Source organism: Halonotius roseus, from assembly GCF_006861655.1.
GTDB classification, from domain to species: Archaea; Halobacteriota; Halobacteria; order Halobacteriales; family Haloferacaceae; genus Halonotius; species Halonotius roseus.
The window spans coordinates 1032103-1139441 of sequence record NZ_SESI01000001.1; the positions used below are offsets into that span (position 1 = coordinate 1032103).

110 protein-coding genes, 6 tRNA genes and 1 rRNA gene are annotated in these 107339 nt (G+C 63.8%); 52 read left to right on the forward strand and 65 right to left on the reverse strand.

Features of this window, described 5'->3' with window-relative positions; translation table 11 throughout:
- The first annotated feature begins 27 nt into the window (after positions 1 to 27).
- Together EWF95_RS05445 and hemH are read left to right on the forward strand one after the other, a co-directional pair.
- Positions 28 to 1305 carry a DUF6498-containing protein gene (locus EWF95_RS05445; protein WP_142443016.1) on the forward strand — a complete coding sequence of 426 codons (1278 nt, stop codon included), beginning with the start codon at positions 28 to 30 and terminating at the stop codon, positions 1303 to 1305.
- 116 nt (positions 1306 to 1421) lie between these two features.
- A complete protein-coding gene (hemH, locus tag EWF95_RS05450; RefSeq protein ID WP_142443017.1) occupies positions 1422 to 2489 on the forward strand; it encodes a ferrochelatase in 1068 nt (355 codons plus the stop codon).
- On the opposite strand, the gene hemE is transcribed toward hemH, so the two are convergent.
- Entirely contained in the window at positions 2486 to 3490 is a 1005-nt protein-coding gene (hemE, locus tag EWF95_RS05455; RefSeq protein WP_142443018.1) for a uroporphyrinogen decarboxylase, read from the reverse strand. The genes hemH and hemE overlap by 4 nt on opposite strands.
- Positions 3491 to 3619: 129 nt before the next feature.
- Here hemE and EWF95_RS05460 point away from each other — a divergent pair, with 129 nt between their 5' ends.
- The gene (locus EWF95_RS05460; RefSeq protein WP_142443019.1) at positions 3620 to 4072 is read left to right on the forward strand and encodes a hypothetical protein; all 453 of its coding nucleotides are present in this window, start codon (positions 3620 to 3622) and stop codon (positions 4070 to 4072) included.
- Between the two features lie 51 nt (positions 4073 to 4123).
- Here EWF95_RS05460 and EWF95_RS05465 read toward each other — a convergent pair whose 3' ends face one another.
- On the reverse strand, positions 4124 to 4819 hold the full coding sequence (locus tag EWF95_RS05465; protein WP_142443020.1) for a metalloprotease family protein: 696 nt from the start codon (positions 4817 to 4819) through the stop codon (positions 4124 to 4126).
- Positions 4820 to 5090: 271 nt separating this feature from the next.
- On the opposite strand from EWF95_RS05465, the gene lrp reads away from it, so the two are divergent.
- Positions 5091 to 5552: an HTH-type transcriptional regulator Lrp gene (lrp, locus tag EWF95_RS05470; RefSeq protein WP_142443021.1), complete on the forward strand. Its 462-nt coding sequence runs from the start codon at positions 5091 to 5093 to the stop codon at positions 5550 to 5552.
- A gap of 50 nt (positions 5553 to 5602) precedes the next feature.
- Here lrp and EWF95_RS05475 read toward each other — a convergent pair whose 3' ends face one another.
- Entirely contained in the window at positions 5603 to 6124 is a 522-nt protein-coding gene (locus tag EWF95_RS05475) for a magnesium transporter (RefSeq protein ID WP_142443168.1), read from the reverse strand.
- Between the two features lie 56 nt (positions 6125 to 6180).
- The gene (locus EWF95_RS05480; protein WP_142443022.1) at positions 6181 to 6750 is read right to left on the reverse strand and encodes a magnesium transporter; all 570 of its coding nucleotides are present in this window, start codon (positions 6748 to 6750) and stop codon (positions 6181 to 6183) included.
- 170 nt (positions 6751 to 6920) lie between these two features.
- Between EWF95_RS05480 and EWF95_RS05485 the strand changes: the two genes are divergently transcribed.
- The 6 genes from EWF95_RS05485 (at position 6921) to EWF95_RS05505 (ending at position 12817) form a co-directional block, all read left to right on the forward strand.
- Positions 6921 to 8456 carry a phytoene desaturase family protein gene (locus tag EWF95_RS05485; protein WP_142443023.1) on the forward strand — a complete coding sequence of 512 codons (1536 nt, stop codon included), beginning with the start codon at positions 6921 to 6923 and terminating at the stop codon, positions 8454 to 8456.
- Positions 8456 to 9343: a prenyltransferase gene (locus EWF95_RS05490; protein ID WP_142443024.1), complete on the forward strand. Its 888-nt coding sequence runs from the start codon at positions 8456 to 8458 to the stop codon at positions 9341 to 9343. The genes EWF95_RS05485 and EWF95_RS05490 overlap by 1 nt, the downstream gene beginning before the upstream one ends.
- Positions 9344 to 9396: 53 nt before the next feature.
- On the forward strand, positions 9397 to 10308 hold the full coding sequence (gene cruF / locus EWF95_RS05495) for a bisanhydrobacterioruberin hydratase (protein ID WP_142443169.1): 912 nt from the start codon (positions 9397 to 9399) through the stop codon (positions 10306 to 10308).
- Positions 10309 to 10333: 25 nt separating this feature from the next.
- Positions 10334 to 10462, forward strand: a complete 129-nt coding sequence (locus EWF95_RS13810; RefSeq protein ID WP_267899960.1) for an HVO_2523 family zinc finger protein — start codon at positions 10334 to 10336, stop codon at positions 10460 to 10462.
- 194 nt (positions 10463 to 10656) lie between these two features.
- Positions 10657 to 11610, forward strand: coding sequence for a phytoene/squalene synthase family protein (locus EWF95_RS05500; protein ID WP_142443025.1), 954 nt, complete (start codon positions 10657 to 10659; stop codon positions 11608 to 11610).
- A 559-nt stretch (positions 11611 to 12169) separates the two neighbouring features.
- The gene (locus EWF95_RS05505; RefSeq protein ID WP_142443026.1) at positions 12170 to 12817 is read left to right on the forward strand and encodes an L-threonylcarbamoyladenylate synthase; all 648 of its coding nucleotides are present in this window, start codon (positions 12170 to 12172) and stop codon (positions 12815 to 12817) included.
- 80 nt (positions 12818 to 12897) lie between these two features.
- Here the strand turns inward: EWF95_RS05505 and EWF95_RS05510 are convergent, their stop codons facing one another.
- Positions 12898 to 16071 carry an adenosylcobalamin-dependent ribonucleoside-diphosphate reductase gene (locus EWF95_RS05510; protein ID WP_142443027.1) on the reverse strand — a complete coding sequence of 1058 codons (3174 nt, stop codon included), beginning with the start codon at positions 16069 to 16071 and terminating at the stop codon, positions 12898 to 12900.
- 384 nt (positions 16072 to 16455) lie between these two features.
- Between EWF95_RS05510 and EWF95_RS05515 the strand changes: the two genes are divergently transcribed.
- Together EWF95_RS05515 and EWF95_RS05520 are read left to right on the forward strand one after the other, a co-directional pair.
- A complete protein-coding gene (locus tag EWF95_RS05515; protein WP_142443028.1) occupies positions 16456 to 16659 on the forward strand; it encodes a hypothetical protein in 204 nt (67 codons plus the stop codon).
- Between the two features lie 183 nt (positions 16660 to 16842).
- The gene (locus tag EWF95_RS05520; protein ID WP_142443029.1) at positions 16843 to 17715 is read left to right on the forward strand and encodes a hypothetical protein; all 873 of its coding nucleotides are present in this window, start codon (positions 16843 to 16845) and stop codon (positions 17713 to 17715) included.
- 23 nt (positions 17716 to 17738) lie between these two features.
- On the opposite strand, the gene trpG is transcribed toward EWF95_RS05520, so the two are convergent.
- From trpG to trpD, 4 genes are read right to left on the reverse strand one after another with little or no spacing between them, the layout of a single operon-like run.
- Positions 17739 to 18386 carry an anthranilate synthase component II gene (gene trpG, locus EWF95_RS05525; protein WP_142443030.1) on the reverse strand — a complete coding sequence of 216 codons (648 nt, stop codon included), beginning with the start codon at positions 18384 to 18386 and terminating at the stop codon, positions 17739 to 17741.
- Positions 18383 to 20065: an anthranilate synthase component I gene (gene trpE, locus EWF95_RS05530; protein ID WP_142443031.1), complete on the reverse strand. Its 1683-nt coding sequence runs from the start codon at positions 20063 to 20065 to the stop codon at positions 18383 to 18385. Before trpE ends, trpG begins: the two co-directional genes overlap by 4 nt.
- The gene (locus EWF95_RS05535; RefSeq protein ID WP_142443032.1) at positions 20062 to 20709 is read right to left on the reverse strand and encodes a phosphoribosylanthranilate isomerase; all 648 of its coding nucleotides are present in this window, start codon (positions 20707 to 20709) and stop codon (positions 20062 to 20064) included. Before EWF95_RS05535 ends, trpE begins: the two co-directional genes overlap by 4 nt.
- Positions 20709 to 21731: an anthranilate phosphoribosyltransferase gene (trpD, locus tag EWF95_RS05540; RefSeq protein WP_142443033.1), complete on the reverse strand. Its 1023-nt coding sequence runs from the start codon at positions 21729 to 21731 to the stop codon at positions 20709 to 20711. The genes EWF95_RS05535 and trpD overlap by 1 nt, the downstream gene beginning before the upstream one ends.
- 456 nt (positions 21732 to 22187) lie before the next feature.
- Between trpD and EWF95_RS05545 the strand changes: the two genes are divergently transcribed.
- The 5 genes from EWF95_RS05545 to EWF95_RS05565 all read left to right on the forward strand — a co-directional run bounded on the left by EWF95_RS05545 (position 22188) and on the right by EWF95_RS05565 (position 26218).
- Positions 22188 to 22262, forward strand: a tRNA-Val gene (locus EWF95_RS05545).
- Entirely contained in the window at positions 22226 to 22438 is a 213-nt protein-coding gene (locus tag EWF95_RS05550) for a hypothetical protein (protein ID WP_142443034.1), read from the forward strand. Before EWF95_RS05545 ends, EWF95_RS05550 begins: the two co-directional genes overlap by 37 nt.
- A gap of 94 nt (positions 22439 to 22532) precedes the next feature.
- On the forward strand, positions 22533 to 23651 hold the full coding sequence (locus EWF95_RS05555; RefSeq protein WP_185911703.1) for an FIST signal transduction protein: 1119 nt from the start codon (positions 22533 to 22535) through the stop codon (positions 23649 to 23651).
- Between the two features lie 25 nt (positions 23652 to 23676).
- The gene (locus EWF95_RS05560; RefSeq protein ID WP_142443036.1) at positions 23677 to 26073 is read left to right on the forward strand and encodes a PAS domain-containing sensor histidine kinase; all 2397 of its coding nucleotides are present in this window, start codon (positions 23677 to 23679) and stop codon (positions 26071 to 26073) included.
- A 60-nt stretch (positions 26074 to 26133) separates the two neighbouring features.
- A tRNA-Ser gene (locus EWF95_RS05565) sits at positions 26134 to 26218 on the forward strand.
- Between the two features lie 395 nt (positions 26219 to 26613).
- On the opposite strand, the gene EWF95_RS05570 is transcribed toward EWF95_RS05565, so the two are convergent.
- From EWF95_RS05570 to EWF95_RS05580, 3 genes are all read right to left on the reverse strand, one after another.
- Positions 26614 to 26934, reverse strand: a complete 321-nt coding sequence (locus EWF95_RS05570; protein WP_142443037.1) for a hypothetical protein — start codon at positions 26932 to 26934, stop codon at positions 26614 to 26616.
- 264 nt (positions 26935 to 27198) lie between these two features.
- A complete protein-coding gene (locus EWF95_RS05575; RefSeq protein WP_142443038.1) occupies positions 27199 to 28728 on the reverse strand; it encodes a 2-isopropylmalate synthase in 1530 nt (509 codons plus the stop codon).
- Positions 28729 to 29264: 536 nt separating this feature from the next.
- A complete protein-coding gene (locus EWF95_RS05580; protein ID WP_142443039.1) occupies positions 29265 to 29618 on the reverse strand; it encodes a DUF192 domain-containing protein in 354 nt (117 codons plus the stop codon).
- A gap of 50 nt (positions 29619 to 29668) precedes the next feature.
- Here EWF95_RS05580 and EWF95_RS05585 point away from each other — a divergent pair, with 50 nt between their 5' ends.
- The 5 genes from EWF95_RS05585 to EWF95_RS05605 all read left to right on the forward strand — a co-directional run bounded on the left by EWF95_RS05585 (position 29669) and on the right by EWF95_RS05605 (position 33544).
- Entirely contained in the window at positions 29669 to 30202 is a 534-nt protein-coding gene (locus EWF95_RS05585) for a DUF7097 family protein (RefSeq protein WP_142443040.1), read from the forward strand.
- Positions 30203 to 30245: 43 nt separating this feature from the next.
- Positions 30246 to 30671: a VOC family protein gene (locus EWF95_RS05590; protein ID WP_142443041.1), complete on the forward strand. Its 426-nt coding sequence runs from the start codon at positions 30246 to 30248 to the stop codon at positions 30669 to 30671.
- A 323-nt stretch (positions 30672 to 30994) separates the two neighbouring features.
- Positions 30995 to 32101 (forward strand): glutamate-cysteine ligase family protein, encoded by a 1107-nt coding sequence (locus tag EWF95_RS05595; RefSeq protein ID WP_221886619.1) that lies wholly within the window; start codon positions 30995 to 30997, stop codon positions 32099 to 32101.
- 87 nt (positions 32102 to 32188) lie between these two features.
- Positions 32189 to 32893 carry a type 1 glutamine amidotransferase gene (locus tag EWF95_RS05600; protein WP_142443043.1) on the forward strand — a complete coding sequence of 235 codons (705 nt, stop codon included), beginning with the start codon at positions 32189 to 32191 and terminating at the stop codon, positions 32891 to 32893.
- A gap of 93 nt (positions 32894 to 32986) precedes the next feature.
- Positions 32987 to 33544 (forward strand): GMP synthase subunit A, encoded by a 558-nt coding sequence (locus EWF95_RS05605; RefSeq protein ID WP_142443044.1) that lies wholly within the window; start codon positions 32987 to 32989, stop codon positions 33542 to 33544.
- On the opposite strand, the gene EWF95_RS05610 is transcribed toward EWF95_RS05605, so the two are convergent.
- From EWF95_RS05610 to EWF95_RS05635, 6 genes are all read right to left on the reverse strand, one after another.
- Positions 33541 to 35184 (reverse strand): hydantoinase B/oxoprolinase family protein, encoded by a 1644-nt coding sequence (locus EWF95_RS05610; RefSeq protein WP_142443045.1) that lies wholly within the window; start codon positions 35182 to 35184, stop codon positions 33541 to 33543. The two genes, EWF95_RS05605 and EWF95_RS05610, sit on opposite strands and share 4 nt — an antisense overlap.
- Complete coding sequence (locus EWF95_RS05615; RefSeq protein ID WP_142443046.1) at positions 35181 to 37244, reverse strand: hydantoinase/oxoprolinase family protein; 2064 nt, start codon at positions 37242 to 37244, stop codon at positions 35181 to 35183. Before EWF95_RS05615 ends, EWF95_RS05610 begins: the two co-directional genes overlap by 4 nt.
- Positions 37241 to 37879, reverse strand: coding sequence for a transcriptional regulator GfcR (gene gfcR, locus EWF95_RS05620; RefSeq protein ID WP_142443047.1), 639 nt, complete (start codon positions 37877 to 37879; stop codon positions 37241 to 37243). Before gfcR ends, EWF95_RS05615 begins: the two co-directional genes overlap by 4 nt.
- The gene (locus tag EWF95_RS05625; protein WP_142443048.1) at positions 37863 to 38936 is read right to left on the reverse strand and encodes a glucose 1-dehydrogenase; all 1074 of its coding nucleotides are present in this window, start codon (positions 38934 to 38936) and stop codon (positions 37863 to 37865) included. The genes gfcR and EWF95_RS05625 overlap by 17 nt, the downstream gene beginning before the upstream one ends.
- Positions 38937 to 39035: 99 nt before the next feature.
- On the reverse strand, positions 39036 to 40526 hold the full coding sequence (gene gatB / locus EWF95_RS05630) for an Asp-tRNA(Asn)/Glu-tRNA(Gln) amidotransferase subunit GatB (protein ID WP_142443049.1): 1491 nt from the start codon (positions 40524 to 40526) through the stop codon (positions 39036 to 39038).
- Positions 40527 to 40598: 72 nt separating this feature from the next.
- The gene (locus EWF95_RS05635; protein WP_221886612.1) at positions 40599 to 41681 is read right to left on the reverse strand and encodes a beta-alanine-activating enzyme beta-propeller domain-containing protein; all 1083 of its coding nucleotides are present in this window, start codon (positions 41679 to 41681) and stop codon (positions 40599 to 40601) included.
- Between the two features lie 187 nt (positions 41682 to 41868).
- Between EWF95_RS05635 and EWF95_RS05640 the strand changes: the two genes are divergently transcribed.
- Genes EWF95_RS05640 through EWF95_RS05655 form a run of 4 tightly spaced genes read left to right on the forward strand, consistent with a single transcriptional unit; the run spans position 41869 to position 48055 of the window.
- Positions 41869 to 42201 (forward strand): DUF7518 family protein, encoded by a 333-nt coding sequence (locus EWF95_RS05640; RefSeq protein WP_142443051.1) that lies wholly within the window; start codon positions 41869 to 41871, stop codon positions 42199 to 42201.
- Between the two features lie 49 nt (positions 42202 to 42250).
- Positions 42251 to 45835 (forward strand): chromosome segregation protein SMC, encoded by a 3585-nt coding sequence (smc, locus tag EWF95_RS05645; protein WP_142443052.1) that lies wholly within the window; start codon positions 42251 to 42253, stop codon positions 45833 to 45835.
- Positions 45828 to 46769 (forward strand): segregation and condensation protein A, encoded by a 942-nt coding sequence (locus EWF95_RS05650; RefSeq protein ID WP_142443053.1) that lies wholly within the window; start codon positions 45828 to 45830, stop codon positions 46767 to 46769. Before smc ends, EWF95_RS05650 begins: the two co-directional genes overlap by 8 nt.
- Positions 46770 to 46813: 44 nt before the next feature.
- Entirely contained in the window at positions 46814 to 48055 is a 1242-nt protein-coding gene (locus EWF95_RS05655; RefSeq protein WP_142443054.1) for a DUF418 domain-containing protein, read from the forward strand.
- On the opposite strand, the gene EWF95_RS05660 is transcribed toward EWF95_RS05655, so the two are convergent.
- The 17 genes from EWF95_RS05660 to EWF95_RS05740 all read right to left on the reverse strand — a co-directional run bounded on the left by EWF95_RS05660 (position 48052) and on the right by EWF95_RS05740 (position 67898).
- Positions 48052 to 48774: a phosphoglycerol geranylgeranyltransferase gene (locus EWF95_RS05660; RefSeq protein WP_142443055.1), complete on the reverse strand. Its 723-nt coding sequence runs from the start codon at positions 48772 to 48774 to the stop codon at positions 48052 to 48054. The two genes, EWF95_RS05655 and EWF95_RS05660, sit on opposite strands and share 4 nt — an antisense overlap.
- Before the next feature lie 150 nt (positions 48775 to 48924).
- Complete coding sequence (locus tag EWF95_RS05665; protein WP_142443056.1) at positions 48925 to 50436, reverse strand: hypothetical protein; 1512 nt, start codon at positions 50434 to 50436, stop codon at positions 48925 to 48927.
- 239 nt (positions 50437 to 50675) lie between these two features.
- Entirely contained in the window at positions 50676 to 52076 is a 1401-nt protein-coding gene (locus EWF95_RS05670; RefSeq protein ID WP_142443057.1) for a dihydrolipoyl dehydrogenase family protein, read from the reverse strand.
- A 505-nt stretch (positions 52077 to 52581) separates the two neighbouring features.
- Complete coding sequence (gene kdgK1 / locus EWF95_RS05675; protein ID WP_142443170.1) at positions 52582 to 53562, reverse strand: bifunctional 2-dehydro-3-deoxygluconokinase/2-dehydro-3-deoxygalactonokinase; 981 nt, start codon at positions 53560 to 53562, stop codon at positions 52582 to 52584.
- Positions 53563 to 53623: 61 nt separating this feature from the next.
- Positions 53624 to 55906, reverse strand: a complete 2283-nt coding sequence (gene mutL, locus EWF95_RS05680; protein WP_142443058.1) for a DNA mismatch repair endonuclease MutL — start codon at positions 55904 to 55906, stop codon at positions 53624 to 53626.
- Positions 55899 to 56336: an NUDIX hydrolase gene (locus tag EWF95_RS05685; protein ID WP_142443059.1), complete on the reverse strand. Its 438-nt coding sequence runs from the start codon at positions 56334 to 56336 to the stop codon at positions 55899 to 55901. The genes mutL and EWF95_RS05685 overlap by 8 nt, the downstream gene beginning before the upstream one ends.
- Before the next feature lie 268 nt (positions 56337 to 56604).
- Positions 56605 to 56877 carry a DUF7123 family protein gene (locus tag EWF95_RS05690; RefSeq protein ID WP_142443060.1) on the reverse strand — a complete coding sequence of 91 codons (273 nt, stop codon included), beginning with the start codon at positions 56875 to 56877 and terminating at the stop codon, positions 56605 to 56607.
- Positions 56878 to 56880: 3 nt separating this feature from the next.
- Positions 56881 to 57132, reverse strand: coding sequence for a spore germination protein (locus EWF95_RS05695; protein WP_142443061.1), 252 nt, complete (start codon positions 57130 to 57132; stop codon positions 56881 to 56883).
- 234 nt (positions 57133 to 57366) lie between these two features.
- Complete coding sequence (mutS, locus tag EWF95_RS05700) at positions 57367 to 60069, reverse strand: DNA mismatch repair protein MutS (protein WP_142443062.1); 2703 nt, start codon at positions 60067 to 60069, stop codon at positions 57367 to 57369.
- Positions 60070 to 60132: 63 nt separating this feature from the next.
- Positions 60133 to 61494 (reverse strand): bifunctional hydroxymethylpyrimidine kinase/phosphomethylpyrimidine kinase, encoded by a 1362-nt coding sequence (gene thiD, locus EWF95_RS13910; protein WP_142443063.1) that lies wholly within the window; start codon positions 61492 to 61494, stop codon positions 60133 to 60135.
- 108 nt (positions 61495 to 61602) lie between these two features.
- Positions 61603 to 62427: an SAMP-activating enzyme E1 gene (ubaA, locus tag EWF95_RS05710; RefSeq protein ID WP_142443064.1), complete on the reverse strand. Its 825-nt coding sequence runs from the start codon at positions 62425 to 62427 to the stop codon at positions 61603 to 61605.
- A gap of 106 nt (positions 62428 to 62533) precedes the next feature.
- The gene (locus EWF95_RS05715) at positions 62534 to 64315 is read right to left on the reverse strand and encodes a methyl-accepting chemotaxis protein (protein WP_246055637.1); all 1782 of its coding nucleotides are present in this window, start codon (positions 64313 to 64315) and stop codon (positions 62534 to 62536) included.
- A 117-nt stretch (positions 64316 to 64432) separates the two neighbouring features.
- Entirely contained in the window at positions 64433 to 65023 is a 591-nt protein-coding gene (locus EWF95_RS05720) for a 50S ribosomal protein L15e (RefSeq protein ID WP_142443065.1), read from the reverse strand.
- A gap of 186 nt (positions 65024 to 65209) precedes the next feature.
- Positions 65210 to 65749, reverse strand: coding sequence for a hypothetical protein (locus EWF95_RS05725; protein ID WP_142443066.1), 540 nt, complete (start codon positions 65747 to 65749; stop codon positions 65210 to 65212).
- A 37-nt stretch (positions 65750 to 65786) separates the two neighbouring features.
- Positions 65787 to 66956, reverse strand: a complete 1170-nt coding sequence (locus tag EWF95_RS05730; protein WP_142443067.1) for an asparagine synthase C-terminal domain-containing protein — start codon at positions 66954 to 66956, stop codon at positions 65787 to 65789.
- Positions 66953 to 67639, reverse strand: coding sequence for a PHP domain-containing protein (locus tag EWF95_RS05735; protein ID WP_142443068.1), 687 nt, complete (start codon positions 67637 to 67639; stop codon positions 66953 to 66955). Before EWF95_RS05735 ends, EWF95_RS05730 begins: the two co-directional genes overlap by 4 nt.
- A gap of 67 nt (positions 67640 to 67706) precedes the next feature.
- Positions 67707 to 67898 (reverse strand): hypothetical protein, encoded by a 192-nt coding sequence (locus EWF95_RS05740; protein ID WP_142443069.1) that lies wholly within the window; start codon positions 67896 to 67898, stop codon positions 67707 to 67709.
- Between the two features lie 130 nt (positions 67899 to 68028).
- Between EWF95_RS05740 and EWF95_RS05745 the strand changes: the two genes are divergently transcribed.
- Positions 68029 to 68370, forward strand: a complete 342-nt coding sequence (locus EWF95_RS05745; RefSeq protein ID WP_142443070.1) for a glutaredoxin family protein — start codon at positions 68029 to 68031, stop codon at positions 68368 to 68370.
- Between the two features lie 137 nt (positions 68371 to 68507).
- On the forward strand, positions 68508 to 69071 hold the full coding sequence (locus EWF95_RS05750) for a DUF7110 family protein (RefSeq protein WP_142443071.1): 564 nt from the start codon (positions 68508 to 68510) through the stop codon (positions 69069 to 69071).
- Positions 69072 to 69120: 49 nt separating this feature from the next.
- Here EWF95_RS05750 and EWF95_RS05755 read toward each other — a convergent pair whose 3' ends face one another.
- The 3 genes from EWF95_RS05755 to EWF95_RS05765 all read right to left on the reverse strand — a co-directional run bounded on the left by EWF95_RS05755 (position 69121) and on the right by EWF95_RS05765 (position 70584).
- Positions 69121 to 69810, reverse strand: coding sequence for a methyltransferase domain-containing protein (locus tag EWF95_RS05755; RefSeq protein WP_142443072.1), 690 nt, complete (start codon positions 69808 to 69810; stop codon positions 69121 to 69123).
- Positions 69811 to 69946: 136 nt separating this feature from the next.
- Complete coding sequence (locus EWF95_RS05760; protein WP_142443073.1) at positions 69947 to 70294, reverse strand: DUF5615 family PIN-like protein; 348 nt, start codon at positions 70292 to 70294, stop codon at positions 69947 to 69949.
- Positions 70291 to 70584 carry a DUF433 domain-containing protein gene (locus EWF95_RS05765; protein ID WP_142443074.1) on the reverse strand — a complete coding sequence of 98 codons (294 nt, stop codon included), beginning with the start codon at positions 70582 to 70584 and terminating at the stop codon, positions 70291 to 70293. The genes EWF95_RS05760 and EWF95_RS05765 overlap by 4 nt, the downstream gene beginning before the upstream one ends.
- A 230-nt stretch (positions 70585 to 70814) precedes the next feature.
- Between EWF95_RS05765 and ahaH the strand changes: the two genes are divergently transcribed.
- The 8 genes from ahaH (at position 70815) to EWF95_RS05805 (ending at position 79082) form a co-directional block, all read left to right on the forward strand.
- Complete coding sequence (gene ahaH, locus EWF95_RS05770) at positions 70815 to 71147, forward strand: ATP synthase archaeal subunit H (protein ID WP_142443075.1); 333 nt, start codon at positions 70815 to 70817, stop codon at positions 71145 to 71147.
- A complete protein-coding gene (locus EWF95_RS05775; protein WP_142443076.1) occupies positions 71134 to 73371 on the forward strand; it encodes a V-type ATP synthase subunit I in 2238 nt (745 codons plus the stop codon). Before ahaH ends, EWF95_RS05775 begins: the two co-directional genes overlap by 14 nt.
- 274 nt (positions 73372 to 73645) lie before the next feature.
- Positions 73646 to 73915 (forward strand): F0F1 ATP synthase subunit C, encoded by a 270-nt coding sequence (locus tag EWF95_RS05780; protein ID WP_142443077.1) that lies wholly within the window; start codon positions 73646 to 73648, stop codon positions 73913 to 73915.
- A gap of 17 nt (positions 73916 to 73932) precedes the next feature.
- Complete coding sequence (locus EWF95_RS05785; protein WP_142443078.1) at positions 73933 to 74514, forward strand: V-type ATP synthase subunit E; 582 nt, start codon at positions 73933 to 73935, stop codon at positions 74512 to 74514.
- 11 nt (positions 74515 to 74525) lie between these two features.
- Positions 74526 to 75584, forward strand: coding sequence for a V-type ATP synthase subunit C (locus tag EWF95_RS05790; protein ID WP_142443172.1), 1059 nt, complete (start codon positions 74526 to 74528; stop codon positions 75582 to 75584).
- Positions 75581 to 75907, forward strand: coding sequence for a V-type ATP synthase subunit F (locus EWF95_RS05795; protein ID WP_142443079.1), 327 nt, complete (start codon positions 75581 to 75583; stop codon positions 75905 to 75907). Before EWF95_RS05790 ends, EWF95_RS05795 begins: the two co-directional genes overlap by 4 nt.
- A gap of 2 nt (positions 75908 to 75909) precedes the next feature.
- Complete coding sequence (locus EWF95_RS05800) at positions 75910 to 77667, forward strand: ATP synthase subunit A (RefSeq protein ID WP_142443080.1); 1758 nt, start codon at positions 75910 to 75912, stop codon at positions 77665 to 77667.
- Positions 77667 to 79082 (forward strand): ATP synthase subunit B, encoded by a 1416-nt coding sequence (locus EWF95_RS05805; RefSeq protein ID WP_142443081.1) that lies wholly within the window; start codon positions 77667 to 77669, stop codon positions 79080 to 79082. The genes EWF95_RS05800 and EWF95_RS05805 overlap by 1 nt, the downstream gene beginning before the upstream one ends.
- A gap of 46 nt (positions 79083 to 79128) precedes the next feature.
- Here EWF95_RS05805 and EWF95_RS05810 read toward each other — a convergent pair whose 3' ends face one another.
- The 8 genes from EWF95_RS05810 to EWF95_RS05840 form a co-directional block, all read right to left on the reverse strand.
- Entirely contained in the window at positions 79129 to 79308 is a 180-nt protein-coding gene (locus EWF95_RS05810; RefSeq protein WP_142443082.1) for a hypothetical protein, read from the reverse strand.
- A gap of 280 nt (positions 79309 to 79588) precedes the next feature.
- Positions 79589 to 80020 carry an Hsp20/alpha crystallin family protein gene (locus EWF95_RS05815; RefSeq protein ID WP_142443083.1) on the reverse strand — a complete coding sequence of 144 codons (432 nt, stop codon included), beginning with the start codon at positions 80018 to 80020 and terminating at the stop codon, positions 79589 to 79591.
- Positions 80021 to 80095: 75 nt separating this feature from the next.
- A complete protein-coding gene (gene pheA / locus EWF95_RS05820) occupies positions 80096 to 80908 on the reverse strand; it encodes a prephenate dehydratase (protein ID WP_142443084.1) in 813 nt (270 codons plus the stop codon).
- Positions 80909 to 80963: 55 nt separating this feature from the next.
- The gene (locus EWF95_RS05825; RefSeq protein WP_142443085.1) at positions 80964 to 81353 is read right to left on the reverse strand and encodes a type II toxin-antitoxin system VapC family toxin; all 390 of its coding nucleotides are present in this window, start codon (positions 81351 to 81353) and stop codon (positions 80964 to 80966) included.
- Complete coding sequence (locus EWF95_RS13500) at positions 81350 to 81502, reverse strand: hypothetical protein (RefSeq protein WP_185911704.1); 153 nt, start codon at positions 81500 to 81502, stop codon at positions 81350 to 81352. The genes EWF95_RS05825 and EWF95_RS13500 overlap by 4 nt, the downstream gene beginning before the upstream one ends.
- 67 nt (positions 81503 to 81569) lie before the next feature.
- Positions 81570 to 81899, reverse strand: a complete 330-nt coding sequence (gene hisE / locus EWF95_RS05830; protein ID WP_142443086.1) for a phosphoribosyl-ATP diphosphatase — start codon at positions 81897 to 81899, stop codon at positions 81570 to 81572.
- A complete protein-coding gene (pdxT, locus tag EWF95_RS05835) occupies positions 81896 to 82528 on the reverse strand; it encodes a pyridoxal 5'-phosphate synthase glutaminase subunit PdxT (RefSeq protein ID WP_142443087.1) in 633 nt (210 codons plus the stop codon). The genes hisE and pdxT overlap by 4 nt, the downstream gene beginning before the upstream one ends.
- A gap of 41 nt (positions 82529 to 82569) precedes the next feature.
- Entirely contained in the window at positions 82570 to 82734 is a 165-nt protein-coding gene (locus EWF95_RS05840) for a preprotein translocase subunit Sec61beta (RefSeq protein ID WP_142443088.1), read from the reverse strand.
- A 118-nt stretch (positions 82735 to 82852) separates the two neighbouring features.
- Between EWF95_RS05840 and trxA the strand changes: the two genes are divergently transcribed.
- Together trxA and EWF95_RS05850 are read left to right on the forward strand one after the other, a co-directional pair.
- On the forward strand, positions 82853 to 83119 hold the full coding sequence (gene trxA, locus EWF95_RS05845; protein WP_120101790.1) for a thioredoxin: 267 nt from the start codon (positions 82853 to 82855) through the stop codon (positions 83117 to 83119).
- Between the two features lie 61 nt (positions 83120 to 83180).
- Positions 83181 to 83330: a 50S ribosomal protein L40e gene (locus EWF95_RS05850; RefSeq protein ID WP_120101431.1), complete on the forward strand. Its 150-nt coding sequence runs from the start codon at positions 83181 to 83183 to the stop codon at positions 83328 to 83330.
- A gap of 111 nt (positions 83331 to 83441) precedes the next feature.
- Here EWF95_RS05850 and EWF95_RS05855 read toward each other — a convergent pair whose 3' ends face one another.
- Positions 83442 to 84068 carry an MBL fold metallo-hydrolase gene (locus EWF95_RS05855; protein WP_142443089.1) on the reverse strand — a complete coding sequence of 209 codons (627 nt, stop codon included), beginning with the start codon at positions 84066 to 84068 and terminating at the stop codon, positions 83442 to 83444.
- A gap of 104 nt (positions 84069 to 84172) precedes the next feature.
- Between EWF95_RS05855 and EWF95_RS05860 the strand changes: the two genes are divergently transcribed.
- The 3 genes from EWF95_RS05860 to EWF95_RS05870 are packed head-to-tail and all read left to right on the forward strand — an operon-like array spanning position 84173 to position 85672.
- The gene (locus tag EWF95_RS05860; protein WP_142443090.1) at positions 84173 to 84370 is read left to right on the forward strand and encodes a DUF5786 family protein; all 198 of its coding nucleotides are present in this window, start codon (positions 84173 to 84175) and stop codon (positions 84368 to 84370) included.
- 11 nt (positions 84371 to 84381) lie between these two features.
- Complete coding sequence (locus EWF95_RS05865) at positions 84382 to 85041, forward strand: endonuclease dU (protein ID WP_142443091.1); 660 nt, start codon at positions 84382 to 84384, stop codon at positions 85039 to 85041.
- Positions 85042 to 85063: 22 nt separating this feature from the next.
- Positions 85064 to 85672, forward strand: coding sequence for a uracil-DNA glycosylase (locus EWF95_RS05870; protein ID WP_142443092.1), 609 nt, complete (start codon positions 85064 to 85066; stop codon positions 85670 to 85672).
- Positions 85673 to 85851: 179 nt separating this feature from the next.
- Here the strand turns inward: EWF95_RS05870 and EWF95_RS05875 are convergent, their stop codons facing one another.
- Positions 85852 to 86562, reverse strand: coding sequence for a DUF6663 family protein (locus tag EWF95_RS05875; RefSeq protein ID WP_142443093.1), 711 nt, complete (start codon positions 86560 to 86562; stop codon positions 85852 to 85854).
- Between the two features lie 108 nt (positions 86563 to 86670).
- On the opposite strand from EWF95_RS05875, the gene EWF95_RS05880 reads away from it, so the two are divergent.
- Positions 86671 to 87072, forward strand: coding sequence for a DUF2237 family protein (locus EWF95_RS05880; protein ID WP_142443094.1), 402 nt, complete (start codon positions 86671 to 86673; stop codon positions 87070 to 87072).
- A 33-nt stretch (positions 87073 to 87105) separates the two neighbouring features.
- Here the strand turns inward: EWF95_RS05880 and EWF95_RS05885 are convergent, their stop codons facing one another.
- Positions 87106 to 88356 carry an inorganic phosphate transporter gene (locus tag EWF95_RS05885; RefSeq protein ID WP_142443095.1) on the reverse strand — a complete coding sequence of 417 codons (1251 nt, stop codon included), beginning with the start codon at positions 88354 to 88356 and terminating at the stop codon, positions 87106 to 87108.
- Positions 88357 to 88426: 70 nt separating this feature from the next.
- Complete coding sequence (locus EWF95_RS05890; RefSeq protein ID WP_142443096.1) at positions 88427 to 90973, reverse strand: DNA topoisomerase I; 2547 nt, start codon at positions 90971 to 90973, stop codon at positions 88427 to 88429.
- Between the two features lie 111 nt (positions 90974 to 91084).
- On the opposite strand from EWF95_RS05890, the gene EWF95_RS05895 reads away from it, so the two are divergent.
- On the forward strand, positions 91085 to 91369 hold the full coding sequence (locus tag EWF95_RS05895) for a hypothetical protein (RefSeq protein ID WP_142443097.1): 285 nt from the start codon (positions 91085 to 91087) through the stop codon (positions 91367 to 91369).
- Between the two features lie 327 nt (positions 91370 to 91696).
- Here the strand turns inward: EWF95_RS05895 and cmk are convergent, their stop codons facing one another.
- Entirely contained in the window at positions 91697 to 92320 is a 624-nt protein-coding gene (gene cmk, locus EWF95_RS05900) for a (d)CMP kinase (protein ID WP_142443098.1), read from the reverse strand.
- A 159-nt stretch (positions 92321 to 92479) separates the two neighbouring features.
- On the opposite strand from cmk, the gene EWF95_RS05905 reads away from it, so the two are divergent.
- The 5 genes from EWF95_RS05905 (at position 92480) to EWF95_RS13505 (ending at position 94608) form a co-directional block, all read left to right on the forward strand.
- On the forward strand, positions 92480 to 93232 hold the full coding sequence (locus tag EWF95_RS05905; protein ID WP_142443099.1) for an NRDE family protein: 753 nt from the start codon (positions 92480 to 92482) through the stop codon (positions 93230 to 93232).
- 25 nt (positions 93233 to 93257) lie between these two features.
- Positions 93258 to 93608 (forward strand): helix-turn-helix transcriptional regulator, encoded by a 351-nt coding sequence (locus EWF95_RS05910; protein WP_142443100.1) that lies wholly within the window; start codon positions 93258 to 93260, stop codon positions 93606 to 93608.
- 58 nt (positions 93609 to 93666) lie between these two features.
- Positions 93667 to 93739 (forward strand) — tRNA-Asp (locus tag EWF95_RS05915).
- Positions 93740 to 94072: 333 nt separating this feature from the next.
- Positions 94073 to 94468, forward strand: a complete 396-nt coding sequence (locus tag EWF95_RS05920; protein ID WP_142443101.1) for a DUF7718 family protein — start codon at positions 94073 to 94075, stop codon at positions 94466 to 94468.
- Positions 94441 to 94608, forward strand: coding sequence for a hypothetical protein (locus tag EWF95_RS13505; protein ID WP_185911705.1), 168 nt, complete (start codon positions 94441 to 94443; stop codon positions 94606 to 94608). The genes EWF95_RS05920 and EWF95_RS13505 overlap by 28 nt, the downstream gene beginning before the upstream one ends.
- Before the next feature lie 55 nt (positions 94609 to 94663).
- On the opposite strand, the gene EWF95_RS05925 is transcribed toward EWF95_RS13505, so the two are convergent.
- A complete protein-coding gene (locus EWF95_RS05925; protein WP_142443102.1) occupies positions 94664 to 95194 on the reverse strand; it encodes an NUDIX hydrolase in 531 nt (176 codons plus the stop codon).
- A 217-nt stretch (positions 95195 to 95411) separates the two neighbouring features.
- On the opposite strand from EWF95_RS05925, the gene EWF95_RS05930 reads away from it, so the two are divergent.
- Positions 95412 to 96959: a methyl-accepting chemotaxis protein gene (locus EWF95_RS05930; RefSeq protein WP_142443103.1), complete on the forward strand. Its 1548-nt coding sequence runs from the start codon at positions 95412 to 95414 to the stop codon at positions 96957 to 96959.
- A 28-nt stretch (positions 96960 to 96987) separates the two neighbouring features.
- Here EWF95_RS05930 and EWF95_RS05935 read toward each other — a convergent pair whose 3' ends face one another.
- The 7 genes from EWF95_RS05935 to EWF95_RS05965 all read right to left on the reverse strand — a co-directional run bounded on the left by EWF95_RS05935 (position 96988) and on the right by EWF95_RS05965 (position 102845).
- Entirely contained in the window at positions 96988 to 97251 is a 264-nt protein-coding gene (locus tag EWF95_RS05935; RefSeq protein WP_142443104.1) for a hypothetical protein, read from the reverse strand.
- Between the two features lie 64 nt (positions 97252 to 97315).
- Complete coding sequence (locus EWF95_RS05940) at positions 97316 to 98065, reverse strand: protein-L-isoaspartate O-methyltransferase family protein (protein ID WP_142443105.1); 750 nt, start codon at positions 98063 to 98065, stop codon at positions 97316 to 97318.
- Positions 98066 to 98104: 39 nt separating this feature from the next.
- A complete protein-coding gene (pcm, locus tag EWF95_RS05945; protein WP_142443106.1) occupies positions 98105 to 98728 on the reverse strand; it encodes a protein-L-isoaspartate O-methyltransferase in 624 nt (207 codons plus the stop codon).
- Positions 98729 to 98981: 253 nt separating this feature from the next.
- On the reverse strand, positions 98982 to 99641 hold the full coding sequence (locus tag EWF95_RS05950; RefSeq protein WP_142443107.1) for an HVO_0476 family zinc finger protein: 660 nt from the start codon (positions 99639 to 99641) through the stop codon (positions 98982 to 98984).
- Between the two features lie 45 nt (positions 99642 to 99686).
- Complete coding sequence (locus EWF95_RS05955) at positions 99687 to 100061, reverse strand: hypothetical protein (protein WP_142443108.1); 375 nt, start codon at positions 100059 to 100061, stop codon at positions 99687 to 99689.
- 116 nt (positions 100062 to 100177) lie between these two features.
- Positions 100178 to 102109, reverse strand: coding sequence for an ABC transporter ATP-binding protein (locus EWF95_RS05960; RefSeq protein WP_185911706.1), 1932 nt, complete (start codon positions 102107 to 102109; stop codon positions 100178 to 100180).
- A gap of 253 nt (positions 102110 to 102362) precedes the next feature.
- Complete coding sequence (locus tag EWF95_RS05965) at positions 102363 to 102845, reverse strand: DUF192 domain-containing protein (RefSeq protein WP_142443109.1); 483 nt, start codon at positions 102843 to 102845, stop codon at positions 102363 to 102365.
- Between the two features lie 84 nt (positions 102846 to 102929).
- On the opposite strand from EWF95_RS05965, the gene EWF95_RS05970 reads away from it, so the two are divergent.
- A tRNA-Val gene (locus EWF95_RS05970) sits at positions 102930 to 103002 on the forward strand.
- A gap of 196 nt (positions 103003 to 103198) precedes the next feature.
- Positions 103199 to 103272 (forward strand) — tRNA-Phe (locus EWF95_RS05975).
- 148 nt (positions 103273 to 103420) lie between these two features.
- Here the strand turns inward: EWF95_RS05975 and EWF95_RS05980 are convergent.
- On the reverse strand, positions 103421 to 103924 hold the full coding sequence (locus EWF95_RS05980) for a hypothetical protein (protein WP_246055638.1): 504 nt from the start codon (positions 103922 to 103924) through the stop codon (positions 103421 to 103423).
- Positions 103925 to 103929: 5 nt separating this feature from the next.
- Positions 103930 to 104466, reverse strand: coding sequence for a DUF7342 family protein (locus tag EWF95_RS13510; protein WP_185911707.1), 537 nt, complete (start codon positions 104464 to 104466; stop codon positions 103930 to 103932).
- A 253-nt stretch (positions 104467 to 104719) separates the two neighbouring features.
- Here EWF95_RS13510 and EWF95_RS05990 point away from each other — a divergent pair, with 253 nt between their 5' ends.
- The gene (locus EWF95_RS05990; protein WP_142443110.1) at positions 104720 to 105175 is read left to right on the forward strand and encodes a hypothetical protein; all 456 of its coding nucleotides are present in this window, start codon (positions 104720 to 104722) and stop codon (positions 105173 to 105175) included.
- A 73-nt stretch (positions 105176 to 105248) separates the two neighbouring features.
- On the opposite strand, the gene EWF95_RS05995 is transcribed toward EWF95_RS05990, so the two are convergent.
- The 4 genes from EWF95_RS05995 to rrf all read right to left on the reverse strand — a co-directional run.
- Complete coding sequence (locus tag EWF95_RS05995) at positions 105249 to 105896, reverse strand: endonuclease III domain-containing protein (protein WP_142443111.1); 648 nt, start codon at positions 105894 to 105896, stop codon at positions 105249 to 105251.
- Positions 105897 to 106122: 226 nt separating this feature from the next.
- The gene (locus tag EWF95_RS06000; protein ID WP_142443112.1) at positions 106123 to 106659 is read right to left on the reverse strand and encodes a hypothetical protein; all 537 of its coding nucleotides are present in this window, start codon (positions 106657 to 106659) and stop codon (positions 106123 to 106125) included.
- A 319-nt stretch (positions 106660 to 106978) separates the two neighbouring features.
- Positions 106979 to 107054: transfer RNA gene (locus EWF95_RS06005), tRNA-Cys, on the reverse strand.
- 171 nt (positions 107055 to 107225) lie between these two features.
- Positions 107226 to 107339 (reverse strand): 5S ribosomal RNA (gene rrf / locus EWF95_RS06010); the annotation flags it as partial.

A 107339-nucleotide genomic window follows, 5' to 3' on the forward strand; every position in this document is an offset into this window, starting at 1 on the left:
ATTGGATCGCACATGGAGTGTGTTCCGATGGAGTTCAGCGGTGTTTCCGCACGGGGGCTTGCCGATCATCGACAAGAGCTTTTTGCGGTGGTCGTAGCGAACGCCATCCCGTTGACCGGCGTTGGGCTCCTCGGCTGGGATATCAGCGCGCTTGTTGTGCTCTACTGGGTGGAACTCGCGGTGATCTTTGTTTTTGCTGTCATTCGAGCACTGTTCGCTGGCCGTCGCTCGGAGTTCAACGAGGAGGGACTCATCATCGGTGCAGTAACCAACCGGCGCGCGTCGCTATCGATCCCACGAACAGCCCTCGCTGTCCACCTGTCATCACTCCCCGTGGTTCTCATTGCGATCCCGGTGCTGACAGCTCTCTGGTTCGTGGTTGGGGCCGTAACAGTCGGTGTCGTCGGGGCTGAGACGCTGGACAGTTCGACGCTTGAAATGATCACGGTAGCATCGTTCGGAATTCTGTGTACCGAAGGGAGCCAAGTGGCAGTCGGATATCTGTATCGTGGCGAGTACAGGGAACATTCAGCCCAAACAGCGATCCGGGGCCCGTTCATGCGTGGGGCACTACTGTTTGTTGGTGGACTGTTTACGGTCATGGCGATCGCCGTCGGGAGCGATTCGATCGCTACTGACGTACCGATCTCGGGGCTCAGTCCCGCGTTGGTTGGCACACCAGTGTTGATCGGGATTGTACTTGTGAAATTCAGCTTCGATATCGCCGGAGTCTATCGGGACAAACTGACAGCCTTCGATGAATCAACTGATATCAGCTTTGGGTGGGCGTATGAGCCACCGACTGAGACATCCGTTGACACGACACTCACGGGGGAGCCGACCTCTATCCGGCCTGAGTGGCGTGGCCGTCTGCTTGGCGGCATACTAACGCTCCCCCAGCAGTCAGCGGCGATGAAAATCGGGGGAATGCTCTGGCTTGTGGCTGGTCTGTTCGCGCTGGGCCAGGCGTGGAGCATCGTCGCTGCCATGGCGATCCTTGGCGTCGCGGTTCCGGTTTTGTTGTCGTCAGTCGACTACTGGCTCCGATATGGGGCCGTCGAATACCGAACCGACGGTGACGCAATCGTCGCCGTCGATCGACTGTTTGGCCACGCGCTGTGGCGGATCGAGCCGTGGGATGAAACAGTCCTCAGGGTGGAGCAGGATCGACTGGATACCGTCTTCGACACGTACACGATTGTGGTCACGCTCTTGGACGACCAAACAATCCGCCTCCCACGAGTGGCTACCCCAGAGCCACTACTGGCGGTCTTCGATCGGCGAGCAGACGGAGTTGCTCTCTGAGGGCAGTCGGCTTGCGATCGGCTCACTGGGCTCTTCGATCGCACACAATCCGACGACGACGCTAGTACAATCGTCACATGCAAAGTTGCTTTACCGCCGCCGCCCCAACCGCTCATATGGCAACTGCGATCGTCCTGTTGAACTTTGGTGAGCCGGCCGACCCCGACCGAGAAACCGTCCTCGAATACCTCACGCGGATCTTCTACGACAACGCCTCCCTGGAGGACGCAGAGTCAGAAGAGGAGGCTTGGGAGCGATCCCGCGAGCTCGCCCAGCGACGGCTTCCCGGCCTGATGGAGGAGTACGAGGAGATCGGCGGCTCGCCGCTGCAAGGCCAAGCGGGCGACCAAGCTGACGCCCTGGAGTCGACGCTGGCCGATCGCGGCCACGATGTCGAGATCTACCACGCGATGCAGTTCATGGAGCCGCTGATCGACGACATCCCCGCAACGCTGGCCGATGACGGCATCGACGAGGTCATCGCGCTACCGATCTACCCGCTGTGTGGCCCCTCGACGACCGTCTCGTCGATCGATTCCCTGGAGGAGGCTATCGACGAACTCGACGACTACGATCCCGCGTTCAGCGCGGTCACCGGCTGGCATCGGGCCCCGACGTACAACCGGATCCGCGCGGAGTCGATCGGCTCGTTCCTTGAGGAGCACGATCTCGATCCGAACGATCCCGACACGGCGTTCGTCTTCTCGGCACACGGCACGCCGATGAAGTATCTCGACGAGGGGTTCCGATACGACGAGTACGTCGAGGAACACGCCGACGCCGTCGCCGGGATCGTCGGCATCGACGACTACGAGATCGGCTACCAGAACCACGCCAACCGCGGCATCGAGTGGACGGCCCCCGAAACGGAGGAGGTCGTCGAAGGGCTCGGCGAGGACTTCGAGCGCGTGGTCGTCGAGCCGATGAGCTTCATGCACGAGCAAAGCGAGACGCTGGTCGAACTCGATGTCGACCTCGCGGAGGACGCCGCCGAGGTTGGCCTTGAGCTCTACCGGGTGCCCGTTCCCCACGACGACCGACGGTTCCCGGAGCTGCTGGCGGATATCGCCGAGCCGTTCCTCTCACACTTTGCGCCGTCGTACTACCAGCTCCGGCAGTGTCAGTGCCGCGACGAGCCGGGGACGTACTGTTTCAACGCCGAGCTGCCGCCACAGGACGCCTAACGCGTCTCTTTTGCGGTCTCGAAAAAGGCCGCGACGTTTTCGACCGGGGTGTTGCGGTCGACGCCGTGGCCGAGATTGAGGATGTGACCGGTGTCGCCGGCGGTGTCGATCACCTCGCGGGTTCGTTCGCGGACGGTGTCGGGATCGCCGTAGAGCAACGCGGGATCGAGATTCCCCTGGATCGCCACATCGCCGAGCTGCTGGCGGGCGGTGTCGATATCGACCGTCCAGTCCAGCGAGACCACGTCCGCGCCGCTGTCGGCCAGGAGGTCGAGCTTGCCGCTCATATTCCGAACGAAGATGATGGTTGGCACGTCGACCGCATCGAGGATGCGCTGATGGCGGGGGACGATATACTCGGCGTAGTCGGTCGGTGACAGCAGGCCGGCGTAGGTGTCGAACAGCTGAATCACGTCGGCACCGGCGTCCTCCTGGTACTGACAGTATTCGATCAACACCTCGGTAAAAACATCGAGCAGTCGCTCGAAGGCCGCCGGGGTCTCCGCCCGGAGCCGCCGGACGGCCATGAACGACCGGGAGGTGCTGCCCTCACAGGCGTAGGCCGCCAGCGTGAACGGGCCGCCGGCGAAGCCCAACACGGCCGCCTCGTCGCCGAGGGTCGCGGTCAGTCGCTCGATGAGCTCGCCGACATACCAGAGCTGTTCCCGTACGTCGCCGATCTCGCGGTCGGTATCAGCCGGCGACGACACGGGGTTTTCGATCACCGGACCGACACCGGATTCGATATGGTAGCTAAATCCCAGCGGTTCGAGAACGGTGAGAATATCGGAGTACATGACGACCCCGTCGGGTTGGAACCGCTCGTAGGGCTGCAAGGAGATCTCCGTGGCGACCTCCGGCGTCGAGATCGCCTCCCGAAACGAGTGTGACTCCCGGATCTCGCGGTACTCCGGCAGATACCGGCCGGCTTGGCGCATCATCCAGACCGGCGGGCGGTCGACCGGCTCGCCGCGAACCGCCTTCCGGAAGAGATCGTTCATGCGTCTCCGTACGCCGAGTGGCCGCCTAATACTTGTGAAAGGAGCCGACTGCATCCGGGATCGACAGCGAGATGGCCCGGTTCCGATGGGGCAGCAACGCTTTTGGCGATGTCACCCCTCAAAAAAGCCATGGCACGGTCGCGGTCACCACCCGATACCACCCCACCGGAGCAAGTCCCCGGCTACGGATCGAGCCGGTGGCTCACCATCGTCGGCGTCGGGCTGTGGGTCGTGGTGCTTGCCGCATTCGGGCTGTTGGCGTTCACCAATGTCGGCGGCAGCGACACCGGCTCGGTCGTGTTGTTGATCGGGGCGACGGTGGTGGCGGCGACAGTGGTGCTTCTCGTCAGCGTGACGCTGTATATGGTTTTCGAGCGGCTGAACCTCGGCGGCGGGGCGATAACGCTGCTGGTGGCACTGATCGCCACGATCGCCGTCCCGATCGGGGTGCTGTTTTTGCTGTCGCAGCTCGGCGGAAGCGGTGGCGGGTCGCTGCTCGATGGGCTCATCGACAGCCTGCCCGTCAACGAGAACCTGCGTCGAACCGCCGGCCCGGTGCTTGAGGGGCTGCTCGGCGGTTGAAGGCGGGCGTGGGCCACACAGATCGACGACTGCGATCCGGTAGTACCGCTGTTAGGCGAACACCAGCAGAAGCATCGCTCGAAGGCGATCGATGAGAGCGAGGAATACCGTCGAGAGCACCGCCCCCAGTTGCGGAGAACCGTCCCAACAGCCCCACTGACCGGCGAGAACACAGTCGAGGAAGGCGGTCGGCGGGATCTCATGGAGGACGAGCAGCCCGCCGAGAGCAACGAGTGACAGCGGGACGGTGAGTCGGTAGGTGCCAACGACGCCGGCCAGCCGGCGGAGCGCGTACAGCGGGCCGACGACGACCGCCAGCGGAAGCCGATACCACCGCGCGGTGGTGGCGGCCCACATCGTTCCGAGATCGGTTGAACTCGGGAGGCTGTGGATGAGGGCGGCGGCAGCGACCCACCACAACACGCCGCCGACAGCGACCGCACCGATCCCGGTTCCGGTGTAGGTCGCAAGCGAGTATTCCAACAGCACCGCCGCAATCGTGACGTTGCCCGCCAGCGGCGCGAGCGCGATCACCGCGGTCGTCGACCAGCGACTCGGTGTCGCGTGTTTCACGTAGCCGGGCGTGCCCGTCAGTCGAAAATACGCGACCGACTGTACCGGCACACCCACCACCAAGCAGGCGAGTCGGTGGGCAAGCTCGTGGAGGATGATCCCCGGTGCGGTCGCCAGCCGAAACGCCAGCGAGCGTCGCTGCCGGAGGAGCGATCCGAGACCCGACCGAACCATCGATCGGGACAACCGGCTCCACGCACATCAACATCCGGTCACACAACGACCGAACATCCAGTCACACGACGACCGACCACGGTAAGCGACGACAAGTGAGAATAGACAGCGAGGATCGACACGCACAAAACAAACGTCTGTCGGTTTTTGTGGCATCGAATATCTTGATTGTCTCTAACGAAGCCACATACAAGAAGAGTAAACTGTTTTGAATCGGCTTCGGTGTTCAAACCACAGTATTTTAAGTTTGGTAGGGTATCAACGGAAATACATGACGTATGAAAATCTTGACAGGGAGCTGCTCAACGAACTGCTTGGTGATGGGCGGGCGAGTCTGCGAAGTCTCGGGGAGGAACTCGATGTCTCGGTGACGACCGTCTCGAACCATCTGGAGGATCTCGAAGCCGAGGGGATCATCGACGGCTACACACCGATCATCGACTACAACGAGCTCGGCTATGATGTGACGGCGGTGATCCAGCTGAAGGTCGAAGGGAGTGCGATCATAGAGCTGACCGACCGCCTCCGCGAACAGAAACAGATGGTGAGCGTCTACGAGACGACCGGCGATTACGACATCATCGCCATCGGCAAGTTCACCGATACCGACGGGATGAACGACCAGATCAAGGCTCTGCTGTCCGATGTCGATATCAACGAATCAAACACGAGCGTCGTGCTCAACGCGGTCACCGAACACGAGCAGTTCGAGCTCGATACCGACGTGGAGTGATCAGCCCACCGGCATCGAGAGAATCGATCCATCAGTATCCATCGAGAGGATCAGCCAACCAACACCCACCGCGAGACGGCAAGGAAAACGAGCATCCCGAAGACGTCGACGACGTTGGTGACAATCGGGATTGTGGTGTCGTCGGGGTCGATCCCGAGCCGGTAGGAGCCGTAGGTGGCGACGACGCTGGCGACGACCGCGATGGCGGCGATCGACAGTCCGCTGACAAGCGAGATCACCAGCAGATGGCCGAGCGTCAGCGTGGCTCCAACAACGATACCGAACAGCCAGACGGCACCCGCCAACGCGGTGAAGATCGTCGTCGCCAACGCGAAGATCGCCGCCACATTTGCCCACAGCAGCCGGTCGGTCGGATCGAACGTTGTCGTCCCGAGATGGAGCCGCGTCGAGAGTCGCGCGCTGAGGATCGAGCCGAGGTTGCCGCCCATCCCGATCATCGCCGGCACCATCACCGCCAACAGCCCGTAGCGATCCAGTAGGTCGCCGGCGTCCTCCAGGGTGATCCCCGCCCAGAGGACGATCCCACAGAGGACGATCAACAATGGGAACATCGTCCGGACGATATGGCCGGCGGCCCAACTGCCGAGATCGGTGTCGCCGAGGAGGCTCACACGAGCACCTCCATGATCATCACCGCAAGGAAGAGAAACGTCATCCCGAAGACGTCGCCCAGCGTCGTGACCACCGGCCCAACGAGGTTGTCGGGATCACGGCCGGCCCGATAGCCCGCAAACAGTACGGCGAGCAGGCCGACGATCATCACGCCGGCGGTTAGCACGCCCGCGATGAGGACGATCCCGACCAGCTCGCCCAACGGCGCGGGGTTGCGGCCGAGCAGCGTCAGCGCGGTCCACGAGATCACGCCGATCACCACGGAGATGCCGACAGCGTTGATGACCGAGGCGACGACGGCGTTGACCAGCCGGTTGCTCCACGCGAACCGCGGCTCCAACAGCCCCTGATGGAGGCCGCTGGCGATCCGGCCGCCGAGCGCGCCGTAGACGTTGCCGCGGGTCGCCAGAAAGACCGGCACCATCACCAACAGACCGGGGAACTCGGCGACGCTATCGAGCAGCCCCGCCAACACGAGCCCGGCGAACAGCCCGCCACAGAGCGCGACGAGCAAAACAGGCAGGGCTTCCCGGTAGATCGACCGGAAGACGCCCCAAGGTTCCATGGGTAGAGGCTGGCCGAAGTCGCAGTTAAAACCACTGACGACGCGACCGCGATCCGGGCTGGTCGACCGCCCGCGGTGCTGCCGGGGTCGACCACGCGTGGTGCCGCCGAACCGGCGCGCCCCCGCAAGTCCGTCCCTTTATTTGACTGACGGCCCTCCGTCGAGATAGTATGGCGACCGCCACCGACGACGACGCGACCCACGGCGGCGACGAGGGCCGCTACGACGGCGAGATCCCGGTCGACGGCGACGACATCGTGATCGTCGGCAGCGGCTTCGGGGGGTTGTCGACGGCCTGCTATCTCGCCGACGCCGGCGCGAACGTGACCGTCGTCGAGAAAAACGAACAGCTCGGCGGCCGCGCCAGCCAGCTTCAGGCGGAGGGGTTCACGTTCGACATGGGGCCGTCGTGGTATCTGATGCCCGACGTTTTCGAGCGATTTTTCGGCCATTTCGGCAAGAAGCCGAGTGACTACTACGAGCTCACCCAGCTCGATCCCCACTACCGGATCTTCTTCAAGGACGGCGATCAGGTCGATATGGTGCCCGACCTCGAAACGAACAAGGAGATCTTCGAGGGGTACGAGCCCGGCGCGGGCGACGCCTTAGATCGGTATCTCGACAAGTCAGAATACACCTACAACGTCGGGATGGAACACTTCGTCTACGAGGATCGACCCCGACTGCGGGATTACATCGATACTGACGTGTTCCGCTACTCGTGGGGACTGTCGCTGCTCGGGAAGATGCAGGGCCACGTCTCGGATTACTTCGAGCACCCCAAGCTCCAGCAGATCATGCAGTACACCCTCGTCTTTCTCGGTGGCGCGCCGAACAACACGCCCGCGCTCTACAACCTCATGAGCCACGTCGATTTCAACATGGGCGTTTACTACCCCGACGGCGGGCTGCGCTCGCTCGTCGATGCGATGGTCGACCTCGGCGAGGAACTCGGCGTCGAGTACGTCACCGACCAGCCGGTCACCGAGATCGCCGGCCGACAGGGCGGCTTTGCGGTGCGAACCGAACACGGCGAGGAATACCTCGCCGACTACGTCGTCTCCAACGCCGACTACGCCCACACCGAACAGGAACTCCTGCCGCCCGAAAAGCGGCAGTACAGCGAGGACTACTGGGAGAGTCGCACCTACGCGCCCTCCGCCTATCTGCTCTATCTCGGTGTCGAAGGCGACGTTGAACCACTCGAACACCACACGCTCGTCCTCCCGACCGATTGGGACGACCACTTCGCAACGATCTTCGACGATCCACAGTGGCCCGACGATCCCGCCTACTATCTCTGTGTTCCCTCGAAAACTGACGACAGCGTCGCCCCGGAGGGCCACAGCAACCTCTTCGCGCTTGTCCCGATCGCTGCGGACCTCGAAGATACACCAGAACTCCGCGAGGAGTTCCGCGAACTCGTCCTCGACGACATCGCCGAAAACACCGACGTCGAGCTCAGAGATCGCATCGTCTTCGAGAAATCATTCTGTGTCAACGACTTCGCAGATCGCTACAACTCGATGCACGGCACCGCCCTCGGAATGGCCCATACCTTGCGTCAGACCGCCCTCCTCCGGCCGAACCGCAAATCGACGGAAGTCGACGGGCTGTATTTCACCGGCTCCTACACGACACCGGGCATCGGCGTGCCGATGTGTCTGATCAGCGGCCAACACACCGCCGAAACCGTTGGAGAGTGATGGCCGCCGTGGGAACCGATCAGTCGACCAGCACGGCAACCGACGGCCTCCGCTACCTGTTTGTCCTCTCGCGGCCACGATTCTGGTTCTATCTCGCCGGCCCTGTCGTCGTCGGCGTCGCCGCAGCCGCCGAGACGGTTCCCGACCTCTTCTTGCCGGTCGGCTTCGCACTGTTCGGCTATTTCCTGTTGCCGGCGAACGTCCTGCTGTACGGCGTCAACGACATCTTCGACGCCGAGATCGACACCGAGAACCCAAAAAAGACCGAGCGAGAGGCGCGCTGGCAGGGCGGCCCCGCGGTCGTCGCCAGCGTTGTCGCCAGCGGGCTGCTGGCGGTGCCGCTGTTCGCTATCGCACCCACACCGGCGTGGCCGTGGCTCGCCGGCTTCCTCCTACTCGCCGTCGAGTACAGCGCGCCCCCAGCCCGATTCAAAACGACGCCGCTGCTTGATTCGCTCTCTAATGGGCTCTACATCCTGCCCGGCGTCGCCGCCTACGCCGCCGTCGCCGGCGGTCAGCCACCCGCGTTGGCGGTCGCTGGCGCGTGGCTGTGGACGATGGGGATGCACACCTTTTCGGCGATCCCGGATATCGAACCCGACCGACGAGCCGGGATTCGGACGACAGCGACGTGGCTCGGCGAGCGGCGAACCTACGGCTACGTTGCAGCCTGCTGGCTGGCCGCTGCTGTCGCCTTCGGCGTCGTCGACCCGCGGCTCGGCGCGCTCATGGCTGTCTACCCGATCTTTGTTGCGTGGGTCGCCGGCTCGTCGGTCGCTGTCGACCGCGCCTACTGGTGGTTCCCCGCGCTCAACACCGCCGTTGGGACGCTGTTCACGCTTGGGTTGCTCTGGCGGATCGTCCCGCCGACGGAGGTGCTGCCGTGAGCAACGTGGCCGACTCGTCGGCAGCGGGATCGCCTCCCACTGATCGACCGCAGATCACCGAAGCCGACGGGCTTGCCGATGCGGTCGCTGGCGTCCCGAAAAACCGCCGCGAGGTCGAACCGTGGCTCGACGCACTCGTCAACGGGAACCGATTCACGATCGCCGTCTTCTTTCCGCTTGTCGGCGCGCTCATGCTCGTCGGCAGCGCGGAGGGGTGGGCGGTAATCCCCGAGCCGCTCCGGTTCAATCCCCCGTTCCTCGTCTTCGGGACGATCGTGATGGCCGCGCCGATGCTCGTCGGCGTCCTTCCGACGCTCGGCCGCCGTGCGCTTGGCGGACTCGGACTGTTGACGGCTTACACCTACCTGATCGAGTACGTTGGCGTCACCACGGGCTGGCCCTACGGCTTCTTCGAGTACGGTGTCAGCCTCGGGCCGATGATCGGGGGAATCCCCGCCGCCCTGCCCGTCTTTTTCATCCCGCTCGTGTTGAACGCCTATCTGCTGTGTCTGCTGTTGCTCGGCGACCGGGCGGCTTCGCGGCTGGCGCGGCTGGCGGTGGTGATCCCGGCGGTCGTGACGATGGATCTCGTGCTCGATCCGGCCGCGGTCTCGCTGGGGTTCTGGGCCTACGACGCTGGCGGCGTCTTCTACGGCGTGCCGCTGTCGAACTTCGCGGGCTGGGTGTTGAGCGCGATCGTCGCCGTCGGCGTCCTGGATCTCTCCCTTGATCAGTCGGGGCTGTTCGATCGGCTCCACAGGTGCAAATTCATGCTCGACGACATGGTGAGCTTCGTCATCCTCTGGGGGGCGATCAACGCCTGGTTCGGCAACTGGCTGCCGGTCGCTGTCGCCGTCGCCTTCGGACTCGGTGTTCTGCGGGCCAAGCAGTTCGATGTGGGACTGCTCCGACCGTCGACGGGCGTCTATCTCCCGCGGGTCGTCGACACCGACCACGAACCCTAACTACCTCGCCGCGTTAGGCTCCGATATGGCCGACAGCGAGACGCCGCCCGGCCGGCCCTGTCCGCTCTGTGGCGAATCGATGCAACACCGCCACTGTAAGTACATCTGTCCGACCCACGGCGTCGTCTACGACTGTGCGGATACGTTCTACTGAACGGGTGCTGCCGACAGCGCGACCGCCATCGCCGGTGAGTCGAACCCGACCGCGATAACAGGCTGACGAACGCCGAGAAACGGGGGAGGTTCACGAACTGTTATGTCGCTTGCGACCCTACTAACCATATATGCCGCGCCGCCGGAACCGGCCGACGAGACCGACGACTGCCCCCCAACTGCTCCCCAATTGACATGGTAGACGACGACCAAATCGCCCGAAGCAAATCCATCCAACAACAGACTGGCAAGACCTTCCATCTGGCCACCCGGCTGCTCCCCGAGCGCGTCCGCGAGGCGACCTACGTCCTCTACGCCTTCTTCCGCGTGGCCGACGAGGTCGTCGACGACGCCGACGGCGTCGCCCCCGCCGAGCAGCGCGCCGAACTCGAAGAGATTCGCGCGGCCGCCCTCGGCAAGCGCGAAACCGACGACCCCGTGTTGGCCGCCTTCTCCGAGCTCCGCGAGCAGTACGATCTCAACGACGACGACATCGAGGTGTTCATCGACGCGATGGTGTCGGATATCGACACCGACGAGTACGCCACCTACGACGAGCTCGAAGCCTACATGGACGGCTCGGCGTCGGCGGTCGGCCGGATGATGACCGACGTGATGGCCCCCAAAAATCCCGAGCAAGCCCTCCCACATGCGACCGCCCTCGGCGAGGCGTTCCAGCTCACCAATTTCCTGCGGGATGTCCGGGAGGATATCGTCGAGCGCGACCGGATCTACCTCCCCCAAGCAACGCTCGAACAACACGGCGTCACCAACGCCCAGCTCCGAGACTTCGAGCTGGACGACGATGTTCGGGCGGTCATGCAGACCGAGCTCCAGCGCGCCGAGGAGCTCTACGAGGAGGGTGTCGCCGGCATCAAATACCTTCCCGAGGACTGCCAACTCGCCGTGTTGCTGGCGGCCGTGCTGTACGCCGACCACCATCGGCTGATCCGCGAGCGTGACTACGACGTGTTGTCGGCGACGCCACAGCTGGGCACCGCCCGCAAGCTGTACCTCCTTGCGAAAACGCGCTGGCGGTGGATCTGGAACAAGGATCCCGAAGCCGTCTTCTGGGCGGTCACGAGCGACGGGGGTGGCGGCGTGTTCACCCGCGGCGCGAAGCTTGTCGACCGCCTGCCGGTCCGGTAGCGATACAGCCTCCCCGTTCTTGGGTGCTGTTCAGAGTAGTGCGATTAGATGGAGAATACCTCGAAAGCCCCGACACGCTGGCGTCGGGGGGCTCGCTGCGCGCTTCGGGCCTACGGCCCTACAGTGCTTGCGTCGCCCGCCGTCCGCCAGCGCGTCGCCCCTTTCAGTCCCGCCCGACTGCGGCTGCTTGGCCTGTGATGCGGGTGAGACTGAAAGGGGCCGGCGTCTCGGCGAACTCGGACGTTCACGAGAGCGGAGATCTCGTGAGCCAACCAGAAATCAGAGATTTCTGGTGACGACACAAGCACCGCGGTGAGCGAAGCGAACGAGGAGCGCAGCGAGTCCCGGGAGTTCTGCGAGCAGGGCGGGATCTACGATCCCGCTGGAAGCCGGCCGTAGGCCGGCGACGAAGCGAGCAGAACCTCGAAAGACGAGCGCAGCGAGTCTTTCGGTGGTCGAGACGCCGGGGGCTTTCGAGGAAGTCCCAAGTTCCACCTTCCCTGAACATGATCCATTCACGAGTCGAACCGTTGAACAAGCTTTCCGAGCGAGACAGCGTATGGACGAGCGACTGCTCGATCCGACGCCCGACGGGATCGCCACCGCGGCCGACTGCGTGCTCGACGGTGGCGTGATCGTCGCACCCAGCGATACCAACCTCGCGCTCACGCTCGATCCGTGGGACGACGCGGCCATCGAGCGCGCCTTCCGGATCAAAAACCGCGATCCGAACGATCCATTGACGCTGTTCATCCGCGATCCCGCCGACTGGCGAGAGTGGGCAAATGCCGACCAGCCCGATGTTGTCGATGACCTCGTCGACGCCTTCTGGCCCGGGCCGCTCAACATCGTCCTGCCGAAAACCGACGCCGTTCCCGACCGCGTCGTTGCCGGCGGCGAGACGGTCGCGCTGGGCTGTCTCAGCAATCCGACGTGGCGTGATCTCTCGGCAGCGGTCGACCAACCGCTGTGTATGACCTCGGCGAATCTCACGGGGCAAGCTGACGGCCAACTCGTCGATCTCGATCTCGCTATCGAGCAGGTCGGCGACCGCGTCGACTACGTACTCGAAGGCGAGGCCAAAGGAACGACCCAATCGAGCACCATCGTCGATCTCACCGGCTCAGAGCCGACGATCCTGCGACACGGCGATATTACGGCCGCCGATCTCGACGCCGCTGTCGGTGACCTCACGTTCGACTCGTGAGCCGCATTGGATTCGATGCGAGCGGCGTCGCTTCCGGATGAAGCCGGCAAAAACAGCTGAAACCGAATTGCGTCGCTACGTCAGCACTCCGACCAGCCGCAGGACTCGCAGGTCTTGCAGCCTTCCGAGAAGTACAGCGACATGCTGCCACACTCGGGGCATTCCGGCGACTCGCCGGCCGCGAGTAGCTCGTCGGTCGCGTCGTCAGTGGCCGCCTCGTCAGCCGGGGGCTCGGTCATCGAATCCGTCGTCGCCCCGGTGCTTGCGGTCGACTCAGCGGAGACGGCCGCGCCGCCATCGGTTTCGGGTGCGGTCGGTTGTCGCTCCGTTTCCTCCTCGTCGCTCTCGTTGAGCTCAGAGAGGTTCTGCTGTTTCGGGTACGGCTCCTCGATGTCGCCGTCGAGGTAGCGACGGAGCGCGGTGCCGATGGCGTCCGGGATGGAGTTGATCTGCTCGCCTTTGTCCCAGGCGACCTTCGGGGATCGAATCCCGTTCAGTTCGTTGGCGATCTCCTCGGGATCGACGCCCGAACGCAGCGCGGTCGAGATCGTCTTGGCGAGGGCTTCGGTGAAGGAGGCGGTAAAGCCGCCGGAGTTGCCGATGTTGGCGAACAGCTCGAACGGTCGGCCTTGTTCGTCTTCGTTGATGTTGACGTAGACCTTGCCGTAGCCGGTGTCGACGCGCTGGGTGACGCCGTAGAGCACGTCCGGCCGCGGGCGTTTCTTGCCGAGCCCCTCGGTCGTCTCGGGTTGGGTGAACAGCTCGTCGAGTTCCGCGCCGAGTTGGGCGCGAACCTCCTCGTTGTCGAGGAAGTCCTCGATGCCGCCGAAGACCTCCTCGATCTGCGTGGTGATCTGCTCGGCGGCCTCGCCGTCGTCGGCGAACTCGGTGTTCTTCGCGCGCGTCGTGAGCACCTGCTTCGAGCGGGTGCCGTCGCGGTAGACGGTGACGCCCTTGCCGCCGTTCTCGTAGATGTAGCGGTAGACCTCGTCCATGTCCTCGGCACTCGCCGAGTTCGGGAAGTTACAGGTCTTCGAGATGGCGGAGTCGACGCCGGTCTGACAGGCACACTGGACGCCGGCATGTTCCTTCCCGGAGAGGTCGGAGGTGACGACGAACAGCTCGCCGATGGCCTTCGGCACGGTTTCGAGGCCTTCGACGCCGTCGAACTCGTTTTCGGCCATCTGCTCTTGGGCTTCCTGTTTGACGGCCTCGACGTCGATGTCGTTTTCCTCCAGGACGCGGAGGAAGTAGTCGTCGAACTCGACCAGCATCTCATCGCCCTGCACGTCGTCGGAGACGTTCTTGTAGTAGGCGACGTTGTAGATCGGCTCACAGCCGCCGGTCGTGTTGCCGATCATCGAGGTCGTGCCGGTCGGCGCGATGGTCGTCGTGTTGTGGTTGCGGATCTCGAAGCCGTCGGCGAACTCGTCGGCGTCGAGGCCGGTGTGGTGTTCGAACCACTCGCGGTACTCGGTCGGGTCGGCGTACTTCGAATCTTCGTAATCCGAGAAGGGGCCGCGCTCTTCGGCGAGTTCGTGGGAGGCCCATTTGGATTCGTGGTTGATGTGAGTCATCAACTGCTCGGCGATGGCGTTAGCTTCATCGGAGCCGTAGCGAACACCGATCTGGATGTAGAGTTGGGCCAGCCCCATGATGCCGAGGCCGATTTTTCTCATTTCTCGGACTTTCTCTTCGATCTCGTCGACCGGGAAATCCGACATCGTGACGACGTTTTCGAGGAAGCGGGTGCCGGATTCGATCCGGCGGTTGAACGCATCCATGTCGATGGCTTCCTGAATGAATGCCTCGGCAGCCGCCTCAAGCGTGTCGTAGGCGTCGCCGTTGTTGTCGTACCAGACCCGCCAGTCGGGGGCGTCCTTGTCGGCCAGCGTCGAGAGATTGATGTGGCCGAGGTTGCAGGCCTCGTACTCCTCAAGCGGCTGCTCGCCGCAGGGGTTGGTTGCGAGGATTTCGTGGTCGGGGTGTTCCTCGACGTCGAATGAGTGCTGTTTGTTGACACGTTCGAGATAGATGACGCCCGGTTCGCCGTTCTCGTAGGCACCGTTGACGATGTGCTCCCAGAGTTCCTCGGCGGGGACGGAGAGCTCCTCGCCGACCTCGACGTACTCGCCGAGGCCGTGGAGGTCGTACAGCTCCTTCGTTTCGGGGGTGGCAATGTGGGGTTCCTCGGTGCGGGGGTTGGTGAAGGTGAACTCCTCGCCGTTGAAGAGTGCCTCCATGAAGTCGTCGGTGACGCCGACGGAGATGTTGAAATTCGAGAGATGGCCCTCGACGGCGTTGCGGAGGTGTTCGGGGACGCGGCCCTCCTCGTCGATCAGCTCGCGGGCCTCTTCGAGGGCGTCGGCGAAGGAATTATGCGTGAAGTCGTCGGGGTCGTTGAGTCGCAGTGAGTGCGCCAGCGAGACATCCTTGTTCTTGGCGTGGATGAACTGGATCACGTCAGGGTGGGAGACACGCATGACGCCCATCTGCGCGCCGCGGCGCGCGCCACCTTGGGCGATGGTCTCACACATCTGATCGTAGGTGCGCATGAAGGTGATCGGCCCGGAGGCGATGCCGCCGGTCGAGCCGACCGAGTCGCCGTACGGGCGGAGCTTCCAGAACGCGTATCCCATCCCACCACCGCTTTGGAAGACCTCGGCGGCCTCCTTTGCGGTCTGGTGAATATCCGTGATATCGTCGCCGGGCGAGTCGACGAAACAGGCCGACAGCTGCTGGAGCTCGTCGCCGGCGTTCATCAGCGTCGGCGAGTTCGGCATGAACGAGAGCTGGGTCATCAGCTCCTCGAACTCGGCGGCGACATCCTCGACGTGGCTTTGGATCTCGTCAGGAAGTTCCGGGACGATGGTTTCGTAGGAGAACTTGTTGACGTTGTACACCGACAGCGTCGTTTCGGCATCGTCGTCAGCGGTCGTTCCCTTCCCGAAGACCTCCGCGGCGAGTTCGTCGCGCCGTGGGTGGTCAGGTTTGATCTGGTCGGGGGTGACCGTGATCTCGGTGTCCTGTTTGTCGGCCTCGAAGACGGCCTCGGCGAGGGCGACGTTTTGGGCGACGCGTTCGAACAGCTCCTCCTGGCTTTCGTCGACGTTGCCGTCGGCATCCTTGCGGAGATACCGGGCGGGGAGGATGTTGTTGTAGGCGTTGCTCGTCAGCCGGTCTTCGAGCGTGTCGCCGGTGGTTCGTTTGATCGGCAGTTCGAGTTCGTCGGCGGAGAGCTCCGCGCGGCTCATTCGTCGGCCCCCTGCGGTGCGTCGGCGTGTCGGATGGTGGTTTTGATCTGGTGGCGCATCTGTGTACTCCGTAGCTAAGACGGGACTGTGGTACCGATGGAACCCTCATAACAGCTACGGTTGCGGTAGGACAACCGCAGTTGAATACGTGGGTGCTGTGGCTCGCCGGACTGCGACGTGAGAGGGTCGGTAGCGTCCGCGTCTCGTAACAGTACGGCTATCGGTGCCATCCCGTATAAGACTGCGCAAACCGGACTGAAAGTAAAATACCGACGGTCGTCGGACAACAGGCCGACAAGCGGCGGCTACGACCAAGGTCTCCGAGTCCGGTGGGTCGAAAGTAGTCCCCACAAGCTTATTCCGATTCGGTGTCTCCCTCGGGATATGTCATCACTCGCGCTTATCGGCGGGCTCGCAAGCGGCGGTATCGCCGGGCTGAGCCTCCCGCAGCTGCTCATCGCCCTCGTCGGGATGCTTGTCGTGCTCATCGTAGGGCGGCTCGTCCTCAAGATCGCGTGGCGACTCGTCACCATCGGCGTCGTTGTCGTCGGCGCGCTCCTCATCCTCGTCCAGTTTGGCCTGCTGTAATCAACCCATTTACTGAAGGGCCGCCACGACGTTCGGTTTTTACCAGCGAAACAGTAGAATTATCTGTTGCGATAATTGCGGGCGGTGTTTTAAGATGGTTTGGGGAGGAAGGTTTACACACCACCTACGGGATCGCCCGTAGGCATCCATGTTCAACACTGCGAACCGAGGTAGCCAGCGGCTATGACAAGCCGCCGTCAACTCCTTCGTGGGGTTGCCGGCACCCTTTCCGTGTTCGGAGGGCTCCGCTGGGGCGGCCTCGTCGCACCCGCCGACGCCCAAGCAAACGAGACGGCGTCGGATAGCGACGCGTCCGGCGATGGCGACGATTCATCGGACGCCGACGAGGGCGACCCGACCGGGCTCCCCGGATACACGGTCGGCCAGATATATCTCCGTTATGAGGAACACGTCGGGATCACGACGTTTGTTGAACTCGAAAACCAAGACGAGGGCAACGAGGAGCGCGTCCACCTAGAGGCGGATGCCTACGGCCCGAACGACACCCTCGGCACCGACGGAACGTGGGAGGATATCCCCGCCCCATTCGAGCAAGCGGTCAAGCTCCGCATCGACAACGTGTTCGATCTCTACAACGCGGTCGACAACGTCACGGAGCTCGTGATCCGCGGCCGGGTACCCGACGGCGAAACCGACGTGATCGCAGCGTTTTCCGGCAGCAGATTTCAGAAAGGGATCGAAAGCGATGGCCCAACCGAACCTGACGGCGGCACCGACGCCGCTGTCGAGGTACAGGAGGGCGAGACGGGCGACGCCACAGCCGGCGACACCGAAACGGCAGCCGACGACGAAACCGAACAGAGCGGCGAGACCACATCCGACGAGGGGGCTGGAACGGACACGGCCAGCGGGGTCGACCCCGCGAATCAAACCGGCGTTGATGTCAGTAACCCAGAGGATGTGGTTTCGACCGGCGGCGACGGCGAGAGCGATGGTGGGGGCGACGGTGGCACCAATGAAGACGGCGGCGACAACGAAAGCGGCGGCGGTGGTGGCCTCCTCGAAAGTCTCTCCTTTGGCGTATTTGGTGGCTGAACAGCGCGATCAGAAATCGGTGATCAGGCGTCGGAGCGCGGTGGCGACGCTGTCGACTCACCCGCAGCCTGTCGCAGGAAGTTATCGATCAGATCGTGACCAACAGCGGTGAGGACGCTTTCAGGGTGGAACTGGACGCACTCGATGGGGTGCTCTCGGTGGCGAATCCCCATCACCAACTCCTCGCCGTCGTGGTCGGTTGTCGCCGACACGTCGAAACAGTCCGGCACCTCGGTCGTAATCAGCGAGTGGTACCGCCCGGCCTGAAACCCCTGTTCGATGCCGGCGAAAACGCCCTCGCCGTCGTGATCCATCGGGTAGGCCTTGCCATGGATCGGCTCGGGCGCGTGACCGACGCTACCGCCGTACTCGTAGGCCGCCGCTTCGAGGCCGAGACAGACGCCGAGCGTCGGCGTCTCGGGACTCACCTCACGCAACACGTCCATCGTCACACCCACGTCGCGGCTGTTTTTCGGGTGGCCCGGCCCGGGGCTGATCAGGATCGCGTCGGGCTCGACGGCACGGATCTCGTCGAGGGAGGCCGTGTTTTTCAGCACTGTCACGTCGATGGGTTCGGTGCCACCGTCGCCGTCATCGAGGCGGGTCTCGGAGACGTATTCGACGAGATTGTAGGTGAACGAGTCGTAGTTGTCGACGACGAGGACGTTCATTGCTCGTCCTCCTGCGATTCAAGCTGCTCGATGGCGGTTAACACGCCATCCATCTTCTGTTCGGTCTCCTCGTACTCCGACGTGGGATCGCTGTCGGCAACGAGGCCCGCCCCCGCTTGGACGGTGATCAGGTCGTCGCCTGCGCGCGCGCCGTCGATCCGGCGATCCGCGTCGTCGCCATTCACGCCGCCGTGATCGACGGTCGCGGTGCGGATCACGATAGCGAAATCGGCGTCGCCGCTCCAGGAGAAGTAACCGACGCCGCCGCCGTAGACGCCGCGCGGGGCGGCTTCGAGGTCGTCGATGATCTCCATCGCTCGTACTTTCGGCGCGCCGGTCAGCGTGCCCGCCGGGAACGTCACCCGCGCGGCGTCGAAGGCGTCGTACTCGTCGGCGACGCGGGCGGTGACAGTCGATTCGATATGCTGGACGTGGCTGTATTTCAGGACGCTCATGAACTCCTCGACCTCGACGCTGCCGGGGTCGGCGACCCGGCGCACGTCGTTGCGCGCGAGGTCAACGAGCATCGTGTGCTCGGCGCGTTCCTTCCCGTCGGCCAGCATCTCGCCGGCGAGGCGGCGATCCTCGACGGGGCTGGAGCCGCGCGGACAGGTGCCCGCAATCGGGTTCGAGACGATCCGGTCGCCCTCGACGGAGACGAGCGTCTCGGGGCTCGCGCCGACAATCGAGCGGTCGCCGTGGCGCATGAGGTACATGTACGGCGAGGGGTTGACCGACCGGAGCGATTCGTAGAGGCTGACCGCATTAACGTCGCCGGTGAGTTGGCGGCGACGCGAGATGACGCCCTGATAGATGTCGCCATCGAGGACGTGTTGTTTGGCGGCCCGCACGGCGTCCTCGTAGTCGGCTTGGGAGCCGGCGGTTTCGCCCGTTCGGTGAAAGCCGGTCGGCTCGGGTTCGTCGGCGTCGGCCAGTGTCGCGGCAACGTCAGCGGCTTCGGCCACGAGGTCGTCGTAGCAGTCGCCGGGATCATCGTCGGGGGCGAGGACAGGGGTAAAGACGAGTTCGACCGTTCCCTCGGCGTCATCGAAGACGAGCGTCCGCGTCGTCAGCGCGAACTGGGCGTCCGGTACCTCGGTGTCGGGTCGCTCGCGGCCGACCTCCTCTAAGACGAGATCGTAAACCGCTTCGTGGGCGAGAAAGCCGACCAGTCCACCCGAAAGCGTCCGGCGGTCGCTGTCGGGGAAGCCGAGCTGGTCGAGAGTCGGGAGGCCGCGGCGGAGGCGGTCGAGGACGTCGCCGTCGGTTGCCGCGTCGCCGCGGTAGGCGTCGACAACGAGGTCGCCGGCATCGCCGAGGCGGTCGACCTCGGTACGGGTCGGATACACCGAGATGACGGCTTCGGGGTCGTAGCCAACGAAGGAGTAGCGGGCGTGGCGTTCGGCGTCGGTCGCGGCGGTGAACGCGCCGTCGGGATCGGAGGAGGCGACTTTCTCCGCGCTCTCCAAGAGGAAATTGTACTCGCTGCGACCGGCGAGGGCGGCGTAGGCCGACAGCGGCGACGTGTCGAGATCGAGCGTCGCGGCCGCGCGGGCGACGATTGGCTCCTCACGGTCGTCGCCGACGAGATCCACAAATTCGGCTCGGTCGCGGTCGAAGCTGAATAGGTCGGTGTCGGCTGCGGGATCAGCGTCGCTGGCTGTCTCGCCGGTCGTCATGCTGGCACCTCGATCTCGCGGCCGGCGTTCCGGACGAAGGTGGCGACGGCGGTGTGATCCTTGCTGCCCTCTGAGCGTTCAACGCCGGAGGCGACATCGACGCCGAAGGGTGCGGCCACCCGGATCGCCTCGGCGACGTTTTCCGGGGTGAGGCCGCCGGCGAGAATCACGGGCGTCGTCAGCGACTCGACGATGTCGGCGGTCGCCTCCCAGTCGTGGGTTTCGCCGGTGCCGCCCGCGCCCTCTTCGGTCGTCGAATCGACGAGCAGCGCGTCAGCGACGCCGTCGAGAGCACGCGCGCGGTCAGTGTCCTCGTGGTCGACGGCGGCAATGACCTTGACGCCGGTTTCCGCGCGGATATACCCGAGGTCGTCGGCATCAAAATCGCCGTGAAGTTGGAGCGCGTCGGGCTGGATCGCCTTGACGAGTTCGACCGCGTGGTCGGCGTCTTCGGGCATCGAGACGAGCGTCGCGGTCACGAACGGCGGTACCGCGGCGACCAACTCGGCGGCCGTGCTGCGGTCGACCTCCCGCGTCGTCGCCACGTCGACCGCGGAGATGATCCCGATGGCATCGGTGCCGGCCTCGATTGCGGCCTGCAAGTCAGCGCGGTTCGTGATGCCGCAGATCTTGGTGCGTGCCATCAGGCGTCCCCGGCCTCCGGTGCGGTAGTCGATTCGCGTAGGGCGTCGAGTTTCGCCGCCGCGTCACCCGAATCGATAGCCGCAGCGGCCGCCTCGACGCCGGCCTCCAGTGATTCCGCCTCGCCAGCGACGTAGATCGCCGCGCCCGCGTTGGCGAGGATCAGATCGCGTTTCGGGCCCGTCTCCTCGCCGGTGACGATGGCTTCGAGGTCGGCGGCGTTCTCTTCGGGGGTTCCGCCAGCGACGTCCTCGATTGGGGCCGAGTCAAGGCCGAGGTCTTCGGGTGTGAGCGTGAACTCGGTGACCTCGTCGCCGTCGACCTCGGCGACGGTCGTTGCGTCGTGGAGGGCGATCTCGTCCATGCCCGCGCCGTGGACGACGAGCGCGCGTTCGACCTCCATCTCGGTGAGCGCGCGGGCGATCACGGGCACGAGGTCGGGGTCGTAGACGCCGAGCAGCTGGGCGTCCGCAGCGGCGGGGTTCGTCAGCGGGCCGAGGACGTTGAAGATCGTTCGCATGCCGAGTTCCTTGCGCGGGCCGATGACGGCCTTCATCGCGGGGTGGAAGACGGTGGCGAGCATGAATCCGATCCCCTCGTCGTTGATGGCGTCCTCGACGGCCGGCGGTTCGGCATCGACGGTGACGCCAGCGACTTCGAGGACATCCGCGCTGCCCGAGGAGGAGGAGACGGAGTAGTTGCCGTGTTTGGCGATGGGGACGCCCGCGCCCGCGGCAACGATTGCGCTCGTCGTCGAGACGTTGATCGTATCGTAGTCGTCGCCGCCGGTGCCGCAGGTATCGACCAGCGGCGAGCGGTCGGGCTCGATGGTGCGGGCGGCATCGCGCATCCCCTGTGCGAAGCCGGCGATCTCGGTTTCGGTCTCGCCCTTGGCTCGCAAGGCAGACAGCAGCGCGCCGATCTGCGCCTCAGTTGCTTCCTCGAAGACGAGGCGGGCGGCGTCCCGCGCCTCGTCGAGTCCCAAATCCTCACCGTCGGCCACACGTTCGATATAATCCTGCATTGTTAGTCACCAGTGTATGAGTTCGTCTTGTGATGTACACGTTTGTACATCGCTAAAAGGCTATCGACCGACGACGCAGCGCGTGGGATCACGACACACCGCGACAGCGGCCGCAGTAACAGTGTTTAGAAACAACCAGCAAGCAGGCGGGTCGGCCGGCCGACCAACCGCATTCCTGGCGGACTGAAAGGGCGAGGCTCTCTCGGCGAACCCGGACGACGCAAGCACCGCAGTGAGCGAAGCGAACGAGGAGCGCAGCGAGTCCCGGGAGCCGAGAGAGCCGAGGGCTTTCTACACCTATTTCCCCTCGTAACAACTCTCACTTGAGCAACACGGCGAATTCGGGTCAAACGGTAGCAAGCGGGCGGTTCCCAAACCACCAGCCGGGCCGCGCTTCGAAAGCTTCAATTACGTCCCCCGGGTACTGACGAGTGCGTCAGAACGCACAGCCAGCACGGGTTTGTGGTCTAGTCTGGTTATGACACCTCCTTGACATGGAGGAGGCCGGCAGTTCAAATCTGCCCAAACCCATTCTCCGATTTCTCACAACGATGATCGACAAGACCATTCCCGGCCTCCAACACCACCCAATCACCATCGGGGTGGCAGAGTTCGATGCCGCCGCGGGCTTCTACGTCGCCGTCACCGTTATCACCCTGCTCATCGTGTTCGCCACGATCTGGGTCTGGCTGAGCACGCGCAGCTGATCGCTGCCGACAGCGACATCTCACAAGACGATCCCGAACCATCACAACCACCGTGACGGTGGACTTTTTATCGCGCCCGGTGTGGATGGTAGCCATGGAAGCTGCGTACTGCCGGACGACCGGCAGCGAGTTTCACGCGACGCTGCAGGAGTTCGACGCCGACCCCACAGTCGAGGGGCTGCTCGTGTTGGCGACACCGGGCGAGGGGTTCACGCCGGCGGCTGTCGACGAGACGCTGCGGGAGCTGTCGACGCCGGTGTTCGGCGGGCTGTTCCCGAAGGTCATCCACGAGGGCGAGGCCCACGCCGACGGTGCGATCATCGCGGGCCTCGCAGTTCGCCCGGCGGTCGAGACGATCACCGATGCCGACGAACCGATCTCTACCGGCGGCGACCCGATCACCGACGCCGACGACGCGATCACCAGCGACGACGACTACGAGACGGCGTTCGTCTTCGTCGACGCCTACGCCGACGACGGCGACCGGTTCGTCCAGCAGCTGTTCAACGCCTACGGCGTCGAGTACACCTACATCGGCGGCGGGGCCGGCACACTCGACGGCGACACACGCCACTGCCTGTTCACCAACGAGGGGCTCGTCGGCGACGCGGCCGTGGTGGCGAGAGTCGCCGCCGAAAGCACCATCGGCGTCGAACACGGCTGGACGGATATCGGCGGCCCCTTCGAGATCACCGCCGCCGACGGCCGGCGACTCGAAACCCTCGACGGCCGCCCGGCCTACGACCGCTATGCCGCCATCATCGACGCCGAAACCGATCGCACCGTCACAAAGACAAACTTCTTCGAGGTGGCGAAATCCCACCCATTCGGCATCAGCCGACTCGACGCCGAACGGATCGTCCGCGACCCCTTCGAGGTCGACGACGACGGCTCCCTGCGCTGTTTCGGCGCGCTCCCCGAAGGCGAGTTCGTCCACGTGCTGCAGGGCGACCCCGAGAGCCTCGTGGCGGCGGCCGACCGCGCGCATGCGGCCGCCAGCGAGGGCGCAACCGCCGACAGCGCGCTGGTGACATTCGACTGTGTCTCGCGGGCCCAGTATCTCGACACCGCGTTCGATCGGGAGCTGGCCGCGCTCAGTCAACGGGGGTCGACGATCGGCGCGCTGACCATCGGCGAGGTCGCCAACGACGGGCGGGGCCATCTCGAATACTACAACAAAACCGCGGTCGTCGGGGCCGTCGATGGGCTATGAGCGACCTGCTCGGAGGTGACTGACGATGTCCGATCGCCGACAACGAATCCAGCTGCTCCACGAGATCTCGCTGGCGATCAGCCCGGGAGAAACGCTGGCGGCGACCGCTGAGACCGCCCTCGAAGCGTACCTCCAGAAGCTGAACTGTACGGTCGGCGGCGTGTTCAGGCGACGGGAGGACGGCGGCTACGAGCAGATCATCGCCCGACCCGCGGCGGCGGTCGACGATCCGGTGTACGCCGCCGCGAGGAACCGCCTCACCGAGCGAGCCGGTGCCGATGGCGATAACGACGCACGCAAGTCGTTCCCGATCGTCGGCGAGGGTGGCGACGACGGCCACTACTATCTCTTCGAACTCCCCGATTTCGGCGCGTTGGTGCTCGGCACACACGGGGAGCCGTTTTCGGCGGCGATCATCGACGAACTCGAACCGCTCAACGAGAAGCTTGCGACCGCGTGTACGGCCAAGGCAGCCGAATCAACGCTCAGAAACGAGCGACGGCGGTTCGAGGCCCTGTTTACGACCATCCAGGAGCCGATGGTCACCGTCTCGGTCACCGACGGGACGGCAACGATCACCCGCAGAAACGACGCCTTCGAAACCACCTTCGGCGACGCCACCTCGATGAGCGAGGGAAGCCGGTTCGAACCGACGATCCCGGCGGCACCGAGCGACGCGGCGGCCGCAGACGAGATCGACACCCAACTTGCCGACGGCGAGCCGGTGACCACGGAGAGCAGCCGACAGACCGCGACCGGCACCGGCGACTTCCTGTTGCGGGCTGTCCCGGTGACGACCGCGACCGGCCAGGAGTGGTTCTTTCTGTACGTCGATATCACCGACGAGAAACGCCGCCGCCGGACGCTGGAGTCGCTGTACGAGGACGCACAGGCCGTGTTGACAAGCGAGGATCGACAGACCGCCTGCAAGCGGACGGTCGAAACGGCGACAGCGGTCATCAACGCCTCGGTCGCGGAGGTACACCTCTACGATCGGGCGACCGACACGCTCACCCCGGCAGCGACGACGGGCGCGGAGCCGGTGTTTGCGGCCGCCGGCGCGGAGGATGCGACGCCGCTGTGGGAGGGTTACGGCGGAGATATCCGGCATTTCGACGCGCTGTCGACGGCCGATGTGTCGATCGCCCACAGCGGGATGGCGATCGAGAGCGTGCTGCTCTATCCGCTCGGCGACCACGGTGTGCTCATCCTTGGCGACGAACAGGCTGAGGCGTTCAACGAGACCGACCGACAGCTCGGTCGCCTGCTGACCACACTCGGCACCATCGCGCTCACCCGCGCCCAGCGGATTCACAGTCTCGAAGCCGTCCAGGCGATCACACAGGAGGCCGTCACCGCCGACACGCGGTCGGCGATGGTCGATGCGGTGCTCGATCGACTGCCGACAGCCCTCAATTTCCCGATCACCGGGCTGTGGGAACACAACGCGGTCGCCGATCAGCTTGAACCGGTTGGAATGACCGAGCCGGCCTTTGATCTGTTCGACGCGCCGCCGACGTTCGGGCGCGGAGATGGGATCGCCTGGGAGGCGTTCAAACGCGGCGAAACGGAGCTCGTTTCGGATGTTGCCAGCCGGCCCGACGCCTACAACGCCGACAGCGTGATCCGGTCGGAGGTCATCGCCCCGATCGATGAGTTCGGCGTGCTGATGGCCGGCGCGGTGCGACCACAGAACCTCACCGACACCGATCGGAGTATCGTTGAGACGCTGACATCGAATCTCGCAACCGCGAACGAGCTCGTCGACAACCGGGAGGAGCTACAGCTGCTTGAGGCGGTGTTTGATCGGGTGCTCAGACACAATCTGCGAAACGATCTGACGGTCATCAAGGGGTATGCCAACGCTGTCGCCGAGAGCGGCGAGGCGTCGCCACACACAGCTGAGATCATCGAACACTGTAAGAATCTCGAACGGACGGCCACCAACGCGCGAACGATGCGCGAGGTTGTCCAGACCCGCGAGCAGCGACGAGCCATCGACATCACCACCGCCATCGAGGATGCGATCGAACTCGCACCCGACCCACCGGAAACTGTCACGATGACCACCGATATCGAGGCCACAACGGCGGTCATCGCCCACCCAAAGCTTCCAGTTGCGATCGCCCAGCTCATCGAGAACAGCGTGGAACACGGCGTCGATGACGACGGCGAGATCCGGGTGAGGGCTGTCGACGACGGCGACGACGTTGTGATCGCGGTCAGCGATGACGGCCCCGGCATCCCGGTGGCCGAACTCGCCGTCATCGACCAACATGACGAGTCGGAACTCGAACACAGCAGCGGGGTTGGGCTCTGGCTGATCGATCGGATCGTCGACTACTCGGATGGTGTGCTCTCGTTTGACACCGACAGCGGGACGACCGCGCGGATCACGCTCCGTGCCGCAGAGGAGAGATGAATCGACCGAGGGCGGTGAGATCGGAATCTTTTACTTGCGGCGTCGGCGATGGAGAAACGAGCCGAGGTAGCCTAGCCTGGCCAAGGCGGTAGATTCGAAATCTACTGTCCATTCGGACTCGGGAGTTCAAATCTCCCCCTCGGCGTTCTACCGCGAGCAACACGCCGAGAGCCCTCTGTGGCTCTCGGCCCCCGCAAGCGGTTGTAGGAGAGTCGGGAGTTTGAACGAGGGAGTGAAGCGACCAGCGGGAGCGAAACGACCGTAGTTCAAATCTCTCCCTGAGAGGCCAGCGGTGTTCAATCCGGTCAGGCAAGCAGGTGGGTCGACCGGCTGACCAACCGCTATTCCTGGCGGACTGAAAGGGCGAGATGCGCTCGACGAACCCGGACGATGTAAGCACTGCAGGAGCGAGCGAAGCGAGCGACGAAGCGCGCAGCGAGTCCTGGGAGTCGAGCGCGTCGAGGGCTTTCTATACCTGCCCCTCACAGACTGTTTCTCTGAACACTACCCGGCGATCATATTACTACATCGCCAACCGAATTACTCGGAAAACTGCTCAGCCAACCCCTGTTGCTGACTAGTATCGCCGCCGCGGAGTCGGCGTCGTCGCTTGTCGAAGGCGCGCTCCAATTCGCCGCGCGTATTCCGCGAGACAAGGTACGCATCGACCGCCGAGGTGTCCTGTGGGTGAGCGGACTGAATCCAGACGTGATCCCGCCCACCGCCGGTTAGCTCATCGGCCCACCCCTCGGCGGCGTCCCGATCCGCAAAGCGGTGGGTCGTCCCGTCGGTGTTGATCGTCCGGCCCACCTCGGGATTTCGCTTGCGCGCGGAGGGTTTGATTTCGACGACGTACGCCACAGCGACGTTTCAGCGGCATCGCTCTTAGACGTACGGGTTCGAATAAGGAGATGAGTCCGAGAAAGAGACGTAGAAAGCCCTCGGCTCTCTCGGCTCCCGCGGCTCGCTGCGCGCTTCGTCGCTCGCTTCGCTCGCTCCTGCAGTGCTTGCGTCGCCGGGGTTCGCCGGGAGAGCCTCGCCCTTTCAGTCCGCCAGGGCTTCGGTTGATCGGTCAGTCGTCGATAATCCCCGATTCGTATTTACTCCGAAAAAGACAGAGACGTCTCAGTCGTCAGCGACCGGCTGTTCCGGCGGCGACGCCGCCAACAAGCGGTCGAGAGCGTCAACCATCGCGTCCACCGAGGCGCGCGTGATGTCGGAATCGGAGGCAGCGACCGTCACGGTGTGGTCGCCGCGGGTCATCTCGACTTCGACGGTGACGACGGCGTCGGTGCCGCCGGTGATGGCGTCGACGTGGAAGGAGTCGAGTTCGGCGTTCGCGGCGGGGCCGAGAGCCTGACGGACAGCTTTGACAGCGGCGTCGACCGGGCCGGAGCCGGTGTTTGCGGCGGTACGCTCCTCGTCGCCAACGCGGAGTTTGACGCTGGCGGTCGGCACCTCGCCGCCGCTGGCAGTCGTCAGCGTCAGGAGTTCGACATAGCGCTCACGGTCACGACCCTGGACATCCTCAGCGATGGCCAGCAGGTCGGCATCGGTGACGCGTTTGTCGCGTTCGCCCAGCGTCTTGACGCGTTCGACGATGGCGGCGAGTTCGTCGTCGCTCACGTCGATGTTGTGTTCGTTCAGTGCAGCTTCGACGCCAGCGCGGCCGGCGTGTTTGCCGAGGACGAGCCGGCGTTCTCGACCCACCGTTTCAGGTGGATACGGCTCGTACATCGCGCCGTCCTTGAGGGTGCCGTCGGTGTGAATCCCGCTTTCGTGGGTGAAGGTGTTCTCGCCGATGACGGCCTTGTTCGGCGCGAGCGGAATCCCAGTATTTTGGCTGACGGTCGTCGCCAGCTTGTAGACGTTCGGGAGGTGCAGCGTCTCGATATCGTAGCTGTGCGAGAGCGCGATAGCGACCTCCTCGATGGCGACGTTGCCGGCGCGCTCGCCGATGCCGTTGACCGTCCCGTGGACGAAGTCGGCTCCGGCTCGCAGGCCGGCGTGGACGTTCGTCATCCCGAAGCCCAGATCGTCGTGGGTGTGGACGCTCGTCGGGCCCAGTTCGGCGAGTTTCTCGACGACGTCGTAGGTGTGTTCCGGGCTGGCGTGGCCGACGGTGTCGGCATAGCAAAAGCGGTCGGCCCCCGCCTCGTGGCCGGCTTCCGCGAGTTCGACAAGGAACTCGGGGTCGGCGCGGGAGCCGTCCTCGCCGAGCAGTTCGACCCACAGGTCGTGGTCGGTCGCGTACTCGATGAGTTCGACCGAGCTCTCGATGACCGCCTCGCGGGTCGAGCCGACCTTCGTCTCGATGTGTTTGTCCGACGACGGGACGACGAGCGTGATGCCATCGACGTTGCAGTCGAGCGCGTGGTCGATGTCGGATTTGATGCCCCGGGCGAAGCTGGTGACCGTCGCGTCGAGGTCGAGATCGGTGACGCGGCGGATGCAGTCGCGCTCGCCTTCGGAGGTGCAGGCACTGCCGGCCTCGATCACGTCGATGGCGGCGGCTTCGAGTGCCTCGGCGATCTCGACCTTTTCGTCGGGGGTCAACGAGACGCCGGGGGCCTGTTCGCCGTCACGAAGCGTGGTGTCCAGTAGCTGTACGTCGTCTGCGGGGAACGCCGAGCGAGCCGAGTCGTCACTACTCAACTCATCTGTTGTGTCTGAATTCACGGATAAATACCATTCACCGGGCGATTTCACGGCCAGCCGGGTTGCCCCGACTTCCTCTATCCTCGTTGGAGTCTGCGTGCTCCATTGTGCATAGTTCTTCACACATACAGGGAAATAAAGCTGCCGTCTCCGTCGCAGAGTACTGTTCAGAGTAGTGCGATTGGATTGAGAACATCTTGAAAGCCCCCGGCGGCTCGGCTCCCGGGACTCGCTGCGCTCCTCGTCGTTCGCGTCGCTCACTCCTGCGGTGCTTACGTCGGCCGGGTTCGCCGACCCGCCGGCCCCTTTCAGTCCCACCCGACGGCAGCTGCTTGGCCTGGGATGCGGGCGGGACTGAAAGGGGCGACTCGCTGGCGGAAGGCGGGCGACGCAAGCACTGCAGGGCCGCAGGCCCGAAGCGCGCAGCGAGCCCCCCGACGCCAGCGAGTCGGGGCTTTCGAGGTGGTTTCAGTTTCCCCAGCTTATCTGAACACGACTGCGTCGCAGTGGGCATACGAGCACACAGCGACCGATTACTCGACGAGCGCGACCCGATCACCAACTGCGACTTCGTCGGCCGCCCCAGCCGGCAACTCGATCAGCGTGTCCGCCGCCGCCCGACCGAGCCCGATCCACGGCTTCAGCCGCTTTTTCGCCACGACCTCGTTGTCAACGAGCCACAGCGCGTCGATAGCGAAGGGGACGAACAGCATGTGGACATCCCGCTTCGCATCGCTGTCGAACTGAAAGACGAGGGCCGCGTCGTCGGCTAGCGACCGCCGGAACATCAGCCCGCGGGCCTGTGCGAGAAACGAATCCGCGATGTCGATGTCGCTGGCGATCTCCCGTCTGCCACCGCCCGATTCCGGCCAGTGAGCGAGTTGCACACAGGGGGGTCGGCCGGGCGATATTTAGCTCTGGGGGGCCGACGGCCGCCATGGAGGAGACGCCCGAGGGCACGCCCGTCGGCGTTGACGACCCCTACGAAGTTGCGGGGCTCTGCGACCACCTCACCGACGACGGTCGGTGTCGGTTCGCCCTCGATCACGCCGGCGTCGATCCCGAGTTCGCCGAGGAGCGGGCGGCCGACGACTACGCCTGCCACGTCGGCGAGACGGGCGACTGGCGGGCCTGCCCACACTACCGCTGGACGACCACGGGCGACGCGTGTCGGCGATGCGGCCTCGAAGAGGTGCGGCTCGCTCACGACGAGAGCCGCCCGCTGATCGAGGAACACCACCTCTCCTACGGCGAGGGCGACAGCGACGCTCCCGGCGACACCGACGAGCCGCGCCACGAACTCACGGTCGCGCTGTGTCGCTGGTGTCACGCCAAAGTCCACCAGTCGTTCGCCCGCATCGACGACGACGTTGATCCCGATCCCGACGCGGTCGCCGAACGCGAACAGCGCGTTGCCGCCGAGACACGGGAGTTCGGCTTCCAGTCCGCACGGGATCGCCGCGAGGAGTGACCAGCCGCCAAACCTCTATGCCCGTGCCGGCCCTCTCAGCGGTATGACCGCGGCTCTCGGGCACGTTCACCTCGTCGTCAGCGATCTCGACCGGGCGATCTCGTTTTATACCGACCTGCTCGCGCTGTCGGTCACCGAGCGACAGGCCAACTACGCCTTCCTCTCGTTTGGCGACCGGCACCACGACCTCGCGCTGCAGGCCCGCCCCGACGCGTCGTCGCCGCCGCCGAACAGCCGCGGGCTCTACCACGTCGCTTTCGAACTCGACACGCCGGATGAGCTTCGGGAGTGTTACGAATGGCTACAGGATCAAGCAATCAGCGTCCAGCCGGTCGATCACGGGATCAGCAAATCGCTGTACTTCGACGATCCCGACGGCAACGGCGTCGAATGCTACGTCGATACCCGCGAAGACGACGGCGAACAGTGGATCGGCCACAACACGCGGTTCGATCCGCTGGCGTTGTAGCCGGCAGCGCGATCACACTCGCGTCAGCCGCGTAGCCGCAACGATAGCGACGGTGACGGCCGGACATCTAACGGCCTCGGACGCCACATGGTTGGCATCTGTCGTTCCATCCCTCTGTACCTCGTCTGCATCTGGATGAATTTGTGATTAGATCCGATTAAAATTTTATTATGGCTAAAAATAGGCCGATAGTGCTGTTTATGGATTCTATTTAAGGATATATTGATGTGATTGTCCAAAGAATTTTATGAGTCCCCGCGACGTAGTACAGTATGTGACTGCGTCGCACGGAAGACTCGAAAAACCGGTCGTGAGAGCCGACCATTCCAATGACATCCAACGCACCACTCAAGCGGAGTATCGAGGTCGAATACTGGGTCGTCGACGACGAGGGGTATCTCACCCAACCGGGCTCGCTGATCGATCTTCCGGGTGCTGAACGTGAGTTCGTCGAGCCGATGCTCGAACTCAAGACGACGCCCTGTCAATCGACCGCAGAGCTCCGCGAGGAACTGTTCGATCGGATCAGAGCCGCCGTTGAGCGCGGCGACGACCTCGGCAAGCAACTCGTTCCGCTGGCGACGCCGCTGAACCACAAGGAGATCCGGGAGATCCCCTGTGACCGAACGCGGATCCAAAACGAGGTCGTCGGCGATGACTTCCAGTACGTCCGCCACTGTGCCGGCACCCATATCCACATCGAACAGCAGCCCGGCCGGGCGGTCGACCAACTCAACACGCTGATCGCGCTCGATCCGGCGTTGGCGTTGGTCAACTCGGCGCGACATTTCCGGGGGGAAGCGATGGCTCCGGGCGCGCGCTCGAAATGTTACCGATGGCTCGCCTACGATGACCTCCAAGATCAGGGTGAACTGTGGCCCTACGTCGATGACCGCGCGGATTGGACTCACCGTCTACAGACGTGTTACGACCGATTCCGCGAACAAGCCATCGACACCGGCATCGACGAACCGACCTTTGAGTCGTGTTTTGATCCCGAAAGCGCGGTGTGGACGCCGGTACAGCTCCGCGAAGAATTTGGCACCGTCGAGTGGCGGTCGCCGGATACGACGCTGCCGAGCCGAACCGTCGCCTTGGCCGACACCCTCGCCAGAGTCGCTGGTGAGCTGGATGGCCGCCCTGTCGACATCGGCGGCGATACCCCCCGCGTCGACGATGATCGGATCGTCCTCCCGGAGTTCGAGACCGTCAGAGAGTACGTTGACACCGCGATCCAAGACGGGCTGACCGAGTCGCTGGCGACATATCTCTCGCGGATGGGATTCGATCCGGACGCCTTCGACCCGATCGCAGACAGCTTCGAGCACGAGGGCCCGATAGATCACGAAACGGCTCGCCAGCTCCGACTGGAGTACGCGACGCGCCTCCGCGAGGATGTCCGGCAGTCGCCGGCGATGACGGCCGATTAGTGGCTCGCTTGGGATGAAACCAAACAGACGGCAAGAAAACCGGATCGATCCAACAGCTTTTCATCCCGGTATGTGCGAGAAGGGTGCATGACTCGGCCGAAGCTCGCGCTCCTGAACGCAGCACACGCGGCCGACGACACCGAGCGCAACTTCGTCCGCGAACTCGACGCTGACGTAACGGAGTTTCGCTGTCCAGAGGGCGAACTCCCCGATGACTTCGCTTTTGATGGCTTTGTCGTCACCGGCTCCAGCGCGTCAGTCTACTGGGACAAAGAGTGGATCGGCCGGCTCAAAACGTGGGTCGGCGGCGCGGTCGAGGCCGGCCTCCCCGCCCTCGGCGTCTGTTACGGCCACCAACTGCTGGCCGACGTGCTCGGCGGCCGCGTCGAGGATATGGGCGAGTACGAGATCGGCTACCGCACCGTCGAACACGACGGCGACAACCGCCTGCTGGCCGGGATCGACGAGTCGATGACCGTTTTCACCACACATTCGGATCGTGTTTCCGAGCCGCCGCCGGGCGCGACAGTGTTTGCCCAAAACGAGTACGGCATCCACGGCTTCCGGAAAGGTCGCGCCATCGGCGTGCAGTTCCACCCCGAGTACGACATGCAGACCGCCGAAACCGTGACCGCCGGCAAGGACGATCAGCTCTCGGAGGAGCGAATAGCGGGGGTGCTCGACGGCATCACCGAATCGAACTACGAAGCGGCCTGTGAGGCCAAACAGCTGTTCGATAATTTTCTCGACTTCGTCGCCGAAGTCCGCGGCGACCGTATTGCCGCCGACTGAGAGATGACCGCCGTGCTGCTGGGTCGCTGACCAAACATCCAGTCCGCGATCGGGTTTCGGTTTCCTTTTGAGCCCCAGCAGCAAAACACAGCCATGACTCGCATTGCGGTTATCGATAACCACGGGCAGTTTACCCATCTGGAGCAGCGCGCGCTCCGCGATATCGGTGTCGACGCCGACCTCGTCGACAACGATGTCGACCCTGAAGAGGTCGAGGCCGACGGCTTCGTCCTCTCCGGCGGCCCCGACATGGATCGCGCGGGCCGGTCGGCGGAGTACCTCGACCGCGACGTGCCCGTTCTCGGTATCTGTCTCGGGATGCAACTCATCGCAAAAGAGCTCGGCGGCAGCGTCGGCGGCGGCGAGTACGGCGGGTACGCCGACGTGACCGTCGAGATCACCGACGACGACGACCCGCTGATCGGTTCGCTCGCACCCGAAACCCGTGTCTGGGCGAGTCATGCCGACGAAGTGAAAGACCTCCCTGATGGCTTCAGCCGCACGGGCACCTCCGACGTGTGTGGGATCGAAGCCATGAGCAACACCGACCGCGACCTCTACGGCGTCCAGTGGCATCCCGAGGTTATCCATACTGAACGCGGTGAGGAGGTCTTCGAGAACTTCCGAGATATCTGCGAGGGGTCGAGCTAAACGTCGCCGCCGCGCTCGTCCTCGTCGCCGACTTTGCCGTCGATTCGATCCTGCTCTCGCTTCGCAACGTCGCGCTCGCTCGGATCGCCGTGGCCGCCGCCGCCCGGCGTTCGAACCGTGACGACAGTATCAGCCGGCACATCAACCGTCGTTTTTGCTGCCACTGATTCCGCTTCCTCGCCCGGCAGCTGTAGCAGGTTTTCACCAGTCGCACCCGGTTCACCGCCATCAACACCCTGCGGCGCGTGGCGGCGTCGCTCCGTGAGCAGCGAGACCGTCGCGTCCTGCTGGACGCGCAGGCGACGTTCGAGGCCGAGGCCGCCGCGATGGATACCGTCGCCGCCCGAATCGGGACGCAGCGCGTAGCGTTCGACCCGCAGCGGGTACTCGGCTTCCAATGCCTCGATTGGCGTGTTGAGGGTGTTTGTCATCCCGACCTGCACGCCGTCCATCCCGTCGACGCTCGCGCGGCCGCCGAAGCCGCCGCCGATAGTCTCGTAGTAGGCGAAGTCGCCGCCGCGACCGCCGATGATGAGGTTGTTCATCGTCCCCTGGCCCTGCGCCGGCACGCGGTCGGGTGCTGCCTCGGCGAGCGCGAGGAAGACCACGTCGGTCACGCGCTGGCTGGTCTCGACATTGCCACCGACGACCGCCGCGGGTGGTTCAGGATTCAACAGACTGCCCTCCGGCGCGTCGACGGTCACCGGCTCGTAGCAGCCGTGATTCGGCGGGATTTCGGGGTCGGTGATACAGCGAACGACGAAGTAGACCGCGCTCGTGGCGACCGACAGCGGCGCGTTGCAGTTGCCGGCGACTTGTGCGGCCGTCCCCGCGAAATCGACCGTAATCGTCGTGCCGTCGACGGTGACGGCCGCCCGGATCTCGATGTTGTCGTCGGTGACGCCGTCGCCCTCCAGTACGTCGCTTGCGTGGTAGGTACCGTCCGGCAGTTCCGCGATGGAATCCCGAATCCGCGCCCGCGAGTAGTCGATAACGGCGTCGAAGCCGTCGCGGATGCGGTCATAGCTATGGTCGTCGATCAGGTCGGCGAGTCGTGCTTCGGCGCGTTCGGTGGCCGCTAGCTGGGCGCGGAAGTCGGCCCGCCGCTGGTCGGGGTTGCGGACGTTGGCGAGGATCAACGAAAACAGTTCCTCGTTGCGCTCGCCGGCGTCGACGAGCCGCGTCGGCGGGAGTCGCAGCCCCTCCTGATAGATCTCTTCCGCGCCCGCGGGCATGCTGCCGGGCGTCATCCCGCCGATGTCAGCGTGGTGGGCCCGCGAGACGGCGTAGCCGATGATCTCCGCGCGCGGCGCGATGGGCGCGACCAGCGTCACGTCCGGCAGGTGCGTCCCGCCGCCAAAGGGGTCGTTGAGGATGAACACGTCGCCGGGAGCAGGGTCGTGATCGAGGACAGCGTCGACGGCCTCGGGCATCGCGCCGAGGTGGACGGGAATGTGTTCGGCCTGGGCGACCATCCGGCCGTCGGCGTCGAAAATCGCCGTCGAGCAGTCCTGCCGTTCGGTGATGTTCGGCGAGTACGCGCCGCGGATCAACAGCTGGCCCATCTCGTCGGCGACGCTCTCGAACTGGTTTCGCAGGACTTCGAGCGTAACCGGATCGATGTCGTTCGCACTGCTCATTGGTTGCCCTCCATGTCGTCCCGCTGCATCACGAGCGCGCCATCACTGCGAATTCGGCCCCGCCAGCCAGGCGGGACGACGGTGGTACTTTCGGCCTGTTCGAGAATCGCCGGCCCGTCTATCGTCGCCTCGGCGGCGAGTTTCGAGCGGTCGTAGACGGTAGCCGCCGCGCGCTCTCCAGTATCGCCATCGGCCGTCGGAAAAACCGCCTCGCGGCTGCCGACGACGGCGTCGCCCCCGCCGTCATGGCTGATCGCGGGCGGCGATCCCTCGATGGTCGCGGTCACGCGGAGATTGACGAGTTCGACCGGCGCGGAGAGGGTATAGCCGTAGGCGCGCTCGTGGGCGGCGTCGAAGGCGTCGGCGACTGATTCCGGCGAAAAATCGTCGACCGCGACGGTGAGTTCGAAGCTCTGGCCGTCATACCGGCAGTCGGCGGCACGCTCGATAGTGGCGGCCGCCGGTTCGGATGTGTCGGCCAGCACGGATTCGACTAATTCGTCGTAAATCGCGTCGATTTCTTCCGGATCGCTGTCGGCGAGCGGCTGGGTGACGGTGCGGACGGCGTCGTGGGTTTCGTCGGCCGCGAGCAGGCCGTACGCCGAGAGGACACCAGCCGGCGCGGGGACGACGACGCGATCCATGCCGAGGTCGGCGGCGAGTGCGGCGGCGTGCATCGGCCCCGCACCGCCGAAGGCGACGAGATCGAACTCGCGGGGGTCGTGGCCGCGCTCGACGGTCGCCGACCGGATCGCTCGCGTCATCGTCGCGTTGGCGACCCGGACGACGCCGCGAGCGGCCGCCTCGGCGTTCAGGAGGTCGGCTTCGTCTGCGAGATCGTTGAGCACAGCGTGGGCGGCCTCGACATCCAGCGTGAGTTCGCCGCCGAGGGCGGTGTCGTCGCCGATGTAGCCGAGGACGACGTTGGCGTCAGTGACCGTCGGGCGGTCGCCGCCGCGGCCGTAGCAGGCGGGCCCGGGCTCCGCGCCCGCCGACTCGGGGCCGACCCGGAGCGCGCCGCCGCTGTCAACCCACGCGATCGAGCCGCCGCCCGCGCCGACGGTCGTCACGTCTACCATCGGGGTGCGGATCGGGATTCCGTCGATTTCGCCCTCGGTCGTCCGTTCGGCGCGGCCGTCACGGACGAGGCTCACGTCGCTTGAGGTGCCGCCCATATCGAAGGTGACGACGCTCGGTGCAGCCGCGTCGGTGTCGCCGGTTCCGGCGTCCACTGCTGTCGCCGCCGCGCCGACGACGCCGGCGGCTGGGCCCGAGAGCGTCGTCGAGACGGCGTGGTCGCTGACGGTGTCGCTGTCGGCGATCCCGCCGTTGGCCTGCATAACGCGCGGTTCGGGGACGCCAGCGTCGGTCGCTTTCTCGGTGAGTCGAGTGAGGTAGCCGCGGATCGCCGGCGTGACATAGGCATCGACGACGGTTGTTGCTGTGCGCTCGAACTCCCGGAATTCTGGCAAGACTTCGTGGGAGGCCGAAACTGGGACATCGAGTTCGGTTCGGAGGATGTCGGCGACGCGCTGCTCGTTTTCCGGGTGGGCGTAGGCGTGCAGCAGGCAGACGGCGACGCTTTCGGCGTCGGTGGCGGCGATCTCGCCGGCGAGATCGCGGATATCGTCGGTGTCGACTGGCTGTTCGATGCCCTCGGTCGTCGCGCGCTCGTCGATCTCGAAGCGGCGACTGCGCGGGACGAGTGGGTCGGGTTTGGTCGCATCGAGGTCATAGAGATCAGGGCGATCCTGTCGGGCGATCTCCAGGACGTCCCGAAAGCCGGCGGTCGTGACGAGGGCGGTTTTCGCGCCGTTGCGTTCGAGGAGGGCGTTCACTGAGACCGTCATTGCGTGTGCGAAGGCGTCGATATCGGCGGGGTCGATCCCGGCGGCGTCACAGGCCTTTTCGATTCCATCGAGAACACCGACGCTCTGGTCGGCCGTCGTCGGCACCTTCGCGGTATGGCGGTCGCCGTCGACAACGAGGACGACATCGGTGAAGGTGCCGCCGACGTCGACGCCGATCCGGGTTGGGGCGGTCGCTGGCGGCGGCGTCATTCCTCGGGGGCGACGCTGACGACGTTCATCAGCGAGGAGACAGGGACGCCGTCGATCTCATCGAGACCCTGTTTGTCGACGAGGACGACACAGCCGACCGGAGTACCACCGTGCTCGCGGACGGCGGTGATCGTCTCCTTCATCGTCGTCCCCGAGGTGATGATGTCGTCGATGATGTAGCAGTTCTGGTCGGAAACAGCGGAGAAATTCTGCGAGAAGCCGCCGTCGAAATCCTCGATGTCGCCTTCCTCCCACTGGTGTTTTGCGGGGCCGTAGGCCGCGATGTCGGTGTCGAGTTCGTTGGCGATGACCGTCGCCAGCGGGACGCCGGCTTTCTCGATGCCGACGGTCAGCCCGACATCGGTGTCATCCTTCGAGATGAGGTCGGCCATCGCGTGGCTGACGTGGGTGAGCCGCCGGCTGTCGCGGCCGATCGCGCTCCAGTCGACGTGGATATCTTGTGGGCTGGCGGTCGCCCGCGGCTCCTGATCGGGTTCGCTTTCGACCCCGCCGCGCTCGACCAGCCAGCTTGCGGTCTCCCGAGACACGTTGAGTTCGTCGGCGATCTCGCCGCGGGAGAGCCCCCGGCCGGCCAGCTCCGTCGCGCTCTCGATGAGGTTATCGACGTTCTTCATACTCGCTGAATTGAATGGCGTTTTTGATAGTACTGTCGTCGTCAACAAAGGCGGCCTCGTAGTCGTCGAGATCGAAAATTCCAGTCACCAGATCGTCGAGGAACGACGCCGACAGCGAAGCGAGTGTGTCGGCGGCGGCCTCGAAGTGGCCGACGTGAGAGTTGACGCTGCCGACGATGGCCTTGTTGTGGAGTACCAGTTCGCGGTGGAGCTTCCCACCCTCGATCTCGAAGTCCCAGTCGCCCGGGATGCCGAGGGCCGCGAGAACGCCGTTCGGCGCGAGGGCCTCGATCGACTCGAAGGGATGTTTCGCGTACCCTGTCGACTCGTAGATCAGATCCGGGGCCTCGTGTTCGTCGGGGATCTCGGGCACCGACGTTTCGGTGCTGTTGACGTAGGTGCCCCCCAGCGATTCGATGATGTCGATCGTCGGATCGGGTCGCTCCCGACGGCCGAGACAGTAGGTGCGCTCAAATCGCTGCTCAAACATGGCCAGTGTGATGAGTCCGAGGCTACCGTTGCCAAGCACAAGGGCTGACTCGGGCGTCCACTCGAAGGCCGACCGGCTGGCGTCGGCGTGTTCGACCGCCTTTTCAGTTATCGAGATCGGCTCAACGAGGAAGCCGTGGTCGGCCAGCTCGGCGGAAATCGGCACGAGAAACTCCGCCGGGCTGGTGAAGTATTCGGCCATGAAGCCGTGGTCGCCGACGATGCCGCGCTCGTGGTACTGGCCGTCGGGTGCCATGTCGGGTTCGCCGCGCTGGAAGTAGTCGTTGCTGCCGTTCGGTCGGCGGCGGACGGTCGGGACGACGACATCGCCCTCGCTAAGCTCGGTACCGTTGGCGTCCTCGACGACGCCGACGGCCTCATGGCCCAACACCATGTGGTCGGTGTCGGCCGGAAAGCCGCCGTGGCCGCCGCTGATGACCTCGTGGTCGGTTCCGTCGACGCCGACCCGCAGTGTCCGAACCAGTGCCTCGCCGGTGTCAGGATCGGGTCGCGGCAGGTCGATGAGTTCGGGCTCGGTCGCCCCCTCGTGGACTGCGATAGCCTTCATACCGTGGTGGTCGGTTCCACGGCTCAATAGCGTTACTCTTCTGTGAGTAAGAATTTCACACGCGTGAAAAAAGCGGGGGACGACCGCGTCGGCTGAGGTTCAGGCGTCGAGTTCCTCGCGCAGCAGTTGGTTGACGCTGCCAGGGTCGGCCGAACCCTGTGATTTCTGCATGACCTGGCCGACGAGGAAGTTCAGCGCGCCGTCCTCGCCGCTGTGGTAGTCGTCGACTGCGTCGGGGTTCTCGTCGATCGCTTCCGTGACGAAATCGGCGATAGCGTCGTCGTCAGCCTTGCCGAGGCCCTCGCGGTCGATGATCGTCTCGGGGTCGTCGCCGTCGTCGAGCATCGACCGGAGGACGACCTCCTCGGCGTTTTTGACCGTGAGTTCGTCGCTTTCGACGAGTTCGATCAGTCGGGAGAACTCATCGAGGCGGCCCTCGATATCGGTAATCAGCATATCGCGGTAGTTGAGTTCGCCGAGCAGGTTGTCGGCGACCCACGTCGCGGCCACGTCGGGGTCGAACTCCTCGGCGACGGCCTCGAAGAAGTCGGCGACTTCCTTCGTGGAGGTGAGTTTCGAGGCCGACTCGCTGTCGAGGCCGTACTCGGCAACGAACCGCTCTCGTCGGGCATCGGGGAGTTCCGGAATCTCGATTTTCTCCTTCCAGTCGGCGACTTCGAGCGGTGGGAGGTCGGCCTCCCGGAAGTAGCGGTAGTCGGCTTCTGACTCCTTCGAGCGCATCGAGACGGTGATCCCGCGAGATTCGTCCCAGTGGCGGGTCTCGGTTTCGAGTGCGCGGCCGCGCTTGACGGCGTTTTTCTGGCGGCTGACCTCGTAGGCGAGGGCCTTCTCGGCGGCTTTGTGACTGGAGATATTCTTGACCTCGGTGCGGTTTGCGTCTTCGAGGACGCTGTCGTCGATCTCGCCCGCGTCGTCGACTTCCTCGGCATCAACGAGTGAGATATTGGCGTCGACGCGGAGGCTGCCGTCGCGGGTCGCATCGAAGACGCCGAGGTATTCGAGCACCTCTTCGAGTTTGGCGAGGAAGGCTCGCGTTTCAGCGGGCGAGCGGAAATCCGGCTCGGTGACGATCTCCACAAGTGGCGTTCCTGCCCGGTTGTAGTTGATCAGCGTCGCCTCGGCGGTGTCGATGCTACCGCCCTTGTGCTGGAGACTGCCGGGATCTTCTTCGAGATGCGCGCGGGTGATGCCGATCTCCCGGCGGTCGCCCTCGACGCTGATTTCGAGTTCGCCCTCCTGGCAGATCGGGGCGTCGTACTGCGTGAGTTGGAAGTTTTTGGGGAGGTCGGGGTAGTAGTAGTTTTTCCGGTGGAACGTGGTTCGTTCAGGTATCTCGGCGGAGAGTGCCTTCCCGATCTTGACGGCGGCTTCGACCGCGCCCTCGTTGAGCACCGGGAGCGCGCCCGGCAAGCCGAGACAGACCGGGCAGGTTCGGCTGTTTGGCTCCTCGTCGGCGTCGGCCGCGGTCGAGCAGCCACAGAAGATCTTGGTGGCCGTCTCAAGCTGGACGTGCACCTCCAGCCCGATGACGACCGCGTGTTCGTCGGTTTGGACGGCCTGCGCTGTCATTAAGCGGGGTTTGCTGCCCGCCCGCTAAAGCCTAACGGAGCCACGAAACAACCGCAAGTCGACCTGCCGGCCTCACTCAACGCGTCGAGCGCCGTGATGGCCCAAGGTGCCCAACCGAACCCGCGATCCCTCGCTGGAGCCATCGACGCCGGCCCGCAACGCGTAGACGCTTGTATCGTCGCTGCCGACAAACACCGTTCCGTCGACGACTGTCGGCGAGGAGCGGCCGCCGCTGGCGAAGACCCACTGCTGGGCTCCGGTGGCCGCATCGAGGGCGTACACGTTCCGCAGGGACGCGAAGACCACGGTTTCACCGACAACTGTCGGCGAGGAGTGCAGCGAACTCTTCGTTTCAAACGCCCACTGTTGGTCGCCGGTCGACGCCGACAGCGCGTAGATCAGGCCGCCGGCTGTGGTGACAAACACCGTCCCGTCGGCGACCGTCGGCGAGGAGACGACGCTGGCGTCGTGCGTCCACTGTTGCTCGCCGGTGTCGGCGTCAATGGCGTAAAATGACTCCCAACCCCCGACAAACACCGTTCCGTCGGCAATCGTCGGCGACGATTCGATCTTGCCGGCAGTCTCGAACGTCCACTGTTGCTCACCGCTCGCGGCATCAAGCGCGTAGATCGTCGCGTCGTTGCTACCGACAAAAACCGTCCCGTCGGCGACCGTCGGCGACGACGTGACGTAGTCGCCGGTTTCGACCGTCCACCGCGTTTCGCCGGTCGCAGCATCGAGCGCATAGAGCGTCGTGTCGTTGCTGCCAACGTAGACGGTGTCGCCGGCGACCGTCGGCGACGACCCGATGCTACCGCCGGTTTCAGCCGTCCACTGCTCCGTGCCGGTTTCGGCATCGAGGGCGTAGAGCGTCGCGTCGTCGCTGCCGACAAAGACGGTGCCGTCGGCGACTGTTGGCGAGGAAAAAATATAGCCCTCGGTATCGAACGTCCACTGTGTTTCGCCGGTCGCGGTATCGAGCGCGTACAGGGTGCTATCCCCGCTGCCGACAACGACCGTGTCGTCGACGACCGTCGGCGACGAGGCGACAGCGTTGTCAGTTTCGAACGCCCACCGCTGTCGCTCGGTTTCCTCCGCGGTCGCCCACGACACGCCAACGCCGCCAACAATCCCCACGCTGAGTGCTGATTTCAAGACTGTCCGTCGACTTGGGAGTACGGTGCCGTCCCCCAGCGGCCCATGGTACGCCATCCGTACTATACTATCTGGAGTTTTCATATAAATAACCAGTGCAGGCAGCCATCGATCACTCTCAGGATCACTCAGCGCGCACACATGTGTCTGACACAGTTTTATCCGGATACAGACTGGTTGTCATGGTATGAGTAACCGCGTCGATGAACTCGAAGGACAGGTGGCAGAGCTCCGCGCTGCGGTCAACGGCCTCACAGAGGAGCTCGTCGAGACGAAAGATCGGCTCCGCAAGCTTGAGGCTGAGGCGGCCAGCGAGGCGGAGCCGCCAGCCGAGCGGGAGACAAAAAGCGACGACCACGTCGTTGTCGTCGAACAGGAGCAGGACGATGTTGATGTCGCCACCGATTCGCTGGGATCCGACACCGCGTCGGAAGCCGAGCCGGGCGAGGCGGCTGTCGAACCGGAAGAGACAACAGAGAACGACACAAACAAATCGACAGACGACATCATCGTCGCCTGATCAGGCTCCGGCCTGACGCGCGAGGCGACCCTGCCCGAGTTCATCATCTATGCACATCAAAGCCCTCGTGTTGGACGGTTTCAAGAGCTTCGGGCGGCCGACGCGCATCCCGCTGTACGAGGATTTTACCGTTATTACGGGCCCCAACGGCTCGGGGAAATCGAACATCATCGACGGGATTCTGTTCGCCCTCGGGCTCGCCAAGACCCGGGGCATCCGCGCCGAGAAGCTGACCGATCTGATCTACAATCCCGGCCACGACGGCGAGGAGTCGACCACCGACGGGCCACGCGAGGCCAGCGTCGAGGTCATTCTCGACAACAGCGAGGGAGCACTCACCCGCGAGCAGGTCGTGACCGCCGCCGGCACCGACCGCGTCGGCGACGTCGAGGAGATCACGATTAAACGCCGGGTCAAACAGACTGACGACAACTACTACTCGTACTACTACCTCAACGAACGCTCCGTCAATCTCGGCGATATTCAGGATCTGCTCTCGCAGGCCGGCATCGCTCCCGAGGGGTACAACGTCGTCATGCAGGGCGACGTGACCGAGATCATCAACATGTCCGCCGGCCAGCGGCGCGGCATCATCGACGAGATCGCCGGCGTCGCGGAGTTCGACGCCAAGAAGGAGTCGGCCTTCGAGGAGCTCGATGCCGTCGAAGAACGGATCAACGAGGCGACGCTGAAGATCGAGGAGAAAGAAGAGCGACTCGACCAACTCGCCGACGAACGCGATACGGCCCTCGAATACCAATCGCTGCGCGACGAAAAACAGGAGTATGAGGGGTATCTGAAGGCCGCCGAGCTGGAGGACAAACGCGCCGAACTTGAGGAGATCGAAGACCAGATCGACAGCCACGAAGCAACGCTGGCCGAGCGACAGGAGACCCTCGACAGCGCGCAGGGGCGGCTCAGCCGGCTGGAAGACGAACTAGAGGAGCTTAACCACGAGATCGAGCGGAAGGGCGAGGACGAACAGCTCGAACTCAAACGCGAGATGGAGTCGATCAAAGGCGAGATCGACCGGCTTGAGGGCCGGATCGAGGCCGCCGAAGACCGGATTGAGGACGCCGAGGACGAGCGACGACAGGCCTTCGTCCAGATCGACCGCAAGCAGGAACAGCTTGAGGAGATCGAGTCGACAATCAAGGAGCTCAAAGTCGAGCAGGCATCGGTCAAAAGCACGATCCAAAGCAAGGAGGCCGATCTCGCCGAGATCGAAGCCGAGATCGACAACGCCGACACCGAGTTCGACGAGCTGAAAGCCGAGCTGGCCGACGCCAAGGAGCGACGCGAGGAGCTGAAAACGCAGGCCAACGACGCCCAGCGCAAAAAGGATCGGCTGCTCGACGACGCCCGCCGCCGCTCCAGCGAGGTCGAGGAGGCCAGAAACGATCTCGAAGCCGCCCGCGAGGAGCTGCCGGATCTCAAAGCCGAACGCTCGAACCTCCAGAGCGAACTCGACAAAGCCCAAAAGAACAAACAAACCATCGAGGAGAAGATCGACACCCTCCGCGAACAGCGCGAAGAAAAAAAAGCCGAACTGGAGGAGATCGAGGCGGAACTCCGCGAAAAGCAATCGGAGTACGCCGACATCGAGGCCCGCAGCGACGACGACAGCTCCTGGCCCCGGTCGGTAACGACGATCCTCAACGCCGGCAAGCGCGGCGTTCACGGCGCGGTCGGCGACCTCGGCAGCGTCGACAGCGAGTACGCCACCGCCTGTGAGACGGCGGCGGGTGGCCGGCTCGCAAACGTCGTTGTCGACGACGACGGCGTCGGCTCGGAGTGTATCGACTACCTCAAATCCCGCAACGCCGGCCGGGCGACCTTCCTCCCGATCACGGAGATGGACAACCGCGGGCTGCCGAGTCTGCCCAACAAGCCGGGCGTCGTCGACTTCGCGCGCAACCTCGTCGAGTACGACAGCGAATACGAGGGCGTCTTTTCCTATGTTCTCGGTTCAACGCTCGTCGTCGAGGATATGGACACCGCCCGCGATCTGATGGGTCAGTTCCGGATGGTGACGCTGGACGGCGATCTCGTCGAGAAGAGCGGCGCGATGACCGGCGGCTCCGGCGGCGGCTCGCGGTACGCCTTCTCGGCGTCGGGCGGCGGCAAGCTCGAACGGCTCGCCGAGGAGATCGACCAGCTCGAAGACAAACGCCGCACCCACGAGGAGGAGATCCGCGATCTCGAAGAAGGGATCGACGCCGCCCGCGACCGGAAATCCGACGCCGTCGAGAAAGTCCAGTCCATCGAGGCCGACATCGAGCGCGAACACGAGGCGATCGACGACGCCGAAGCGGAGATCGACGAACTCGAAACCCGCCTCGAAGAGATCGAGGCCGAACGCGAGGAGGTCGAAGCGGAGATGGCCGAGGTCGACGACGAGATCGAGGAGATCGAGGCCGAACGCGAGGAGGTCGACGCGGAAATCGAGGAGCTGGAGGCCGAACTCGCGGAATCAAAGATCCCCGAGCTGACCGACGAGGCCGACGGGATCCGCGAGGAGATCCGCGATCACGAGGATCGGATGGACGATCTCGAAGGCCGGCTCAACGAACAGCAGCTCGAACAACAGTACGCCGAGGAGGCTATCGACGACCTCCACGACACCGTCGAAGATGCCCAAAACCGCAAGGCAGAGGCCCAAGACGAGATCGACGAGCTCGAAAGCAAAATCGACGACAAGGAGGACAAACTCGACGAGAAACGCGCGGCCATCGAGGAGCTCGAAGCCGAGCTCGTCGATCTCAAAGACGACCGCGAGGAGCTGAAAGCGACAGTCAAAGACGCCAAAGCCGACCGCGACGAGGCCAAGGAGGCCGTCGGCGAAATAGAGTCAAAACTCCAGTCGGCCCGCGAGGAGCGCGACCGCCTCGAATGGGAGATCGACGAATTAGAGCAGGCTGTCGGCGACTACGATCCCGACGAGATTCCGGATCACGACGAGGTTGAGTCAAATATCGACCGCCTCGAAACGGAGATGGAGAAGTTAGAGCCGGTCAACATGCTCGCTATCGAGGAGTACGAGGAAGTCGAAGCCGACCTCGACGAACTCGTCGAGGGGCGCGACACACTCGAAGAAGAGCGCGACGGTATCCGCGACCGGATCGACCAGTACGAATCCCAGAAGAAGGCGACGTTCATGGACGCCTTCGAGTCCATCAACGACCACTTTACCGATATCTTCTCGCGGCTCTCCGACGGGTCGGGCGAACTCGTCTTAGAAGACCCCGAGGATCCCTTCGAGGGCGGGCTGACGATGAAAGCCCAGCCCGCGGACAAGCCGATCCAGCGGCTCGCGGCGATGTCCGGCGGCGAGAAGTCGCTGACCGCGCTCGCCTTTATTTTCGCTATCCAGCGACACAACCCCGCGCCGTTCTACGCGCTCGACGAGATCGACGCCTTCCTCGATGCGGTCAACGCCGAGCGCGTCGGCGAGATGGTCGACGATCTGGCCGGCGACGCCCAGTTCGTCGTCGTCTCCCATCGCTCCGCGCTCTTGGAACGCTCCGAGCGCGCCATCGGCGTGACGATGCAGGACGACAACTACAGCGCGGTCACCGGCATCCAGTTCGACGGCGACGACGCGGCCGACTCGGAGGTGCCGGCCGATGACTGATCTCCCTGACGCGGTCGGTCTCGACGGCGTCGCCGGCGAGTACAGCGACGACCAGGAGCGACCGCCCGAGCCGACCGCCGACGATGACGAGGTCGAACCCGTCGAGCTGTTGGTGCAGTTGGCCGAGGAAGGCGAGATCGAGCCGTGGGATATCGACATCGTCGAGGTCACCGACGCCTTCCTCTCGAAGCTCGAAGCGACCGATCTGCGCACGAGCGCGCGAGCACTGTTTTACGCCAGCGTCCTCCTGCGGATGAAAGGCGACGAACTGCTCGATCCAACCGAGGACGACCCCGACGACGAGCCGGAACCGTGGGAGCAGGCCTTCGAGGGCGACCGAGCCGCCGACGAGGCGGGCGGCGCGCCCGGCTTCGACCCGGTCGATGAGCTCGAAGCCGAGATGGATCGCCGCCTCGACCGGAAAAGCACCCGTGGCAACCCCGAGACGCTGGACGAGCTCGTCCGCGAGCTCCGGGAAGCCGAACGCGACAACTGGTGGAAGCGACGCCGGGAGTACGACACCAGCGACACCGGCGGCGGGGGGTACAGCACCCAGACCGTCGACTACCGCGCGGCCGACGATTTCCGCGAGGACGACGAACCGACCGAGGGCGACGTGACCGCCAACACCCACACCGAGGAGATCGACGACGTGATCGCGGATGTGACCGCCGCGCTCACCCCCGAGTTCGACAACGGCCGGAAAGAGGTGCTGTACGCGGAGATTAAAACCGCTGGAGGGCGGCCGTTTATGACCTATCTCGCGCTGTTATTCCTCTCGAATCGCGGCGAGGTGCGGCTCCAGCAGACCGATCTCTTCGGCGACCTCTGGATCCAGGATCCCGAGCAGATCAGCGAAAGCGACGAGGACGAGAGCGACGGCGACGATACAGTCGACAGCGATGCCGACGAGGTCGAAGCGATCGGAGACTGACGTGGTCGGTGTGTTTATTTGACTTCTCGTCTGACGGGTAGATAGTGAGTTCCACACCCTCGCCGACGCCACCCGAAGACCGGATTCTCGGGCTCGATGTCCTCCGCGGCTTCGCGCTGTTGGGGATTCTCGTCATCAACATCTGGGTGTTTTCGATGCCGTTTGCGACGCTCAACAACCCGACAGTGTACGCCTCAGCAGCCCCGTACGGCGAGTTCGCCGGCGCGAACTACCTCGTCTGGCTGCTCGGCCACGTCTTCGCCCAGCGGAAGTTCATCACGCTGTTTACGATCATGTTTGGCGCGGGGATCATCCTCTTTACCCGGAGTAAACCCGACAGCAGAGCCCTCAGACTCCATTACCGCCGGACTGCGTTTCTGCTGTTGGTTGGGCTTGCCCACGCCTACCTGCTGTGGTACGGCGACATCCTCGTTCCCTACGCGCTGTGTTCGCTGGCCGTCGTCGCCGCCAGAGACTGGAAGCCGACCAGCCTCGCCAGAATCGGGTTGCTGTTGATCGTGGTTCCAACGCTGTCGTATCTCGCCGCCGGTGTCTCGATAGATGCGAGCCAGACGCTCGCCGTCTGGACGCCCTCCGAGTCCGCCCTCCTCCAGGAGGTCGAAACCTACCGGAGCGGCTGGCTCGCCCAGTTCGACCACCGCGCCCAGACGGCGTTTACCCAACAGACCAGCGGCTTCCTCGGCGCGACCGTCTGGCGAACCAGCGGGCTCATGCTGTGGGGGATGGCCCTGTTTAAGTGGGGTGTCCTCTCGAATGAGCGATCCACGCGGTTCTACCGCCACCTCCTCGCCGGCGGCGGTGGGATCGGCCTGCTGCTGATCGGCACCGGCGTCTGGTACACCGAGGCTGTCGACTGGGCGGCTCCCGAAGCCCTGTTTTTCGGCACGCAGTTCAACTACTGGGGCAGCCTGTTTCTGGCCGGCGCGTATATCGCCGGGATCATGCTGTTCTGCCGGCGGTTCGGCGGGGGGAGGGTGACGACCGCGCTGTCGGCCGTCGGGCGAACCGCGTTCAGTAACTACCTGCTGCAGACGCTGCTTGCGACCTCGATCTTCTACGGCCACGGGCTCGGACTGTTCGGGAGTGTGACCCGCGTCGAACAGGCCGGTATCGTCGTCGCAATCTGGGCGATCCAGATCGTCCTCTCGGTGGTGTGGCTGCGGTACTTCCGGTTTGGGCCGATGGAGTGGGTGTGGCGCGCCGTGACCTACGGCGAGCGACCACCGTTGCGAAACGACGGGTCGGCCGACGCGTCCGCCGATTAGTTCGGTGTCGACGCGGCGTGGGCGTCGGTCGCCCCTTCGACAGTTTCCCGAACAGCATCACAGCCCTCCTCGTGGAGGAGGTCGCCGACGACGATCACGTCGGCGTGCTGGCCCATCTCGTAGGCACTGTCGTAGTCGCCGATCCCGCCGCCGTAGAACAGCGTCGCGTCGTCGAGGCCGTCGGCGGCAGCCTGAACGATCTCGGGATCGCCAAAGGTGCCGGAGTATTCGACGTAGACGATCTCCTGGCCGAACATCTTCTCGGCGACGCGGGCGAAGGCACCGACATCCTCGGCGGACTGGTCGCAGTCGGCCTCGGTGTACTCGGCGACGGAGGCCTCAGGGTTCATCACGATGTAGGCCTCGGTCGTCGTGCGATCCCAGTCGAGGCCGTCCTCGATGCGCACCCACTCCTTGTGGGCGCCGACCATCCAGAACGGATCCGTCGAGTTGAACACCGTCGGGATGAGGTAGCCATCGAGATCCGGCGAGTCGATGACGACACTCGGGTTTGATGGCTCCTGGTAGAGCGGGACATCGTACTCGGCGCAGGCATCGACGACGCGCTGCATCTTGTCCTCGGTCATCCCGAGGGTGCCGCCGATCTCGATGGCGTCGGTGCCGGTCTGACAGACATCCGCGAACGTCTCGCCCTCGACAAGCGGCTTGTCGGGGTCGATCTTGAGGATATGATCCCACTCCGCCCAAGGTGTACTCATTGGCTATGGAATGCTCACGCAGAGAATAAAAAGCGCACGGTGGCGAGAAAGCCACGGTGACATAAAAGACCAGCACACAGGTAGCCCGGGCAATGAGCCAACCGATGCCCTGGCGACCTATGAATTTCGACGCCGCCGCAGGGCGTGCGGTCATCTACTCTTAGAAAATCCAAAATCCGCTTGCTTGTACCGACGTGAAACTGCTGTTTTGGAGCCAAACGCATGCTCAGTATCGCCTCCCCACCACGATAATAGCGTGAGCAGTATCGTCTCCTCTTTGCTTATTGTGTCAGTATCTCGCAAATTGGCAACCACCGCTGGCATTATATCCTGTCTATCCGGCTCCAAATCAGATACATGACTGATATTGGCGGATGAGAGACCGTCGATTGCTGCCTCTCCAAGCGAATGGTAGTCTTCCAATTCAGGAGAAGGGAATTCCACGCGTTGATCCACAGAAACTTCGATTGGTGAGGCAAACATTGGTTGATCACTCTCGGTGAGCAGTTCTTGAGCGTCTTTGAACCCATCACGAGCTTGGCGGAACCGAGTTTTTGAAACAGTGTGACTATCAGCAGCGAACCGGATAATAGCTTCTTGAAAATTACGTTCAGCGGTCTGTAATGTCTCCCGAATTGCCGCTCGCTGCTCACGAGCATTCTCAGCTTTTTCCAGCTGTTCCTCGGTGGTCTCAATTTTGTTTTGGAGTTCCTCATCATCAGTGTTATCAAAAGGTTCAGCGGCCGCACTCGCTTGTTCCAGTTTATCGATAGCTATAGAATAGTGCTTCTCCGCTATTTCATACTCATTTTGCGACTGCGCTTTTTTCGCTTTTGTAATAGCTTGAGCCGCATTTTGTTCTAAAAGAGGATACTCAGCTGAGATATTATTGAGAATCTGTGTGGTTGTTTCGATCACTTTTTTATTGTTATCAGAGAGAAGCGGTCGAAGATCAGTGGTGATTTCTTGGACAGCTTCAGGATATTCTGCGGATATATTTTTAATCACTTGAATAGAATACTGCCTCGTTTTAGTATCGCTCTCAGAAAGCGTTGATCGCAACGTAGAGAGGATACTCCGAACATCATCGGGATGCTCGGTGGATATTTTTGCTAATACATATGCGGTATGTTGCTTAATTTTCACATTGGTTTTTCTGAGAAGCGGTCGTAATGAGTGGGTGATCTCCTGCATATCCTCAGGTTGATCGTCCAGCAGATTATCAAGAACCCAATCAGTGCCTTGCCTTACCTTCCTATCATCATCAGCATAGAGTGGGATGATGTCAGCCACTGCTTCCCAACTTTTGTGCGGATATTCTCTAGAGAGATATTCAAGCGCTTGGATAGTATGTTTTCGCACTGCTACGGCATCATCAGAGAGAAGTTGACGGAGTTCGTCATGGAGATTCTGAGCATCCTCCGGATGCGTCCTCGCTATGTTTCTCACCGTATGTGCGGCATGCTCTCTTATCTTAGTGTCCTCATGCAAAAGAAGTGCTTGCAGATGAGAGGTAATATCTAGAACTTGAGCTGGATCATCCTCGGATAAGTCTACGAGTTTTTTAACAGTATTCCGCTCTCGTGAACTAAGCTCAGCATCATCCGTTGAGGCAACAAATCGGATAACTGGAACGATATCCTGTACACCCTCATTACCCATATCTCTAATCTACACTATGTGAGAAAGTACTTTTTGAATAGTAGACTAATACTATCCAACCTTACTTTCGGTGTAAGTCGACCTGAGATCAAAGGCGATTGGAAACGTGCAGGGTGGAACGAACGTGATCGTGCAGATCGCTCAACCACCGTGATTCGCACAACCCTGCAGTGTATCGCGCCGCTGTTGACATAGACTACCGCGGTAAAATCCTGAACGACACGTTTTCAGACGAATTCTTAGTTGAGTTGTGACGCCGTCTCCCGAAGCAACCCATCGAGCAGCTCCGGCAACGTCGGATGAAAGGAGCGATCCGGTACCTCGCGTACGTCAAGGTTGTTCTCGACAATCACCTGCAGCGTTTTCGCCATCGTGTCGGCGTGAGCATGCAGGCCCTGATAGCCCAACACGGTGCCGTCGTCGCTATCGACGGTCAGCCGGGCGAGCCCGTAGGGCACGTCCTTGACTTTGAACACGCCGTCGTCTTCGGCTCGCCGGGTTGCGGTGACGACCGCGTGGCCCGCTTCGTTGGCTGTTTCGGGCGTGTGGCCGACGCGGGCGAAGGGGTAGACGCTCGCGCCGGAGAAGACCACCTGGTGGTGGACGTTCTCGTAGGGCGTCATCGACTCGCCGGCGTGGTGGGCAAGGATGTTATCGGCGGCGGCAAACCCCTGTTCCTTGGCGACATGCAGGATCGGCTCCTTCCCGTTTGCGTCGCCGACAACGAAAATCTGCTCGTCGTCGACGGCGGCCATGGTGTCGTCGACCCACCCCTCGCGCGGGTCGAGTCCGGCGGCGTCAAGCCCGAGGCCGTCGAGAGTGGGCCGGCGGCCGGTAAAGGCAAAGAGGGCTTCGGCGTCGACAGCGTGTTCGGTGCCGGCCTGTTCGACGCGGAGGCGAACGCCGTCAACCGTCGGTTCGATCCGCTGTTCGGTTGCGTTGGGGAGAATGTCGACACCGAACTCCTCGCGGTAAAGGGCCATGAGCTCGTCGCCGAATTCCGGGTCGGCCTGATCAAGCGGGCGGTCGTCGTGTTCGATCACGGTGAGGTCGACACCGGCCTCCGCGAGATAGGGGACGAGTTCGAGGCCGATGTAGCCGAACCCCATCACAATCCCCGAGTCGGGGAGATCGGTCGCCGCGAGCACGTCCTTGCTCGTCATGGGATCGACGGCGTCCATGCCGGGCAGGTCGGGGATGTACGGCGACGATCCGGTGGCGATCACGACGTAGTCGGGCTCGTAGCGGTCGCCGTCGATGGCGACCACGCGGTCGTCGACGAACCGGGCGGTGTCGTCGCGGAACTCGATGCCAGCGGTGTCAGCCAGGTCGTGGATCGACTCCCGCCGGTGGGCCGCGAAGCTCTCGACGTGCTCATCTTTCCGGGCGACCACGCGGTCGAGGTCGATCGTTGGCGGGTCGCCGTTAAGCCGGTCGTCGACGCGGGCCTGAAACCGGTGGGCGGCCGCCGACAACACCTCCTTCGAGGGCATACAGCCGTTGAGGATACAGAGTCCGCCGCCGGGATCGCCGTCATCGACGAGCGTCAGTCGGTCGATCTCGCCGCCGACATGTGGCGCGAGGTCGCCGGCGACCGCCGAGCCCGCGCTGCCGTAGGCACCGATAATCAGGACGTTCATAAGTTGAGATCACTCCGCGACTACAAAACCGTATGGCGGCTGGTCGAGGGACTGTCACAAGCGCGTCGCTGGATCCGATGAAAAACACACCGCAACGCGCGACGAGAAAGGCGTAGATGTGGGAAGCAGTTCTCGCTTCCCGACCTGTTCCGGGCAGGCGTGTTCGACAGTCGCCGTCGTTGACACGTGGCGACGACTGTGCCTTTCGACGGGTGATATAAATAAGTGGTGCTTGCGATATCAAATAAGATAATAGTAGTTGTAGACTCGATCGAACCGCTGCACTGAGAGGGAAAAATAGCAACTCGTTTGCGACACCAAATTATCGTATTTGATATCTTGGTCAAATCGTTTATTACTACCGTCTCCGATTGTTCCGATACCGTCTGACCGCGTTCCGGGCAGGCGGTGGCCGTCTCCGGGCAGGCGGCATGCGACTTCCGGGCAGGCTATGCGGTTCATTCCGGGCATCTCTTTGCGGTGGTTGGAATCCCTCTTCTAAGAGCTATCGAGCGATCCCATCGGACGCATCCGCGAGTACCGACTCGATCTCCTCGCGTGTCGATACCAACACGTCACCGGTGATCGTCCGCTTGACCGCGGCGGCGGCGGCCGCATACGACTGTGCGGTCTCGACGGTGGCTGGCGTCAACGCGCCGTCGCCGTTGGTGAGCAGCTCCCCAAGAAAGCCGCCGACGAAGGCGTCGCCGGTGCCGATAGCGTCGACGGTTTCATCGGAATAGATCCCTTCCTCAACGATCTCCCCATCGACAAGCGCGAGCGACCCCTCCGCGCCGCGGGTGACGACAACGGTGTCGAGATCGTAGTCGTCGGCCAGCCCGCGGGCGACCGCTTCGGCATCCCCCTCGTAGCCGAGGATCGCACTCGCATCGCGGTGGGGGGCAAACAGCAGGTCGACCCGCGGGAGGAGGCTGTCGTAGGCGACGGCGGCGTCGTCCTGTGACCAGAGCTTCGAGCGGTAGTTGAGATCGAACGAACACAGCGTGTCGGCGTCGACAGCGATATCCAGCAGTTCCCGCGTCGTCTCGGCGGTGGCGTCGCTGAGTGCGGGTGTGATCCCAGTGGTGTGAAACACCGACGCGTCGGCGAGACGGTCGGTGTCGAGCTCGTCAGTGCTGACCGTCGTGATCGACGCGTTGGCGCGGTCGTAGACGACAGTTGTGTCTCGTGGGTCGGCCCCGTATTCGAGATAGTAGGTGCCCAATCGGGCGTCGTCGCTGTCGTCCCACGCGACCGCGGGCGTCACGTCGTGACCCCGAAGCGCGCGAACAACACGCCGCCCGAGGGGGTTCGCCGGGAGCTTCGAGCACCACGCCGCGTCGACGCCGAGACAGCTTGCGGCGGCGGCAACGTTGCTTTCGGCACCGCCGACCTGTGCATCCAGCTCACCCTCTGTTTCGAGTCGTGTTCCGCGGGCTGGCGAGAGCCGGAGCATCGTCTCGCCGAACGTCACCAGCTCAGCCATGGTATCGACCGCCATGCATACCGCGTGGTTCTGGGGTGAGGCTCTTAACTCCAACCGTTGGCTACTCCGGCCGTCGGCCGTGGCCCGGATAATCCCGCTCGAAGCGGTCAGTGATCTCCTCGCGGGTGATCTCGATGAGTACCGGCCGACCATGCGGGCAGGCATACGGATTCTCGCAGTCGTCGAGAGCCGACAACAGCTCGACAACCGAGCCCTCGGTGAGAGAGGTGTTGCCGGTCACCGAGGGATGACAGGCCAGATCGGCGAGCAGCTCGTCGATAGCGGCCTCGATCGTCGACTCGCCGTCGGCGGATTCAACCACACCGAGCAGCGCGTCACGAAGGAACTCGGGTTCCACGGTTGTCTCGAAGATCGCCGGCACGCCGGTGACAGCGACCTCGCGGTCGCCGGCGTCCTCGGCGCGAAACCCGATCGCCGCAAGCTGATCGGCGGCCGACTCAAAGAGGGCCGCCTCTCGGGCGGTAAGCTCCAGGGAAACCGGCTCGGCGAGCGTCTGGGTCGCCGGCGTCTCGCCAAGTTCGGCCTGGAGCCGTTCGTAGTTGACACGTTCATCTGCTGCGTGTTGGTCGATCAACACCAGCCCATCGTCGGTCGCCGCCAGCAGATAGGTGTCGTACAGCTGCCCGAGGACGCGGAGTGTCGGCAACGTCTCATACTGACGCTCGGCCGTGGTCGTCTCACCGGTGAGCGTCTGTTGGGTGGTCGGCTGTGTCGGTGCTGCGTCGCGTGCCTCGGGAGAAGTGTGGGGGGTGACGCCGTCGGTGGCGGTGGTTTCGGTGGAAGTGTTTGCGGTGGTGCTGTCGTCGCTGTCTTCGCTGTCAGTCGGTGGCGACGTGGTCGTCGGGTCAGTGCTCGTCGGCGCTGTTGTTGAGGCGGCATCTGCTGTCGAGGGATCGTCTGCCGACGACAGCTCGGTTGCGGGGTCGGCGGCGCGTGTCGGTGTCGACTCGGTTGCGATGTCGTCGACGACCCAACTGTCCTCCGCGCTCGGATCGACAGGTTCGGCGGAGTCGGCACCATCAGTCGAATCCGCGGCTGTCGTCGGCTCCGGGGTGTGGTCGGCCGTGGTGTCGGCGTTCGGCGAAGCGGCGGCTGTGGTGTCGGCTTCGGAACCGGTGTCGGCATCGTCGTCCGCGACAGCAGCGGTAGATGGATCACGGTTACCACCGCCGACAGCGGTTGTGTCGGGCGATTCCGGCTCGATCGTTGTCTCCGCGGGAGCCGATCGACCGCGCGGGGCCGACGAGCGGATCAGGCCGGCATCCAGTAGCGCGTCGGTCACCGCGTCCCGAACCCCGGCTGCGACGCCGTCCTCGTCGTCAAACCGTACCTCCGTTTTTCGCGGGTGGACGTTGACATCGACCGACGCCGGCGGTACATCGACGAAGAGCACGGCAAAGGGGTATCGATCAGGGGCCAGCTGGCCGCCGTAGGCGTCGACAACCGCGCCGCGGAGTAGCGACGCTGTCACGTACCGATCGTTGACAAAGGTGGCCAGATACGACCGGGTGCTCCGGGTCGTCTCCGGGTCGCTGACGAGCCCCGAGATCCGCTCGATCGGCCCGTCGCCGTCTGTCTCGTGGTCGACCTCGATCATCGATTCGGCGACATCGCGGCCGTAGACCGAGAGCACGGCCGAGCGCAACGAGCCGGTTCCCTCGGTCGCAAACACCTCCCGGCCGTCATGTTCGAAGGCGACAGCGACATCCGGGTTTGCGAGGGCATACTGGCTGACGACTGTGTTGACATGATCGAACTCGGTGCGGTCGCGGTTGAGGAACTTCCGGCGAGCCGGGGTGTTGAAAAACAGCTCCTCGACCTCGACAGTTGTGCCGACCGGGCAGCCGGCCGGCTCGATGTCGCCAACGTCGCCGCCGTCGACGGTGAGTTCAGCTCCCGAGGCGGCGTCGGCCGGCCGCGAGCGAACCGTCAGTCGGGAGACAGCCCCGATCGTGGCGAGAGCCTCACCCCGAAAGCCGAGAGTACCGACGCCGGCATCGAGATCGTCGATGTCGCTGATCTTGCTAGTCGCGTGTTCGGCGACCGCCAGCGGCAGCTCAGATTCGGGGATCCCGTGGCCGTTGTCGCGGACACGGATCCCCTCGGTGCCACCACCCTCGATGGCGACGGCGATCCGGGTCGCGCCCGCATCAAGGCTGTTTTCGATCAGCTCCTTGACGACGGAGGCCGGTCGTTCGACGACCTCGCCGGCAGCGATGCGCTGTACCGTCTGGTCGTCGAGATGGTGGATCGCCGTGTCGTCGGTTGAGGGAGTATTGTCGGTTTGGGCTGTGTCGTCGGTTGAAGAGATGTCGTCAGTCATCGGTGGCAGCGGTCTGTTCGCTCGGTAGGGCGTCGGCGGCCAGCAGCCGATCGATCGCCGTCTGGTGGATGCTGACCGTCAGAAACTCATCGCGGGCGGTCGACGGCGAGACCCACTCGTAATCACAGTGTTCGTCGCTGAGCTCGACATCGGTCGTTTCGGCCTCGCAGTAGTAGACGACGCTGAACCGACCGCGGCCGACATCGTTGCGCCAGGCGGCCGTATGGATCGGCTCGCCGACGGTCACCGAGAGGCCGGTCTCCTCAGTAACTTCCCGTTTCAGTCCGACGATTGGGGCCTCGGCCGCCCCCATCCGCCCGCCGGGAAGCTCCCATGTCTCGGGGTCGGCCTGCATGACCAGCAGCTCGTCGGCCGGCGATCGGATGATCGCCTTCTGGCTCACTTCGGCGATCAGCGGTTGTTCAGTCATCGTTGACGACAGCTGTCGGTGGGTGGTTCACCGCGTCCGCACGGCGACCGGTGCTCCGGTCGACGGCGGATCGGCGGGACGCGAACGGGTGCATACGCTGAGTTACGTGGGTGAGCGGTATGAATCCATTGTTGCTCCCGTGTCACGTCGATGACGGGACACCGACGCCGCCGGCTGGGCGGCGAACACGCTCATCGGTAGAGAAAAGCGAACGGAGTGGGTGGAACGAACCGAACGGAAGGGAGTGGGGTGGGTCGACGGTGGACACTCAGGCTGTTCGCTCGACGCGCCAGGTCGTCGCGCCGGTGTACGACCAGCGTTCGATCGACAGATCCTCAACCGAGTCTTGGAGCTTCACGATCAGGGCACCGATTTCCTTTGCGGAGAGACCGACTTCCTCGGCGATAAACTTGCTTTTGAAGTACATATCACCGGCGTCGGCACGCTCGCGCAGATAGTCGGCGAGCCGTGATTCCTTCGATTGGGGGCTGTCTACGTCGGGCGATTCCTCGGTCTGAACGGGTTGGGTCGTCGCGGTCATGGATTATGGTCTCTTGTAGTGGTGGCCAGCGAGCAATGCGAGCAGTTGACAACCGAGCAGTCCAAGGAAGACTGCCCCAGTGTGCGTGCCGATACCGAGGGAGAGGACTGGCAGATACACTGCCGGAAGGACGATCGCCGCCCAGAAGCCGAGCCAGCGGATCGGTCGGGTGAGCGGCAGGCTACTGGACGCCTGCGTGGGCGACTCAGCTTCGGCCGGCGGCGATCGACCAACGGTCGATGGGGAACCTGTCATTGAGTGCTCACCGTCTATCGTCTCCAAGAGACCGTACCCACATATAATAGCCAGAGCGTTTGGGAAAATTCACCGCGTAAAACGTAATAAAATGGATCGCGCTGACAGTTTATAACTCATTCAAAACAGCGTAGACATTTTATAATCGTATCTAACACCGTTATCGTTATAGAAGCAAATATTGCGCCATCATCAACCGACACTAGTTTTAAATAGGGGCAAAAATCTACCGGCTCAGTGCTCCGAGAGCTCGGTTTTACTGAGTTGCTCCTGCCACTGCTGGACTTTCGCCATCAGCTCGACCGGTGACATTTCGTCGATATCTGTTGTCTGAAGGGCTGTAAGCACCGATTCAAGCTCCGGGTCGCTGTCGGTTGTGGTGTCGGCCGCGTTGGCACCGTTGTCGGCGGGCTCGATTTCGCGCGCGTCGCCGTCGGCGGTGCGGAACTCGCCGGCTGAAAGATCGAAAACGGCCTGCGTCGGCTCGCTGGAGCCGCTTCCTTTCGCTTCGACGGCCTTCTTTGATCGTAGCTTCTCCAGTACGTCGCGTGCGCGGCCAACGACAGGCTCCGGAACGCCCGCGAGATCCGCGACGTGAATCCCATACGAGCGGTCGGTCGCGCCCTCTTCGACCGTCCGGAGGAACGTGATCTCCTCGCCGTCACCCCTGTCCTCGTTGGCGACAGCAACGTGGACGTTGCCGACGCGGTCGAGATGTGAGGCGAGTGCGGTCAGTTCGTGGTAGTGGGTCGCAAACAGGCAGTGACAGCCGATCCGGTTGTGGATATACTCGGTTGCGGCCCACGCGATCGAAATCCCATCGTAGGTCGCGGTGCCACGCCCCACCTCGTCGAGGATCACCAGCGACTCGTCGGTTGCTGAATGGAGGATATTTGAGAGTTCCTGCATCTCGACCATGAAGGTCGAACGGCCCTGTGCGAGCTCATCGAGCGCGCCGACACGAGTGTAGATCCCGTCGACGACGCCGACGGTCGCCGCGTCGGCCGGGACGAAGCTGCCGACCTGCGCCAGGAGGGTGATCAGCGCGGCCTGCCGCATGTAGGTTGATTTCCCGCTCATGTTCGGCCCCGTCACGAGCAGGAAGCCGCGGTCGCGGTCAAGCTGGAGATCGTTGGGTACGAACTCGGTGGTCTGCTCGACGACCGGGTGGCGACCGGCGTCGATAGCGAGTTCGCCGGGGTCGGCCAGCGTCGGGCGACACCAGCCGTTGCTTGCGGCATGCGTCGCCAGCGAACAGTACACGTCAAGTTCGGCGATAGCTCGTCCTACGTCCTGTAGCAACGCTGACTGTGCAGCAACCGACTCGCGGAGCTCCTCGAACAGTTCGTATTCGAGCTCGCCGCGCTGTTCTTCCAGTCGGAGGATCTCGCGTTCCCGCTCGGCCAACTCGTCGATGACGAACCGTTTGGAGTTTTTGAGGGTCTTGACGTGCGAGAACGAGTCGGGGACAGCGTCGGCTTCCGACTGCCCGACCTGAATGTAGTAGCCGTCGGTTTTGTTGCGGCCGACCGAGACGTGGGTGAGGCCGTGTCGCTGTTTGAGCCGGTCAGCCAGCCCGTCGATCCACTCCTTGGCCGCTTCGTGTTGGTCGATGAGCTCGTCGAGGTCGTCGTGGTAGCCGCGTTTGAAGAGTTCGCCCTGCGTGACGGTCTGTGGCGGATCGTCGACGATGGCGTCGGCCAGCGTCTCCCGCAGGTCGGCCGCGGCCTCACGGTCGATGTCGTCGAGCACGCTGGGTAGTGGTGAGTCCGCGAGTTCGCCATCTGTGAGTTCGGCGGCGATATCGGGCAGCAGCCCCAGCGTCTCCCGGATCGACAACAACTCGTTTGCGCCCGCGCTTCCGCTGGCGACGCGGCTGGCGAGGCGTTCAAGGTCGGCCGCGCCGTCGAGCGTTTCTTGGAGTCGTTGGCGACGCAACGCGGCCGCCGCCATCGCGGCAACGCTGTCGAGGCGGCGATCCAGCGTCGCCCGATCCCGCCGCGGTCGGGTCAGCCACTCCCGCAGCAGGCGACGGCCCGGGCTCGTTGCGGTGTGATCGACCGTCGCCAGCAACGACCCCGCGCTGTCGCCCTGCATCGTCTCGACGAGTTCGAGGTTGCGCTGGGTCGTCGCATCCAGCGTCAGGTGATCGTCGGCCGTGTAGGGTTGGAGCCGCGTCATCGATTGGCGGACGCCAACGCCGGTTTCGGCGACGTACGCGAGAATCGCACCCGCGGCGCGGACGGCCAACTCCGAGTCGAGCCCGATGCTGTCGGCGGTTTCGTCGCCGAACTGCTCGTCGACGGTGTAGGTCGCTCGCCCGGGTGCGAAGGCGTCGGTGGTGTGCAGCGTCACCTCAGCGTCGCTGCGGTCGGTGACCGCCGAAAGAAACTCGTCGTCCGTGCGGACGGCCGGGCCAGGCAGCAGTTCGACCGGGTCGAACCGGTAGCATTCGGCGACCGCGCTGTCGGCGTCCTCGACCTCTGTGACGAGGAACTGGCCGGTCGTGATATCGGCGAACGCCAGCCCGTAGGGGCCGGTCGATTCGTCGTCAGTTTGCTCGTTCGGCGCGACCACGGCTGCAAGATACTGGGCGTCGCTGTCGGCGGTTTCCAGCAGCGTTCCTGGTGTGACGCGGCGAGTGATCTCCCGGTAGAAGTCACCGTTGTCGTCCTCGAACTGGTCGGCAACGGCGACGGTGTAGCCGCGTTCGACCAACGCTGTCAGATAGGGCGTCAACTCGCCGACCGGAACGCCGGCCATCGGATACGACTCGCCGCCCGAGGATTTCGTGGAGGTCGTTAGGTCAAGTTCGTCGGCAACGCACTCGGCGTCAGTATCGAAAAACTCGTAGAAATCGCCGCACTGCATCGCCAACAGGTCGGCGTCGCTGTCGGCTTTCAGCGCGTGAAACTGTCCGACGATCCCCTGTGACATACCGGCCGTGGGGCGGACAGTCGCTAAAACGCTACGATGCGGCCGGCGGTAGCAGGGCCACCTTTACTCGGTCAGGAGGGCGTCGGCGACCGACAGCGTCCGCTCGCGGAGGGTGGCCGCGTCGGTTCCACAGAGGACGACCGCGGGCTGTCGACCCTGATCGCCGGGGTCGATGATCGCGGCTGGCAGCTGGTCGGCGTCGGCAACGGCGGCCGCCACGGCGTCGGTCGGCGTGCCGCTATCGCCGCGGACGACCGTTCCGTCAAGCGTTTCGAGGGCCTGTTCGACCGCGTCGTCGAACCGACAGGTGGCCGCAAACCGGAGTTCGGGGAACGCCTCGCGGGCGGCCAGCAACTGGTGGGCGAGGTCGCTGGCCGTCCCCGAGCGAACCCCGGCGTTGTGCCGGATTCCGGTTCGGGTGCGACTGAGTCGGCCGTCGACGCCGACGACCTCGGCGGGCGTTTCGGCGTAGGGGGTCGTGCCGACGACATCCATCCCCGCGGCGGGGACGAGCGTTTCGGCGTTGGCCTCGACCAGTCGGGCGACGATCCGCTCGACGGCGGCGGCTGTCGCCTCGCGGTCAGCGCGCTCGCGGATCTCGACGAGGTGGTGCACCGATCCCGGCCCCTCCCCGGCGTCGATGCCGTACCGAACCGCGCGCTCCATGAACGCGACGCCGCCGGCGACGGCCTCGGTGAGCGTCTCCTCGCGGGCCAGGCGGGCGGCGATCGCACTGGAGAGCGTACAGCCCGAACCGTGGGTCGCGTCGGTGTCGATCCGGGGATGGCTGTACTGTGTGTGGGCCGCGTCGGTGGCCGACTCGTCGACGACGAGCGTATCGACGACATCGCTCTCGCCGTCGGCTCCCTCGTCGATATGGCCACCCTTCACGAGCGCGGCGTCGGCCCCCATCCCAACGAGGTCACGGCCGGCGGCCTCGGCGGCCTCGACGCTATCGACCGCCCGGTCGGTCAGGAGTTCGGCCTCGTCGGCGTTCGGCGTGACGAGGGTCGCGTGCGCGAAGAGATCCTCGTAGGCGGCTTCGGCGGCCTCGCTCAGCAGCCGATCGCCGGTTGCGGCGACCATCACGGGGTCGACGACGACTGGCCCGTCAAAATCGGCGAGACAGTCGGTGACGGTCTCGACGACATCGGCGGTGGCGAGCATGCCGGTTTTGACCGCGCCGACATCGAAATCGTCGACGACAGCGTCATACTGGGCGGCGATATGGTCGGTCGGCAGGACGTTGATATCGTCGACGCCGGTCGTGTTCTGGGCGGTCGTCGCCGTGATCGCCGAGGTGCCGAAGACATCGTGGGCCTCCATCGTTTTCAGATCGGCCTGAATCCCCGCGCCGCCGCCGGAGTCGCTGCCGGCGATCGTGAGCGCGACCGACGGCGAGACGGGTGCGTACTCGCGGCTCATGGCTGACTTCCGATGAGGGGTGGTGTGGTAGGCACAACGGTCATATCGGCTGATATGTCCACGCCGGCTAAAAGCACATGGGCTACAGACAGACCGGCTCGCGCGCCGTTAGGCGTTCGTGTTCGGGCGGTCGATCCCACAGCCGTCGGCGTAGTCGACAGCGGCGAGCGAATCGATGCCGCCATCGCCACAGACCGGGCAGTCCGCCGACTGCTCGTATGGGACGCGCTCGACGGCGAGAGCCATCGCATCGTACGACAGCAGCGTCCCGACCAGCGGGTCGCCGATGTCGGCCAGCAGTTTGACGACTTCGGTCGCCTGGATACAGCCGATGGTGCCCGGCAGCGCGCCCAACACGCCCGTGGTCGCACAGTCGGGGACGGTGCCGGGGTCAGGAGCCTCGGGGAACAGACACCGGTAGCAGGGCCCGTCGGGGACGATGGTCGTCGCCTGTCCCTCGAACTTGTAAACCGCGCCGTTGACCAGCGGAACCCCCTCTAGGCGGCAGGCGTCGTTGAGGAGGTACCGCGTCGGGAAGTTATCAGAGCCGTCGACAACGAGGTCGTAGGCGGCGATGAGCGATTCGGCGTTCTCGGGTGTGAGTCGCCGCTCGTGTGGTTCGACGGTCACGTCGGGGTTGAGATCGGCAACGAAGTCGGCCGCGCTGTCGACCTTCGGGCGGCCCACGTCGCCGTCGCCATGGATCACCTGTCGCTGGAGATTCGACCGCTCGACGGCGTCGTCGTCAACGATGCCGAGAGTGCCGACGCCCGCGGCTGCGAGGTACTGGATGACGGGCGCGCCGAGGCCGCCCGCGCCGACGACGAGGACGCGGCCCTCCAGCAGTGCTGACTGCCCCTCGGGGCCGATCTCCTCAAGGATGATATGCCGCGAGTAGCGGTCGAGTTGGGTCGAATCCAGCGAGAGGCTCATGGCTCCCGATTGGGGGAGGCACAAAATAAGACCGCGGATGTCAACGGGTGGTGTTCCACCCACGACGATCACTGCTCGCGTCGGCTCAGTCGTTGTCGACGTCGACTCAGTCGTTAGCTGGCATCGTGAAGGGGTCGTTCGTTGGCTCGGTGTGTTCGATCACGTCGGTATCAGTGTCGGTGTCGCTGTCGGCGTCGGTGTCGATGCCGGTATCCGCCCCGTTCGTGCTGATCGAATCGGTGGAGACGGTCGGCTCCCCGGCGGCATCCTCGTCAAACTCGAACTGCGAGAGGAGCGATTCAAGCTCGTCGGCCTCGCCAGCCAGCGATTCGACGGTCTCGGAGACCGACGACAGCGAGACGGTCTGCTGTTCGGCCGCCGACGCCGCGCTGGCGGCATCCTCGGCGGTCTCGTCGCTGATGTCGGCAACCTCGTCGACGACGGCGGCGACATCCTCGGCGGAGGTGGCCTGCTGGTCGGTCGCATCGCTGATCTCGTGGACGCTGTCGCTCAGCTCGGTGACGACCTCGGCGATCTCATCGAACCGCCCCAGCGATCGCTCGACGGCGTCGGTGCTCTCGCTGACCCGCTGGCTTGCGGCTTCGACCTCGGCGATCGTCTCGTCGGATTGGGCCTGGATCTCTTCGAGGCGGTCGGCGATCTCGCCGGCGGCATCCTTCGTCTCCTCGGCGAGACTTTTGACCTCCTCGGCGACGACCGCGAACCCATCGCCCTCCTCGCCGGCGCGGGCGGCCTCGATCGAGGCGTTGAGCGCGAGCAGATTCGTCTGTTCGGCGATATCGGTGATCACCGAGACGATCTCGTCGACCTCGTCGATCCGGCTCCCGAGGGCTTCGACGCTGTCGGCGGCGTCGGTGATCTCCACCTCGATCTCATCGAGCTCCGCGATGGTGTCGGTGGCCTCCTCGCGGCCCTCGGTGGCAGCCTCGCTTGCGGTATCGGCCGTCCGGCTGACCTCCTCGGCGGAGGCGGCGATCTCCTCGACGGTCGCCGACAGCGTGTTGACCTCGCTGACAGCAGCCTGGAGCTGCTCGCGCTGTTCATCAGCACCGGCGGCGATTTCGTCGGTCGCGGCGGCGATCTCCTCGCCGGCCCGATCGAGTTCGGTGGTGCTCTCGGCGACCGAGTCGGTCGATCGGGAGACCTCGGCGGCGAAGGCGGCGGTCTCGCCGAGGGACTCCTGGAGGGTTCGCAGGAGCTCGTTGTACCGCTCGATAACCACGGTGTAGGTGCCGTCCTCGTCGTTGACCACGGCCGGGTCGATCGTCGCCGTCAGATCGCCGTCGATGGCGGCGGTCGTCGACTCCTCGAAGGCCTCGACAAGGCGTTCGAGGCGGGCCGATCGGGCTTCGATCTCGGTGGTGTAGGTTTCGAGGTTGTCGGCCATCCGGCTCAGCGACTCGCCGAAGGGGCCGGGGACGGGCTCATCGAGGGCGTCGTCGTCGAACTCCTGTTCGGCCAGCGCGTCGGCCTGCGCGGAGACCGTCGTGAGGTAGGATTGCAGCGCGCTGAACGACCGGGTGAGCTCGCCGACCTCATCGGGTTGGTCGGTGGCGACAGCCTCGGTTTCGACGTGGCCCTCGGCGATCCGGCCGGCGGCGGTTTCGATGTCGGCCAGCGGTTCGATCAGATCCCGTTGGATGATCAGTGCCGTGTTGACAAACGCTGCGGTCGCGCCGGTGAACAACACGGCCTGGATCGCTGTCAGCAGCGTCCCCGATAGCACGAACGGCAGCCCAAAGAGGCCGATGGCAACGCTAAACTGGATCGCCACCGCTGCCAGCATCTTCCGACGGACGGAGTCGGTGATCCGGAGCCAGTCCATTGTCTTCCAGAGGATGGCCTCGTAGCTATCAAGCAGTGACATACTGTGGGGTACATCACGCTAAGATAAGAAAAACGGAGAGCGTTATCACTGCCTGGGAATCGACAGTTCAGGCGAAAACGGTTCGAACGCAACGGATAAGCCGCGTGACCGACCGCGTTACTTGCTGCGGTTGCGATCGCTGTTGACGCTCGGACGGGCGTGTTCGGTGCCCTGACCGCGCGTCTGCATGCCGCGGCCCGAGTCGCCAGCGTTGGTCAGCCCGCGGAACGCGCGACCTTTGTGCTGCTCCTCGCAGATCCAGTTGAGGTCGTCGTCGTTCTCGATGGCCGGGTGGTTGGGGTCGATGAGGATGACCTCGTGCCACTTCTGGGAGCCGTCTTCGCCGACCCAGTAGGAGTTGAGCACCCGGAGGTTGCGGTATTTCCGGGAGGCGCGTTCCTCGGCGATGCGCTGGATCGATTTCCGGCGGCCGATGCGGTTGACGCCCTGCCGTTTCGAGCGGCGGCCGGCTTTGTGTCGCTGCTTGCGCGCGCCGCCCTTGCGGACGGACACGCGGGCGACAACAACGCCCTGTTTGGCTTTGTAGCCCTGTGAGCGGGCCTTATCGAGGCGGGTCGGGCGATCGACGCGTTCGATCGCACCCTGGTTCCGCCACTCTTGTTTGCGCTGCCACTGTAGTTCGGCGAGTTTGCCCTCGTTTGGGCTCTGCCATGCTTCGCGGATGTGTGAGTAGACGCTTCGTGCCATAGTTGTCCTCGGGCGCTTGCGATTCAGTCGGTCAGGCCGACCACATTTCGTCCCGGCGAACCGGGTGCCCACTGGTAGCCCGTAACCGCAGTGAGTTGCCTGTTCTACCTCCGAAGCCCGTTTAACCGCTTCGGACTCGCCGCACCGCGAGACTGAGTCACACGGTCAGGCCTCGCCACCGAAACGCTACTCCGGGCAGTCGCTCTCGCTGACGGTCTGTCGCTCCGAGCCCTGTTGGATCGCGTTCTGCCCGCCGGAGTCGAGATTCACGACGACCGCGCGGCCGCCGTAGCCGTGGGTCTGGTCGTGGCCGCGAACGACGACGCAGGTCACGTCGTCGGGAATCTCGATCGTCTCGCTTCGCTCGAATGGCTGATTGTTCTCGTGGGCGTGCAGGAGATCGCGGCGGCCGAGCTGCGTCCCGTCAAGCGTTTCGACCTGCCACCAGTCGGCATACCCCTCTTCGCCAGCGTCGTCGTGGTGGAGTCCGACAGTGAACGTACTCGCTCCGCCGCTGTCATCGATAGCGACACTCGTAACGTTGGCCTCGCGGAGATCCAACTCGCTGTCGTCGTCAGCGGTTTCCGGTTCGGTGTCGTCGCTTGAACTTTCAGATTCGTTGCCGTCGGTTTGCCCCTCGGATTCGTTCTGCTCGACGCTAAAACAGCCAGCCAGCGTCGTCGACAGGGTGAGCCCGCCGACCGCAAGCACGTCGCGTCGGTTCATACCCGAGGTTCAGCCGCGAGGGTGAAAAAGTCAGGTCTCAGTCAGCACACAACTCCCGAATATACTGCCCGACATGGTCGTCCATCCGTCGCTTATAGCCGTTTTGGCGAGCCAGCCGATCCAACTCGCGGCTGACGTAGGTGCCGTACTGCACCGCTTTCTTGTCCGCGCCCGCGACAGAGTCCGGGAGGCCGACCGTCTCACGAGCAAACCGCCGCAGGGCAACCTTACGCGCGTCGGGCGTCGCCATCAACTTCCCGGGCAGCCGCAACGCGGCGTCGACAACGCGATCCTGGAGGAACGGTGTCACCGGCTCGACGCCAGCGGCCGAGAGCCCACACACGTCGCGTTCCAGTTGGCCGGGCAGCGTCTCGATGGTCTCCCGCACCGCGCCGCGCACGGTGTCGCTGTCGACGCGGTGATCGTCGGCCGGCTCAACGACCTTCGAGTAGCCGCCAAACAGCTCGTCGGCACCCTGGCCGAGCGCGAGGCGGTCGTAGCCGTCGGCCCCGGCCCGCTCGGCGACGGCCAGCAGCGGCAGCGCGATCGTCACATCCATCGGGTTTCTCCGGCCGATCGCGGCGGCAACCCGCGGGACAGCGTCGAGAAGGTCGTCGTGGTTGAGTTCGATGACCGTGAGGTCGTCAGCGCGGTCGATCGCGGCGGCGGCCTCGCGGGCGGCGGCGATGTCGTGACAGCCCTCGAAGCCGACGACGTAGAGCGGCGCGTCCGGGAATCCGCTGGCGACGAGTGTGGAGTCGACACCACCGGAAAAGGCGACGGCAACATCATCTGTGGCCGTAGTTTCGGTGTCGGCGTCGACACCGAGTGCGCCCGTGAGCGCGTCGGTCACAGCCGCCATCGCCGCGTCGCTGTCGGCGGCCGGTGGCTCCGGCAGCGTGAGTACCGCCTCGTCGCCGTCGGCGGTGCGGACGCTGCCGGGTGGGACGACGACCGGCTCGTCGAGATCGCCGGGGGTGAACGCCCACGCGCCGTCGGCGGTCGGATCGTCGGCGTCGGACTCGCTGTAAACTGGCTGGCGACCCAGTACGTCGCGGACAAGGCGATCGTCGAGTCGGCCGCCGAAGCCGCCCATCGCCGCGGGGCCGCGCTCGCTTGCGCCGGGCAGCGGGTCGGCGTTGTCGAGCGCGGCGCGGACAACATCGGAGTCGGCACCGCGGAGCGGCGGCTGTGGTGGCTGGCTCATCGGAAAAACTCGCGGATCGCCCGCTGGGCGCGGCGTTTCGCGCCGCCGCCGAACTGCCGGAGGCTGACGTGCCACGGCGTTCGATGGCCGATAACGCTCGTGCGACCCCCGCGGATCGCATCGAGAATTGCGTCGGCGGTCGGCTCGTCGGCGTCGACCTCGGTGACCGCTTGGCCCACGAGTTCGGAGATGTGGGCGTCGCTGCCGGCGGTCATCGGGCGGTCGTGTTCGAGGGCGAACTGTTCGGCCTGGCGGTTCGCCCGGCCGGTAAACAGCCGGGAGTTGTAGACCTCGATGGCGTCGGCCGCGGCGAGCTGGTCGTCGGTGATATGTGGCGCGACGCCGTGGCGGGATTTCTGGAACGGATGGGGGACGACAGCGATCCCGCCTTGGGCGTGGATGCGGTCGAGCGTCTCGTCGTAGGAGAGTCCCGGCGGGACGATCTCGTCGATACCCAACGCGAGGATGTGGCCGACCGCGCTGGTGACCTCCATGCCGACGATGCCGACAAGGCCGTAGTCGGGCGCGCTCACGGCGGCCTCGATGCTGGCGTCGATCTCGTCGTGGTCGGTGATCGCAAGCGCGTCGAGCCCGACAGCCGCGGCCTGTTCGAGCAACAGATCGACGGGGTCGCGGCCGTCATGGGAGCGTTCCGAGTGGGCATGGAGCTCGACGCGAAACACATCGCTTCCTTCGTGGCAACGCTAATAACTCCCCCCGTTTGCGATGCGGTCGGGGGGAGCGATCGGCTTAGCTGCTCGATCGCATGCTCGGGATGATCAACAGAGCGGCGATCACGGTCGCAAGAACGACCGCACCGCCGTAGGCGACCGGCAGCGGGTTGCCAACCTCGATCCCGTGGCGGATCTCCGAGATGACGAACCCAGTTCCGGCGAGTGCCAACAGGAGCCCTGCACCGCCCCATTTGATCGTTGCGTTCATACCCATGGCTGATTCCGTCGGCCTACAAGGAGGTGTCGGATTCCGGCGATCATCCGGGTCGACGCCGAGACCAGCCGGCGACAGGCGACCGGACGCAACGCATATGCCGCCGTCGCTCCTATAGGGCGGTATGACCTTCCAACCCGACAGCGAGCTGGACACCGAGGCCGTTCAAGAGCGCGTCGACGAGGCGATCGAGACCAACGATGTGGTGTTGTTCATGAAGGGCAATCAGCTGATGCCGCAGTGTGGCTACTCGGCGAACGCCCTCGAACTGATCGGGAAACACGTCGAGGAGTTCGAGACCGTCGACGTGCTGCCGGCTCTCGACGAGTTCCGTGAGGCACTGTCGAGTCACAGCGACTGGGAGACGATCCCTCAGACGTTCGTCGACGGCGAGTTCGTCGGCGGCAGCGACATCCTCACCGAACTCGACGAGCGCGGCGAGCTTGAAACGACGCTGACGACCTGACGCCACAGGAGGTCGCTGGCGACACCGCCCACAGCCATCGGTCGCGGGCGGACACGAAAGGATAGCCCATATACCAGTGGGGGCCCTACAGCCGGTAGGTATCGGCACCCACGTCGACGACACCACCATCCAACATCATGACAGGCCGCGTATTCCGTCTCCACTCGACGCTTGAATTGCCGCTCGAAGACCTAGAGGAGTATCTGGACGATCCAGCACTCCCCGACGAGATCGACGAGGTGACACTCACACGACGCAACAACACCTTGATCATCAACGCCGAGGCCAGCGATGAGAGCCTCAGCAAATACACCCCGACAGCCCAGCTCAAGGCCAGCGTGACCGAAACGCGGGTCTACGAGGAGGAGCCACCCCGTGCTGGCGGACCAAGCTGGGGCGACGAGGAAGAAGAGGAGATCCCCTCGGAGCTCGTCGAGTTCGCCTGCTTCAAGGGCGATCGTGAGACCGTCCTCCAGAATACCGCCGTCCAGTACGGCATGTTTCAGGTGCTCAAGGAGATCGCCATGCTCTCCGAAAAGGGGACGCTGACAGCCATCTCCGAACACGACGGCGAGCTCGAAGCAACACGGATCGTCGAGGGCGAACAGCGGCCCGCAACCGTCGAGGTCGTCGAAAACCCACAGAACAGTGCCGGGAAAAACGGTGTCGACTGGCGCGACAACGAGTTTATCGACGAGTAACGCGCGCCGCGAGTGTTTTTGTGAGTGTCGGTCGGACGCGCGACAAGCGTTAATCAGCCGCAGAATCGCCGGTGGTGGCGGGATCCGCGGTCGGTTCGGCAACGCCATCGACAGCCGCGGTCTCGGGGACGGTCGCAACTGTTGTGATCGCCTTCGGGCTGCCGGGGCTGGCCTGCTGGATGTGATGTTCGAAATCGGTGTAGCCGGCAGCCTCGAACATGCGGTCGGCCTCGTTTTCGTCGTAAAACAGCATGATCGCATCGGCGAGCTTCTGCATCACGACCGAGTTTGGATAGTCAGGACCGACGACGAGCACGCGGCCGCCGGGCTTGGTGACCCGGCGGAACTCTTCGAGGGCGTCGATCGGGTTTGGCCAGTACTCGATCGAGCCTGACGACCAGAGGTGATCGAACGTGTCGTCGGCAAACGGGAGGCGTTCGGCGTCGCCGCGGTGGAATTTCACGCGGTCGTGCTTGCCGAACTTGCCGAAGGCTTTCTCCATCTGATGGATCGACTGGTCGAGACAGTACACGTTGTCAGTGTGTTGGAGCAACCCTTCGGTGGCGAAGCCGGTGCCTGAGCCCACGTCGAGGACGCGGTCGTCGGGCTGGATGTCGAGCCACGCGATGGCCTCATCGCGCATCTCGTCGTTCCAGATGAAGGGGTTGATCGTGTCGTAAACCTTCGAGAGATATTTGTAGAACAGGCGCGCGCGGGCCTTGTTCTCAAGGATTCCCATGTCATTACACCCTATGGGCGGCGCAACAATAACGGTAGGGATTTGCCGGACAACACAGGCCGCATCAGTCGGGCGGCTGCGACGAATCAGGCGTCGAGTGGCTGCCACGAATCAGGCGTCGGGTGGCTGCCACGAATCAGGCGTCGGGTGGCTGCCACGAATCAAGAAAAGTGACCGGCGGCAGGTCAGCTTGCGAGGGGACACACTCGATCACCGTCTCAACGCGCACAACGAGGTCGTCGACACCGAGAGTATCATCACTGTAGTAGAGGATCGGAACGGCTCCGGTATGCTTGGGACGCAGAAAATCATCGTCGTGGGTGAGCACGGCATACCCCTGTGCAGCCGCGTAGTCGATGATCTCCTGATCGGAAACACCGGGGTCGAGTGCAGTGGTGATATGAGTGGCATCACGACCCTCGTCACTGAGACTGGCGGCGACACGGGGACTGGTATTTTCGTCGACAAGGATCCGATACGTCATTCCTCTGTAGCAGATTGCAGATCAGCCAGTGAGGTGGCTGTATCGTCGACCGCAGCCTCTCGCTCACGGCGGGTCTGTGCAGCCGCGGCCATCTCCTCGGGGTGGGTGTGGTAGTACTGCAGTGCGGCATACACATCCGCGGGATCAAGATCGAATTCGTCTGCGACATCGGCGGCCGATCGGCCTGCGTCCTCGACGAGGCCTTGGAGTCGACTGACGGTCACGCGTCGACCCTCCAGATGCGGCTCGTCGTGAAGCTCGGTCACAACGCGGCGCGCCGTCTGTGACATACTTGTTGATTACGCGTGATTCGGTAAAACGGTATTGCCGAGGAAAGCGAACGTGAGACGGAACGAGAGCGAACGTGAGATGGAACAAGAACAAGAGTGAGACACAAGAAGAGCGAGAGACCGCGAACAGCTCTGCCACCAGAACCAACAGGATCCAGACCCATCGACCCGCCGAGACGTTCCGCAAACACCTTATATGCAGCTACTGCAATTCCGGATGATTAGTGAGCATGCCGAGACAAGAGGTTCTCAACGAGATCAAGGCGGCCGAGGACGACGCCGAGGAGATCGTTGCCGAGGCGGAAGCCGACGCCGAGGAGCGCATCGCCGAGGCCCGATCCGAAGCCGACGAGATCCGCACGACGGCCGAGGAGGAGGCCGAACAGGACGCGGCCGACCGACTGGAGGCGGCCCACGAAGAGATCGACACCCGCCGTGAGGAAATCCTCGAAGAGGGCGAAAACGCCCGGGAGGAGCTCGTCGAGGAGGCCCAAGACCGGATCGACGAGGCCGTCGAGCTCGCCATCGACCGCTTCGAGGAGGCCGTGAATGCTCAGACCTGAGCGGATGAGCAAGGTCTCGGTGACGGGATCAAAACGCGTCATCGACGATGTCATCGAGGCTGTCCACACGCTGAACCTGCTGGATCTGTCGGACTACGACGGCTCCTGGGAGGGGTTCGAGGGCGGCCGCTCGCTGGAAAGCGCGGAGGAAACCAACGAGCAGCTCGTCACCGTTCGGGCACTTGAAAACACCCTCGGGATCGAGGACGACGACGCCGGCCAGACCCGGATCGTCGACCGCGAGGAGCTCAACGCCGAGCTGCCGGAGCTCCGGGATCGCATCAACGATCTCGACGACCAGCGCGGCGAACTCGAAACCCGGATCCGCGAGATCGACGAGAAGATCGAGGCGGTCGAACCCTTTGCTGAACTTGGCCTCGACCTCGATCTGCTGAGCGGCTACGACTCGCTGGCCGTCCTCGTCGGCGAGGGCGACCGCGACGCCGTCGCCGCGGAGCTCGACGACGAGGAGACGATTCAGCGGTTCGAGATCTTCTCGGGCGGCAACACGCAGGCGATCTTCGCCCAGCCCGCAGAAGACCACGACGCCGCAAGCGAACTCATCGCCGACGCGCTCGTCGGCGTCGAGTTTACCACGCTCTCGGTGCCTGACGCCGAGGATTCACCCGAACAGTACGTCGCCGACCTCGAAAGCGAAAAGGAGACGCTGGAAGCGGAACTCGGCGAGGTCGAAGCCGAGTTGGAGACGGTCAAAGCCGAATCCGCGGGCTTCCTGCTCGCGGCTGAGGAGTACCTGACCATCGAGGCCCAAAAGAAGGAAGCCCCGCTCTCGTTTGCGACGACGAAAAACGCCTTCGTCGCCGAGGGCTGGATTCCGACCGCCCGCTACGACGAGCTGGCGGCGACGCTCGACGACGATGTCGACGGCCCGGTCGATGTCGACGAGATCGAGCGCGCGCAGTTCAAATCCAACGGCCAAGCCCACGTCGAGGATCACGGCGACGGGGGCAACGCTGGGACGGCTGCTGACGCCGAGACCGCGGCCGACGCCGAGGCCGCCACCGACGGCGGCGAGGTCGTCGCCGACGGAAGCGGCTCGGTGACGATGGCCGACGACGGGCCGCCGGTCGTCCAGGGCAACCCCAGCGCGTCGAAACCGTTCCAGGTGCTGATCGAGGCGTTCTCGCGGCCGAAATACTCGGAGTTCGATCCGACCGTGCTGGTCTTTCTGACGTTCCCGGCCATGTTCGGCTTCATGATCGGCGACGTTGGCTACGGGGCGTTGTACATGCTCATCGGCTACGTGCTCTACACCCGCTTCGACTCCTCGGGGTTCAAGAGCCTCGGCGGCGTCGCGCTGTGGGCCGGCGGCTTTACGGCCATCTTTGGCGTCCTCTACGACGAGGTCTTCGGGCTGCATCCGTTCGCCCAGCCGATGCCGGAGTATCTCGGCTTAGGCTTCCTCACCCTGCATAAGGGCCTGAAGCCGTACTACGCCGAGTGGGCACTCGCGTGGTTCTTCGTGAGCATCCTCGTCGGCGTTCTCCACCTCAACATGGGGTACATCCTCTCGTTCATCGAGGACTACAACCTCCACGGCCTGAAGGAGGCAGTCCTTGAGAGCGGCTCGTGGCTGCTCATGCTCAACGGCGTCTGGGCGTTTATCCTCAGCGACCTGTTTAGAGCCCAGAAGCCGGATTTCATGTTCACCGTCTTCAACGAGGGCTCCGACGCCGCGGTCGCGCTGGGCTTCAACGGGTTCGGCGAGACCGTCGGCATCGTCGGCGGTGTCGCGTTCCTCGTCGGCAGCGTGTTGTTGGGGCTCGGCGAGCCGATGGAGATCCCCGAGGTGCTCAACCCGCTGGTCAACGCGCTGTCGTACACACGGCTGGCTGCGGTACTGCTCGCCAAGGCCGGCACCGCCTTCGCGGTCAACCTCATTGTCTTTGGGGCCTACTTCAACGGCGGCAACTTCCACTTCATCTTCACCGGTAGCGAGCTCAGCCAGCTTCAGGCTGAGGGCGCGGACATCATGTTCGCCGGGTTGACGACGAGTGGAACGACAGGCCTGATCGCCGGCGCGCTCGTGTTGCTCGTCGGCCACACGGTCGTCCTCGCACTCGGTGTGACGAGTGCCGGGCTACAGGCTGTCCGTCTTGAGTACGTCGAGTTCTTCGGGAAGTTCTACGAGGGTGGCGGTCGGCAGTACACCCCGTTCGGCTACAAGCGAACACACACCACAACCGACGAGAGCAGCTCGTAGGGTTCGCGGTTCGCTGCGTCCTTTTTTGCGGTCGGTGGCTACCCACAGAGACACCCGTTTGCGTCGGGGCGAGCTGTCTGTTCTACCAGCATACATCGACGAGGCGTGTTCGATCGAACCATCCTGAAACAGGGGATGCTTCTGAGACCTGATAACCGGTAACATACCGTCTGACTGTTGTAACTATCGGGTTTGGGAAGCTTTATGAACTGCCTGGGAGCAATACCAATTGTTCGGCTACTAAGCCAACGTTAGCGGACACGAGACACAATACATGAGCTTGGAACTTGCCACAGAAGCTAGTAACGTTGTACTGCAGAGTGGAGCAGCAGGCGGCCCGGCACTCGGCCCGGCCGCAGCGAGCGCGATCGCCGTCGGCCTCGCGGCCTTCGGTGCCGGCTACTCCCAGCGCGGGATCGGCGCGGCCGCCGTCGGCGCGATGGCCGAAGACGAGAGCCTCTTCGGGAAAGGCCTGATCCTGACGGTGCTTCCTGAAACGCTCATTATCCTTGCACTCATCGTTGTGGTTCTGATCGGGCTGTAAGGATCCCCGGGCTAACAATGAGTTTGGAACACGTCGTCGACGACATCAAAGACGAAGCCCGCGCGCGTGCAGAGGAGATCCGTGCCGAGGCCGAGGACGACGCTGAGGCCATCATCGCTGAGGCCGAAGCCGACGCCGAGGAGATCAAAGAAGAGCGCGCCGCCGAGGTCGAAGCCCAGATCGACCAGGAGCGCGAACAGGCGGTGTCGAGTGCGAACCTCGAAGCCAAACAGCAGCGGCTCGAAGCCCGGCGTGACGTGCTCGCCGATGTCCGCGAGGATGTCGAAGCCGCGCTGGCCGAGCTGTCGGGTGACCGCCGCGAATCCCTCACCCAGAGCCTCATCGATGAGGCAGCGACGGAGTTCGACGACGACGCGACCGTCAGCGTCTACGGCCGGAGCGACGATCAGGAGCTCATCGAGGAGATCCTGACAGAGTACGACGGGTTCAGCTTCGCCGGCGACCGCGACTGTCTCGGCGGCGTTGTCGTCGAAAGCGAGACCTCCCGCGTTCGGGTGAACAACACCTTCGACTCGGTTCTCGACACCGTCTGGGACGAGAACCTGAAGGAACTCTCAGCACACCTCTTCGAGCAATGAGCACGCCCGGCATGAACGCATCGTCCGGCTCGCCCGGCGGCTCGAACCCCGAGTACGTCACCGCCCGGGTGCGGGCCCGCCGCGGTGTGCTGTTCGACGACGACGAGTACAGCAAGCTCGTCCGGATGGGCCCCGCGGAGATCGCCCGCTACATGGAGGAATCCGAGTACGAACGCGAGATCAACGAGCTCGGGAGCCGCCACAGTGGGGTCGACCTCATCGAGTACTCGCTGAACCGCAATCTGGCGCGACACTTCGACGCGCTGTTGGGGTTCGCCGAGGGCCAACTGTACGATCTCATCGCCCGCTACCTGCGAAAGTTCGACGCCTGGAACGTCAAGACGGTGCTGCGCGGCGTCTACACCGACGCCGACAGCGAGGCCATCGAGACCGATATGATCCGCGCCGGCGAGTTCGACGACGCGCTGATCACCCGCCTGCTTGAGGCCGGCACCGTCGAAGATGTCGTCTCCCTCCTCGATGGCACGATCTTCGGCGACGGGCTCGAAGCCGCCTTCGAGGACTTCCAGGAGACCGACACGCTGGTGCCGCTGGAGAACGCCGTCGATCGCGCGTTCTACGAACAGCTGCTCAGCGATCTGCCCAGCGGGGAGGCCGTCGGCCTCTACCGGGAGTTCCTCGAAGCCGAGATCGACTTCCGGAACGTCCGCAACGCGCTGCGGCTCGCCCGCAGCGGCGCGGACATCGATCCTGGCGCGTACTTCATCGACGGCGGGCGGCTGTTTTCGGCCAGCGAGATGACGACACTAGTCGAAAACACCGACGAGCTCGTCACCCGGATCAGAGAGAGCCGGTACGGCAAGAAGCTCTCGGAACCGCTCGACGAGCTTGAGGCCGCAGACAGCCTCATCGACTTCGAGCGCGCCTTAGAGGGAGTATTGCTGCGATACTCCAAACAGCTCGGCAACGTCCATCCGCTGTCGATCTGTCCGGTCGTGGCCTACATCTTGATGAAGGAGCGGGAAGTAACCAACATCCGTGCCATCGCTCGCGGCCGCGAGGCCGGGCTGAGCGAGACGGCCATCGAACAGGAGTTGGTGATCCTATGAGCCAGGAGATCGCGGTCATCGGCAGCCCGGATTTCACGACCGGGTTCCGGCTGGCCGGCGTCCGGACGTTCGAAAACGTCCCCGACGACGAGAAGGACGACGCGCTTGACGACGCCGTCGAGCGCGTCCTTGACGACGAGGATGTCGGCATCATCGTCATGTACGACGACGATCTCGATCATCTGTCCCGCGGGACGCGGAAATCCGTCGAAACCAGCGTCGAGCCCACGCTTGTCACCCTCGGTGGCGGCGCGGGCAGCGGCGACCTTCGCGGACAGATCAAACGCGCCATCGGCATCGATCTGATGGAGGAAGACGACTAACTATGAGTCAAGCAACCCAACAGGACGCCGAAACCGGCGTCATCGAAAGCGTCAGTGGGCCGGTTGTCACCGCCCGCGATCTCGACGCCCGGATGAACGACGTCGTCTATGTCGGCGACGAAGGGCTGATGGGCGAGGTTATCGAGATCGAGGGCGATATCACGACCATCCAGGTGTACGAGGAGACCTCCGGGGTCGGCCCGGGCGAACCCGTCGAGAACACGGGCGAGCCGCTGTCGGTCGATCTCGGCCCTGGCATGCTGGATGCCATCTACGACGGCACCCAACGCCCGCTCGACGTGCTGGAAGAGAAGATGAACAGTGCGTTCCTCGACCGTGGGGTCGACGCCCCCGGCATCGACCTCGAAAAGGAGTGGGAGTTCCAGCCCGAGGTCGAGGAGGGCGACGAGGTATCCGCCGGCGACGTGGTCGGCATCGTCGAGGAGACGGTTACCATCGACCACAAGGTCATGGTGCCGCCGGACTCCGAGGGTGGCGAGGTCGTCAGCGTCGAATCCGGCGACTACACCGTCGAAGACACGGTCGTCGAACTCGACAACGGCGAGGAGATCACGATGCACCAGGAGTGGCCGGTGCGGACGCCACGCCCGGCCGTCGAGAAGAAGACACCGACAAAACCGCTCATCTCAGGGCAGCGCGTCCTTGACGGGCTGTTCCCGATAGCCAAAGGCGGGACTGCGGCGATCCCGGGGCCATTCGGCTCAGGGAAAACTGTCACCCAGCACCAACTCGCCAAGTGGGCCGACGCCGACATCGTCGTCTACGTCGGCTGTGGCGAGCGCGGCAACGAGATGACCGAGGTCATCGAGGACTTCCCGGAACTGGACGACCCCAAGACCGGGAACCCGCTGATGGCCCGAACTTGCCTCATCGCCAACACGTCGAACATGCCCGTCGCAGCACGCGAATCCTGCATCTACACGGGCATTACCATCGCGGAGTTCTTCCGCGACATGGGGTACGACGTGGCACTGATGGCCGACTCCACCTCGCGGTGGGCCGAGGCCATGCGGGAGATCTCCTCCCGACTTGAGGAGATGCCCGGCGAGGAGGGCTACCCGGCCTACCTCTCGGCACGGCTCAGCCAGTTCTACGAGCGAGCCGGCTTCTTCGAGAACACCAACGGGACGACCGGCTCGGTGTCGGTCATCGGTGCCGTGTCGCCTCCCGGCGGTGACTTCTCCGAACCAGTGACGCAGAACACGCTGCGAATTGTCAAGACGTTCTGGGCGCTCGACGCGGATCTCGCCGAACGCCGGCACTTCCCGTCGATCAACTGGAACGAGTCCTACTCGCTGTATCGGGATCAACTCGATCCATGGTTCGAGGAGAACGTCACCGAGGACTGGTCGGAGATCCGCCAGTGGGCGATCGACGTACTCGACGAGGAGAGCGAGCTCCAGGAGATCGTTCAGCTCGTCGGCAAGGACGCCCTGCCGGAGGATCAGCAGCTGACGCTGGAGATCGCCCGCTACCTGCGGGAGGCCTACCTTCAGCAGAACGCGTTCCACCCGACGGATACGTTCTGTCCGCCGGAGAAGACCCACCTCATCCTGACGACGATCAAGACGTACAACGACGAAGCCTTCGAGGCCCTCGACGCCGGCGTGCCGGTCGAGGATCTCGTCTCGCTTGACTCCACGCCGCGGATCAACCGGATCGGCGTCCAGGAGGATTATGAGGAGTTCATCGAGGAACTCAAGGAAGATATCACCGAGGAACTGCGGGGGATGTACTAATGAAAGAGTACCAAACCATCAACGAGATCAGCGGACCGCTCGTCTACGCCGAGGTTGACGAGCCGATCGGCTACGACGAGATCGTCGAGATCGAAACCGAGGACGGCCGGACGCTACGGGGCCAGGTTCTGGAATCCAGCGACGGCCTCGTGGCGATTCAGGTCTTCGAGGGCACCAGCGGGATCGACCGTGATGCCTCCGTCCGGTTCCTCGGCGAGACGCTGAAGATGCCCGTCACCGAGGATCTGCTCGGCCGGGTCATGGACGGCACGGGTCAGCCGATCGACGGCGGCCCAGAGATCGTGCCCGAGTCCCGCGAGGACATCATCGGCGCGGCGATCAATCCCTACTCCCGGGAGTACCCCGAGGAGTTCATCCAGACGGGTGTTTCGGCCATCGACGGCATGAACACCCTTGTTCGGGGCCAGAAGCTCCCGATCTTCTCCGCCTCTGGGCTGCCGCACAACGATCTGGCACTCCAGATCGCCCGGCAGGCCAGCGTACCTGAGGAGGAAGAAGAGGGCGACGAGGGCAGCGAGTTCGCCGTGATCTTCGGCGCGATGGGCATCACGCAGGAGGAGGCCAACGAGTTCATGGACGACTTCGAGCGCACCGGCGCGCTGGAACGCTCGGTGGTCTTTGCGAACCTCGCGGACGACCCCGCCGTCGAGCGGACGGTCACGCCGCGCCTCGCCCTGACGACCGCCGAATATCTCGCCTTCGAGAAGGATTACCACGTCCTTGTCATCCTCACAGACATGACGAACTACTGTGAGGCACTGCGAGAGATCGGTGCGGCCCGCGAAGAGGTGCCGGGCCGGCGTGGCTACCCCGGCTACATGTACACCGATCTGGCGACGCTCTACGAGCGCGCCGGTCGGATTCAGGGCCGTGAGGGCTCTGTCACCCAGATCCCGATCCTCACGATGCCCGGCGACGACGACACCCACCCGATCCCCGATCTGACGGGGTACATCACGGAGGGCCAGATCTACGTCGACCGCGACCTCAACAGCCAGGGCGTCCAGCCGCCCGTGAACGTCCTGCCCAGCCTCTCGCGGCTGATGGACGACGGGATCGGCGAGGGGCTGACCCGTGAGGATCACGGCGATGTCGCCAACCAGATGTACGCCGCCTACGCGGAGGGTGAGAACCTGCGCGACCTAGTCAACATTGTCGGCCGCGAAGCACTCAGCGACCGGGATAACAAGTATCTCGACTTCGCTGACGACTTCGAGACCGACTTCATCGACCAAGGGTTCGACACCAACCGCGAGCTTGAGGACACCCTCGATCTTGGCTGGGATCTGCTCAGCCAGCTGCCGAAAGAGGAGCTCAACCGGATCGACGAGGAGTTCATCGAGACCTACTACGTCGACGACGAGGGCGAGGAAGTCGAAGCGACCGCCGACTAACGCACTGTCTTCTCTTTCCTACTGTTTCGGTTCGCTACAGCACGCTTCAGGCAGCGGTGCGTGCGTCGAGATAGTTGTTGACGAGCAGCGGCGCGATAACGCCAACCCCCAGCAGGCTGGCAAACGGGAGCCAACCGGGCAGCGTGGTTGCAGTGTCGATGCCGACCGCGGCTGTTACGGCGACGGCGATGAAGCCAAGAATGACGATGTTCTCTCTGGAGGGCATGGCTGTCGCTGGCGGCTGTGACAGCAAAATGGTACTGGTGGCTAAAATAGCGATATTCAGAGACGAGCAGGCAAAGAGGTGGATCGGCCGGCCGGTCAACCGAATTCCTGGCGGACTGAAAGGGCGAGACGCTCTCGGCGAACCCCGGCGACGTAAGCACCACAGCGAACGGAGTGAGCGAGGAGCGCAACGAGCCGCGGGAGTCGAGAGCGGCGAGGGCTTTCTACATCTAAGACTCTTACTCGACTGCTCATTTGAATACTACCGCTAAAATACGGGCTTATTCCACGTCGATCTCGTGGCCGCCGGGCGCGTCGGGATCGAGTTTCGGCAGCGTGACCGTCAGCACGCCGTTGGTGTAGCTCGCCGTCGCCGACGCGGCGTCGACCGCCTCGGGAAGCGGCACCCGCCGGCTGACCGACTGGTGGCTGCGTTCCTTACGGTGGTAGTGGGCGTCATCGTCGACGGTTTCGGTTTCGGCCTCCGCGCTGAGCGTGACCGAATCCTCGTCGGCTCGGAGGTCGATATCCTCCTCGGCGAAGCCGGGAAGATCAGCGGTGACGACGATCTCCTCGCCGGTGTCGGCCACGTCGACGCTGATCTCCGAGAGGACACTGCCGCCCTCAAAGGTCTGGCTCAGCTCGCCGAACTGGTCGTTCATGCGCTCGATCAGCTCGTCAAGCTCCTCGAAGGGGTTTGGTTTCTCAGGCATATCCGATACTTGGTCGTCTGGCGGTTTGAAGTTTTTCGTCGTTTTTATCGGGACAAAAGTCTGACTGCCGGCAGCTCAGTACAGCACGTGTTTCGTATCGTAGGAACCGAGGTTGCGAACCCAGCCCTCCGAGGCTAACTCCTCGATCTCATCGAGGGCGTCCTGCACCCGGCTCTCGTAGACACCGGCCTCGATGTCGAAATGGAAGAGGTAGTCGCCGAGTCGCGCGCCGCTGGGGCGGGATTCGACCCGCGAGAGGTTGATATCGCGGTCGGCGAACGCCTCCAGCAGTTCCAACAGCAGACCGGGGTAGTTGACGTTCGGGTAGACGATCAGCGAGGTTTTGCCACCGGCGTCGGTTCGCTCGTCAGCGGGCGCGATGACGAAGAACCGCGTCGCGTTCGAATCCTGATCCTGAATGTCCTCGGCGAGAATCTGGAGTTCGGCCCCGTTGGTCGCGTTATCGGGGTGGCCGATGCCAGCGATAGACGCGTTCTCGCGGGCTGATTGGACGCCGCGGGCGGTGCTGGCGACGGCCTCCTGTATGGCGTCAGGGTAGTGTTCTTCGAGGTAGCTGCGACACTGCGCAAGTGCTTGGGCGTGGCTGGCGATCGTGTCGAAGGACTCGCCTTGGGCGAGCAACGCGTGGCGGATCGGCGTGACGATCTCGCTGGTGACACACACCTCGTAGTTCGCCAAGGCGTCCAGCGTTTCGGTGACGCTGCCCTCGATGCTGTTCTCGATGGGGACGACGCCGCGTTCGAAGTCGCCGCTGGCGACGGCTTCGATAATGGCGGTCACCGACTCCCGGAAGGATACGTCGTCGGCAACGGCGCGAGCGGCACGGTGTGAGTAGGTTCCGGTCGGACCGAGCGTCACTGCGTTCATTGGCGGCGTTTCGGCAAGCCGGCTGAAAAACGCGTCGGGAAGCGCGTGGGTTGGATTAGCGGACTTCGCTCGGTAGCGTCGCGCCGTGATCGACCAGCTCTGCATCAAACGAGACGAGCATCGCATCGTTCGCCTCAGCAACCGCAAGCACAAGCGCGTCCATCGGATACAACAGCGTCTCAGACTGGAGTCGATTCGCTGCCATCACCTCCGAGGCGTCGGGAAACAGTACGGTCGTCCGTGATGTGATCCGGCTCTCTATTTGATCGATCCGGTCGCGCTCGAAGCCTTTCTTTTTCGAAAGGACAGTTCGAAGTTCCATTAGATTCAGCAACGAGACGTACGTTTCGTCAGCTTGGTTGAGCAACTCGACCGCGATGTCCGAGTGCTCGGTGTCTCGTGTAACTGCTGCGACGAGAACGTTTGTATCGAGCAGTAGCGTCATATCCGTTTACGAACGTCACGTACCGCGTCCACAGCATCGACCTCAACATCGACAGCAAGCTCCGAGAGGGCATCACCGAGCGGGACGGTTTCGTCGTCCTCGGGATCAGATTCCGTGAACTCCTTGAGATCGTCCGTCGTGAGGCTCATACTGGCTACTATGGTTACTGTTCGAAAAAGCCTGCTGGTGGTCTGAGGGTACCAGCAACTTCGCAACTCAGAACCGCGATTCGAGTTCGTCCCGCAGGTCGTCGACATCCAGCCCCTTCATCGCAAACAACACCAGCAGGTGGTAGACGAAATCAGCCGACTCATACTGGAGGTCGTCAAGATCGTCATCTTTCGCCGCGAGGATCACCTCGGTTGCCTCCTCGCCGAGTTTTTCGAGTACCTCGTTTTCGCCCTTCTCGTGGGTGAACAGCGACGCAGTGTAAGAGTCCTCCGGCAGTTCATCCTGTCGCTGTTTGATCGTTGCAAACAACGAATCAAGAACGGCCTCGCTGTCGGCGTCGTCGACCCCGTCGGAGGCGGCCGCGTCGTCGCTCATTGACTGACCTCCGGGGTATCGGCATCGGCCGGCTGGTCGGCGGCCGCCGGCTGATCGTCGAACAGCGCGAGTTCGTGCAGCCGGCTGTCCTCGGTCAGTTCGGGATGGAACGAGGTGGCGACGACCGAGCCCTGGCGGACAGCGACTGGGCTGCCCTCCCAGTCGGCGAGTACCTCCACATCCTCGCCAACAGATTCGACTAGCGGCGCGCGAATGAACACCGCCGGAAACGGCTCATCAAGTCCGTCGATGTCGAGTGGAGCCTCGAAGCTATCCTTCTGGCGGCCGAAGGCGTTGCGATCGACCGTGATATCCAAAATGTCGAGCGACTGGACGCGCTCGTCCTGTGGGTCGCGGGCGGCGACAATCAGTCCGGCACAGGTCGCTAAGATCGGCTTGCCGCTATCGACGTGGGCGTGGGTCTCCTCGTCGATACCCTCATCAGCAAGCAGCCGCGAGATCGTCGTCGACTCCCCGCCGGGCATGAGCAACACGTCGCAGTCGTCGACAAGGCCGGCCTCACGGATCGGTGTAATCTCGGTGTCGACGCCGCGGGCAGCGGCGACACGCCGGATCGCGGCAGCGTGTTCACTCACATCGCCCTGGACAGCAATCACGCCAACATGCATACCGATAGCTGGCGCGCTGGAGACAAAAGCTACCGGATCGATCAGGCGATCGTCAGCGTCAGCACCTGCACGAAGACGCCAAAGAGGATACAGAACGCCATCACGGTTTTCGGATCGATACGGATCGCGTTGCGATCCTCGGAGTCGAAGTACCGCACCAACCCGGCACTGGACATCAGTCCGCCGGAGTTCCCACTGGAAGCCATGGCTGTTTGTCCCCGCTTGGGCGACCTAAGCGTTTCGGCTTCCAGCAGAACGGCCGCCGGCCGCCAACAACGGGGTGGAAACCCTTATGACCGCGTCGGCGCAACGATCGGCCGCACGATGACTGTTCGACTGACAGACTTTTACGCCGACTGGTGTGGCCCGTGTAAGACGCAGGATCCGATCCTTGAGGAGCTGGAGGCCGACTACGAGGACGTGGAGTTCGCCAAGGTCGACGTCGACGAGGAACAGGAGGTCGCCAACGAGTACCAGGTGCGATCGCTGCCGACGCTCGTCATCGAAAACGACGACGGCATCGTCGAGCGGTTCGTCGGTGTCACCCAGCGCGGCGATCTCGAAGACGCCCTGCAGGACGCCGGCGCCTAACGCGGTCGATCGCAGGGCTGTTCTCGGAACTGTTAAACAGCGACCCCCACAAAGAGCGCGTATGCCAACCAACGACGTCGCCGCCAGCCGAACGCTCAACAAACAGATCTGCATGCGGTGTAACGCGCGCAACGCGCCGGACGCCGACAGCTGCCGGAAATGTGGCTACTCGCGGCTCCGCCCGAAAGCCAAAGAGCGACGCGCAGCCTGATTCTGTCGGTTGGTTTTTCAGCAGTCTCACAGCCCCGAGCGACAGCCACGTCGCCGGCGACAGCGATAGCCACAGCATCAACGACGCAGGTGAGCGACCCCGCCGAATCGACTACTCGTCGGGGTATTTCGGCTCGCGTCGCTCGGCGCGCTCACGGGCGCGTTCGATGACGGTTCGCACGTCGTCGCCGGCGGGATCGGCGTGGAACGGATCGCCGTGGCCGGCGTACATCGCCGACACCGAATCCGGCAGCCGCGCAAGGATCCGTTTGAGGCTCTCGATCAGTTGCTCGCGTGACTGTCCACGGCGGTCGGTGCGGCCGAAGCTGCCGTCGTCGAACGCGCCGTCGTTGTAGACGACCACGTCGCCGCTGAACAGGGCCTCATCGCTCACAAAGGAGAGGTGGTCGCTGGCGTGGCCGGGCGTGTAGATCGCTTCGAACTCGTCATCGCCGATGGTTACCGTGTCACCGTCGTCGATGGCAGCGGTGCGGCGTGGATGCTCCGCGTATGTATAGAGGTCGGCGTCAAATCGATCCAAGACGGCGTCGAGTTCGCCGACGTGATCGCCGTGTTGGTGGGTGAGAACGACCCGATCGAGGTCGTCGACGTGGTCGGCGATCACGTCGGCAACACCGGGCATCGTACCCGCGTCGACGAGCGTCGGGGTCGCGCCGTCGACGAGGTAGGCGTTGCAGGTGAAGACATCCGCGCCGTCGGTGACGACAATCGGCTCCATACGGGGGCAACGTGGTCGATCAGCAAAAGTCCCCGGCGTCGGCGTGGTACTGACAATCAGCCTGCATGGGGATTTTTCACTCCGGGAACCATATGATACCACGTATGGGATTCGGAAGCTACGATGAGTCTGAACAGGAGAACCAGGACTTCGACACCGACTTCGAGGACGACGACGGGCTCGACGCCGGGGAGGCCGAGCACAAGGGGAGCGTCGACTTCGAGATCGGCGCGTCCAACGACGAACTGCTCGACAGACTCCAATCGATGAAGGACGAACCCGACGCCGAACCCGCAGAGTAGCCGGCCCCGCGATGGCTCCGAACCCCGGGGGTCGGGCGGTCGGCATCGCCGCCTCCGATGGCCCCGACTACAGTCAGCTGTGCGGGGCTGTCGTTCGTGCCGATCGCGTCGTTGAGGATGTTGTTTTCGGACGCTGTACAACCGGTGGGAGCGACGCGACCGCCGCCTGTTGTGAGCTGCTCGATCGACTCGACAGACCTGACGCCCGGTGGCTACTGGTCGCCGGCGTCGCGCCCGCGTGGTTCAACCTCATCGATCTCAGCGATCTGCACGTGGCCGCCGACCGCCCGGTGATCGCCGTCTCCTTCGAGGACAGCGACGGACTGGACGAGCCACTTCGTGAGCACTTTTCCGGCGAGGCGTTACAGCAGCGACTCGCCACCTACCGCGAGCTACCACCGCGCGACCCGGTCGTGCTCGGCGACACCGAGCTGTGGATCCGCACCGTCGGCATCGACACGGCCGACGCCACCGACGTACTCCGAGCGTTTGTCCCCGACGACGGCGACCGACCCGAACCGCTCCGGGTCGCCCAGCGGGCCGCACGGGCCGGTCGCCAACAGGCCGAGCGGTTCGGCTGGAAAACCACCGACGAGGCGACTGCCGGCGATGCGACGACCGATGACGCTACTGACGGCAACGCGACGGCCGACGAACCGACCGACAGTTAAGCCGCCCGCCCCACCGATCGGTATGGACGGATTCGACGGCCGGTGTGTCACCGACTGCGAGCAGTGTCCCGATCTCGTCGCCTCGCGGAGCCGGATCGTCAACGGCGTCGGCCCCGACGACGCCGACCTGCTGTTCGTCGGCGAAGCCCCCGGCGCAAACGAAGACGAGGAAGGCGAGCCGTTCGTCGGCCGCTCGGGATCGGTGCTCGACGACGCCCTCGGCGATGCCGGCGTCGAGCGAGCGGATGTGCGAATCACCAACTGCGTCCGGTGTCGACCCCCGGAGAACCGCGATCCGACGACCGACGAACTCGCCAACTGTCGGGGGTATCTGGAGGGCGAGATCGAGAGCGTCGATCCGAGCGTGGTCGTCACCCTCGGCAAGGTGCCGAGCGAACACCTGCTGGATCGCTCGGTTGCGATCACGAAGGAGGCCGGCGACGTTGTCGACTGCCGGCTCGGCGATCGCTCACAGCGCGTGTTGCTGTCGATGCATCCGGCGGCAACGCTGTACGACGCCAGCCAGCGGGACGCCTTCGAGGAAACCATCGCGTCGGCGGTTGGGCTCACCGGACTGGGCGACGACGACAGCAACGATAGCGACGGGCAGTCGAGACTCGACAGCTACTGAGCGATCGCGGGTTTCTGGCTCTGAAACGCGGCGAGGAATGTATATGAGCAGCCGTCAATACACCCGATGGGGCCATCCCATCGACCGCCGGCGTCCCACCCGCCGGCGGTCGTGTGTTGTGTCCACGCCCCCGGCGGCCGGTTCCGCCCCGACGCGGCCGCCGCTCCCTCTCCTGTCGTTCAGACGGCCGGCAACCCGTAGGTATCACGGACAGTTTGGGCCAGCATACCACCCTTGCGAAAGACGATATACACCACGACAAACGGCTCGTCGGCCGGGTTGAGAACGAAGACCGCGCGCTCGGCGGGATCGTCACCGTCGCTGTCGGCACCATCGTCACCGTCGCTATCATGTGTCGCATTAACACGCTGTATCAGCGGCTCGATCGGGGTCGCGCCCGTCCGGAACTCCTCGAAGAGATCCCGCGGCGGGTCTTGTTTGGCAAACACGTAGACGACGCCGTTGGGTTCCTTCCCGGTGCTGTAGGTCACCGCGGAGTTCATCGCCTCGCCGGCGACCTGGGCGTCGTGCCACGTTTCCTGGGCCTTCTCAAAGAGCCCGGTCACGCCGTCGGCGTACTGGATCCGGGTGTGGTTCGTGATCGTACAGTCGAGAAAGGCGGCATCGCTGTCGTCCCATGCGAGTTCGGCCTCGACAACGTAGCCGGGTTCCAGCGACCGGATCGTGTCGGCTGTTTCGGCGTCGATGTCGGGCCCATCGGTCGGCTTGTCAGCATCGACGGCCGGCGGGGTGACAGCGATCGGGCGTAGATCGGCGTCGGGATCCGCGCCGGTCGCCGCAGCGGTGGCTTCGGCGAGATCGACCAGCAGGATCGTCCCATCGGGGCGACAGTCGAGAACGCGAAACCGGCCGGTCGTCGTCGGCTCCATACCCCGGGTTATCGAGGGGCGCGAATAAGCCCCGCGGCTTGCGGCTGGCGGGCCAACAACGAGACACGCGGGCCGAATAGCTATACAGCCACAGCCGGAACCACCGGTATGAGCGACACCGAGAACAACGTGGTGGGCGACGAGTTACAGCCCTGTAGTGAGAGCCCCGAAACCGGCTTTCTGCGGGACGGCCACTGTCGACATCTCGGGCGCGATCCCGGCCGCCACGAGATCTGTGCGGTGATGACACAGGACTTTCTCGAATACAGCCGCGAGCAGGGCAACGACCTCATCACGCCGCGGCCGGAACTCGATTTTCCAGGGTTGCATCCGGGCGACCGCTGGTGTGTCTGTCTCCCGCGGTGGGTCGAAGCCCGCGAGGCCGGCAACGCGCCGCCGGTCGTGCTGGAGGCGACAAGCGAGGGCGTCCTCGATGAACTTTCGGTCGAGGAACTCCGCGAATACGCCGCCGAGGAACCAACCGAGGAATCAGCCGACGACCAGTCGTAGCACCACAGCACGGTCGACGACCAGCGATAGCCGTCACAGCACGATGAGAAACAGCGGGTAGGAGCCGGCCAGCGCGAGCAGCGGTGTGAGCACCCACAGCAGAACGATCCGCTTGACCGCTTCCGGATCGAACAGGCTCCGGCGATCCAACTCCGGGGCGTCCGTCTCGCCGATCTCTGGCACGCTCGGCACCCCGTTGTCGGGTTTGTCCGGCGGCGATTCGCCGCGTTCGAGATCGCCGACCGTCGGCGTCGTCGGCACATCGTCGGCCCGCGAGGCGGCGAGCGCGCCGGTTGCCACCGTGACCTCATGATCCGGCGTGCGATCCGGCGTGGCGAGTTCGACGACCGTCGCCGCGCGGGTCGCCCGCCCCCAGCCCAGCCCGATGATACAGCAGGTGGTGCTCACCGCCAAACTCGCCGGGATCCCGAGTGCCGAGAGGATGGTGATGATGGTGCCGCCGACAACCGAGACGATCAGGGCGGCCAGGATCGGGAGTTCGGTGATGTCGTCGCCGACAGTATCGAGCGTCCGCCGCGCGATCGTAAAGCCGCCGAGCCCGAAGGCAAACACCGCCAGCAACACGCCCTGATCGACGGTCAGCGGCCCGCTGGCCCCGACCAGCGGCGCGACCGCGTTGGCCGCGTTCGACGCGCCAGCAGAGAAGGCCATGTAGCAGGCGATGACGACGACCATCGTCGAGCCGATGATATCGCGCGCGGATGCACTCTCGTTGAACCGCGGCCGAGGGATAAGCCCGGATCGATCGATCCAGACGAGGTTGGATTCGAACCGCGTAAAGGCGATCCGGCGGTCGAGATACGGGTAGATGTAGCGGCCGATGAGTGCCCCACAGACGAAGGCGACCAGCGGGGCGACGATCCACGCCGAGAGGATCGTGAACATCAGGGCTTGGTTGAGCGTCCCGGTCGCAAGCCCCAAACCGACGATCGCGCCGACCGCCGTCATCGACGTCGACGCCGGGACGCCGTAGATGTTCGAGATCAGCAGCGACATCCCGGTGAAAAAGAGGACGCCGACGCTGGCGACCGGTGAGAACTGCGCGGCGGGGACGATGCTGCTGCTCATCGTGTCGATGACGTTTCGTCCGACAGTCCACGCGCCGAAGAAGGCGAATGCCGTGAACAGACCGGCAGCCGTCGTTTTTTGCAGGAGTCGACTCCCGACAGAGGGACCGAAGGCGACACCGGTCGATGAGCCGCCGATGTTGAACCCGACGAACACTGCGACGAGCACGCCGACCGCAGCGAGCAGCGTCACCATTGACTGATCGGGCGTAGTCAGTACCCACACAAAAACGATGCTGCTGCGATCAGTCCTCGATAGCGAAAAATCAGTCGGCGTCGGCCTGCCAGTCGCGGACGGTGTCGGCACCGACGCCGTCGACTTCCGCGGCCAGTTCGTCGGCGTCGGCGTCTTTCAGGCCCGAAACATCCTCGATGCCGGCCGTCTGGAGCTTCTCAGCGGTCTTTTCGCCGATGCCGTCGATGGCTTCCAACGCCGAGCCGTTCTGGCGAGCCTGGTACTCCCGGTAGTTACAGATCGGACAGCCGAGTTCCCAGGGCTCTCTGTCCTCATCCTCGTAGGTAACGAGCAGCTCCGGCAGCCCGTGTTCCTCGCAGTGGGCGTCGGTGATCTCGATGTCACCGCGGCGCGGCAGCGGCAGCGAATACTCACAGTCGGGGTAGCGCGTACAGCCGACGAGCCGCGAGCCGTTGCGGAGCTGTTTGATCGCCACTTCGCCGCCGTGTTCCTCCCCGCAATCAGGGCAGTCGCCGATGACGCGGTCAGCCTCGGCGTCAGCGGCGTCAGCCTGACACTGCGGACAGCCGTGGACGAACGTTTTCCGGCCGGCCAGCAGTTTGACCTCGCGTAGCTCGTGTTCCTCGCAGGTCTCATCGAGTAGGAGGGGTTTGCCGGTCGACGGCAGCGGCAGGGTGTACTCACAGTCGGGATAGCCGTTGCAGCCGATGAAGTACGATCCCTGCCGACTGGTGCGGATCAGCAGGTCGTCGCCGCACTCCGGACAGGGGCCGAGTGTCTTGTCAGCTTTCAGTGATTGTTGGATCTGATCGCCGATCTCCTCGCGGGAGTCAGTGAGATCGTCGAAGACCTCTTCGAGCAGTTGTCGAGAGGCTTCAGTCACCTCATCGTACTCCTTTTCGCCGGCTGCGATCGCCTGCATGTCGGCTTCGAGTTGGGCGGTCATCTCCTCGGAGACGACCTGATCGGCAAACTCCTCGGCGGCCTCAACGACAGCTTTCGCCAGCATCGTCGGCCGCGGCGGATCGTTTTCGAGATAGCCGCGGTCGTAGAGTTTTTCGATAGTGTGGTGGCGAGTCGACTTCGTTCCGATCCCAAGTTTCTCCATGGTTTCGATCAGCCGCGATTGGCCGTAGCGACGCGGCGGCTGGGTTTGTTTGGCCTCGATTGTGGTGTCGGTGATCGCCAGCTCGTCGCCGACGGTCACGTCAGGGACGTGGGTTTCCGACTGGCTGAAGTAGGGGTAGACGGCGTGGTAGCCGGGCTCAACGAGGCGTTTGCCGTTGGCCTTCAGCGTGAGATCCTCAGTGGTCGGCTCGCCGTCAACGACGACCTCGCGGTCGGCGATTTCGGCGACGACTTTCAGGTGTTCCCACGTCGCGTCGTCGGCAACGGTCGCAAAGAAGCGGCGGACGACGAGTTCGTAGATCTCCCACTCGTCCTCGGAGAGATCGTTCCGGTTCGGGAGTTCGCCAGTCGGATGGATCGGTGGGTGGTCGGTCGTCTCCTCGTCGCCCTCGGTCGGCTCGATCTCGTCGGCCGTGAGCAGGCTCTCGGCGTCGTCGCCGAAGGTGCTGTCGGCGGTGAACGCTTCGAGGAGTTCGCGCGGGTCGAGATCCTCGGGGTAGACCGTGTTGTCGGTGCGGGGGTAGGTGAGATAGCCGGCGGTGTACAGTTCCTCGGCGATACTCATCGCCTGCTGGGCCGAGTAGTTCAGCGAGCCGGCCGCGCGGATGAACTGCGTGGTGTTGAACGGCGCGGGCGGGCTGTCGGTGCGGGTGCGGCGGTTGACCGAGTCGACGGCGGCGGTCTCGGCGTCGGCGAGGGCGTCGTAGACCGCTTCAGCGCGATCGCCGTCCCAGAGGCGTTCGGCCTCGTTGCCGTCCTCGTCCCGATAGAAATACTGGCTCTCGAAGCCGCCGGCTGCGTCGGTTTCGAGGTCGGCGAACAGTTCCCAGTAGTCCTCGGGATCGAACGCCTCGATCTCGCGTTCGCGGTCGACGATCAGCTTGAGTGTCGGGCCTTGGACGCGGCCGACCGAGATGAAATCGTCACCGAGTTGGCGCGCGGAAAGCGAGAGGAATCGGGTGAGGGCCGCTCCCCAGAGCAGGTCGATGACCTGTCGGGCCTCGCCGGCGGCTGCGAGATCGAAGTCGATCTCGTCGGGGTTGTCGAAGGCCTCGGTGACCTCGCGGTCGGTGATCGACGAGAAGCGCACGCGATCGATCTGCACGTCCTCGTTGACCTCCCGCACCAGTTCGTAGGCTTCCTTGCCGATCAGCTCGCCCTCGCGGTCGTAGTCGGTGGCGATCGTGACGTGTGAGGCCCGTCGGGCGAGCTGGCGGAGCGCGCGGACGATCCCCTCCTGGGTGGGCTGTTTGTCGATGGGCGCGTCGATCAGCTCGACGGGTTCGACATCCCGCCAATCGTTGTACTCCGGGGGGAAGTCGACGCCGACGACGTGGCCCGAGAGGCCGATACAGCGGTTGCCACCCCATTTGTAGACGGTGGTGCCGACGACACGCTCGGTGTCGGCGGTGCCGTCGCTGAGGATGTCGGCGATCCGCCGGGCGGCGTTGTCCTTCTCGGTGATAATCACTGCAGGGCCGCGACTCATTGGGTCGGCGTAGGCCGCTGGCTCGCCTAAATCTTTCGCGCGAGGGTAGCCAGCGACCCGCACAGTGAGACGACCGGCGGGCTTTTGTCCGCTGCGGCTGTCGATGTAGCTATGCTGAAGCTCCTCCTCGGCGGCATCGGCCTCGTTGAAACGCTGTACCCAGAACGGTTCATTCGGGTGCTCACCCGGCTCAGCTACGAGTACGACGGCGACGCCCCAACCCCGAAACCGTGGATCGTCACCACCGCGCGGATCGAAGGGCTGATTATCCTCACGGCAGTCGTCTGGTCGGCCCTGAAAGCCGACTGTAACTGCGGCCTGCTGTCCCGCAACGACGAGAGCGACGACGACGCGGAACCAGCTGTCGAGACCGATCAGATCGATACGATCACCTAAGCGACGCGTTGTCAACAGCCCACCAGACGGCAGCTGCGGCGAAATGGCAGTAGCTGTAGTTGAAACAGTAGCAGCTGCGGCAAATAGCAGTAGCCGCAGGGAAATACAGCAGCTGCAGTCGAAACAGCAGCCTATGGGCTCAAGCGCGTCTGAAAGACTCACAGTGTCGGTCACCGTGTGGAGAGAAGAAATCCACCCACGTCAACGGGTTTTTGATTCGGGTAGACTGGCTGGTGACACACTGCCGACGACACCACCACGATTTCGCCTGCAAATACTGACGGTATCATCGCAGTGGGATCCAGCTACCCGAAAGCGGTGTATCGATCAGAGCTCGACAGCGGGTGTCTCGTAGGCTCCCTCGTCGGCTTCGGGATCGTACTGCTCGATAGCGGTTTTGACCAGCTGGAAGACGCCCTCCTTGCTCCAGCGGGCGGTGTTGATGTTGAGGTCATAGAACTCCCGATCCTCGACATCGATGTCGTAGTATGTCTGATAGCGACCGGCCTCACTGACCTCCCGGACGCGCATCTCGGCTTCGGTTTCCTCTCGGCCCTCAACGCGGTCGACGCGCACCTCGTCGGGGGCGTCGAGCCAGAGCCGGAGATCGGCGTTCTCGCCGGCGAGCCAGCCAGCAAGGCGGGATTCGAGGATGAAGGGTTTGCCGGAGGCCCCCCACTTTTCGGCGATCGACTGGAGTCGTTTGTCGAGTGCGCGGTCGATGTCGTCGGAGCTGTCGGCGATGGCGGTCTGTTGGTGGAGGCTGAGTTCGCCCTCCTCGGCGAGCTCCCGGAAGATATCGCCACCCGACACGTAGGGGCAGTCCATCGCCTCCGAGAGACGTTCACAGAGGGTTGTCGCCCCACAGCCCGGCGGGCCGGAGACGGTGATGAGAAGGTCGCTGTCGATCTCTGGCGTCGATGGCTTGCTGGCGTGGCCCTGCGTGCTCATATACCAGCCCTGTTTCACATGAACGTACCTTATGGTATCGATCTTAGCCCCGGCCAGCGTCTGGAGTCTGCACACATAGGTCGGGGGGCGAACAACACGATCAACGCAGACGACCGAGGCAGGGCGAGGTTCTTGTCGGCGACGCTGCTACAGGAGATTGTGTGTACACTCGTCCTCGCGTGGCAGGCCGTCGCCGACGCGCCGGTCGTCGTCGCCGCCAACCGTGATGAGGCCACCGACCGTCCCAGCGAACCGCCAGGGCTGTACCGAACCGATCCACGGGCGATCGCGCCGCGAGACGCCCGCGCCGGCGGCACGTGGATCGGCTACAACGAGGCTGGCCTCTTCGTCGGGATCACCAACCGCTGGATCGACCGCGCGGGCGAACGCTCGCGGGGCCAGCTCGTCGCCGACTGTCTCGGCTGCGAATCGACGGATGCCGCTGTCGACACCGTCGAACGCGCGGTCGACGCCGACGCCTACGCCGGCTTCAATCTCGTCGTTGCCGACAGTGATCGGGCCACCTTGCTTGAATGGGATAGTGAGCTCGGCGTCACCGACTTCTCGCCCGGTGTCCACGTCGTCGTCAACGTCGGCGCGGACGGGGCGTCCTTCGAGCCGCCGGGACGACCGGAGATGGGTCGCCAGCAGGCCGCCAACGCGACCGCAGTGCGATCGGCTCTCAGCGTCGAGCGGGCGGCCCCACCGACGGCCGCGGCGTGGCGCGAGCAGGCCGCCGACGTGCTCGGCGATCACGAGTACGGCGTCTGTGTCCACGGCGATGGGTTCGGGACGCGGTCGGCGTCGCTAATCGAACTCGGCGGTGAGGCCGCCGCAGGCGTCGGTGCCTACTGGTTTGCCGATGGGCCGCCGTGTCGGACAGCCTTCGAGCGCGTCGAAAGCAGCCTTTAAACGAGTTGCGACCGCAGTAGGAGTAATGAGTGTGTCCGAAGCCGAGGTCGACCTCTCCGCCGACGAGCAGCGCGGACTCGAACTCATCAAGGAAACCGGTGGGATCCATCAAAGCGATTTCTGGAAGGAACTCGACATCTCCTCGCGGAAGGGGAGTCGGATCGCCGAAAAGCTGGTCGAGGCTGAGCTGATCAACCGCGAACAGACCGTCTACAACGGACACAACACCTACTACCTCGAACCGACCGCGAAGGATCTGGAGTTCCGGCTGCTGATGGCCGGCGATCTGCTCTCGCCGTTTATCGGCGAGGAGGAAGTCGACCCGCAGAGTGACTCCTTCTCGCAGTGGCTGATGAATCTGGCCTACGAGGAGTAGTCGACTGCCGGAAAAGAGAAGCCTTATTTACCTTACCGCGGTACGATAGGATGCGTTCGCCCGGATGGTGTAGTGGCCCATCATACGACCCTGTCACGGTCGTGACGCGGGTTCAAATCCCGCTCCGGGCGTACTTTTGCGGCGAACAACACTCCCGAGCACCGCGTAGCGTGTGCGAGGCCCACCGTGAGCCGCAAATACCCCAAAGGGATTTGAAGCAACGAGCGAACGCGGTGAGCGAGTGAGGTTCAAATCCCGCTCCGGGCGTTCTTCCGACGAACAATACTCCCGAGCACCGCGTAGCGTGTGCGAAGGTTCCCCCGTGAGTCGGAAACGTTCGACAGCGGATTTGAACCAAGGAGTGAAGCGAACGTAGTGAGCGGAACGACTGAGGTTCAAATCCCGCTCCAGACCTTCACGCTCAGATTTTTAACCGATGCCGCAGAGAGACAGCACCGAGCGCGATGGGCAAAAAGAAACCGCGGGATTACGACAGGGAGTTCACCGCCCATGTTGCCCACCGAACGCGGTACCGGCTCGGTATCACCACTGAACGTGGCACAGTGACGCGCTTCGTACTCCAGCTCGAATATCTGCTCAATCCGGCCACCGACGAGTGGAATGAAGTCGTGCGCTACGATCACGACGGCCGCGGTAGTAGCGAGGCCAGCCACGACGTGACTGTCGATGGACTACATATCGATGTCTACCGTGAGGGCGAAAAAATCACCAGCCACGAACTGACGCCGCCGCTGCCGGCGAGCGAAGCACTTGATCGGGCCGAAGAACACTTGAAGCAGAACGTCGAAGGATACATCAAGAGGTTCGAAACATGGCACAGTATCGAGACGACCCGATGACCGACGAGGAGTTCGAGGAACTCCGCGAAAAGATGGACGAGACACGCGAAGAGGTCAAAGAGTACCTTGACGCGCAAGGCGTTGACACCAGCTCATGGGACGATTCTTCGACTGAGGCGCGGGCCGACGGCGGCGAATAATTAGTCTCTCGTCGGGAATCGAAAGAATATGTGGCGTCCAGACTGAGTTAGCCGATTAAATATACCCCTCTTCACGCGCCGCCAACAACGCTGTCAGCGTCCAGCCCGTCGTCGGCGACGTTTTCGCCGACTCGATGGCGTCTTCCACACTCATGAATCGCCACTCGATGTACTCGCCCTCGTCGGGATCGGCCTCGCCAGCCTCCAACTCGGTAGCGACGACCAGCCCACGCTGGAACCGCATCGTCGCACTCGGGTAGTACGTCGACAGCAACTCGGTCTCGCCGGCCGACAGCCCGGTTTCCTCCTTGAGTTCGCGTGCAGCGGCCTCGCAATAGGATTCGCCGGGTTCGACGTAGCCGCCGGGGCATTCAACGAACGACTCCGCTAACTTCGGGCGGTACTGTTCGACCATCGCCACGCGGTCGTCGTCGGTGACGGCGACGATCCCAAGGCCGTCTTTCGGTTTGTCGACCCAGTAGTAGTCGGCTTCCCGACCCGAGGGTTCAACCACGCGGTCGTAGCCGGCGGTGAACCACCCACAGTCGTATTCGGTTTCCGAGGCGAGTCGCTGCCAGCCGGTCATACTCGGGGGAGTGCCCGCAGGTCGGGTAGTCGTTCCGGTTCGATGTCAACACCGCACCGAGTGGAGTTCACTAAATAGTTGAACGCTGTATTTTTTCTTAAATTAGTTTATATCCATTCGACTTATTAGATATTTAAGAAACAATTATCAGCTAGAATCGCATTAACATTCATGAATAAAAACTTACGTATGCCGGCGCAATGTACCATGATAACGAATGTCAGTAGACAACGAACAGGTCGACACCGAATCGCAGGCAGCCGTTGAGGACGGGATGATCGCCAACGCCCAGGGCGCGGTTGGAGTCGTGCATGCGACCTCGGAGGCGGTCGACGATCGACTCGAAGCGATCCAGTCGACGGCGACGCGGCAGGTCGATGAGATGGAGAGCGTCGCCAGCGAGGTCTCGGATCTGAGCGCGACCATCGAGGAGGTCTCCTCGTCGGCAGAGGAAGTCAGCCAGACGACCGACCGAGCGGCGACGGCGACAACCGCCGGGCGAGAGGCTGCCGCCGAGGCGACCGACGCGATGGAGACCGCCTCGACAGCCACCGAGCAGGTGCAATCACAGGTCGAAACACTGGAGCGAAAGGTCAGCCAGATCAACGAGGTCGTTGACGTGATCGACCAGATCGCCGAGCGCACGAATCTGCTGGCACTCAACGCCTCGATCGAGGCCGCCCGGGCCGGCGAGGAGGGCGACGGCTTCGCGGTCGTCGCCGAGGAGGTCAAAAGCCTCGCCGAGGAATCCCAGACCCGAACCGAGGAGATCGAAAGCGCGGTCACCGAGATCCAGGATGTGACCGCCGAGGTGACCGATGCCCTCGATGAGGCGGTCGAGGCGGTCGAAACCGGGGCCGACGAGGTCGAAACCGCCGACAGCGAGCTCGATGTCGTCACCGAGGAGATCCAGTCGGCGGCCGCCGGCATCGACGAGGTCTCGACGGCCGTCCAGCAGGGTGCGGAGGCCGCCACCCGCGTCGCCTCGGTCACCGAGGACACCGCCGACGCCGCCCGCGGGATCGAGGACTCCGTCGGCGAGATCCACGATGAGCGCGCCGAGACGACCGATCTGCTCGCCGAGATCGACGATGTGCTGTCGGCAGCCCGCGAGGGCCGAGAGGCGCGGCTCCGCGAGGCCGAAACTGTGCCGACAGGACTGGATGAGTTTGACCGTAACGGCGGCCTCCCGGCCGGCTCCCGATCGGTGATCACCGCCGACACGGGCGAGGGCGGTGTCAACGAGCAGGCTGTCGACAAGGCGGTGGCGACCTGCTGTGCCGCCGCCATCAACGCCGGCTGGGCGGTTTCGCTGTCGCCGACAGCGACGATGGATCGCCGGACGCTGGCGAGCGCGCTGTCGGCCACCGCCGAGGTGACGCTGACCGACGCGCTGGCGAGCGATCGGCTGTTCGTCCTCGATCTGTTTGGCACCTGGGAGACCGGCGAGAACGTCATCGACGTGACGACCCGCGGCCTCGACGAGGCCAACGCCCGCGTCGACACCAAGCGTGACCGGCCGCTGTTTGTCATCGGCAACATCGCCGGCGAGTTGGATCTGATGGGCGAGCAAGCGGTGAGGGAGAATACCTACGAAAACGACGGGGACGTACTGAGCGACGACGACCTCGTCGTCAACGTTGTCGACACGGCGACCGCGCCCGATCAACTGACCTCCTTCTACGTCGGCGCGGCCGACCGCCACTGTGAGCTGGGAACCGCACAGCCACGACAAAACGGGAAGCAGTTGACCCACTCAGACTAGCTGCCAGCCGGCCTTGACCCGGTCGGCCTTAGCCGCCGAGTCGGGTGAGGATGAGGTAGCCGCCGACAGCGAGAACCGTTAGCAACAGCGTCCCGAGGAGAAAGAAGCCGGCGACGGTCGGATACACCAACGACAGGGCGACAAGGAACGTAAGCGCAAACAGCCCCAGGAGGATGACAACGATCGCCTTCGAAGGATCTTGGGCGGTGGCGACGGCGATCCGTTCTTTCAGCGTCAGGGCTGCGAAGGCGTCGTCGCGGTCGTCATCTGCGGAAGGCTCTGATCCGGCCACAGGCGGTGTTGGGTCGCAATGGCCCTGAGTGTGTCGCTTGCGAGTGAGGTACGCGCGCCTGCTCCTACCGCGAGTCGAGCCGATCGTCCCAGTCCAGCCACTCGTACTCCCAGCCCGTTTTGGCGAAGTAGCCCTGCGAGTCGAACTCGGCGTCCTCCCGGCGTGTCCGGTTGCGCTCGTGGCCGCTGGGCTGCTCGCCGTCGACCAGCATTGGCCGGAACCCAACAGGGCCGAACTCACCGACAACGTCGAGCGCGTCGTCAGCAGGCTCGACAGCGACAAGCGTCTGGTCGGTCGTCCCGCGCGGGAAGACGATCCGTCCCTCGTCGGCGAGCTGCTCGCGGATCGCCCGCGGCACATCGTGTACCGCGCTCTCGATCAAGACGCGATCGAAGGGGGCGTATTCGGGGTAGCCGGTCGCGCCGTCCCGGCGGTCGACCAACACCGCATCGTAGCCCGCCGCGCCGAGGTTGTCGCGGGCGATGTGGACGAGCCGGCGGTCGATATCGATCGCGTGGACGTGGCGGCCGCCAACGATCTCGGCGAGAACGGCTGCCGTGTAGCCGATACCCGCGCCGACGACGAGCGTGTCGTCGCCCTCACCGGCCTCAAGCGCGGCGATCAGCCGGGCGACCGTCCGGAGGCCGAGCACCCGGGAGCCGGCGACCTCGTCGCCGCCGGGTTCGTAGGCATCGTCGACGAACTCGTGGCGGGGGACGGTTCCGAGGGCGTCCAGCACCGCGGCTCCGAGCGGTCGCTCAAGGGCGTGTTCCAGCCCATCGACCATATCGGCCCGGAGTGTTTCGTGATCCATTACCGAAACTGGGGGCGGGATCGGCTTAACCCCACCGCGTCACCGCATCGTGACGAACCGCACCGGTGCGATGGTTTCGGCGTCATAGCTCCCGTCAGACCCCGGAAAAAGACGTTTGAGCTCCTGTTGCCCTAAGCCGAAGGGCCCGACAACGACGCCGTCGGTTGCTGTCTGTTCGAGCACCGCCGCCGGCGGCTCGGCGGCCGCACAGGTGAGGTAGCTGGCATCGAAGGGAGCTTCTTCGGGCCACCCCTCGCGGCCGTCACCGATGCGGACGGCCACGTCGTAGCCGAGATCGGCGAGTCGCTGGCGGGCCGCCTCGCCAAGCTCGCGGTCGTACTCGACGCTGTAGACGTTGCCGTCGCCGACGACCTCGGTGGTGACCGCGGCGTGGTAGCCACAGCCGGTGCCGATTTCGAGGACGCGATCGCCGGGCTCGACATCGATCAGATCGAGCATCTGCCCGACGATATGCGGCGCGCTGATCGTCTGGTCGTTACCGATCGGCAGCGGGCGATCCTGATAGGCCTGTTCCTGCTGGTCAGCATCGACAAACTCGTGGCGCGGCACCGCCCGCATCGCCTCGGCGGTACTCGGTTTCGTGATGATATCGTTGGCGACGAGGCTGTCGACCAGCCGGTCGCGGGCTGTCGCCATTTCCATGGGAAGAATTGGCGCACAGCATATGTAGCCGTTACGCTCACGCGCTCGCTCGATTGACCAGTCGCTACCCTGGTGGAATGAAAGGGCGAGGGCGTTCCGCGAACCCCGAGGACGCAAGCACTGCAGGGCCGAAGGCCCGAAGCGCGTAGCGACTCGCGGGAGCGGAACGGCCGAGGGCTTTCTGGGCGAAAGCAGCCACAGTACAGTTTCCAGTAGAAATGACGCTATGACCGAATCAGTTGATTACGACGTCTTACCACGCTGACCACGCGGTCGTCTGCTCGTCGACACCGTAGACGCGCTTGCAGTCCTTCGCATAGATCATATCGCCGTCCTCATCGAACTGGTCAAACCGGTAGCCCTCGGCGTCATCTCGAACCAACAGCCCGGTGATCGTGAACTCATCGTCGCCGAAGGATTCGGTCGCACCGACAGACAGCTCATAGTCGCCGGGGACGTTGATCGTGAGGCTCCGGCTTTCGTCGCGTGAGCCGTCGTTGGGATGCAGCGTCACGTTGACCGAGACGTTGTCGACCGCGCGCGTCCAGATCGCCTCGATCCCCTCCATGACCGCGCTGTCGGGGCGGGCGTCGCCATCCTGGAGTTCGAGGCTGGTCACCCGCGCCTGAAAGATCGCCTCAGGGGTGTCGACGATGAACTCGTCGCCGACGGCGACCTGCTCCTCGGGGTCGACATCGATGTGGGTGCTGACCGACTCGCCGCCCTGGGAGACGATCACGCGTTTCTCGACTGTCGTCGTCGATTCGATCGTCTCCTTATGCACGTGCTCGCAGTCGTTACAGCGGACGGTCGCGGTGCCACCAGGTTTCAGTACCTCATGGACGGTGTCGTCGTGGGGCGAACAGGCCGGGCAGGTGAGGGCCACGGTGTCGCCGGCGTCGAGATCACTCATTGGACGTTCTTCCGGGGCTGTGGGTAAAAGCCGTGTGACACGCGGCTATCCCGTTTTCAGCACCGACGAGCCGACCAACACGAGGCCGCCGGCCGCCAGCAGAACCGCGCCGACAACGCCGAGTTCGGCAACCGGGAGCGGCGTGCCGGTGAGCGGATTCAACAACACGATACCCGCACCGAGACAGCTGATCGACCCGGTTCGTGCCAGTGTTGGTCGAACACCCTCGATTCGATTATAGTCGGCCAGCACAGCGAGGAGAGATCCAACGGAAGAGAACCCGAGCAGGGCTGTAGCTGCCGGGAGCGATCCATAGGGGCCAACCGTGATACCGGTGAGCCATGCGTAGCTGGCCGATCCGAAAACAACGAGGATACCGACAGCTCCGATACCGGTACCGATAGCCTGTGTATCCGCCATCAGCTCGATCTATGCGTGGACGGTGAAACCACCACCGACTGCGGGTAACGAGAAACCCCCTTCGACGCGGGTCACCAGAGAGGCGTCGCGTGACCGGCTACCCGAGCGGTGATCGATCAGTCGTCCTCGGCCGTCTCGGTTCGGGCCTGTCGGCGGCTCGCACGGTCGATAAACGCCTGCGGCAGCGAGTCGATCTCGCCGGCTTGGACGCCCCAGAGGTGGGCATAGAGCCCGTCAGCATCGAGTAGCTCATCGTGGGTGCCGCGCTCGACGATCCGGCCGTCTTCGAGGACGACGATCCGGTCGGCGTCCTTGATCGTCGACAGGCGGTGGGCGATGGCGAACGTCGTCCGGTCGGTCGTCAGCTCGTCGAGGCTGCGCTGGATCAGCATCTCCGTCTCGGTGTCGACATCGCTGGTCGCCTCGTCGAGGACGAGGATCGCGGGATCTTCGAGGATCGCCCGCGCGATGGCGATCCGCTGGCGTTGGCCGCCGGAAAGCTTGACGCCGCGCTCGCCGACCATCGTCTCGTAGCCGTCGGGGAGATTCTGGATGAAGTCGTGGGCTTCGGCGGCCTCGGCGGCCGCGCGGATGTCGGCGTCGGTCGCCTCAAAGCTGCCGTAGGCGATGTTGTCCCGAATGGTGCCGTAGAACAGGTAGGGCTCCTGGCCGACGTAGCCGATGGCCTGCCGGAGCGACCGGCGGTCGACGGCGGCGATGTCCTGGCCGTCGATCCGGATCGTTCCTGTGTCGGGATCGTAGAGCCGTAAGAGGAGCTTGAGAACGGTCGATTTGCCGGCACCGGTCGGGCCGACGAGTGCGAGCGTGTCGCCGCCCTCGACGGTGAAATCGAGATCCGCCAGTACCGGGTTTTCGTCGTCGTAGCTGAAACTCACGTCGTCGTACTCGACGCGACCCTCGTCGACAACGAGGTCGTCGGTGCCGCTGTCGTCTTCCAGCGACTCGGTTTCGTCCATCAGCCCGAAGATCCGTTCGGCGGAGGCCTCCGCCCGCTGGTACATGTTGATTATCTGTCCGAACTGGGCCATCGGCCAGACGAGTTGCTGGGTGAAGAGGATGAAGACGACGAACTCGCCGGTCGAGAGCGTGCCGGTGAACGGGCCCGGCCCCGACCCCGAAAAGACCCACAGCCCGCCGACGAGGAAGGTGAGGATGAACCCCGCCCCGGAGATGAGTTGGAGGCCGGGGAAGAAGCGAATGCGAATTGTGATCGCCCCCCAGTTCGTCTCGTAGTAATCGCGGGACACGTCGTCAACGCGGCCGGATTCGAATTCTTCCGTATTTGAGGATTTGATCACCTGAATGCCTCCGAGGTTGTTTTCGAGCCGGGAGTTCACGTCGCCGACGCTGGAGCGGACGGCAGCGTACTTCGGCTGGATTGTCTTGACGAAAATATAGGTGAAGACGGCGATCAGCGGGACGGGCGAGAGCGCGACGACCGCGAGTTGAGGGTTGAGATAGACGAGATACGCCGCGATGGCGACGACCATGACCGCCAGCCGGAAGGCGGAGTTGAGGCCGTCGTTGAGGAACCGCTCCAGTTGGTTCACATCGTTCGAGAGGATCGACATCAGCTCGCCGGTCTGTTTGTCGGCGAAAAAGCCCATGTCGAGCCGCTGCATCGTGTCGTAGGTGTCGGTGCGCACGTCGTGTTGGATGTCCTGGGCGAAGGAGTTGAACCCCCAGTTGCGGAGCCAGTGAAAGCCCGCGCCGACAACGAAGGAGGTCGTGATGAGGACGATGACGAGCGTGAACTGGTCGACCGGCTCGGTCGGTAGCCACGCTTGTGGCACCAACGGGAGCGAAAAGGGTTCGACACCCTGAAACAGGCTGTCGATGGCGACGCCGAGCAGGATCACCGGCAGCAGATCCAGCAGGCGCGCGGCGAGGCTGGCAAGCACGCCAAGGGTGACCGACAGCCAGTAGGGCCGGCCGTACTCGCCGACCAGCCGGCGCATGGGGTCGTCGACTCGCTCGCGTTGCTCTTCGAACGGGTCATCTTCGGCCGCTGGTTCGACGCTACTCACTGTGTTCGGTAGGGCGGCTGTCGCAAAGAGCGTTGGCTTCGGTTTTGGTTCGACAAGCAAGCAGGTGGGTCGGCCAACCAAGCAACCGACTTCCTGGCGGACTGAAAGGGCGAGGGTCGCTCGGCGAACCCGGACGACGCAAGCACCGCAGGAACGAACGTAGTGAGTGACGAGGAGCGCAGCGAGTCCCGGGAGTCGAGCGACCCGAGGGCTTTCTACACCTACTATTCACTCATGCCTGCGTCAAATCGTACTAAGACCGATATTCTGCAGGGATTTCAACCCGGTCGCCAACTTCGATGTCGTTGTCGGTTGTGTAGTTGTACGGGACTTCGAGGACGTACTTCCCCGTGCCACTGAACGTCCCGTCGTCGTCGGGCTCGGCGTGGTGTATAGTCGTGATCTCGCCGTCGGCGTCGATGAAGACGATATCGATCGGGAAGGCCATATCGCGCATGACGTAGCTGTGTCGGCCCTCGGTGCCGTGAATAAAGAGCATACCTTCGTTGGGGCCGAGCGAGGAGGTGTTGCTCAAGCCGGTGTAGCGTTTCTCGAAGGTATCAGCGATTCGGGCGTCGACGGTGGCGAGCTCCGCGTCGGTGTCGTCGTCGACGACGGTGACGGGTGTCCACTCGTAGTTGCCGGCGAAGACGCCGCTGGTGATAGCGAGGGCTCCGCCGCCGACGATGACGGTGACTGCGATGAGTGCGAGTATCCACGTTCGGGGCCGTGCCATTGGTCACGATTGGGCTGAACGGGGGATATGGCTTCCGACGCGGAAGGAAACCGTTATTGACAGGCGGGCGATGACATCGAATGCGGGCTCGTGGTCTAGTGGTTATGACGCGGCCTTTACAAGGCTGAGATCGGTGGTTCAACTCCGCCCGAGCCCATCCACCTTTTGCGCTGCGGGCTGGCTTCGCCAGCCCTCGGCAAAAGCTGGACCAAAACGCGGCGTCGCTCCCGTTGGTCACTCCTTGCGCCACTCGCTCGCTACGCTCGCTCGGGATTGCTGCTGGTCTCACAGCACCGCCGCGGTGCCGTCTTTCGAAATCCTTTTTACTGCAATCCACTTCGCATGGAGTGCGAGCCGCCTTAGCTCAGACTGGGAGAGCACTCGACTGAAGATCGAGCTGTCCCCCGTTCAAATCGGGGAGGCGGCATTCCACTTTTTGCTGCGTCGGGTGTCCTCGCTCACTTCGTTCGCTGCGGGCACCGCTCCTTGCAAAACCTGGACTAAAACTTTCGGCTGCTCCCTACGGTCGCAGCCAATGAAACCACGGCTCGCTTCGCTCGCCGTGGTATACAGTACTACCTGTCTATTTCGCCTGCAATTTCGATCCCAACAGGCTCGCCATCTTCCCACGTCACACCCTGCACCACCCCACCAAGCGACGGGAGTCGCCGCGCCACGACTGCCAGCGGATGGGCGTCGATGAACGTCGCCGCCTGCCGCTCAATCACCGTGTCCCCGCTGTCGAGTTGCAGATGCACCGACCCTAACTCCTCGTGGCTCCCGTCCTGATGCCACCCGACCGCCAGCCCGCGATCCGGTTCGATCCAGGTACACCAGTAGTGTTCGTACTCGACCTCAGTTTCGAGTCGAAACCCGATCTCGATTCGCGCGTCATCGGTCGGATAGGCGTCGATCCCGAGAAACCGCCGGGGCGTCACCTCGCCGACGACGCGGTACGGCCCCGGCTCGCCAGGCTCGGCGCGTCGCCGCCACACCGTCTCACAGGAGCCGCGAAGCCGGGTAGCGATCCGCTCGTGGAGTCGCCGGGCCTGTAGGTTCGCCCGGTTGGCGAGCAACACCACGATCAAGCGAGCGTCGACGACGAGTCAGTTTGCGGCGAGGCGAGTTCGACGACATCATCGTACAGCTGGAGGGCGTGTTTCACGAGCCCGATCTCCGTGTTGATCGCCTCCCACGTTTCGATGACGTTCCGACGCTCACGCAGCTCGGCCGCCGACAGCTCCTCGGTTGCCAGTTGCTCCCGAAACGCAGCCAGTGAGGTAGCGTCGTATTCCGCCGCCACCTCCTCCTGTTCGGTTTTGAGCTCCGCCAGCCGCTGTTCTAACTCCTCGCGGGAGTGATCGTCGATCAGGTCGGTCACCTCGTCGAAGAGTAATCGTACCGGGTTCAGATCGTAGGCCTGCGTGCCGTCGACGGTCGTTTCGGTCACCCAATCGTCGCTCGCCAACCCCTGGAGTTCGTCGGCCGCGGTCGCCCGCGAAACCTCGGCTCGCTCGGCGATCTCGCCGACAGGCGTTGGTTCGGTCAGCGTCTCCGCGACATGTCGAACCCGCTCCCGACCACTGGTGTCGTCTGTCCACGACGGTGTCGATTCAGCCATCTCGGTCAGGTATTCAGCCCCAACACTCAAATAATTTTGTGAGAGTCAATTATTTACTACCAGGGCGGCCCACCGTCGGATGGCTCCTTTCGCTTGCCGCAATGAGATTCGGTCGCCGATCAACGCCACACGTTGAACTGGAGAACCACCGGGTTCAGTCGCTCGTTGGAAACGTCGATCTTGGGGATACTGAGCGCACAACAGGGCCAACCCAACCACTTACCTTGCCGCCGGACGACTAGATACGTATCCAATGGAACCAAACGCGGCACCACCACTCGGAGACAGGCCCCACTGCTCGGACTGTCGTGCGGCCTTGGAATCCGGTGGCCGACAGGCGATCTCGTTTCTCCTTGTGGAGACCCTCACGGTGCCAGTCGTTGGCTGCGATGCCCATCTTGAGGAGTTTCGGGCGATCTGTGAGCTCACAACCGAGGACAGCGCGGAGCTGTTAGCCCACCTGCCGGCTGGGGGGATTCAGTGTCCAGCCTGTCGCAATCACGAACAGGGGGGCGGAATACCGCTCATCTTTGTCGAAGCCGGCGCGGTTGGTGTCTTGGCGTGTGAGCGACACGCCACAGCGGTCATCGAGTGTTACCAATCAGGGCTGCAGACACGACAGCAGTTAGGAGCAAACGGGCCCCGGGGTGGTGGGAACACACACGACACGACCGAAATCGAGCTGCCGGATCTCGACGACAGGCCGTAAGCCGAAGCGACGCTGTGGGGACATCGCCGACGATCGGAGCACACGGTGCGCGTGCTGAGAGCCGATATCGCCCTCAACAGTGGTCGCACTCACAGTAGGTCTCACAGACCGGATTGTCGCAGTCGGGGGTTTGTGCCGAACAGTACTCCTTGCCGTGAGTGATCAACAACACGTGCAGGCTGTATTTGATATCATCCGGGATCAGCTCGTTGAGCACCTCGTGGGCCTGGTCGGCGGTCGTCGATTCCTCGATCAGCCCAAACCGAGTCGCCAGTCGCTGGATGTGGGTGTCGACCGCGAAGGTCGGCTTCTCGAAGTGGAAGTTCAACACGACATTGGCAGTCTTCGAGCCGACGCCTTTGATATCGGTCAGCCACGCCTGGGCCTCGTCGGTGTCCATCTCATCGAGAAACGCCAGCGTGTACTCGCCGCCGGTTTCCTCCCGGATCGCCGCCAGCGATCGCTGGATACGCGTCGCCTTCTGGTTCATCAATCCTACCTCGGAGATCACCTCGGCCAGTTCGTCGTGGTCGGCCGTTTCCATCGCCCGGTAGTCAGGATACGCCGCAAACAACGCCTCCGAGGCCCGCGCCGTCTGCACGTCGGCAACGTTCTGTGAGAGGATCGTGGTAAGCAGCTGGCGAACGCCATCCTCGCTGTAGGTCTTACTCGGTCGGCCATGCAGCTCGATCAGATCGCGGTGCAGCTGCCGGATATCCATGCCGTCTGTTACAGCCACAACCGTAATTGGATATCGGATACCCAGTCTGAATCGCTCCGTACCGCCGCGATCTACCTGTTCGGGGCGCGTTCGGCGTCGCTGCTGGCACAACGAGCTCGCTAACAACAGCAGCGAAACGCGTCAGTACCAACAATACGACACAGCAGACGGTGACCCGGAGCAACGCTTCCGACGCACCACTGAGAGAACAGTGCCCCAGCGGCTGTCAGAGGTCGTTGGTCGGACACGCCTGATCGGTGAATGGGTCGGGGGTGCCGTAGGTAGCGTCCCATTTCGCCCGGATATGTTGGTGGACATCGCGCTCGGTGCCGGATCGCATAAAGATCCAAAACTCGTCGTCTTCGGGTGTTTTGACCGCCCACGCCCCGTCTTCGGCTTCGCGGTACTCAACGAGTTGTGAGTTTTGGCGATGCGGGCCACGGGTGACCATGATCGATCCCGTGGTAAGATCAGCGTCGGCATCGTGGGTGTCGTCGTCGACAGCAGTATCGTCGTCGACAGCAGCGTCGGAGGAGGTACCAACCGGCGTGATCGTCAGCCGAACGACCGCAAGACGATCCGCTGGGAGACCCATCTGCTCGGCAACAGCTGAGACATCGGCAGCTGCGTCGTCCCGACTGTCGCTGATCGCGGCCCCGTCGTCGTGGTGGCAGATAACACCCTCTACAGGATCGTAGACGGCGTATTTTTCGTCCTGGTCAAATGTGGGATCTTGCTGAACGGATTGTGAGCGTGCAGGCATTTTGGGTGCGTTTTCCTGATGGAACGGTGTCGAACACGGCGACTGTTCTACGTGCGATGCCGTCGACCAGAGAGATGCAGTTTCACTATTCGGGTTCCAGTAAATTAATCATATGGGATACTACCCCCACGACAATGACACGACGAGCTCCATAGCGTGCTGAGAGGTCAAAACCGGCTGTACTCGACGAACGTATCAAAAAAAAACGACGACCCTGAGAGTAAACGCGTTCATTCAACGTAGAGACACCATTCAATCCGGTTGGGTACAGAACAAAACGGAGCCCGGAATGGTGTTGGGTGGGGGGATATCGTATGAAAGCCAAGGGTCGGATTTGAACCGACGATGGGCGGCTCTGCAGGCCGCTGCGTTAGGCCGGACTCTGCCACCTTGGCGCGTGCTGTAGTATCCCCGAGAGTCGCTTAAGCCTAGCGGTTAGCCCGCTCGTCGAGCGGCTGTCGTGCAAACAGCGATCCGCCAACGGCGACGAGGGCTGTCGCTGTGGGGTGCGTGTCGTCAGGCGAGTCAGCGTGGTGACTCTTGGAGTGAATGAATGAAGTATGAATGGGTGGCGGCGAACCACGACTCCCAGAGGGTCGCCCACTCCAGTACTGCGCGGAACGCTGACGAGCTTAACTACCGTGTTCGGCATGGGTACGGGTGGAACCTCGTCGCTATGG

Bases quoted from the DNA above. Each gene is read 5' to 3' on its own strand.
- EWF95_RS05445 (WP_142443016.1), top strand. From the start codon at position 28: ATGGAGTTCAGCGGTGTTTCCGCACGGGGGCTTGCCGATCATCGACAA.
- hemH (WP_142443017.1), top strand. From the start codon at position 1,422: ATGGCAACTGCGATCGTCCTGTTGAACTTTGGTGAGCCGGCCGACCCC.
- hemE (WP_142443018.1), bottom strand. From the start codon at position 3,490: ATGAACGATCTCTTCCGGAAGGCGGTTCGCGGCGAGCCGGTCGACCGC.
- EWF95_RS05460 (WP_142443019.1), top strand. From the start codon at position 3,620: ATGGCACGGTCGCGGTCACCACCCGATACCACCCCACCGGAGCAAGTC.
- EWF95_RS05465 (WP_142443020.1), bottom strand. From the start codon at position 4,819: ATGGTTCGGTCGGGTCTCGGATCGCTCCTCCGGCAGCGACGCTCGCTG.
- lrp (WP_142443021.1), top strand. From the start codon at position 5,091: ATGACGTATGAAAATCTTGACAGGGAGCTGCTCAACGAACTGCTTGGT.
- EWF95_RS05475 (WP_142443168.1), bottom strand. From the start codon at position 6,124: ATGTTCCCATTGTTGATCGTCCTCTGTGGGATCGTCCTCTGGGCGGGG.
- EWF95_RS05480 (WP_142443022.1), bottom strand. From the start codon at position 6,750: ATGGAACCTTGGGGCGTCTTCCGGTCGATCTACCGGGAAGCCCTGCCT.
- EWF95_RS05485 (WP_142443023.1), top strand. From the start codon at position 6,921: ATGGCGACCGCCACCGACGACGACGCGACCCACGGCGGCGACGAGGGC.
- EWF95_RS05490 (WP_142443024.1), top strand. From the start codon at position 8,456: ATGGCCGCCGTGGGAACCGATCAGTCGACCAGCACGGCAACCGACGGC.
- EWF95_RS13810 (WP_267899960.1), top strand. From the start codon at position 10,334: ATGGCCGACAGCGAGACGCCGCCCGGCCGGCCCTGTCCGCTCTGTGGC.
- EWF95_RS05500 (WP_142443025.1), top strand. From the start codon at position 10,657: ATGGTAGACGACGACCAAATCGCCCGAAGCAAATCCATCCAACAACAG.
- EWF95_RS05505 (WP_142443026.1), top strand. From the start codon at position 12,170: ATGGACGAGCGACTGCTCGATCCGACGCCCGACGGGATCGCCACCGCG.
- EWF95_RS05510 (WP_142443027.1), bottom strand. From the start codon at position 16,071: ATGAGCCGCGCGGAGCTCTCCGCCGACGAACTCGAACTGCCGATCAAA.
- EWF95_RS05515 (WP_142443028.1), top strand. From the start codon at position 16,456: ATGTCATCACTCGCGCTTATCGGCGGGCTCGCAAGCGGCGGTATCGCC.
- EWF95_RS05520 (WP_142443029.1), top strand. From the start codon at position 16,843: ATGACAAGCCGCCGTCAACTCCTTCGTGGGGTTGCCGGCACCCTTTCC.
- trpG (WP_142443030.1), bottom strand. From the start codon at position 18,386: ATGAACGTCCTCGTCGTCGACAACTACGACTCGTTCACCTACAATCTC.
- trpE (WP_142443031.1), bottom strand. From the start codon at position 20,065: ATGACGACCGGCGAGACAGCCAGCGACGCTGATCCCGCAGCCGACACC.
- EWF95_RS05535 (WP_142443032.1), bottom strand. From the start codon at position 20,709: ATGGCACGCACCAAGATCTGCGGCATCACGAACCGCGCTGACTTGCAG.
- trpD (WP_142443033.1), bottom strand. From the start codon at position 21,731: ATGCAGGATTATATCGAACGTGTGGCCGACGGTGAGGATTTGGGACTC.
- EWF95_RS05550 (WP_142443034.1), top strand. From the start codon at position 22,226: ATGGAGGAGGCCGGCAGTTCAAATCTGCCCAAACCCATTCTCCGATTT.
- EWF95_RS05555 (WP_185911703.1), top strand. From the start codon at position 22,533: ATGGAAGCTGCGTACTGCCGGACGACCGGCAGCGAGTTTCACGCGACG.
- EWF95_RS05560 (WP_142443036.1), top strand. From the start codon at position 23,677: ATGTCCGATCGCCGACAACGAATCCAGCTGCTCCACGAGATCTCGCTG.
- EWF95_RS05585 (WP_142443040.1), top strand. From the start codon at position 29,669: ATGGAGGAGACGCCCGAGGGCACGCCCGTCGGCGTTGACGACCCCTAC.
- EWF95_RS05590 (WP_142443041.1), top strand. From the start codon at position 30,246: ATGACCGCGGCTCTCGGGCACGTTCACCTCGTCGTCAGCGATCTCGAC.
- EWF95_RS05600 (WP_142443043.1), top strand. From the start codon at position 32,189: ATGACTCGGCCGAAGCTCGCGCTCCTGAACGCAGCACACGCGGCCGAC.
- EWF95_RS05605 (WP_142443044.1), top strand. From the start codon at position 32,987: ATGACTCGCATTGCGGTTATCGATAACCACGGGCAGTTTACCCATCTG.
- EWF95_RS05610 (WP_142443045.1), bottom strand. From the start codon at position 35,184: ATGAGCAGTGCGAACGACATCGATCCGGTTACGCTCGAAGTCCTGCGA.
- EWF95_RS05615 (WP_142443046.1), bottom strand. From the start codon at position 37,244: ATGACGCCGCCGCCAGCGACCGCCCCAACCCGGATCGGCGTCGACGTC.
- gfcR (WP_142443047.1), bottom strand. From the start codon at position 37,879: ATGAAGAACGTCGATAACCTCATCGAGAGCGCGACGGAGCTGGCCGGC.
- EWF95_RS05625 (WP_142443048.1), bottom strand. From the start codon at position 38,936: ATGAAGGCTATCGCAGTCCACGAGGGGGCGACCGAGCCCGAACTCATC.
- gatB (WP_142443049.1), bottom strand. From the start codon at position 40,526: ATGACAGCGCAGGCCGTCCAAACCGACGAACACGCGGTCGTCATCGGG.
- EWF95_RS05640 (WP_142443051.1), top strand. From the start codon at position 41,869: ATGAGTAACCGCGTCGATGAACTCGAAGGACAGGTGGCAGAGCTCCGC.
- smc (WP_142443052.1), top strand. From the start codon at position 42,251: ATGCACATCAAAGCCCTCGTGTTGGACGGTTTCAAGAGCTTCGGGCGG.
- EWF95_RS05650 (WP_142443053.1), top strand. From the start codon at position 45,828: ATGACTGATCTCCCTGACGCGGTCGGTCTCGACGGCGTCGCCGGCGAG.
- EWF95_RS05660 (WP_142443055.1), bottom strand. From the start codon at position 48,774: ATGAGTACACCTTGGGCGGAGTGGGATCATATCCTCAAGATCGACCCC.
- EWF95_RS05665 (WP_142443056.1), bottom strand. From the start codon at position 50,436: ATGGGTAATGAGGGTGTACAGGATATCGTTCCAGTTATCCGATTTGTT.
- EWF95_RS05670 (WP_142443057.1), bottom strand. From the start codon at position 52,076: ATGAACGTCCTGATTATCGGTGCCTACGGCAGCGCGGGCTCGGCGGTC.
- kdgK1 (WP_142443170.1), bottom strand. From the start codon at position 53,562: ATGGCTGAGCTGGTGACGTTCGGCGAGACGATGCTCCGGCTCTCGCCA.
- mutL (WP_142443058.1), bottom strand. From the start codon at position 55,906: ATGACTGACGACATCTCTTCAACCGACGACACAGCCCAAACCGACAAT.
- EWF95_RS05685 (WP_142443059.1), bottom strand. From the start codon at position 56,336: ATGACTGAACAACCGCTGATCGCCGAAGTGAGCCAGAAGGCGATCATC.
- EWF95_RS05690 (WP_142443060.1), bottom strand. From the start codon at position 56,877: ATGACCGCGACGACCCAACCCGTTCAGACCGAGGAATCGCCCGACGTA.
- EWF95_RS05695 (WP_142443061.1), bottom strand. From the start codon at position 57,132: ATGACAGGTTCCCCATCGACCGTTGGTCGATCGCCGCCGGCCGAAGCT.
- mutS (WP_142443062.1), bottom strand. From the start codon at position 60,069: ATGTCACAGGGGATCGTCGGACAGTTTCACGCGCTGAAAGCCGACAGC.
- thiD (WP_142443063.1), bottom strand. From the start codon at position 61,494: ATGAGCCGCGAGTACGCACCCGTCTCGCCGTCGGTCGCGCTCACGATC.
- ubaA (WP_142443064.1), bottom strand. From the start codon at position 62,427: ATGAGCCTCTCGCTGGATTCGACCCAACTCGACCGCTACTCGCGGCAT.
- EWF95_RS05715 (WP_246055637.1), bottom strand. From the start codon at position 64,315: ATGTCACTGCTTGATAGCTACGAGGCCATCCTCTGGAAGACAATGGAC.
- EWF95_RS05720 (WP_142443065.1), bottom strand. From the start codon at position 65,023: ATGGCACGAAGCGTCTACTCACACATCCGCGAAGCATGGCAGAGCCCA.
- EWF95_RS05725 (WP_142443066.1), bottom strand. From the start codon at position 65,749: ATGAACCGACGCGACGTGCTTGCGGTCGGCGGGCTCACCCTGTCGACG.
- EWF95_RS05730 (WP_142443067.1), bottom strand. From the start codon at position 66,956: ATGAGCCAGCCACCACAGCCGCCGCTCCGCGGTGCCGACTCCGATGTT.
- EWF95_RS05740 (WP_142443069.1), bottom strand. From the start codon at position 67,898: ATGAACGCAACGATCAAATGGGGCGGTGCAGGGCTCCTGTTGGCACTC.
- EWF95_RS05745 (WP_142443070.1), top strand. From the start codon at position 68,029: ATGACCTTCCAACCCGACAGCGAGCTGGACACCGAGGCCGTTCAAGAG.
- EWF95_RS05750 (WP_142443071.1), top strand. From the start codon at position 68,508: ATGACAGGCCGCGTATTCCGTCTCCACTCGACGCTTGAATTGCCGCTC.
- EWF95_RS05755 (WP_142443072.1), bottom strand. From the start codon at position 69,810: ATGGGAATCCTTGAGAACAAGGCCCGCGCGCGCCTGTTCTACAAATAT.
- EWF95_RS05760 (WP_142443073.1), bottom strand. From the start codon at position 70,294: ATGACGTATCGGATCCTTGTCGACGAAAATACCAGTCCCCGTGTCGCC.
- EWF95_RS05765 (WP_142443074.1), bottom strand. From the start codon at position 70,584: ATGTCACAGACGGCGCGCCGCGTTGTGACCGAGCTTCACGACGAGCCG.
- ahaH (WP_142443075.1), top strand. From the start codon at position 70,815: ATGCCGAGACAAGAGGTTCTCAACGAGATCAAGGCGGCCGAGGACGAC.
- EWF95_RS05775 (WP_142443076.1), top strand. From the start codon at position 71,134: ATGCTCAGACCTGAGCGGATGAGCAAGGTCTCGGTGACGGGATCAAAA.
- EWF95_RS05780 (WP_142443077.1), top strand. From the start codon at position 73,646: ATGAGCTTGGAACTTGCCACAGAAGCTAGTAACGTTGTACTGCAGAGT.
- EWF95_RS05785 (WP_142443078.1), top strand. From the start codon at position 73,933: ATGAGTTTGGAACACGTCGTCGACGACATCAAAGACGAAGCCCGCGCG.
- EWF95_RS05790 (WP_142443172.1), top strand. From the start codon at position 74,526: ATGAACGCATCGTCCGGCTCGCCCGGCGGCTCGAACCCCGAGTACGTC.
- EWF95_RS05795 (WP_142443079.1), top strand. From the start codon at position 75,581: ATGAGCCAGGAGATCGCGGTCATCGGCAGCCCGGATTTCACGACCGGG.
- EWF95_RS05800 (WP_142443080.1), top strand. From the start codon at position 75,910: ATGAGTCAAGCAACCCAACAGGACGCCGAAACCGGCGTCATCGAAAGC.
- EWF95_RS05805 (WP_142443081.1), top strand. From the start codon at position 77,667: ATGAAAGAGTACCAAACCATCAACGAGATCAGCGGACCGCTCGTCTAC.
- EWF95_RS05810 (WP_142443082.1), bottom strand. From the start codon at position 79,308: ATGCCCTCCAGAGAGAACATCGTCATTCTTGGCTTCATCGCCGTCGCC.
- EWF95_RS05815 (WP_142443083.1), bottom strand. From the start codon at position 80,020: ATGCCTGAGAAACCAAACCCCTTCGAGGAGCTTGACGAGCTGATCGAG.
- pheA (WP_142443084.1), bottom strand. From the start codon at position 80,908: ATGAACGCAGTGACGCTCGGTCCGACCGGAACCTACTCACACCGTGCC.
- EWF95_RS05825 (WP_142443085.1), bottom strand. From the start codon at position 81,353: ATGACGCTACTGCTCGATACAAACGTTCTCGTCGCAGCAGTTACACGA.
- EWF95_RS13500 (WP_185911704.1), bottom strand. From the start codon at position 81,502: ATGAGCCTCACGACGGACGATCTCAAGGAGTTCACGGAATCTGATCCC.
- hisE (WP_142443086.1), bottom strand. From the start codon at position 81,899: ATGAGCGACGACGCGGCCGCCTCCGACGGGGTCGACGACGCCGACAGC.
- pdxT (WP_142443087.1), bottom strand. From the start codon at position 82,528: ATGCATGTTGGCGTGATTGCTGTCCAGGGCGATGTGAGTGAACACGCT.
- EWF95_RS05840 (WP_142443088.1), bottom strand. From the start codon at position 82,734: ATGGCTTCCAGTGGGAACTCCGGCGGACTGATGTCCAGTGCCGGGTTG.
- trxA (WP_120101790.1), top strand. From the start codon at position 82,853: ATGACTGTTCGACTGACAGACTTTTACGCCGACTGGTGTGGCCCGTGT.
- EWF95_RS05850 (WP_120101431.1), top strand. From the start codon at position 83,181: ATGCCAACCAACGACGTCGCCGCCAGCCGAACGCTCAACAAACAGATC.
- EWF95_RS05855 (WP_142443089.1), bottom strand. From the start codon at position 84,068: ATGGAGCCGATTGTCGTCACCGACGGCGCGGATGTCTTCACCTGCAAC.
- EWF95_RS05860 (WP_142443090.1), top strand. From the start codon at position 84,173: ATGGGATTCGGAAGCTACGATGAGTCTGAACAGGAGAACCAGGACTTC.
- EWF95_RS05865 (WP_142443091.1), top strand. From the start codon at position 84,382: ATGGCTCCGAACCCCGGGGGTCGGGCGGTCGGCATCGCCGCCTCCGAT.
- EWF95_RS05870 (WP_142443092.1), top strand. From the start codon at position 85,064: ATGGACGGATTCGACGGCCGGTGTGTCACCGACTGCGAGCAGTGTCCC.
- EWF95_RS05875 (WP_142443093.1), bottom strand. From the start codon at position 86,562: ATGGAGCCGACGACGACCGGCCGGTTTCGCGTTCTCGACTGTCGCCCC.
- EWF95_RS05880 (WP_142443094.1), top strand. From the start codon at position 86,671: ATGAGCGACACCGAGAACAACGTGGTGGGCGACGAGTTACAGCCCTGT.
- EWF95_RS05885 (WP_142443095.1), bottom strand. From the start codon at position 88,356: ATGGTGACGCTGCTCGCTGCGGTCGGCGTGCTCGTCGCAGTGTTCGTC.
- EWF95_RS05890 (WP_142443096.1), bottom strand. From the start codon at position 90,973: ATGAGTCGCGGCCCTGCAGTGATTATCACCGAGAAGGACAACGCCGCC.
- EWF95_RS05895 (WP_142443097.1), top strand. From the start codon at position 91,085: ATGCTGAAGCTCCTCCTCGGCGGCATCGGCCTCGTTGAAACGCTGTAC.
- cmk (WP_142443098.1), bottom strand. From the start codon at position 92,320: ATGAGCACGCAGGGCCACGCCAGCAAGCCATCGACGCCAGAGATCGAC.
- EWF95_RS05910 (WP_142443100.1), top strand. From the start codon at position 93,258: ATGAGTGTGTCCGAAGCCGAGGTCGACCTCTCCGCCGACGAGCAGCGC.
- EWF95_RS05920 (WP_142443101.1), top strand. From the start codon at position 94,073: ATGGGCAAAAAGAAACCGCGGGATTACGACAGGGAGTTCACCGCCCAT.
- EWF95_RS13505 (WP_185911705.1), top strand. From the start codon at position 94,441: ATGGCACAGTATCGAGACGACCCGATGACCGACGAGGAGTTCGAGGAA.
- EWF95_RS05925 (WP_142443102.1), bottom strand. From the start codon at position 95,194: ATGACCGGCTGGCAGCGACTCGCCTCGGAAACCGAATACGACTGTGGG.
- EWF95_RS05930 (WP_142443103.1), top strand. From the start codon at position 95,412: ATGTCAGTAGACAACGAACAGGTCGACACCGAATCGCAGGCAGCCGTT.
- EWF95_RS05940 (WP_142443105.1), bottom strand. From the start codon at position 98,065: ATGGATCACGAAACACTCCGGGCCGATATGGTCGATGGGCTGGAACAC.
- pcm (WP_142443106.1), bottom strand. From the start codon at position 98,728: ATGGAAATGGCGACAGCCCGCGACCGGCTGGTCGACAGCCTCGTCGCC.
- EWF95_RS05950 (WP_142443107.1), bottom strand. From the start codon at position 99,641: ATGAGTGATCTCGACGCCGGCGACACCGTGGCCCTCACCTGCCCGGCC.
- EWF95_RS05955 (WP_142443108.1), bottom strand. From the start codon at position 100,061: ATGGCGGATACACAGGCTATCGGTACCGGTATCGGAGCTGTCGGTATC.
- EWF95_RS05965 (WP_142443109.1), bottom strand. From the start codon at position 102,845: ATGGCACGGCCCCGAACGTGGATACTCGCACTCATCGCAGTCACCGTC.
- EWF95_RS13510 (WP_185911707.1), bottom strand. From the start codon at position 104,466: ATGGCTGAATCGACACCGTCGTGGACAGACGACACCAGTGGTCGGGAG.
- EWF95_RS05990 (WP_142443110.1), top strand. From the start codon at position 104,720: ATGGAACCAAACGCGGCACCACCACTCGGAGACAGGCCCCACTGCTCG.
- EWF95_RS05995 (WP_142443111.1), bottom strand. From the start codon at position 105,896: ATGGATATCCGGCAGCTGCACCGCGATCTGATCGAGCTGCATGGCCGA.
- EWF95_RS06000 (WP_142443112.1), bottom strand. From the start codon at position 106,659: ATGCCTGCACGCTCACAATCCGTTCAGCAAGATCCCACATTTGACCAG.